At 38.2% G+C, this 115,343-nt stretch carries 105 protein-coding genes, 2 pseudogenes, 1 riboswitch and 1 other annotated feature (1 of these 109 running past the window's edge); of the genes and pseudogenes, 48 read left to right on the forward strand and 59 right to left on the reverse strand.

What is annotated here, in order from left to right:
* Window positions 1-346 precede the first annotated feature (346 nt).
* The 3 genes from modA to modC are packed head-to-tail and all read left to right on the forward strand — an operon-like array spanning window position 347 to window position 2,885.
* Window positions 347-1,117 (forward strand): molybdate ABC transporter substrate-binding protein, encoded by a 771-nt coding sequence (modA, locus tag ABN080_RS00145; RefSeq protein WP_072070568.1) that lies wholly within the window; start codon window positions 347-349, stop codon window positions 1,115-1,117.
* 17 nt (window positions 1,118-1,134) lie between these two features.
* On the forward strand, window positions 1,135-1,827 hold the full coding sequence (gene modB / locus ABN080_RS00150) for a molybdate ABC transporter permease subunit (protein WP_006537607.1): 693 nt from the start codon (window positions 1,135-1,137) through the stop codon (window positions 1,825-1,827).
* Window positions 1,821-2,885, forward strand: coding sequence for a molybdenum ABC transporter ATP-binding protein ModC (gene modC / locus ABN080_RS00155; RefSeq protein WP_349439396.1), 1,065 nt, complete (start codon window positions 1,821-1,823; stop codon window positions 2,883-2,885). The genes modB and modC overlap by 7 nt, the downstream gene beginning before the upstream one ends.
* Window positions 2,886-2,967: 82 nt before the next feature.
* On the opposite strand, the gene ABN080_RS00160 is transcribed toward modC, so the two are convergent.
* Entirely contained in the window at window positions 2,968-3,789 is an 822-nt protein-coding gene (locus ABN080_RS00160; protein WP_088493388.1) for a pyridoxal phosphatase, read from the reverse strand.
* A 149-nt stretch (window positions 3,790-3,938) separates the two neighbouring features.
* Here ABN080_RS00160 and pgl point away from each other — a divergent pair, with 149 nt between their 5' ends.
* Window positions 3,939-4,928 carry a 6-phosphogluconolactonase gene (gene pgl / locus ABN080_RS00165; RefSeq protein WP_349440067.1) on the forward strand — a complete coding sequence of 330 codons (990 nt, stop codon included), beginning with the start codon at window positions 3,939-3,941 and terminating at the stop codon, window positions 4,926-4,928.
* 51 nt (window positions 4,929-4,979) lie between these two features.
* Here pgl and bioA read toward each other — a convergent pair whose 3' ends face one another.
* The gene (gene bioA / locus ABN080_RS00170) at window positions 4,980-6,254 is read right to left on the reverse strand and encodes an adenosylmethionine--8-amino-7-oxononanoate transaminase (protein WP_349440069.1); all 1,275 of its coding nucleotides are present in this window, start codon (window positions 6,252-6,254) and stop codon (window positions 4,980-4,982) included.
* 103 nt (window positions 6,255-6,357) lie between these two features.
* Between bioA and bioB the strand changes: the two genes are divergently transcribed.
* The 6 genes from bioB to ABN080_RS00200 all read left to right on the forward strand — a co-directional run bounded on the left by bioB (window position 6,358) and on the right by ABN080_RS00200 (window position 13,590).
* A complete protein-coding gene (bioB, locus tag ABN080_RS00175; RefSeq protein ID WP_072070563.1) occupies window positions 6,358-7,395 on the forward strand; it encodes a biotin synthase BioB in 1,038 nt (345 codons plus the stop codon).
* A complete protein-coding gene (bioF, locus tag ABN080_RS00180; protein ID WP_349440070.1) occupies window positions 7,395-8,558 on the forward strand; it encodes an 8-amino-7-oxononanoate synthase in 1,164 nt (387 codons plus the stop codon). The genes bioB and bioF overlap by 1 nt, the downstream gene beginning before the upstream one ends.
* Window positions 8,533-9,297 (forward strand): malonyl-ACP O-methyltransferase BioC, encoded by a 765-nt coding sequence (gene bioC / locus ABN080_RS00185; protein WP_349440071.1) that lies wholly within the window; start codon window positions 8,533-8,535, stop codon window positions 9,295-9,297. Before bioF ends, bioC begins: the two co-directional genes overlap by 26 nt.
* Window positions 9,290-9,973 (forward strand): dethiobiotin synthase, encoded by a 684-nt coding sequence (gene bioD, locus ABN080_RS00190; RefSeq protein ID WP_349440072.1) that lies wholly within the window; start codon window positions 9,290-9,292, stop codon window positions 9,971-9,973. Before bioC ends, bioD begins: the two co-directional genes overlap by 8 nt.
* A gap of 471 nt (window positions 9,974-10,444) precedes the next feature.
* A complete protein-coding gene (uvrB, locus tag ABN080_RS00195) occupies window positions 10,445-12,454 on the forward strand; it encodes an excinuclease ABC subunit UvrB (RefSeq protein WP_072070559.1) in 2,010 nt (669 codons plus the stop codon).
* Window positions 12,455-12,639: 185 nt separating this feature from the next.
* Entirely contained in the window at window positions 12,640-13,590 is a 951-nt protein-coding gene (locus ABN080_RS00200) for a DUF1266 domain-containing protein (protein ID WP_349440073.1), read from the forward strand.
* A 106-nt stretch (window positions 13,591-13,696) separates the two neighbouring features.
* Here ABN080_RS00200 and yvcK read toward each other — a convergent pair whose 3' ends face one another.
* Window positions 13,697-14,635 (reverse strand): uridine diphosphate-N-acetylglucosamine-binding protein YvcK, encoded by a 939-nt coding sequence (yvcK, locus tag ABN080_RS00205; protein ID WP_196553394.1) that lies wholly within the window; start codon window positions 14,633-14,635, stop codon window positions 13,697-13,699.
* Window positions 14,636-14,914: 279 nt separating this feature from the next.
* A riboswitch (molybdenum cofactor riboswitch) is annotated at window positions 14,915-15,057 on the forward strand.
* Between yvcK and moaA the strand changes: the two genes are divergently transcribed.
* From moaA to ABN080_RS00230, 5 genes are all read left to right on the forward strand, one after another.
* On the forward strand, window positions 15,047-16,027 hold the full coding sequence (gene moaA, locus ABN080_RS00210; RefSeq protein ID WP_349440074.1) for a GTP 3',8-cyclase MoaA: 981 nt from the start codon (window positions 15,047-15,049) through the stop codon (window positions 16,025-16,027). It overlaps the preceding riboswitch by 11 nt.
* A 39-nt stretch (window positions 16,028-16,066) precedes the next feature.
* Window positions 16,067-16,546, forward strand: coding sequence for a cyclic pyranopterin monophosphate synthase MoaC (gene moaC / locus ABN080_RS00215; protein ID WP_349440075.1), 480 nt, complete (start codon window positions 16,067-16,069; stop codon window positions 16,544-16,546).
* Complete coding sequence (gene moaD, locus ABN080_RS00220; RefSeq protein ID WP_072070557.1) at window positions 16,543-16,788, forward strand: molybdopterin synthase sulfur carrier subunit; 246 nt, start codon at window positions 16,543-16,545, stop codon at window positions 16,786-16,788. Before moaC ends, moaD begins: the two co-directional genes overlap by 4 nt.
* 1 nt (window position 16,789) lies before the next feature.
* Complete coding sequence (moaE, locus tag ABN080_RS00225) at window positions 16,790-17,251, forward strand: molybdopterin synthase catalytic subunit MoaE (RefSeq protein ID WP_072070556.1); 462 nt, start codon at window positions 16,790-16,792, stop codon at window positions 17,249-17,251.
* Window positions 17,252-17,445: 194 nt separating this feature from the next.
* Window positions 17,446-18,156: a Bax inhibitor-1/YccA family protein gene (locus ABN080_RS00230; protein WP_072070555.1), complete on the forward strand. Its 711-nt coding sequence runs from the start codon at window positions 17,446-17,448 to the stop codon at window positions 18,154-18,156.
* A gap of 104 nt (window positions 18,157-18,260) precedes the next feature.
* On the opposite strand, the gene ABN080_RS00235 is transcribed toward ABN080_RS00230, so the two are convergent.
* Genes ABN080_RS00235 through ABN080_RS00255 form a run of 5 tightly spaced genes read right to left on the reverse strand, consistent with a single transcriptional unit; the run spans window position 18,261 to window position 24,005 of the window.
* Entirely contained in the window at window positions 18,261-19,370 is a 1,110-nt protein-coding gene (locus tag ABN080_RS00235) for an ABC transporter permease (RefSeq protein WP_196553392.1), read from the reverse strand.
* 13 nt (window positions 19,371-19,383) lie between these two features.
* Window positions 19,384-20,535, reverse strand: coding sequence for an ABC transporter permease (locus tag ABN080_RS00240; RefSeq protein WP_072070553.1), 1,152 nt, complete (start codon window positions 20,533-20,535; stop codon window positions 19,384-19,386).
* Window positions 20,528-22,297, reverse strand: a complete 1,770-nt coding sequence (locus tag ABN080_RS00245) for an ATP-binding cassette domain-containing protein (protein WP_197269405.1) — start codon at window positions 22,295-22,297, stop codon at window positions 20,528-20,530. Before ABN080_RS00245 ends, ABN080_RS00240 begins: the two co-directional genes overlap by 8 nt.
* 11 nt (window positions 22,298-22,308) lie before the next feature.
* A complete protein-coding gene (gene hlyD, locus ABN080_RS00250) occupies window positions 22,309-23,295 on the reverse strand; it encodes a secretion protein HlyD (protein ID WP_349440076.1) in 987 nt (328 codons plus the stop codon).
* A gap of 11 nt (window positions 23,296-23,306) precedes the next feature.
* Window positions 23,307-24,005: a CerR family C-terminal domain-containing protein gene (locus ABN080_RS00255; RefSeq protein ID WP_349440077.1), complete on the reverse strand. Its 699-nt coding sequence runs from the start codon at window positions 24,003-24,005 to the stop codon at window positions 23,307-23,309.
* A 371-nt stretch (window positions 24,006-24,376) separates the two neighbouring features.
* Here ABN080_RS00255 and rhlE point away from each other — a divergent pair, with 371 nt between their 5' ends.
* The 3 genes from rhlE to ABN080_RS00270 all read left to right on the forward strand — a co-directional run bounded on the left by rhlE (window position 24,377) and on the right by ABN080_RS00270 (window position 27,197).
* Window positions 24,377-25,804, forward strand: coding sequence for an ATP-dependent RNA helicase RhlE (rhlE, locus tag ABN080_RS00260; RefSeq protein WP_196553389.1), 1,428 nt, complete (start codon window positions 24,377-24,379; stop codon window positions 25,802-25,804).
* A gap of 9 nt (window positions 25,805-25,813) precedes the next feature.
* Window positions 25,814-26,746: a tRNA dihydrouridine(16) synthase DusC gene (gene dusC, locus ABN080_RS00265; RefSeq protein WP_196553388.1), complete on the forward strand. Its 933-nt coding sequence runs from the start codon at window positions 25,814-25,816 to the stop codon at window positions 26,744-26,746.
* 202 nt (window positions 26,747-26,948) lie between these two features.
* Window positions 26,949-27,197: a GlsB/YeaQ/YmgE family stress response membrane protein gene (locus ABN080_RS00270; protein WP_036938310.1), complete on the forward strand. Its 249-nt coding sequence runs from the start codon at window positions 26,949-26,951 to the stop codon at window positions 27,195-27,197.
* A gap of 76 nt (window positions 27,198-27,273) precedes the next feature.
* Here ABN080_RS00270 and sseA read toward each other — a convergent pair whose 3' ends face one another.
* From sseA to metC, 4 genes are all read right to left on the reverse strand, one after another.
* Entirely contained in the window at window positions 27,274-28,116 is an 843-nt protein-coding gene (gene sseA, locus ABN080_RS00275) for a 3-mercaptopyruvate sulfurtransferase (RefSeq protein WP_349440079.1), read from the reverse strand.
* A 13-nt stretch (window positions 28,117-28,129) separates the two neighbouring features.
* Entirely contained in the window at window positions 28,130-28,315 is a 186-nt protein-coding gene (locus ABN080_RS00280) for a YohO family small membrane protein (protein WP_036912140.1), read from the reverse strand.
* A gap of 265 nt (window positions 28,316-28,580) precedes the next feature.
* Window positions 28,581-29,948, reverse strand: a complete 1,368-nt coding sequence (gene dcuC, locus ABN080_RS00285; protein WP_072070545.1) for a C4-dicarboxylate transporter DcuC — start codon at window positions 29,946-29,948, stop codon at window positions 28,581-28,583.
* A gap of 34 nt (window positions 29,949-29,982) precedes the next feature.
* Complete coding sequence (metC, locus tag ABN080_RS00290; protein ID WP_196553386.1) at window positions 29,983-31,158, reverse strand: cystathionine beta-lyase; 1,176 nt, start codon at window positions 31,156-31,158, stop codon at window positions 29,983-29,985.
* Between the two features lie 403 nt (window positions 31,159-31,561).
* Between metC and purB the strand changes: the two genes are divergently transcribed.
* Window positions 31,562-32,929 (forward strand): adenylosuccinate lyase, encoded by a 1,368-nt coding sequence (gene purB, locus ABN080_RS00295; RefSeq protein WP_196553385.1) that lies wholly within the window; start codon window positions 31,562-31,564, stop codon window positions 32,927-32,929.
* A gap of 81 nt (window positions 32,930-33,010) precedes the next feature.
* On the forward strand, window positions 33,011-34,399 hold the full coding sequence (locus ABN080_RS00300) for an MmgE/PrpD family protein (RefSeq protein WP_349440080.1): 1,389 nt from the start codon (window positions 33,011-33,013) through the stop codon (window positions 34,397-34,399).
* A 61-nt stretch (window positions 34,400-34,460) separates the two neighbouring features.
* Here ABN080_RS00300 and ABN080_RS00305 read toward each other — a convergent pair whose 3' ends face one another.
* From ABN080_RS00305 to ABN080_RS00315, 3 genes are all read right to left on the reverse strand, one after another.
* A complete protein-coding gene (locus ABN080_RS00305; RefSeq protein WP_196553383.1) occupies window positions 34,461-34,886 on the reverse strand; it encodes an ApeP family dehydratase in 426 nt (141 codons plus the stop codon).
* Window positions 34,887-35,074: 188 nt separating this feature from the next.
* The gene (locus ABN080_RS00310) at window positions 35,075-35,956 is read right to left on the reverse strand and encodes a dihydrodipicolinate synthase family protein (protein WP_196553382.1); all 882 of its coding nucleotides are present in this window, start codon (window positions 35,954-35,956) and stop codon (window positions 35,075-35,077) included.
* Window positions 35,957-36,036: 80 nt separating this feature from the next.
* On the reverse strand, window positions 36,037-36,939 hold the full coding sequence (locus ABN080_RS00315) for a LysR family transcriptional regulator (protein ID WP_072070539.1): 903 nt from the start codon (window positions 36,937-36,939) through the stop codon (window positions 36,037-36,039).
* A gap of 254 nt (window positions 36,940-37,193) precedes the next feature.
* Here ABN080_RS00315 and dinG point away from each other — a divergent pair, with 254 nt between their 5' ends.
* A complete protein-coding gene (dinG, locus tag ABN080_RS00320) occupies window positions 37,194-39,302 on the forward strand; it encodes an ATP-dependent DNA helicase DinG (RefSeq protein ID WP_349440081.1) in 2,109 nt (702 codons plus the stop codon).
* 77 nt (window positions 39,303-39,379) lie between these two features.
* Here the strand turns inward: dinG and dps are convergent, their stop codons facing one another.
* Together dps and rhtA are read right to left on the reverse strand one after the other, a co-directional pair.
* Window positions 39,380-39,886: a DNA starvation/stationary phase protection protein Dps gene (dps, locus tag ABN080_RS00325; protein WP_072070537.1), complete on the reverse strand. Its 507-nt coding sequence runs from the start codon at window positions 39,884-39,886 to the stop codon at window positions 39,380-39,382.
* A gap of 275 nt (window positions 39,887-40,161) precedes the next feature.
* Window positions 40,162-41,052 carry a threonine/homoserine exporter RhtA gene (rhtA, locus tag ABN080_RS00330; RefSeq protein ID WP_072070536.1) on the reverse strand — a complete coding sequence of 297 codons (891 nt, stop codon included), beginning with the start codon at window positions 41,050-41,052 and terminating at the stop codon, window positions 40,162-40,164.
* 330 nt (window positions 41,053-41,382) lie between these two features.
* Here rhtA and ABN080_RS00335 point away from each other — a divergent pair, with 330 nt between their 5' ends.
* Together ABN080_RS00335 and ABN080_RS00340 are read left to right on the forward strand one after the other, a co-directional pair.
* On the forward strand, window positions 41,383-41,961 hold the full coding sequence (locus ABN080_RS00335; RefSeq protein WP_072070535.1) for an LOG family protein: 579 nt from the start codon (window positions 41,383-41,385) through the stop codon (window positions 41,959-41,961).
* A 9-nt stretch (window positions 41,962-41,970) separates the two neighbouring features.
* Window positions 41,971-42,435 carry a GNAT family N-acetyltransferase gene (locus tag ABN080_RS00340; RefSeq protein ID WP_072070534.1) on the forward strand — a complete coding sequence of 155 codons (465 nt, stop codon included), beginning with the start codon at window positions 41,971-41,973 and terminating at the stop codon, window positions 42,433-42,435.
* Window positions 42,436-42,524: 89 nt separating this feature from the next.
* On the opposite strand, the gene ABN080_RS00345 is transcribed toward ABN080_RS00340, so the two are convergent.
* The 3 genes from ABN080_RS00345 to moeA all read right to left on the reverse strand — a co-directional run bounded on the left by ABN080_RS00345 (window position 42,525) and on the right by moeA (window position 46,508).
* Window positions 42,525-44,225 (reverse strand): amidohydrolase, encoded by a 1,701-nt coding sequence (locus ABN080_RS00345; protein ID WP_349440082.1) that lies wholly within the window; start codon window positions 44,223-44,225, stop codon window positions 42,525-42,527.
* 268 nt (window positions 44,226-44,493) lie between these two features.
* Window positions 44,494-45,261, reverse strand: coding sequence for a molybdopterin-synthase adenylyltransferase MoeB (gene moeB / locus ABN080_RS00350; protein ID WP_196553378.1), 768 nt, complete (start codon window positions 45,259-45,261; stop codon window positions 44,494-44,496).
* Window positions 45,262-45,266: 5 nt separating this feature from the next.
* Complete coding sequence (gene moeA, locus ABN080_RS00355) at window positions 45,267-46,508, reverse strand: molybdopterin molybdotransferase MoeA (RefSeq protein WP_349440083.1); 1,242 nt, start codon at window positions 46,506-46,508, stop codon at window positions 45,267-45,269.
* A 219-nt stretch (window positions 46,509-46,727) separates the two neighbouring features.
* Here moeA and ABN080_RS00360 point away from each other — a divergent pair, with 219 nt between their 5' ends.
* The 3 genes from ABN080_RS00360 (at window position 46,728) to yeiB (ending at window position 49,868) form a co-directional block, all read left to right on the forward strand.
* Complete coding sequence (locus tag ABN080_RS00360) at window positions 46,728-47,897, forward strand: YbfB/YjiJ family MFS transporter (protein WP_349440085.1); 1,170 nt, start codon at window positions 46,728-46,730, stop codon at window positions 47,895-47,897.
* Window positions 47,898-48,044: 147 nt separating this feature from the next.
* Window positions 48,045-48,704 carry a GTP cyclohydrolase I FolE gene (folE, locus tag ABN080_RS00365; protein ID WP_072070529.1) on the forward strand — a complete coding sequence of 220 codons (660 nt, stop codon included), beginning with the start codon at window positions 48,045-48,047 and terminating at the stop codon, window positions 48,702-48,704.
* Between the two features lie 12 nt (window positions 48,705-48,716).
* Window positions 48,717-49,868, forward strand: a complete 1,152-nt coding sequence (gene yeiB / locus ABN080_RS00370; RefSeq protein WP_197269396.1) for a DUF418 domain-containing protein YeiB — start codon at window positions 48,717-48,719, stop codon at window positions 49,866-49,868.
* Here yeiB and sanA read toward each other — a convergent pair.
* The 6 genes from sanA to metG all read right to left on the reverse strand — a co-directional run bounded on the left by sanA (window position 49,865) and on the right by metG (window position 57,067).
* A complete protein-coding gene (gene sanA / locus ABN080_RS00375) occupies window positions 49,865-50,596 on the reverse strand; it encodes an outer membrane permeability protein SanA (RefSeq protein ID WP_349440086.1) in 732 nt (243 codons plus the stop codon). The two genes, yeiB and sanA, sit on opposite strands and share 4 nt — an antisense overlap.
* Window positions 50,597-50,737: 141 nt before the next feature.
* On the reverse strand, window positions 50,738-52,435 hold the full coding sequence (locus tag ABN080_RS00380) for an NAD-dependent malic enzyme (protein ID WP_072070526.1): 1,698 nt from the start codon (window positions 52,433-52,435) through the stop codon (window positions 50,738-50,740).
* A gap of 213 nt (window positions 52,436-52,648) precedes the next feature.
* The gene (gene cdd, locus ABN080_RS00385) at window positions 52,649-53,533 is read right to left on the reverse strand and encodes a cytidine deaminase (RefSeq protein ID WP_349440087.1); all 885 of its coding nucleotides are present in this window, start codon (window positions 53,531-53,533) and stop codon (window positions 52,649-52,651) included.
* A gap of 200 nt (window positions 53,534-53,733) precedes the next feature.
* Entirely contained in the window at window positions 53,734-54,429 is a 696-nt protein-coding gene (locus ABN080_RS00390; protein ID WP_072070598.1) for a CidB/LrgB family autolysis modulator, read from the reverse strand.
* Window positions 54,430-54,431: 2 nt separating this feature from the next.
* A complete protein-coding gene (locus ABN080_RS00395; RefSeq protein WP_349440088.1) occupies window positions 54,432-54,905 on the reverse strand; it encodes a CidA/LrgA family protein in 474 nt (157 codons plus the stop codon).
* A gap of 134 nt (window positions 54,906-55,039) precedes the next feature.
* Window positions 55,040-57,067 (reverse strand): methionine--tRNA ligase, encoded by a 2,028-nt coding sequence (metG, locus tag ABN080_RS00400; RefSeq protein WP_349440089.1) that lies wholly within the window; start codon window positions 57,065-57,067, stop codon window positions 55,040-55,042.
* Between the two features lie 204 nt (window positions 57,068-57,271).
* Here metG and apbC point away from each other — a divergent pair, with 204 nt between their 5' ends.
* The 5 genes from apbC (at window position 57,272) to dcuC (ABN080_RS00425) (ending at window position 63,514) form a co-directional block, all read left to right on the forward strand.
* The gene (apbC, locus tag ABN080_RS00405; protein WP_115350896.1) at window positions 57,272-58,384 is read left to right on the forward strand and encodes an iron-sulfur cluster carrier protein ApbC; all 1,113 of its coding nucleotides are present in this window, start codon (window positions 57,272-57,274) and stop codon (window positions 58,382-58,384) included.
* Between the two features lie 220 nt (window positions 58,385-58,604).
* Window positions 58,605-59,246, forward strand: a complete 642-nt coding sequence (udk, locus tag ABN080_RS00410) for a uridine kinase (protein WP_072070521.1) — start codon at window positions 58,605-58,607, stop codon at window positions 59,244-59,246.
* A gap of 67 nt (window positions 59,247-59,313) precedes the next feature.
* Window positions 59,314-59,895 carry a dCTP deaminase gene (gene dcd, locus ABN080_RS00415; RefSeq protein ID WP_072070520.1) on the forward strand — a complete coding sequence of 194 codons (582 nt, stop codon included), beginning with the start codon at window positions 59,314-59,316 and terminating at the stop codon, window positions 59,893-59,895.
* A gap of 47 nt (window positions 59,896-59,942) precedes the next feature.
* On the forward strand, window positions 59,943-61,877 hold the full coding sequence (gene asmA, locus ABN080_RS00420) for an outer membrane assembly protein AsmA (protein ID WP_349440090.1): 1,935 nt from the start codon (window positions 59,943-59,945) through the stop codon (window positions 61,875-61,877).
* Between the two features lie 275 nt (window positions 61,878-62,152).
* Complete coding sequence (gene dcuC, locus ABN080_RS00425) at window positions 62,153-63,514, forward strand: anaerobic C4-dicarboxylate transporter DcuC (RefSeq protein WP_072070517.1); 1,362 nt, start codon at window positions 62,153-62,155, stop codon at window positions 63,512-63,514.
* Between the two features lie 113 nt (window positions 63,515-63,627).
* Here dcuC (ABN080_RS00425) and ABN080_RS00430 read toward each other — a convergent pair whose 3' ends face one another.
* Both ABN080_RS00430 and ABN080_RS00435 read right to left on the reverse strand, forming a co-directional pair.
* The gene (locus tag ABN080_RS00430) at window positions 63,628-63,927 is read right to left on the reverse strand and encodes a hypothetical protein (protein WP_196553370.1); all 300 of its coding nucleotides are present in this window, start codon (window positions 63,925-63,927) and stop codon (window positions 63,628-63,630) included.
* A 76-nt stretch (window positions 63,928-64,003) separates the two neighbouring features.
* Window positions 64,004-65,584, reverse strand: coding sequence for a TerC family protein (locus ABN080_RS00435; protein ID WP_072069722.1), 1,581 nt, complete (start codon window positions 65,582-65,584; stop codon window positions 64,004-64,006).
* A 244-nt stretch (window positions 65,585-65,828) separates the two neighbouring features.
* Between ABN080_RS00435 and gnd the strand changes: the two genes are divergently transcribed.
* Window positions 65,829-67,235, forward strand: a complete 1,407-nt coding sequence (gene gnd / locus ABN080_RS00440) for an NADP-dependent phosphogluconate dehydrogenase (protein WP_023581264.1) — start codon at window positions 65,829-65,831, stop codon at window positions 67,233-67,235.
* Between the two features lie 71 nt (window positions 67,236-67,306).
* Here gnd and ABN080_RS00445 read toward each other — a convergent pair.
* Both ABN080_RS00445 and ABN080_RS00450 read right to left on the reverse strand, forming a co-directional pair.
* Window positions 67,307-67,456: pseudogene (locus tag ABN080_RS00445) on the reverse strand (pyocin activator PrtN family protein); the annotation flags it as partial.
* 24 nt (window positions 67,457-67,480) lie between these two features.
* Entirely contained in the window at window positions 67,481-67,663 is a 183-nt protein-coding gene (locus ABN080_RS00450) for a hypothetical protein (protein WP_349439443.1), read from the reverse strand.
* Between ABN080_RS00450 and ABN080_RS00455 the strand changes: the two genes are divergently transcribed.
* Together ABN080_RS00455 and ABN080_RS00460 are read left to right on the forward strand one after the other, a co-directional pair.
* Window positions 67,584-68,981 carry a colicin E3/pyocin S6 family cytotoxin gene (locus ABN080_RS00455; protein WP_349440091.1) on the forward strand — a complete coding sequence of 466 codons (1,398 nt, stop codon included), beginning with the start codon at window positions 67,584-67,586 and terminating at the stop codon, window positions 68,979-68,981. The genes ABN080_RS00450 and ABN080_RS00455 overlap by 80 nt on opposite strands.
* A 14-nt stretch (window positions 68,982-68,995) precedes the next feature.
* The gene (locus ABN080_RS00460; protein ID WP_036894997.1) at window positions 68,996-69,253 is read left to right on the forward strand and encodes a colicin E3-like toxin immunity protein; all 258 of its coding nucleotides are present in this window, start codon (window positions 68,996-68,998) and stop codon (window positions 69,251-69,253) included.
* Window positions 69,254-69,399: 146 nt separating this feature from the next.
* Here the strand turns inward: ABN080_RS00460 and ABN080_RS00465 are convergent.
* Window positions 69,400-69,849: pseudogene (locus ABN080_RS00465) on the reverse strand (tyrosine-type recombinase/integrase); the annotation flags it as partial.
* 77 nt (window positions 69,850-69,926) lie between these two features.
* On the reverse strand, window positions 69,927-70,295 hold the full coding sequence (locus ABN080_RS00470; protein ID WP_072069721.1) for a winged helix-turn-helix transcriptional regulator: 369 nt from the start codon (window positions 70,293-70,295) through the stop codon (window positions 69,927-69,929).
* A 98-nt stretch (window positions 70,296-70,393) separates the two neighbouring features.
* On the opposite strand from ABN080_RS00470, the gene nfsB reads away from it, so the two are divergent.
* Window positions 70,394-71,047: an oxygen-insensitive NAD(P)H nitroreductase gene (nfsB, locus tag ABN080_RS00475; RefSeq protein WP_349440092.1), complete on the forward strand. Its 654-nt coding sequence runs from the start codon at window positions 70,394-70,396 to the stop codon at window positions 71,045-71,047.
* Between the two features lie 89 nt (window positions 71,048-71,136).
* Here nfsB and ABN080_RS00480 read toward each other — a convergent pair whose 3' ends face one another.
* The 3 genes from ABN080_RS00480 to ABN080_RS00490 all read right to left on the reverse strand — a co-directional run bounded on the left by ABN080_RS00480 (window position 71,137) and on the right by ABN080_RS00490 (window position 75,472).
* Window positions 71,137-72,489 (reverse strand): dicarboxylate/amino acid:cation symporter, encoded by a 1,353-nt coding sequence (locus ABN080_RS00480; protein ID WP_349440093.1) that lies wholly within the window; start codon window positions 72,487-72,489, stop codon window positions 71,137-71,139.
* Between the two features lie 708 nt (window positions 72,490-73,197).
* Window positions 73,198-74,547: a dicarboxylate/amino acid:cation symporter gene (locus tag ABN080_RS00485; RefSeq protein WP_072069718.1), complete on the reverse strand. Its 1,350-nt coding sequence runs from the start codon at window positions 74,545-74,547 to the stop codon at window positions 73,198-73,200.
* Window positions 74,548-74,983: 436 nt separating this feature from the next.
* Entirely contained in the window at window positions 74,984-75,472 is a 489-nt protein-coding gene (locus ABN080_RS00490) for a YbaK/prolyl-tRNA synthetase associated domain-containing protein (RefSeq protein ID WP_349440094.1), read from the reverse strand.
* A gap of 312 nt (window positions 75,473-75,784) precedes the next feature.
* On the opposite strand from ABN080_RS00490, the gene yiaY reads away from it, so the two are divergent.
* Entirely contained in the window at window positions 75,785-76,936 is a 1,152-nt protein-coding gene (gene yiaY, locus ABN080_RS00495; protein ID WP_072069716.1) for an L-threonine dehydrogenase, read from the forward strand.
* 146 nt (window positions 76,937-77,082) lie between these two features.
* Here the strand turns inward: yiaY and hisIE are convergent, their stop codons facing one another.
* Genes hisIE through hisG form a run of 8 tightly spaced genes read right to left on the reverse strand, consistent with a single transcriptional unit; the run spans window position 77,083 to window position 84,208 of the window.
* On the reverse strand, window positions 77,083-77,700 hold the full coding sequence (gene hisIE, locus ABN080_RS00500; RefSeq protein WP_082151811.1) for a bifunctional phosphoribosyl-AMP cyclohydrolase/phosphoribosyl-ATP diphosphatase HisIE: 618 nt from the start codon (window positions 77,698-77,700) through the stop codon (window positions 77,083-77,085).
* Window positions 77,700-78,473, reverse strand: a complete 774-nt coding sequence (gene hisF, locus ABN080_RS00505; RefSeq protein WP_109400805.1) for an imidazole glycerol phosphate synthase subunit HisF — start codon at window positions 78,471-78,473, stop codon at window positions 77,700-77,702. The genes hisIE and hisF overlap by 1 nt, the downstream gene beginning before the upstream one ends.
* The gene (hisA, locus tag ABN080_RS00510; protein ID WP_349440095.1) at window positions 78,455-79,192 is read right to left on the reverse strand and encodes a 1-(5-phosphoribosyl)-5-[(5-phosphoribosylamino)methylideneamino]imidazole-4-carboxamide isomerase; all 738 of its coding nucleotides are present in this window, start codon (window positions 79,190-79,192) and stop codon (window positions 78,455-78,457) included. Before hisA ends, hisF begins: the two co-directional genes overlap by 19 nt.
* 6 nt (window positions 79,193-79,198) lie before the next feature.
* Entirely contained in the window at window positions 79,199-79,789 is a 591-nt protein-coding gene (gene hisH / locus ABN080_RS00515; RefSeq protein ID WP_349440097.1) for an imidazole glycerol phosphate synthase subunit HisH, read from the reverse strand.
* A complete protein-coding gene (gene hisB, locus ABN080_RS00520; RefSeq protein WP_349440098.1) occupies window positions 79,789-80,856 on the reverse strand; it encodes a bifunctional histidinol-phosphatase/imidazoleglycerol-phosphate dehydratase HisB in 1,068 nt (355 codons plus the stop codon). Before hisB ends, hisH begins: the two co-directional genes overlap by 1 nt.
* 45 nt (window positions 80,857-80,901) lie before the next feature.
* Window positions 80,902-81,984, reverse strand: coding sequence for a histidinol-phosphate transaminase (gene hisC / locus ABN080_RS00525; RefSeq protein WP_349440099.1), 1,083 nt, complete (start codon window positions 81,982-81,984; stop codon window positions 80,902-80,904).
* Complete coding sequence (gene hisD, locus ABN080_RS00530; RefSeq protein ID WP_349440100.1) at window positions 81,974-83,302, reverse strand: histidinol dehydrogenase; 1,329 nt, start codon at window positions 83,300-83,302, stop codon at window positions 81,974-81,976. Before hisD ends, hisC begins: the two co-directional genes overlap by 11 nt.
* A gap of 6 nt (window positions 83,303-83,308) precedes the next feature.
* Window positions 83,309-84,208 carry an ATP phosphoribosyltransferase gene (gene hisG, locus ABN080_RS00535; protein WP_349440101.1) on the reverse strand — a complete coding sequence of 300 codons (900 nt, stop codon included), beginning with the start codon at window positions 84,206-84,208 and terminating at the stop codon, window positions 83,309-83,311.
* A gap of 44 nt (window positions 84,209-84,252) precedes the next feature.
* Window positions 84,253-84,383 (reverse strand) — a sequence feature (His leader region).
* 360 nt (window positions 84,384-84,743) lie between these two features.
* Here hisG and ABN080_RS00540 point away from each other — a divergent pair.
* The gene (locus ABN080_RS00540; RefSeq protein ID WP_072069707.1) at window positions 84,744-85,565 is read left to right on the forward strand and encodes an SDR family oxidoreductase; all 822 of its coding nucleotides are present in this window, start codon (window positions 84,744-84,746) and stop codon (window positions 85,563-85,565) included.
* Here ABN080_RS00540 and ABN080_RS00545 read toward each other — a convergent pair.
* Window positions 85,562-86,182 (reverse strand): glutathione S-transferase family protein, encoded by a 621-nt coding sequence (locus ABN080_RS00545; RefSeq protein WP_196553361.1) that lies wholly within the window; start codon window positions 86,180-86,182, stop codon window positions 85,562-85,564. The two genes, ABN080_RS00540 and ABN080_RS00545, sit on opposite strands and share 4 nt — an antisense overlap.
* 157 nt (window positions 86,183-86,339) lie before the next feature.
* Here ABN080_RS00545 and ABN080_RS00550 point away from each other — a divergent pair, with 157 nt between their 5' ends.
* A complete protein-coding gene (locus ABN080_RS00550) occupies window positions 86,340-87,542 on the forward strand; it encodes a serine hydrolase (RefSeq protein ID WP_072069705.1) in 1,203 nt (400 codons plus the stop codon).
* Between the two features lie 148 nt (window positions 87,543-87,690).
* Here the strand turns inward: ABN080_RS00550 and ABN080_RS00555 are convergent, their stop codons facing one another.
* From ABN080_RS00555 to ybjG, 4 genes are all read right to left on the reverse strand, one after another.
* Entirely contained in the window at window positions 87,691-89,361 is a 1,671-nt protein-coding gene (locus ABN080_RS00555) for a formate--tetrahydrofolate ligase (protein WP_349440102.1), read from the reverse strand.
* 378 nt (window positions 89,362-89,739) lie between these two features.
* Window positions 89,740-91,104, reverse strand: coding sequence for an L-serine ammonia-lyase (locus tag ABN080_RS00560; RefSeq protein WP_196553359.1), 1,365 nt, complete (start codon window positions 91,102-91,104; stop codon window positions 89,740-89,742).
* Between the two features lie 124 nt (window positions 91,105-91,228).
* Window positions 91,229-92,545, reverse strand: a complete 1,317-nt coding sequence (locus ABN080_RS00565; protein ID WP_349440103.1) for an HAAAP family serine/threonine permease — start codon at window positions 92,543-92,545, stop codon at window positions 91,229-91,231.
* A gap of 907 nt (window positions 92,546-93,452) precedes the next feature.
* A complete protein-coding gene (gene ybjG, locus ABN080_RS00570) occupies window positions 93,453-94,064 on the reverse strand; it encodes an undecaprenyl-diphosphate phosphatase (protein WP_349440104.1) in 612 nt (203 codons plus the stop codon).
* A 239-nt stretch (window positions 94,065-94,303) separates the two neighbouring features.
* Here ybjG and ABN080_RS00575 point away from each other — a divergent pair, with 239 nt between their 5' ends.
* Complete coding sequence (locus ABN080_RS00575) at window positions 94,304-94,729, forward strand: secondary thiamine-phosphate synthase enzyme YjbQ (protein WP_196553358.1); 426 nt, start codon at window positions 94,304-94,306, stop codon at window positions 94,727-94,729.
* A 254-nt stretch (window positions 94,730-94,983) separates the two neighbouring features.
* Here ABN080_RS00575 and ABN080_RS00580 read toward each other — a convergent pair whose 3' ends face one another.
* Window positions 94,984-95,247 (reverse strand): GrxA family glutaredoxin, encoded by a 264-nt coding sequence (locus ABN080_RS00580; RefSeq protein WP_036938187.1) that lies wholly within the window; start codon window positions 95,245-95,247, stop codon window positions 94,984-94,986.
* Between the two features lie 171 nt (window positions 95,248-95,418).
* On the opposite strand from ABN080_RS00580, the gene ABN080_RS00585 reads away from it, so the two are divergent.
* The 4 genes from ABN080_RS00585 (at window position 95,419) to ABN080_RS00600 (ending at window position 98,872) form a co-directional block, all read left to right on the forward strand.
* Window positions 95,419-95,721: a YbjC family protein gene (locus ABN080_RS00585; protein WP_349440105.1), complete on the forward strand. Its 303-nt coding sequence runs from the start codon at window positions 95,419-95,421 to the stop codon at window positions 95,719-95,721.
* A 168-nt stretch (window positions 95,722-95,889) separates the two neighbouring features.
* Window positions 95,890-96,402, forward strand: coding sequence for a type III secretion system chaperone family protein (locus ABN080_RS00590; protein WP_072069699.1), 513 nt, complete (start codon window positions 95,890-95,892; stop codon window positions 96,400-96,402).
* A 30-nt stretch (window positions 96,403-96,432) separates the two neighbouring features.
* Window positions 96,433-97,566, forward strand: a complete 1,134-nt coding sequence (rlmC, locus tag ABN080_RS00595; RefSeq protein WP_349440107.1) for a 23S rRNA (uracil(747)-C(5))-methyltransferase RlmC — start codon at window positions 96,433-96,435, stop codon at window positions 97,564-97,566.
* Window positions 97,567-97,672: 106 nt separating this feature from the next.
* The gene (locus ABN080_RS00600) at window positions 97,673-98,872 is read left to right on the forward strand and encodes a multidrug effflux MFS transporter (RefSeq protein WP_349440108.1); all 1,200 of its coding nucleotides are present in this window, start codon (window positions 97,673-97,675) and stop codon (window positions 98,870-98,872) included.
* Window positions 98,873-98,968: 96 nt separating this feature from the next.
* Here the strand turns inward: ABN080_RS00600 and artM are convergent, their stop codons facing one another.
* From artM to ABN080_RS00630, 6 genes are all read right to left on the reverse strand, one after another.
* On the reverse strand, window positions 98,969-99,637 hold the full coding sequence (gene artM / locus ABN080_RS00605; RefSeq protein WP_196553355.1) for an arginine ABC transporter permease ArtM: 669 nt from the start codon (window positions 99,635-99,637) through the stop codon (window positions 98,969-98,971).
* The gene (gene artQ, locus ABN080_RS00610) at window positions 99,637-100,341 is read right to left on the reverse strand and encodes an arginine ABC transporter permease ArtQ (protein ID WP_072069696.1); all 705 of its coding nucleotides are present in this window, start codon (window positions 100,339-100,341) and stop codon (window positions 99,637-99,639) included. The genes artM and artQ overlap by 1 nt, the downstream gene beginning before the upstream one ends.
* A gap of 17 nt (window positions 100,342-100,358) precedes the next feature.
* Window positions 100,359-101,093, reverse strand: a complete 735-nt coding sequence (artJ, locus tag ABN080_RS00615) for an arginine ABC transporter substrate-binding protein (protein WP_023581291.1) — start codon at window positions 101,091-101,093, stop codon at window positions 100,359-100,361.
* 14 nt (window positions 101,094-101,107) lie between these two features.
* Window positions 101,108-101,836 carry an arginine ABC transporter ATP-binding protein ArtP gene (gene artP / locus ABN080_RS00620; RefSeq protein WP_349440109.1) on the reverse strand — a complete coding sequence of 243 codons (729 nt, stop codon included), beginning with the start codon at window positions 101,834-101,836 and terminating at the stop codon, window positions 101,108-101,110.
* A 112-nt stretch (window positions 101,837-101,948) separates the two neighbouring features.
* Entirely contained in the window at window positions 101,949-103,406 is a 1,458-nt protein-coding gene (locus ABN080_RS00625) for a DUF2867 domain-containing protein (protein ID WP_349440110.1), read from the reverse strand.
* A gap of 52 nt (window positions 103,407-103,458) precedes the next feature.
* Window positions 103,459-104,361 (reverse strand): LysO family transporter, encoded by a 903-nt coding sequence (locus ABN080_RS00630; protein ID WP_072062825.1) that lies wholly within the window; start codon window positions 104,359-104,361, stop codon window positions 103,459-103,461.
* Window positions 104,362-104,698: 337 nt separating this feature from the next.
* On the opposite strand from ABN080_RS00630, the gene ABN080_RS00635 reads away from it, so the two are divergent.
* The 3 genes from ABN080_RS00635 to macB all read left to right on the forward strand — a co-directional run bounded on the left by ABN080_RS00635 (window position 104,699) and on the right by macB (window position 109,554).
* Window positions 104,699-106,375: a DUF2813 domain-containing protein gene (locus ABN080_RS00635; RefSeq protein ID WP_196553353.1), complete on the forward strand. Its 1,677-nt coding sequence runs from the start codon at window positions 104,699-104,701 to the stop codon at window positions 106,373-106,375.
* 123 nt (window positions 106,376-106,498) lie between these two features.
* On the forward strand, window positions 106,499-107,608 hold the full coding sequence (gene macA, locus ABN080_RS00640; protein ID WP_196553352.1) for a macrolide transporter subunit MacA: 1,110 nt from the start codon (window positions 106,499-106,501) through the stop codon (window positions 107,606-107,608).
* On the forward strand, window positions 107,608-109,554 hold the full coding sequence (gene macB, locus ABN080_RS00645) for a macrolide ABC transporter ATP-binding protein/permease MacB (protein WP_349440112.1): 1,947 nt from the start codon (window positions 107,608-107,610) through the stop codon (window positions 109,552-109,554). Before macA ends, macB begins: the two co-directional genes overlap by 1 nt.
* A gap of 136 nt (window positions 109,555-109,690) precedes the next feature.
* On the opposite strand, the gene cspD is transcribed toward macB, so the two are convergent.
* Window positions 109,691-109,900 carry a cold shock domain-containing protein CspD gene (cspD, locus tag ABN080_RS00650; RefSeq protein WP_072062820.1) on the reverse strand — a complete coding sequence of 70 codons (210 nt, stop codon included), beginning with the start codon at window positions 109,898-109,900 and terminating at the stop codon, window positions 109,691-109,693.
* 288 nt (window positions 109,901-110,188) lie between these two features.
* Here cspD and clpS point away from each other — a divergent pair, with 288 nt between their 5' ends.
* Both clpS and clpA read left to right on the forward strand, forming a co-directional pair.
* Entirely contained in the window at window positions 110,189-110,503 is a 315-nt protein-coding gene (clpS, locus tag ABN080_RS00655; protein WP_349440113.1) for an ATP-dependent Clp protease adapter ClpS, read from the forward strand.
* A 30-nt stretch (window positions 110,504-110,533) separates the two neighbouring features.
* Entirely contained in the window at window positions 110,534-112,825 is a 2,292-nt protein-coding gene (clpA, locus tag ABN080_RS00660; protein ID WP_196553350.1) for an ATP-dependent Clp protease ATP-binding subunit ClpA, read from the forward strand.
* 122 nt (window positions 112,826-112,947) lie between these two features.
* Here the strand turns inward: clpA and infA are convergent, their stop codons facing one another.
* The 3 genes from infA to cydC all read right to left on the reverse strand — a co-directional run.
* Window positions 112,948-113,166, reverse strand: coding sequence for a translation initiation factor IF-1 (infA, locus tag ABN080_RS00665; protein WP_004244560.1), 219 nt, complete (start codon window positions 113,164-113,166; stop codon window positions 112,948-112,950).
* Between the two features lie 341 nt (window positions 113,167-113,507).
* Window positions 113,508-114,200 carry a leucyl/phenylalanyl-tRNA--protein transferase gene (aat, locus tag ABN080_RS00670; protein ID WP_349439416.1) on the reverse strand — a complete coding sequence of 231 codons (693 nt, stop codon included), beginning with the start codon at window positions 114,198-114,200 and terminating at the stop codon, window positions 113,508-113,510.
* Between the two features lies 1 nt (window position 114,201).
* On the reverse strand, window positions 114,202-115,343 hold the 3' portion of the coding sequence (gene cydC / locus ABN080_RS00675) for a heme ABC transporter ATP-binding protein/permease CydC (RefSeq protein ID WP_349440114.1). The gene runs 610 nt beyond the window's last position; the window shows 1,142 of its 1,752 coding nt (coding positions 611-1,752); its start codon lies off the right edge, out of view — the gene reads right to left on this strand; its stop codon occupies window positions 114,202-114,204.

Here is a 115,343-nt window from a genome sequence, read left to right on the forward strand (position 1 = left end):
ATTGTTTGTCACTCATCGCCTAGCTGTAACTTGAATTATTTAGAGTATCTACTTGTTATACTTTAAGTTGTAGATTGTTTGTCACTCATCGCCTAGCTGTAACTTGAATTATTTAGAGTATCTACTTGTTATACTTTAAGTTGTAGATTGCTTGTCACTTGTCGCCTAGCTGTAACTTGAATTATTTAGAGTATGTAGATTTCTCTATCTCTATCTCCATTTTTTGTTTCTTTTTAATGGTTATATTTATTGATATATAACCAGTTTCTAGCATCTAATCCTTTCAATTTACGCTGTATCTTGATATATACAGCGTGTCATCCTTTAATTTAAGTGGAATTAGAACATGAAAAAATTATCAGGCAAGCTACTTGCTGGCGCAGTTATCTCTTTTGCTTTAGTAAGCCAAAGTTTTGCATCGGAAAAAGTAACGGTATTTGCTGCCGCTTCTCTTACCAATGCTCTTAATGAAATTTCGGCACAATATAAGCAAGAGAAACAAGCTGAAGTTGTTGCGTCTTATGCATCTTCTTCAACGCTAGCTCGTCAAATTGAACAAGGCGCACCTGCAAATCTGTTTATTTCAGCAGACCAGCAGTGGATGGACTACGCAATCGATAAGAATTTAATGGTTGCAGATTCACGTCATACACTATTAGGTAATGATTTAGTGCTTATTGCCCCTAAAGATAGTCAATTAAATGACGTTGTTATTAATAAGGAAACCAAATGGAAATCCTTACTTAATGGCGGAAAACTAGCGGTTGGCGATCCGGATCATGTGCCTGTTGGTATCTATGCGAAAGAATCATTAGAATATTTAGGTGCATGGGACACAGTAAGCCCAGAAATGGCTCGAACTAATAACGTACGTAGCGGTATGGCGTTGGTGGAACGTGATGAAGCACCATTAGGTATCGTATACGGTTCTGATGCGGTTGCGAGTGATAAAGTGAAAGTGGTCGGCGTATTCCCAGCTGATAGCCACAAACCTGTTGAGTACCCAATGGCAGTTGTAAAAGGTCAGGACAATAAAGCAGTTCGTGATTTTTATGACTATCTGAAAACACCTCAAGCCGCAGAAATCTTTAAGAAATACGGCTTTAGCCCACTGTAGGAATTATACTTTTGGAGATGTTAAGTGAATACGAATGGCAAGCCATTATACTAAGCCTTAAGGTATCGACTGTTGCGGTTATTATCAGTCTACCTTTTGGTATTTTTATGGCTTGGCTTTTAGTTAGGGTACGTTTTCCCGGTAAATCATTGCTTGATAGCATTATCCATTTACCTTTAGTTCTTCCTCCTGTTGTGGTCGGTTATCTTTTACTGATCAGTATGGGAAGACGTGGATTTATTGGTGAATGGTTGTATGACTGGTTTGGTTTTAGCTTTACATTTAGTTGGCGAGGCGCAGCACTTGCATCTGCAGTCGTTGCATTTCCACTAATGGTAAGGGCTATCAGATTAGCATTAGAGGCTGTCGATCAGCGTATGGAACAAGCGGCAAGAACCCTTGGGGCTTCACCATTACGCGTCTTTTTTACCATAACTTTACCTTTGTCTATGCCAGGGATCATCGCAGGAATTGTGCTGGCATTTGCGCGCTCATTGGGAGAATTTGGCGCAACAATCACTTTCGTCTCCAATATTCCTGGGGAAACAAGAACTATTCCTCTGGCAATGTATACCTTGATTGAAACACCGGGCGCAGAAATGGATGCTGCCCGTTTATGTGTTATTGCAATTATTTTGGCGCTCGTCTCTTTAATGGCTTCAGAGTGGCTAACTCGTTGGGGGCGTAAAAGATTGGGGGGCGTATGCTAGAGATGAATTTTAAACAGACGCTAGGATCACTGCGTCTGGAAGTCAATACTGAACTGCCAACAGAAAGTATTACCGCAGTCTTTGGTTTATCTGGGGCGGGTAAAACTTCCCTAATTAATGTGATTGGCGGTTTAACCAAACCCGATTCAGGTCGGATTGTATTAAATAATCACACACTGGTTGATACTGAAAAGAAAATTTATCTGCCGCCTGAAAAACGTAAAGTGGGTTATGTATTCCAAGATGCCAGACTGTTTCCTCATTACACCGTAAGAGGAAATCTGCTTTACGGTATGTCGCCAACAATGAAAGTGCAGTTTGATCGCATTATTCATTTATTAGGGATTGGTCATTTACTCTCTCGGTTTCCTATCACCTTATCAGGCGGTGAAAAACAGCGTGTTGCCATAGGGCGAGCGTTGTTAACAGCGCCTGATATTATGTTGATGGATGAGCCTTTGGCTTCGCTTGATTTACCGCGTAAACGCGAGTTACTGCCATATTTAGAAAAGCTCTCACAAGATGTACAAATTCCGATTTTGTATGTAAGTCATAGTCTTGATGAAATTATTCGACTTGCTGATAATGTCATTGTGATGGATGCAGGAAAAATCAAGGCAACAGGTAAGCTGGAAGATGTATGGGCAAGTAGTGCATTACGCCCGTGGTTACAAAAAGAGACATTAAGTAGTATCGCTAATGTGATGGTAGTCGAACACCATAGTCATTACGATATGACAGCAACCGCTTTTGGTAATCAAGTGCTGTGGTTGCCTCAAATCGAGACTAAAATTGGTCGCGATGTGCGTGTGCGTATTGATGCTTCTGATGTGTCACTGACTACCACTCGTCCTTCAAATAGCAGTATTCGTAATATTTTGCATATGAAAGTGGTTGAAACCATTAAAAATGATGGCCAAGTTGATGTGAAACTTGTCAATGACGGTAATTATTTATGGGCAAGGATCACGCCTTGGGCAAAAGATGAGTTGAATATTCAAGAAGGGCAATGGCTTTATGCGCAAATTAAGAGTATTTCGCTAAGTCGCCATCTTTGATTATCAGTTATATTTATCGAGAAAAAGACCTTATTTTAAATGAGGTCTTTTTCTTTTGGGTGAGGTAAAAATAAGACTAAGACTAAGACAAAATATATTTATGAATAGTTTCTGCAATACCCGGTTGTGAATTCACTTTGGTGACCATTTTAGCGCGAGCTTTTACTTCGTCAGAGGCATTACCCATTGCAACACCTAAGCCAACATGTTCTAGCATGCTAAGATCATTAAAATTATCACCAAAGGCAATAACATCACTCATATTCATGCCATTCGCTTCAACCCAGCGTTGTAAACGGCGGCCTTTACTGTTGCCTTTTTTGGCGATATCAACTTGATCAACCCAAGACCATTCGCACTCTAAACCGACTTGTTGCTCAATTTTTTCAACTAAAGCGCGTAATTCATCGTGATCAGGTGTTGTTGTTGCTATTTTCCAAATGGCATTAACATCATGCATGGCCTTATAGAAATCATCGACTTTAATTAAGTTTGGACGCTGTGCAGTGGGTAATGTTTCTGACCATTTTAAAGTACGCTGCACAGGGGCTGATAGTTGGTCATACATCATTGCATCATCAGCATAAACTAAGTGATGTACATCTGTTTGTTTAACGAGATCTAATACTGCGCTGGTTTCTTGAGTGGTTAATGGATCGGATTCCAGTACCTTTTTACCAATATAGTCATAAAGGTAGGTTCCATTACAGCAGATCGCAGGGGTATCAAGATCGAGTGCTTGATAGAATGGATGAATAGCAACATGATGACGACCTGTTACAATTAAAACTTTAACACCTGCCTTTCTTGCAAGATTGAGTGCTTCTAAAGATTCTGGCAGGATACGTTTTTGGTCATCAAGCAGTGTGCCATCAAGATCCAAAGCAATAACGCGATATGACATAAATAAGCCCCTTGATAGTATTAAGATGCAATGGTGTTGATGTTACACGTTAACCAATAAAAGATAAACTAGCTTAATCGTTACAATCAAACGTTGGTTTTTCTATTATTCTTTATAAATCAATGGGTAATGGATTTTAAGGAGAAGGAATGAAACAGGTAGTCTACGTAGCAAGTCCAGAGAGTCAGCAAATTCATGTTTATGCGTTAAACACCGAAGGTGAAATGGATTTATTGCAGGTTGTTGAGGTTGCAGGGCAAGTGCAACCCATGATTGCAAGTGCTGATGGAAAATACCTTTATGTAGGTATTCGTCCTCATTTTAGTGTGGTGACATTTGCGATTGCTGTCGATGGTCAGTTAGAGCAAAAGGCTATCACTTCCATTCCAAGTACACCTGTTCATTTATGCTTAGATAAAACGGGGCGATTTTTGTTTGTTCCTTCTTATCATCAAGGTAATTTAGCTGTTTTGCCTATTAATGCGCAGGGGATCCCCCAATCACCTATTCAAATTATTGAAGGCTTAAATAAGCCTCATTCATCTAATATTGATTGGAATAATAAACAACTGATTGTGCCTTGCTTAGGTGAAGATCATATTCGTTTATTTGATTTATCAGAAGACGGTCGTTTAACAGAAGCGGGTACTGAAGAGCTAACAACAGCACAAAATGCAGGTCCTCGTCATATGGTATTCCATCCTAATGGTGATGTGTTTTACTGCCTTAATGAATTAGATGCGACAATCAATGTATATCGTCGTATGGGGGATTTATATCGTTTAATGCAAACGGTGGATATCGTCCCTGAAGCTTTCAACAGTACTCGTTGGGCGTCAGATATTCATATTACACCTGATGGCCGTTTTCTTTATGCAAGCGAACGTTCTGAAAGCTTTATTTGTGCGATGACAATTTCAGAAGCGGGCGATTATTTGCAACCTGTGGGTTATTACCCTACACAAACACAGCCTCGTGGCTTTAATCTTGATAATACAGGAAACTACCTGATTTCTTGTGGCCAAAAATCAGATTTTGCGTCTGTTTCTCGTATTGATAAACACACTGGCGCTTTAACTGAATTAGCGTGTTACCCAGTAGGCAAAGGTGCTATGTGGGTTACTGTTGTGACAAAATAAAAGTCACTTTAAACCTCTAGCGAAATATTTTATCGCTAGAGGTTTAATTCTTTATGAAAGATGAACCACTTTCTCAATAGCTTGAGTGAGTTTAGAGAGGTTTGCTGGTGGCATAATAAATGGCGGCATAATGTAAATCAGCTTGCCAAAAGGTCTGATCCAAACCCCTTCATCTACAAAGATTTTTTGTAGTTTTGCCATATTGACGGGCTCATTCATTTCGACCACACCAATCGCCCCTAAAACCCGCACATCTTTGACACTTTTTACCTGCTTTAGTGGTAATAGCTCTTTTTTAAGTTGTGCTTCTAGTTGTTCAACTTGGTTTATCCAATCGCCTTTTGCTAATAGAGATAAACTGGCATCTGCAACAGCACAAGCTAAAGGATTTCCCATATAAGTAGGACCATGCATAAAGCATCCTGCATCGCCTTGGCTTATGGTTTCTGCAATATGGCGCGTGGTTAAGGTTGCCGATAACGTCATATATCCACCTGTTAATGCTTTACCTACACACATAATATCAGAAGAAATTCCAGCGTGTTCACAGGCAAAAAGTTTACCTGTTCGGCCAAAACCAGTGGCTATTTCATCGGCAATGAGTAGTACATCAAACTCGTCACACAGTGCTCTTGTGTGTTTTAAATATTCAGGATGGTAAATCCGCATTCCACCCGCGCCTTGAACAATAGGCTCAAGCATTACTGCCGCAATTTCGTGGTGATGTTGTTCTAATGTTGAGCGTAATGAATTGATATCACTTGGGTTCCACTGTTCATAAAAGCCTGTTTGAGGCGCATCAACAAATAGGTGATTAGGCAAGTAGCCTTTATAAAGACTGTGCATGGAGTTATTCGGATCACACACTGACATTGCGCCAAAGGTATCACCATGATATCCCTGTTTTAACGCCACAATACGTTGACGTTTTTCTCCTTTAGCTTGCCAATATTGCAAGGCCATTTTCAGTGCGACTTCAACGGCAACCGAACCTGAATCCGCTAAGAATATGCATTCAAGAGGCTCAGGTGTTATTGCTAATAATTTTCGACAAAGTGATACTGCTGGAGGATGAGTAATGCCACCAAACATTACATGAGACATATTGCTTAGTTGTGTAGTAACCGCATTATTAAGCTCAGGATGATTATATCCATGAATTGCTGCCCACCATGAAGACATTCCATCTATCAGTTTTCTACCATCAGCCAAGACTAGTTCAACGCCTTTTGCACTGACGATAGGGTAAGCAGGTAACGGATTACTCATCGAGGTATATGGATGCCAAATGTGGCGTAAATCAAAAGCGATATCTTCAGGTGTCATTCTATTTTTCACTTAATCATGTAAACCAATGGTGATCAATTTTAGTTGACATGATAACCCTATTATTTAAACTGGCAATCACTTTTAAATAGGAGATTGTATTGTGAGCACACTAAAACGCTGGACATTAAAAGAAGCCAGAGCATTGTTTGATATGCCATTTTTAGATTTGGTTTTTCAAGCGCAACAAGTGCATCGTCAACATTTTGATCCTTCACAGATCCAAGTCAGTACGTTGCTTTCTATCAAAACAGGGGCTTGTCCTGAAGATTGTAAATATTGTGCTCAAAGTGCGCGCTATAAAACGGGATTAGAAAAAGAACGTTTAATGGAAGTGCAGCAAGTAATTGAATCAGCAAAAAAAGCAAAAGCGGCTGGTTCAACGCGTTTTTGTATGGGAGCTGCTTGGAAAAATCCGCATGAACGTGACATGCCTTACCTTGAACAGATGGTGAAAGAAGTCAAAGCATTAGGTATGGAAACTTGTATGACACTGGGTAAGTTAGATGATTCACAAGCTAATAGATTAGCTGATGCGGGGCTAGATTTTTATAACCATAACCTCGATACCTCACCTGAATTTTACGGTAGCATTGTGACAACGCGAACGTACCAAGATCGTTTAGATACACTCGATAAAGTCCGCAATGCAGGTATTAAAGTCTGCTCTGGCGGAATTTTAGGTTTGGGTGAAGAAGTGAAAGACAGAGCCGCAATGTTGGTACAATTAGCTAATTTGCCACAACCTCCAGAAAGTGTACCAATTAATATGTTAGCCAAAATCAAAGGTACGCCATTGGCTGATAATGAAGATGTCGATCCTTTTGATTTTATTCGTACTATCGCCGTTGCTCGTATCATGATGCCACGCTCTTATGTTCGCCTTTCTGCTGGTCGTGAGCAAATGAGTGAACAAACACAAGCATTCTGCTTTATGGCTGGGGCGAACTCTATTTTCTATGGTTGCAAATTATTAACAACAACTAATCCAACTGAAGATAAAGACCACCAATTATTCCGTAAATTAGGCTTAAATCCTGAACGATTAGCAGTATCTATGGGCGACAATCAGCAAGAAGAAGCTTTAATACAAGCAGTTGCTAATAAAGACACTGAACAATTTTATAACGCGGCACTGTAATGAGTTGGCAAACCTATTTAAATGAGCAACTTAATGAGCGTAGAAATACGCCATTATGGCGAAAACGCAAAGTGATCAAACGAGTAGATGGGCGTTTTTTGATCACAATATCAGGTGAAAAGTACCTTAATTTTTCAGGCAATGATTATTTAGGTATTAGCCAACATGCGGATGTTATTAAAGCATGGCAACAAGGCGCTGATGAGTACGGTGTAGGTAGCGGTGGATCAGGACATATCACCGGGTTTACACAAGCTCATGCACAATTAGAACAACATCTAGCAGATTGGCTAGGTTACGATAATGCATTGTTATTTTCATCAGGTTACAGTGCCAATCAGGGCATTATTTCGGCATTACTTGAAAAAGACGATGCCATTATTGCGGATAAACTTTGCCATGCCTCGTTAATGGAAGCCGCTGTATTATCACCAGCCACATTATGGCGTTTTTTACACAATTCTTTTGACTCTTTATCTCAACGACTTAATAAAACGTCAGCTAGTAAAACCTTGGTGGTTACAGAAGGGGTATTTAGCATGGATGGAGATCAAGCACCATTAACAGAAATAGCAACAATAAGCCGACAACATGATGCATGGTTAATGGTCGATGATGCACACGGTATTGGTGTTTTAGGTAAAGAAGGTCGAGGCAGTTGTGATAAATCGGGTATCAAACCTGAGTTATTAGTGGTGACTTTTGGTAAGGCTTTTGGTATCAGTGGGGCGGCAGTGCTTTGTAACAAGCCAACAGCGGAATTTTTTGAACAATATGCTCGTCACCTTATTTATAGTACCTCAATGCCACCTGCACAGGCAGTCGCGTTACATTCAGCATTAAATATGATTAAGCAAGCTGATGGCGAGCGAGCATACCTTCAACAATTAATTGATACCTTTCGTCAAGGTGTTATTTCGCTTCCTATTAAATTATTACCTTCACAAACAGCTATTCAGCCATTAATTATTGGTGATGAACAATTATGCCAAACACTTTCAGATTATCTGCAATCTAAAGGGCTTTGGGTAAAATCTATCTTTCCACCTACAGTTCCACCTCATAGCGCACGTTTACGAATAACGTTAACCACTCGCCACCACCTTTCAGATATTAAGCTGTTAATCGAGACGCTTCATGCATTCTTTAGTCAAAACAGATAAACAACGTATAGCCCAAACATTTGGTAAAGCGGCTATTCATTATGATAATCACGCCAATATTCAGCGCTACAGTGGCAATAAATTAATGGATTTAGCGCGTTATGATAGTGGCAATATTGTCTTAGATGCAGGATGCGGAACAGGGTATTTCAGCCAAAAATGGAAACAACGCGGATACTTTGTTATTGCACTTGATTTATCACATAAGATGTTACAAGTGGCAAAACAACAACAACGGGCAAATGATTATCTACAAAGTGATATAGAGCATTGTGCAATTATGCCACAAAGTGTGGATATCGTGTTTAGCAATTTAGCGATGCAATGGTGCGATGATTTATCCGTTGCGATTAATTCACTCATGAATGTAGTAAATAAAACAGGAGCACTTTATTTCTCAACACTCGCTACGTTGACACTGCAAGAAGTCAGAGATGCTTGGCAATTTATTGATAGCCACCCACATGTTAATCCTTTTTTATCACTTCATGATATTGAGAAAGCGTGTTGTGGTTTTCATTGCCAATTTTCTACTGAAACTGTCACGGAACACTATGATTCATTACATGCGTTGTTTGCTTCTTTAAAGGGGGTTGGTGCCAATTTTGTACAAGGTGATAGACAAAAAGGGTTAATGACGCGACAAAAATTTCGTGCACTAGAAACGGTATGGAAAACAGATTCAGGTAAATATGTACTTACCTATCAAATTGTTATAGGAAAAATATCACATGGCTAAAATAGTGTTCTTAACAGGTACAGATACAGAAGTAGGTAAAACCGTGGTAAGTAGTGCTCTATTACAATGTGCTACGCATCAAGGATATCAAACTGCGGGCTACAAACCTGTTGCTTCGGGAAGTGAGTGGCTAAATGAAGGTTTACGTAATTCAGATGCACTAACATTGCAAAAATTCAGTACGGTAAAGTTAGATTACCATCGTGTGAATCCTTATTGTTTTGAAACGCCAACATCTCCTCATATTATCAGTCAAGAGATGCATCAGCCTATTGATTTTAATGTGATGTCAGAAGGCTTATCTTACTTAAAACAGCAAGCTGATTGGATTTTAGTTGAAGGGGCTGGTGGTTGGTTTACGCCACTATCAGAAAAGCAATTTTTTTCTGATTGGGTTATTAGTGAACAACTTCCCGTTATTTTAACGGTAGGTGTTAAATTGGGTTGTATTAATCATGCGTTATTAACGCAACAAGCAATTATTCAGTCTGGTTTAACATTGGCGGGGTGGGTTGCCAATGAAGTTGAACCCGCAGGGCGATATCAGAAGGAATATCTGGCAACATTAAAGCAACATATTAAAGCACCATTCTTAGGCAAAATACCCTATTTAAATGAAGTAAAAGAGCATGATTTTACGTCTTACCTCGATCTTTCTTGTTTAAAACTAGGTTGATAAGCCATTATTGGATAAATGATCAAAGTCTATTTCTTATATCAATAAAAAAATAAAAAAAATAAATTTCTCCGATTTTGAGGGATATTTTAAGCTGGAAAAAAAGACGTAACCTACCGAGAGATAACAACTTTGTGTAGTTATCCACTATTCCTGTGGATAACCTTGTGTATTACCATTATAAAAATACTCTGAATAGAGAGAATACAAGGCATTGCTAAAGATTGGTGTTATTCTCAACTTTTATTTTTAATTCTTATATATCAATTGATTAAATAAAATCAATAGAGTGGATGTTGTTGATGTGTCTCTTTGAATAATTCACAAAATAGGGACTTGCTTTTTGAAAAAAAATCCAGTTCCGAAACTGGGGATAACTTATGCTAATTATTCAGACAAATTTTAGTAGATAGAGATTGAAGCTGGATTTTTATCCAGTATCATAAGGAGTGTCAGCGAGGAGAAGAAAATATGAGCAAAGCTTTTAAACTGCATTCTGAATTTAAGCCTGGTGGTGATCAACCTACGGCTATTGCTTCACTTTGTGAAGGATTAGACGATGGGCTTGCACATCAAACCCTCTTAGGGGTAACTGGTTCAGGTAAAACTTTTACTATTGCTAATGTGATAGCCAACTTAAATCGGCCTACGATGGTGCTTGCGCCAAATAAAACTTTAGCAGCACAGCTTTACAGTGAAATGAAAGAATTCTTTCCTGAAAATGCAGTAGAATACTTTGTTTCTTATTACGATTATTACCAGCCAGAAGCCTATGTGCCAAGTTCTGACACCTTTATTGAAAAAGATGCCTCAGTTAACGAACATATTGAACAAATGCGTCTGTCTGCCACTAAAGCCTTATTAGAGCGCAAAGACGTGATTGTGGTGTCATCCGTTTCTGCGATTTATGGTTTGGGTGATCCTGACAGTTATTTAAAAATGATGCTTCACCTGACGAACGGCATGATAATCGACCAACGTGCGATTTTACGGCGTCTCGCTGATTTACAATATACTCGCAATGATCAAGCTTTTCAGCGCGGGACATTTCGTGTCCGTGGTGAGGTGATTGATATCTTCCCTGCTGAATCTGATGATTACGCTTTACGTGTTGAATTATTTGATGAAGAAGTCGAACGCCTTTCGCTCTTTGACCCTTTAACTGGGCAAATCCACTACAATGTGCCCCGTTTTACCGTTTACCCTAAAACGCACTATGTCACCCCACGCGAGCGTATTCTTGAAGCAATGGAGGAAATCAAAAAAGAACTTGCAGAGAGACGCAAAGTGCTTTTAGCGAATGATAAACTTGTTGAAGAACAACGTGTGACACAGCGCACCCAATTTGATCTAGAAATGATGAATGAGCTGGGATATTGCTCAGGTATCGAAAACTATTCACGTTATCTATCAGGTAGAGGGCCAGGTGAGCCACCACCAACCCTATTTGATTACCTTCCTGCTAACGGTCTATTAGTGATTGATGAATCACACGTTACCATTCCACAAATTGGTGGAATGTATAAAGGCGACCGTTCTCGTAAAGAAACTTTGGTTGAATATGGTTTCCGTTTACCCTCGGCACTCGATAACCGCCCATTACGTTTTGAAGAGTTTGAGGCGTTAGCACCACAAACAATTTATGTTTCAGCAACACCGGGTAAATATGAGCTTGAAAAATCAGGTGATGAAATTGTCGAACAAGTTGTAAGACCAACAGGCTTACTTGACCCGATTGTTGAAGTGCGACCGGTTTCTACACAAGTTGATGATTTACTCTCTGAAATTCGTATTCGTGCTGCAAAAAATGAACGTGTACTGGTTACCACATTAACAAAACGAATGGCAGAAGATTTAACAGAATATCTAGAAGAGCATGGTGAGCGAGTTCGCTATTTACACTCTGATATTGATACGGTTGAACGTGTCGAAATTATTCGTGATTTGCGCCTTGGTGAGTTTGATGTATTAGTCGGTATCAACTTACTCCGAGAGGGATTGGATATGCCAGAGGTCTCTTTGGTTGCTATTTTGGATGCAGATAAAGAAGGTTTCTTGCGTTCAGAGCGTTCATTAATTCAGACTATCGGCCGTGCAGCTCGTAACCTTGAAGGTAAAGCGATTTTATATGGCGATAGAATTACGGACTCAATGGCGAAAGCAATTGGTGAAACTGAACGTCGCCGAGAGAAACAGCAACAATTTAACCTTGAACATGGCATTGTACCTAAAGGGCTAAATAAAAAAGTGGGTGATATTCTTAAAATTGGTCAGCCTTCTCAAGGTCGTAACAAGAAAGGGCATAAAGCAAAAGATATTCATGAAAATTACCCATTATTATCGACTGCTGAGCTAGAAAAAGAGATCCAGCGTTTAGAGGCTGAAATGTATCAACATGCCAAAGATCTTGAGTTTGAAAAAGCCGCAAGTACGCGAGATAAACTACAAGCGTTGCGAGCTCAATTTATTGCGAACTCTTAATAACAGAATTTAAACCAGTACAATAAAGGGATATTTGTATTTTTACTCCAGATTATCCCTTTTTCCCTTTTATCTTTTACTTTTTCCCTAGTTTTATATTCCCTTAATGGCGTTCAACTGTTTAAATATCACCACAAACAAGCGTCAATTATTTACAAAGATAAAAAAGATATTAAGGACAGTGAATGAGCGGTTATGTTTATGCAGGGTTTCCCAGCTCTGCAGGGGTTATTATTGGTGTTATTCTTCTTATTTTGCTTTTTAAATGGTTACGCAAATTTGCTGTACAAGATAGTGAATTATCAAAACCATCAACAGCAGGGCAGGAGCCCATTTTATCTGAAGCAGAAGATACAACAGATCAATTATTACCTCATGAATGGGGATTATATGTAGCAGCACCTTACGCTGTGATGAATGAATGGGCATATAACGAATATGACCAAGGTAAAGATGATGGTGGATTATCAGCAGGTTGGGGAATAAACGACCGTTGGGATTTAGTCTATCAATTATTTTGGTTGCTCACTCAAGGTCACACTAATGATTTTTATCAGCTACGTGACCAAATTTTGGATGGCAAAGAAGACGATGTTCAGTCATTAAAAAATGACATTTTGCTTTCAGAGTTAACAGAACATGATAAAAACGAGCGTTTATGGCAAATCGATATGATGAGCACTAATCGCATGAATATTCAAAATGTGAAATACCTTATTTGGGATCTCTGCCGTTTTAACAAGCTCTGTTTAGAAGGATGTCAGCAAGGTTATATTACCCAGCAAGAAGCGCAAACATGGTCGCTAATGAGTGCCTCAATGTTACGTCGAATTTACGATGGCTGGGAAGATATGTGGAAAAACTTTATTGCAGCGCGTTGGTTTTGGGCGAGTGGCGATCAAGATTGGGTTTCTTCTCATCAAGCTTTTACGGATGTTATACAAAATATTCTTAATGCAGAAGATACGTTGGCAACAGAAGAAAACTGGATAATGGATTTGCCACCATTGGATTTAACATCTTTCTCTCGTACTGTAGCTGGCCTCGGTTTAATGAAAAATGACGTGCCAATGACACTTTCTGAAATTGAAGAAACCATTAGCCAACGTATTACGTTAAAACACCTTAATAGTTAATAATGCGTTGAAAACCAATAGCAATATTATGTTTTTATCGACAAAAAAAAACGCATTTGCTGTTTATTGCAGATGCGGTTTTTTAATGAAATTAGGTAATTAAATTTTATTTAATAGCTTGAGTCGATGCGTTACGTTGCCCTAATTGTTGTAGTGTTAACTCAATAGCTTTACCTAATAAATGGCGATCGTGACGATAAGGAATATCTTTAGCTTCCAATTGAGCTTGTACAATTAATCGACCTTTCATGGATTCATATTGAGTTTCAGGGCTAATGATCACCGCATCTATTGTTTGTAAACCAATATAGTTCTCCATCATGGCGATTTTATCAGACATCGTCATACTGGCAGCTGCGGGACTTAATTCTTTGCCTAAATTACCAATATAAATGGTTGTTGCACTACTACGGCGCAAGGCTTGTGCAAGCTCTGGCAATAATAACAAAGGCATTAAACTGGTAAAAAAACTACCGGGGCCAATTAAGATAAGATCAGCTTGTTCAATGGCTTCAATAGCTTCTCTTGTCGTTGGTACTTTAGGATAAAGATCAAGTTTTTGTGGGATCTTAGGCAAAATATCAACGTTAACTTCACCATAAATCTCATTTCCTTGATCATCTATCGCCATAAGGTCAACAGCTTGTTCAGACATTGGGATAAGATGCGCATTGACTCTTAATAATCCACGAATAAGATTAATAGCTTCTAAAGGTCGAACACTTAAGTTATCTAACGCTTTTAGCATTAAATTTCCTAAATTGTGTCCAGCCAGCTCACCTGTACCTGAAAAGCGGTATTCAAACATTGCAGAAGCTACTGAAGGCTCTGTAATTAATTGATTAATGCAATTGCGCATATCACCCCACGCAATGCCACCTTCTTCTTGACGAATACGGCCAGTAGAACCGCCATTGTCCGTTGTTGTGACAATACCAGTAAGGCGAGAGCCTAAGTAGGAGAGTGCTGAAAGCACACGCCCAAGGCCATGACCTCCACCAAGGGCAACAACACGATCTAAATCACTTAGCGTGCGATTTCGCATATTTGTTCTACTCATCTTTAAAAATTTGCCGCTAATTTATCACAATTAAATTTTAAGCCTATGATCACGGCGTGATTTCATCACATTCCTAGTTTAATTTTACTTTTGACAGCCTAATATTTAATCAATGAAAGTGTTTTTATTTATGTTATTAGCGTGACTAAAGTTTTGTAAGTCGTTGTATTATAAATTATATAGCGAAAACATTATTCGCTTTTTACATAATTAGCAGGTAGAATCCACAATAAATATATAGGTATTAGAAACCTGTGAAAAACAGGTAAAGATAAACTCCTAGCCTTAACGTCTAAGTCGTGTTTTGACAAGATATGATGTTCTGGCCGTGACGAAATAAGTCACCAGGGTGCAAGGTAGAAATGTCTGCATCTCCCGATTTGGAAAGGTGTTATTATGCAACAACTCGTTGATGCGTTTTCCCGCAAGTTTTTCTATTTACGTCTTTCAATTACAGACGTGTGCAATTTCCGTTGTACTTATTGCCTGCCTAATGGTTATAAGCCTAATGGTCACAAATCATTCCTTTCATTAGATGAAATCAGTAGACTCACACAATCTTTTGCTGCATTAGGAACAGAAAAAATCCGCTTAACGGGTGGTGAACCAACAATGCGCCGTGATTTTACTGATATTATCGCGATAATCAAAGATAATGCGGCGATTAAAAAAATTGCAGTAACAACAAATGGTTATCGTTTATCACGCGATGTTGCACAATGGCGTGATGCTGGATTAAATGCGATTAATGTGAGTGTTGATAGTCTCGATCCCCGCCAATTCCACGCTATTACTGGACAAGATAAATTTAGCCAAGTGATGGAAGGTATTGATGCTGCATTTACCGCAGGGTTCGAAAAAGTCAAAGTTAACGTTGTGTTGATGCGCAATGTGAATGACAAAAATCTTCCTGATTTTCTTAATTGGATCAAAGACAGACCTATTCAGCTGCGCTTTATTGAATTAATGGAAACAGGGGACGGTAGTGATATTTTCAACCGCTTTCATTTGTCTGGTGAAGTTATTCGCCAGCGCTTACTCAATGAAGGTTGGTTACAAATTCCTCGCGCCCGTAGTGACGGGCCTGCTCAAGTATTTACCCATCCTGATTATCAAGGTGAAATAGGTCTGATCATGCCTTATGAGAAAGACTTTTGCCTAACCTGTAACCGTTTACGTGTTTCAGCTATTGGTAATCTCCATCTTTGTCTATTTGGTGAAAATGGTATTCCTTTACGTGACCTACTTGCTGACGATAGTCAACAAGAGGCATTACAACAACGTATTCAGGGTGGTCTTCTTCATAAACGAGAAACACATTTTCTTCATCAAGGTGATAGCGGTATTACACCGAACTTATCTGTTATTGGTGGGTAGTTTTTCGCTCTGTTATTTCATTAATTTCAGGAGTTGTGCATGTCTCAACTAACTCATATTAATGCTGCCGGTGAAGCTCACATGGTGGATGTTAGTGCTAAAGCTGAAACAGTACGAGAAGCGCGTGCTGAAGCCTTTGTTGAAATGTCAGCAGAAACATTAAGTATGATCACCGAAGGCAAGCATCATAAAGGTGATGTATTTGCGACCGCAAGAATTGCAGGTATTCAAGCAGCAAAAAGAACATGGGAGTTAATCCCATTATGTCATCCACTGTTATTAACTAAAGTCGAAGTGCGTTTAGAAGCACTCATTGAATCTAATCGTGTACGTATTGAATCTGTTTGCCGTTTAACGGGTAAAACAGGGGTTGAGATGGAAGCATTAACTGCGGCATCAGTAGCTGCGTTAACGATTTATGATATGTGTAAAGCCGTTCAAAAAGATATGGTGATAGGGCCTGTGCGTTTATTAGAAAAAACAGGTGGTAAATCAGGTCATTTTAAGGTGGAAGCATGATTAAAGTTCTCTTTTTTGCTCAAGTCCGTGAGTTAGTCGGTGTTGATTCTCTTGAATTAGATTGTGAGTACCACACAGTAGACGATTTACGTAAAGCATTAATTACCAAAGGTGAACGTTGGTTGCTGGCATTAGAAGATGGCAAGTTACTCTCTGCGGTAAACCAATCCTTTGTTCAAGGTTCTCACGTTATTAATGACGGTGATGAAATCGCCTTTTTCCCACCTGTTACAGGAGGATAAGATGAGCGCATCAACTCGTATTTCAGTACAAACCGAAAATTTTAGTGTTGGCGATGAATACCAATGGCTTTCTGAGTGCGACAGTGATGGCGCCGTTGTGACCTTTACAGGTAAAGTGCGTAATCATAATCTCGGTGATGAAGTGAGTACGCTTACCCTTGAGCATTATCCCGGTATGACTGAAAAGGCACTTAATGACATTGTAAGTGAGGCGAGAGCTCGTTGGCCTTTACAACGTGTAAGTGTTATTCACCGTGTAGGAACTTTGCATATTGGTGAAGAGATCGTGTTTGTGGGTGTTACCAGTTCTCATCGTAATAGCGCGTTCGAATCTGCTGAATTTATTATGGATTTCTTAAAAACACGCGCACCATTTTGGAAAAAAGAAGGGCTTTCTGAAAATAAAGACAGGTGGGTTGATGCGCGACAAAGTGATTATGATTCAGCCGAGCGTTGGGAATAAATTATTACGTTCAATTAAACGCTACATTACTTTACCTAAATTTATTTTGTGATGACATTTCATACAGTTTATTTCATGGAAATGTAAAATCAGTGTGATAAAATTAAATTCTAATGAGTCCATAATGGGCTCTTTACTGAAATAAACGTTATTATTAAATCTAACGTTATCACTATGATTAAAGGGTAATCATCATGGATCGATTTTCACGTTCAAATGATTCAATCGTACAACGCACAGGTTCTGGCCTACAAACCTTTATGGCTCAGGTTTATGGTTGGATGACTGTAGGTCTGTTATTAACTGCGTTTGTTGCATTCTACGTTGCATCAAGCGAAGCATTATTATCAATGATTTTCTCAAGCAAGATCGTCTTCTTTGGTCTGATCATTGCTCAATTAGGATTAGTTTTCGTGTTATCAGGTATGGTTCATAAAATGAGTGGTGCAATGGCAACCTCATTATTTATGCTCTATTCCGTGTTAACGGGTGTGACTATCTCAAGCGTATTACTGCTTTATACCGCATCTTCAATCGCTAGCACATTCTTTATCTGTGCTGCTATGTTTGGTGCATTAAGCATTTACGGTTACACCACTAAGCGTAGCTTAACGGGTATGGGTAGCTTCCTGTTTATGGGGCTTATCGGTATCATTATTGCTTCTATCGTTAATATCTTTATGCAAAGCTCAATGATGAGCATGGTTATCTCTTACGCAGGTGTGTTAATTTTTGCAGGCTTAACGGCTTATGACACACAAAAACTAAAAGATATGGGTAATGAAATTAACCAAGAAGATAAAGAAAATATGCGCCGTTACTCAATTATGGGTGCATTAACGCTTTATTTAGATTTCATCAACCTGTTCTTAATGTTACTGCGTATTTTAGGTGATCGTCGTTAATTTTAACGATATCTGCGGATAAACGTAGTTAAAAAACAGCATAAAAAATAAATCCCACAACTTTATAAGCTGTGGGATTTTTTTGTGCTTTAATTGCTATTATTTTAAGCAATCTTCCTTTGGAAAAGATAATAGGCAATGCTACCCGTTCCTGCTGCAATCACTAATAAAGGCCATAAACTGTGCCATATTACTGTAATATCAGCATTTTTAAGGTAAATCTGCTTTGTAATATCGGTGAAATGACGAATTGGGTTTATCCATGTGGCATGTTGTAGCCAAACTGGCATGTTTTCTACGGGAGAAATATAGCCTGATAATAAAACGGCAGGCATCATAAATACGAAGACACCAATAAAAGCCTGTTGTTGTGTTGAACTTAATGCTGATATTAATAAGCCAAAACCCACCAGCGATAAACCATAAATGAGCATGGTAAAATAAAACAATAATAATGAACCTGAAAAGGGTATTTGATAACCAAATATCCCTATAATCAATACAATAGTACCTTGAATGGCGGCAACAACCATCGCCGGAACCGCTTTACCCACAAAAATTTGCCATGTTGATAGAGGGGAAACTAATAGTTGATCCAAAGTACCTTGCTCTCGCTCTCTAGCAACTGATAGTGAAGTGACTATCATTACGCCAATGGTGATAATCAATGCTACTAATGAGGGCACAATAAACCATTTATAATTTAAATTTGGGTTATACCAATTACGAACAACAAGTTCTGTTTTATTCAGTAAAGACGGTGTATGTCCTGCTAATTCAGTTTGGTAATTTTGTACGATTTGTTGTACATAATTAGCAGCAATTTGAGCACTATTAGAATTTCGCCCATCTAAGATTAATTGTAATTTAACAGGGATTTGGCTTTCTAAATTAGCACTAAAATTTTGTGGAAATCGAACCAATAAAAGTGCTTTACGATTATCAATGGTCTCTTTTATTTCATGTTCATTTTTCAGTAATAATGTTTGAGAAAATGCACTAGCTTTGGCAATACGTTGGGTTAACTCAATAGATTGTTTACCATTATCTTCATCAAAAATTGCGATAGAGGCATTGGTAACATCTAATGTTGCGGCAAAAGGAAATAAGATCATTTGAAAGATAACAGGCATTATCAAAATAATACGAGTCTGAGGCTCTTGTAATAATGACTGTAGCTCTTTCATTATTAGGGTGAGAAGACGATACAACATAAATACTCTCCCTTTAATCTAATCGACGTCGTGTTGCTAATGCTGTTAAGCCAATAAAAAATAGGGCAGAAACGATCAGCAACCACATATCTAATATTAATATCAATGGAATATCACCTGCTAAAAATAGCGTTTGTAAGCTACTGACAAAATAACGTGCGGGAATGAAATAAGTCACTACCTGAATAAAAAATGGCATGCTATCAATTTCAAACACAAAACCGGACAGCATAATCGCAGGTAAAAAAGCTGCATTTAGGGCAATCATGGCGGCATTAAATTGATTGCGAGTCAGTGTTGAAATGAGTAATCCCATTCCTAAGGCAGTGGCTAAAAAGAGCGAGGTGATCCCCCCTAAAATCCAAAGTGATCCTCGATAAGGTACTCCTAGCAAAAAGACGGTTACCACCATGCACAGTACCATGACAAAACTACCTAAAACTTGGTAAGGAATAAGTTTTGAAAGCAAGAGCTCGGTGCGTGTTATTTGGGTTGAAAGCAGAGCTTCCATTGTGCCACGTTCCCATTCACGAGCTATGACTAACGAAGTGAGAATTGCACCCACAACGGTAATAATAATAGTAACGGCACCCGGAATAATATAGTGCTGACTAATTGCCGCTGGGTTAAACCAATAGCGCGGTTCTATTTCAATTAGTGGTGTAGTATCAATACCCTTGCTGATGGCTTGTTGTTGTAGCCAGATTTGCCAAACCCCTTTGGTATAGGCTTGTACAAAGTTTGCAGTGTTAGGTTCACTGCCATCGGTGATCACCTGAATGGGCGCATGAGTATCTTGTCGGGTCAGTAACTCAGCAAAGTTCACAGGAATAACCACAATGCCCCGAATTTGTCCCGCTTGCATCTTATCAATCAATAATTGGCGATTATCGCTAATAGTTGCGTTGATATATGGTGAATTGGTAAAAGTGTAAACGAGTTCTTGTGCAGGTTGGCTTTGTTGATTAGTCAAAATACCAATATTTAACTTACTTGAATCCAAGTTAATACCGTAGCCAAAAATAAACAACAGAGTGAGAGGGATCACAAAAGCGATAAGGGCACTACTGGGATCACGGGTGATCTGTTTTGTTTCTTTTAAACATAATGCGAACAAACGCCGCCAAGAAAAATGGGCATGAGAGGATTGAGCTGAATTACGCATGTTTTTCGCTCCCTTTATCATTTTCACGTTCAAGTTTTTTATCGTAATCCAACACTAAACCTATAAAAGCATCTTCCATTGAAGGCGTCGGATTATCGTCGTTAGCAACCATTTTTTTGAGAGAATCTGGCTCTCCTGCAGCAATAATTTTTCCGCGATAAACCAAACCAATACGATCACAATATTCTGCTTCGTCCATAAAGTGAGTGGTCACCATTACGGTTACTCCCTTATCAACCATGCCATTAATATGTAACCAAAATTCTCTTCGCGTTAATGGGTCAACGCCTGATGTGGGTTCATCTAAAAAAAGAATATCAGGCTCGTGCATTAATGAGCATGCAAGGGCAAGGCGCTGCTTATAACCTAAAGGCAAGGTTTCAGTGATTTGATTCACCATCGGCTGTAAGCTAAAGGCAGTTATCATATCGTTGATTTTATTGCGTTGTTGTTTACCGTGTAATCCATAAACACCAGAGAAGAATTTCAAGTTCTGTCCCACTTTAAGATTGCCATAAAGTGAGAATTTTTGTGCCATATAACCTAAATGTTGGCGAGCTTTACCTGAGCTCTCTTTTAAGTCCATACCTAATACCAGCGCTTTACCGCTGGTGGGAACTAATAAACCACACATCATTTTAAATGTTGTCGATTTACCTGCACCATTAGGCCCCAATAACCCAAAAATTTCACCTCGTTTAACTTGAAAATCAACGTGATCGGTTGCTGCAAATTGACCAAACATTTTAGTTAGTTGCTGTGCTTCAATAACGGTTTCATTGGGAGCTGGAGGAATTTGAGGCATAATTTCAGCTAATTCAGATTTATGAGAAGGGCCACCTCCTAATAAATCAATAAAGGCATCCTCAAAGCGTGGTGTAGCTGGAATAAGTTTAGCATCAGGTTTACCCAAGGCATTGAGTAATTCGGATTGATTACTTTGTTTTTTCAATATCAAACGAACAGATTGTCCTTGAATAACTCCATCTGTCACTTGAGGCTGAATGATAGCTTGTTGTAATATTTTTCTTCGTTGATGGCCTTCAACATCAAGCAAAAAAGAACGACCTGCCATTTTCGCTGTTAAATCTTGTGGTATACCACTATAAAGTAACTCTCCTTTATTAAGTAAGAGAATGTTTTTACATTGCTCTGCTTCATCAAGATAAGAGGTACTCCACAGTATCAACATACCATCGCTGGCTAAGGCATGTACCATTTGCCAAAGCTCACGGCGTGCAATGGGATCAACGCCGACGCCAGGCTCATCAAGTAGCAAGACTTTAGGGCTACCTAATAAAGTACAAGCCAGTCCCAGTTTTTGTTTCATACCCCCTGAAAGATTACCGGCAAGGCGAGAGGTAAAACGTGTGAGATCGGTAAAAGAGAGCAACTGTTGGTAAACTTTTTTGCGCTCTTCACCGATGACATTTTTTAAATCAGCATAAAGATTAAGGTTTTCTAATACCGTTAAATCTTCATAGAGACCAAATTTTTGAGGCATATAGCCAAGAATAGCTCGGACATCTACACTTTGTTTTTGTGGCTCCATTCCTAAAATACGAATATCACCAGCATCTGGTTTTAATAGCCCTGCAAGCATACGAATTAATGTGGTTTTACCTGCACCATCTGGGCCGACTAAGCCTGTGACAGAGCCACCCGTTATGGTGGCTGTTAATGCAGAAACCGCAGGGCTTTCTAGTCCGGTAAAGCGTTTTTCAACGCCTTGTAGCTCGATAGTGTAATCAGTGTGTTCCATTTCGCCTCCACTTAATGAGTGGGTGCAAATTTTAAAGTCACGGGCATTCCTTGACGTAATGCATCGTCAGCATCCGTCACAACAACGCGGAGTCGATAAACTAAATCAGTTCTTAATTCCGGTGTTTCGACACTCTTTGGCGTAAATTCTGCTGTCGGTGAAACAAAACCAATCGTACCATGATAAGGCTTATCTTTACGTCCATCAGTGTAGAGATAGACTTCTCGATTAGGGATTGCTTCACTTAAGTAGGTTTCACTAATATACGCTCTAACCCAAACAGGGTTAGTTAAAGACACCGTAAATACGGGATTACCAGCAGACAAAATAGTGCCAGGCTCAACGGCCCTTGTTAATATTGTACCTTGTGAAGGTGAGACTAACTGTGTGTCTTGAAGGTTTAACTCCGCTTGAGCAACGGCGGCTTTTGCCTGCATAACTTGCCCTTTAGCCGCATCAATATCTTCTTTTCGATAACCATTTTGATATTGATTTAATTTATCTTGGGCTGCTTTTAAGGCTGCAGCTGCTTGATTGCGATTATTTCTTGCGCTATCTAAATCATTGGCTGAAATTACTTTTCGGTTAGCCAAATCTTGCTGGCGTTTATAAAAGTTGTCGGCATATTGCCAAGCGGCTTGTTTTAATGACACGTCAGATTGGGCTTGTGCAATTTCTTCACTACGATAACCAGCTTCCATTAACGCTAATGCAGCAATAGCACTATCACGCTCACCATAAGCTTTATTTAGTGCATTACGATAGGGGGCATCATCAAGTTTTCCTAACAATTGCCCTTGTTTGACGGGGGCTCCTTCATCAACGAGTAGGGAATCTAATTTCCCTGCAACACGAAAACTCAGGTTAACAGTACGTATATCGACATTACCATAGAGTACTAATTCAGACTCTTTGTTTTCTTCGTAATAATAGATACCTGCAATAATACCGATAATAATCATTAAGATGATAAAGAAACTGATTTTTTTAGTTTTCATAATAACTCTATTTATGCATGATGTGGGTGAGTGTAAATTTCTCTTAATCCATTGAGTAATAAAGTAATATGTGTTTTTAAAGTATTAGAGATAATTTGATACTCATTCTTACCAATTCTATCCCATCCTGTTTGTCTTAGAATGGTTTCTCTCACTAAGCGAAATGATAGCACTTCTCCTAAAATAGCGTGAGTGTGTAGCATTGTCGTCGGAAGAGTGGGATCTAAACCAATATAGATAGCTAATAATTTATTCACACGCGTTAAAAGTGGTGATAACGCTTGCTGGTGGATAAGGGAATACGCTTCGGTAGGAACAAGCTGTTCTCTTGCCATGATACGACTAAGATGAATATTGGCTTTATCAAGTACCAGTTGAGCATATTGTAAAAAGCTATCTATGATCAGCGTTTGTAGCAATGGTAGATGCTCTGTGGGATTGGGCCGCTCAAGAAATTCGTCAAGGATGGCAACAGTAGGTTCAAAATCAAGACGGATAAGATCAGCAATATGTTGCGCAACGGCGAGATACAATCCTTCTTTAGAACCAAAATAATAAGCGATAGCGGCAATATTTTGTTGAGCAGCTTGTGCAATTTGGCGTGTGGTGGCGGCATCAGGGCCATTTTTACCAAAGATCTCACATGCCGCTTCCAATAATTGTCGTTTTGCTAGTTCACCACGAGTCGTCTTCTGATGGGTTTCTGACATAATAGAAGATACCTTACTTAAGTAAAATGTAACAAAACCAATGATATTAAAAACAGCGATAACAAGGAGTATTATATTAGATGATATTGAACAATAGGGAAATTTTGTAATAAATAATCCAATAAAGGTGTTTTGTAATAAAAAACGCCATCTATTATTGAAAATTATTTTTGTATTCTGAATACAGCAAAAACTGTTAAAATAGGGGTTATTAGGTTAATCTAGCAAGGTTCATTCTCTTTCATCACTGTCTTACTAACTAAATGATAGTACCTATAGAGTAATAATACCTATAGATTGACAGCATGAAAGCCCGTCATTTTTAATTTCAATCACCGTGTTATACGTTCTGGTTGTAGGAGACTACTGTTTTGACCGATTTTACATCGCTTGGTTTAAGTGAGGCGCTTCTCCGCGCTATTGATGAACAAGGGTATAAAACCCCAACCCCTATTCAACAGCAGGCGATTGAGCCGATTTTGGCGGGTAAAGACGTATTAGCCAGTGCGCAAACAGGGACAGGAAAAACGGCGGCTTTTACATTGCCGATCTTGGAAAAGTTAGCTCAATCAGCAGAAAAAACTAAAGGTCGTCAACCAGTTAAAGCACTAATTTTAACACCAACCCGTGAACTCGCTGCGCAAATTGCTGAGAATGTGAAAGCTTATAGTCGCTATTTACCAATCCGTTCACTGGTCGTTTTTGGTGGTGTGAGTATTAACCCACAAATGATGAAATTGCGCGGTGGCGTTGATGTATTGATAGCAACACCTGGACGCTTACTCGACCTTGAACATCAAAATGCAGTCGATCTTTCTCGTGTTGAAGTCTTAGTGCTTGATGAAGCTGATCGTATGTTAGATATGGGCTTTATTCATGATATTCGCCGTGTGATCAATAAATTACCTAAAAAACGTCAAAATTTATTGTTCTCTGCGACATTCTCTAAAGAGATCACAGGACTTGCCAACTCGTTGTTAAACAATCCTGTGAGTATTTCCGTTGCACCAAAAAATTCAGCAGCTGAATCTGTAGATCAATATGTCCATTTAGTGGATAAAAAACGCAAAACAGAGTTGTTATCACATTTAATTGGCTTAGAAAACTGGTCACAAGTGCTTATTTTTACGCGTACTAAGCACGGTGCTAATAAGCTTGCTGAACATTTAAATGCTGATGGTATCAAATCAGCCGCTATTCATGGTAATAAAAGCCAAGGTGCAAGAACTCGTGCTTTAGCTGACTTTAAAGATGGTAAATTAAAAGCACTGGTGGCAACTGATATTGCAGCTCGTGGCCTTGATATTGACCAACTGCCTTATGTTGTCAATTTTGAATTACCCCAAGTTGCAGAAGATTATGTTCACCGTATTGGTAGAACTGGTCGAGCAGCTGCAACAGGTAAAGCTATTTCATTGGTTTGTGTTGATGAACATGGATTATTAGCTGATATCGAGCGTCTATTAAAACGTGAAATTCCGCGTTTAGCGTTAGATGGTTACGATCCTGATCCTTCGATTAAAGCGGCTCCATTGCATAAAAAGCCAAAAAATAATGCTCCACGTAGAAATGGCGGTGGTCATGGACGTGCAGATATTCGTGGCAAAGATAATCGTAACAACGCTCGTAAAGAGAATGATAGTGAAGGCAGTAAAGAAGGCGGTCGTAATAAAAGCAAAGAAAATTACCGTAATAAAGATGGCTCACGTACTGGTAAATTAGGGCCTCGTCGTTCACGTAAAAGTGATGAAGGTAGTGCTAATCAAAGCCCTTGGTCAAAAGCTAGAAAAGAGTTTTGAGGTTAAAAAGTGCGAGTTCTATTAGCGCCAATGGAGGGGGTTTTAGACCCCCTTGTGAGAGAATTACTTACTTCGATTAACGATTACGATCTCTGTATTACAGAATTTGTGCGTGTTGTTGATTCATTATTACCAACAAAAGCCTTTTATCGCTTATGTCCTGAATTACATACAGAAAGTCGCACAAAAAGTGGTACGCTTGTACGAGTGCAATTACTAGGTCAACACCCTCAATGGTTGGCTGAAAATGCGTTTAGAGCCGTATCGTTAGGCTCTTGGGGCGTTGATTTAAACTGTGGTTGCCCTTCAAAAACGGTTAATGGTAGTGGTGGAGGAGCTTCACTTTTAAAACAGCCTGAAACTATTTATCAAGCAACTAAAGAGATGCGTAATGCAGTACCTTTAGAATTACCCGTATCAGTAAAAGTCAGACTTGGTTGGGATTCTTCTACATATAGCCATGAAATTGCTGATGCCGTAGCACAGGGTGGCGCAACAGAAATCACAGTACATGGCAGAACAAAAGAAGATGGTTATAATGCTGAAAAAATCAATTGGCAGGCCATTGGTGATATTCGTCAAAGACTCTCAATACCTGTAATTGCCAATGGTGAAATTTGGAACCGCGAAGATGCATTGGCCTGTTTAGCCACAACAGGTTGTGATGCGATAATGATTGGTCGTGGTGCAATGAATACGCCTAACTTAAGTCGTGTTGTAAAAGGTATAGAAACAAGGATGCCTTGGTCTGAGGTTATTGAATTATTAAAGCGCTATATTCGCTTAGAAAAGCGCGGTGATACGACAATTTATCATGCATCACGGATTAAACAGTGGTTTAGTTATTTACGCAAAGAGTATCCAGAAGCTGATGAATTATTTAGACAAATTAGAACATTAAAAACGTCGCCAGAAATTGCAGTGGCAATAGAGGCTCTGTAGTTTAAAAATAATCTTATCCAATAAAAAATAGCGCTAATTAATCAGCGATATTTTTTTATTTATTGAGAAATAATCCATCCATTTATCCTAAATATTATGTAATTTATTTCTAATAATTGGAAAAAATTACTTTTTCGACTTACACTCAATAGGTGACTTTTTTAGGTATGTTGTTTATATCATGACTATTTTAGGGGGAAATATGGGAATTCTTGCTTGGATTATCTTTGGTTTAATCGCAGGTATTTTGGCGAAATTCTTAATGCCAGGCTCTTATGATATTGGTCTGATATGGACTTGTATTCTTGGTATTGTAGGTGCGGTTGTCGGTGGTGCAATTAGTAGCTTCTTTGGCAAAGGTAAAGTGGATGGCTTTAATTTTGGTAGCTTTGTTGTCGCTGTGATTGGTGCCATTGTTGTGCTCTACCTTGCAAAAATATTTGCAAGTTAATGCCTTCACATCAAATAGATATTGATAATAAACCCGCGTAATGCGGGTTTACTTTTTAAAGCGTGGACTGATTAAATCAGCATTCACAGGGAAGGGCACTTTCAGCACCCCATTGCGCCCAAGAGCCGTCATAAAGTGCGATAGATTGGCAACCTAATACAGTTAATGCTAAAAATAAAATTGCCGCAGTCATACCAGAGCCACAGGTAACAATAATGGGTTGTGATAAATCAACACCAGCCTGTTCAAATATTTGTTTTAATTCAGTTTTATCTTTTAATTTTCCATCTATAACTAATTCATTCCAAGGCACATTTTTACTACCGGGGATATGTCCACTGCGCAAGCCTGGGCGGGGTTCTGGTGCTCTACCATAAAAGCGATCAGCAGAACGCGCATCAACCATCTGTTTTTGCTTTGTCGCTAGATTATCAATAAGTTGTTGTTTATTGGCATAACGTTGGGAGTGACGTTCAACTACAAATGGGGATTGCCCAGGTGTCTTGATAGCTTCACCTTGTTCTATAGGAAATCCAGCATCAATCCATGCTTGTAGACCACCAGCAAGAATGCGCACATTACGGCAACCTAGAGTGGTTAATGTCCACCAACCTCTAGGTGCGGAAAATAAGTTACCTTGATCGTAAAGAATAACAGTTGTGGTATTAGAGATACCTAATTGCGTCAGCGTTTCTGAAAATAGTGCATCAGATGGCAACATATGTGGCAATGTTGTTGTTTTATCTGCGACTTCATCGAGATTAAAAAAATACGCATGTGGAATATGACGTTCAAGGTAAAGCGCTTGATAATCAATCTGTTGGGTTGGCATTGGTGCGCTGACATCAAGGATCACAATATCAGCATTATGTTGATGTTCAAATAGCCATTTGGGTGTAACAAAGTAATCGTATTCCACGGTGCGACCTCATTTATTTAGCAGAAGGTGAGCTGTCTGGGATAGCTGGAAATTGCTGTGTAGGTGATGTTTCAGGTTGCGTTTGCTCTGTTTCTATTGGTGTGGTGGAGCGTGTATAGATATTTAAGCCCGCAAGGAAAACACCACCGATAGAACCGAAAGCAAGTAGTGCGATAATAACAATAATTATTTTTTTCATAATGTTCATTTGCAGATGAATGTTGCGCAAAAGTATATCTAGATATGAAGTTGAAACAAGTGCTAAGTCAGTTTAATTGACAAATGAGAGTGGCTAAAAAAGAGATGAATAGATAAATAAAAAGGCTATTTATTTTTTATAAATAGCCTGAGTAAAGTTAGCGTTGACGTTAATTATTTCAATCAAAGGTTACAGTCAATGATAAGAAAAAAACCCTTAAACTCAGAAGTAAATGAGTTTAAGGGCAAGGGGTAACGCAACTTAATTAGGAATATAAAAACCAGAATGTCATTGCTAAGTTCACAATAGCTGCGACAGCCATAGGAATGGCAGTACGTTTAACTATTTGGAAAGGTGAGACATTCGCAATACCAGCAATGGCAACAATGGCGGCTGTAATGGGTGAAACAGTACGACCAAAGCTTGTCATTATTTGCATTGGTAAAATTAAAGTAATGACATCGACTTTTAAGAAAGCGGCAATTTTTGGTGTTAAGGCTGCAAATGAGAAGAATGCCGCATTACCTGATCCCATTAAAAAGGCCGCTAATGCAAGAATGGCACTCATTACAATGATCATCGCGGCAATGCCGAAGCCTGCATCTTGAGCAGAGCTAATTAGCGTATCGACGGCACCACTTTTAAGTAGACCATTAGCAAAGAACTCACCAGACACAATTAACGAGACCACTAAGACAAATTGCTTACCCATTCCTTCAAAGAACAGCATAAAGCTATTCATCACCGCTTTTGCATCACGTAAGCGAACATATTCGAAAAGAAGTGCAATTACGGTACTAATAATCATTGCCGTGGTGACTTCTAATTTAATGTAAGGGTGTAGCAAAGGACTGAAACCGATAATCAGAATTAAAGGGATCACAGGTAATAGAGCATAAGACAGTGGAATTTTATTGCCTTCTTCTTTTACAACATCAATGGTTGTTGGGTCAAAAACAAAACCTTCACGTTTATCCCACCAGCGTTGAATAAAGAAGTGAGTAATAGCAACAGCAATAATAATAGGAATAGTAACGGGTAATTGGTGCTGAACAAAATAGACGGCAGGTTCGATATCCGCTGTTTTTGCAGCCATAATCACATTACCAGAGCCAGGACCATGGTCGATAAACTGGCAGCATCCAATAACGGCTAAAGCAGAAAGTGGACTAATACCAGAACGAATTAATATCGGATACATAGTGACCATTAACAGCATACCTAAACCAGCATGGCTAGGAATAAAAATAACCAAGATTTGAGTGACTAGAAATGAAATCACTAACAATAAGTAAGGTGATTTTATGGCTTTTAATGGCTTTTCAAAAATTGCGAATAAAGCACGACTTGCGCCAACGTGTTCCATATAACGAGAAAAGCCCGCAATAGCCATTAACGTTAAACCAAGACCTGCAAGACGAGAACTCATAATATCCGTGAAAATTTGGAAGACATCAAAATACTTAAATTGAGTTGTCTTATTTTCAGGTAATAACGGATTAAGATCGAGAGAAGCCGTTAGGAGCAGTAACAACAAGCCCCCGAGTAATAATACTGGCTGAGGTTTATAACCCCGTGCCAGTAAATAAACCACCAACGCTGTTACCAGCGCGGCAATGATTAAACCTGTCATAGTGAATTCCCCGGTAATGATGCAATATTTTTTGTTATTGGTTTAATGCTGAAAAAGCTTGTGTAATATCTGCAATAAGATCATCTGTTGCTTCAAGGCCGATGTGTAAACGTACAAAAGGGCCATGACCTTCACGCCAATTAGACGCTGTTCTTGCGCCAACGACATTGGCGGGTAATGCAAGGCTTTCAAACCCACCCCAAGATGCACCAATACCAAATAGTTCAAGCGCATCAATAAATTGCTCTGATTGTTTTGTGGTAAATTCTTGTTTAAATTCAATGGTTAATAGGCCATTACTGCCTTTGCAGTCACGTTTCCACAAATCATGACGAGGGTGATTTGGTAATTCAGGGAACCATACTTTTTCAACTTCAGGACGTGTCTCTAACCACTGTGCGATAGCCAAAGCTGATTTACCATGAGCAGCAATACGTTGACCTAATGTTCTCATTCCGCGAAGTACGAGTGCTGCATCATCAGGGCTACTGGCTTGACCTAATGCTTCAGGTAATGCACCAATTTTTTCCCATGCTTTTTCATTCGCAACCATAATGCCCATCATGACATCAGAGTGACCGCACAAATATTTAGTTGCCGCAATAACAGAGACATCAGCACCTAATTCAAGCGGGTTATAAAGCCACGCAGAACCCCATGTATTATCAACACCGACAGGAATATTTCTTTCATGAGCAATACGGCAGATTTCAGGTAAATCAAGCATTTCATAAAGGAGTGAACCTGGTGATTCGACAAAAATAAGCTGTGTATTTTGTTGAATTTTTTGCTCAAAATCTGAACCATCTGTTTTAAAGAAGCTATAAGCAATGTTATTGGGTTCAAGGAAAGCAGATGCGATTTTACGCACAGGTTCATAAACAGAATCTGCAAATAAAACATGTCCACCACTACGCGCATATCCCATGATGGTCACTGCAATAGCCGCCAATCCAGTCGGGAATAACTGTGCACGATGACCGCCTTCTAACTCGGTCACTAATGCTTCTAATGCAAAAGCGGTTTCGGTACCACGTGCGCCATAGCTCAATACACGTTCTGTTGCACGACGATCACGCACATCACGCCAGCTTTTTATTGAGTCAAAAACAATAGTACTGGCTCTCATAACGGGTGGATTAATAGGGCCAGAAGTTTTAATTTCTTGACGTCCACTGTGTATCAATTTTGTTTGTTTATTTTGTTTCATTATTAATATCTCCAAATATAGAAATAGAGTTCCCCGGTAATTAAATAAAATGATTAATTACTGATTGTGCTTATTTTGTTTCTATTATTTATAACAAACTTATTTATTTTTAAAATAGCTATTTTCTAAAAATGATGATCTTCCTCTAACTTTTTAGCATTAATTATTCTAATTAAATCTTAAATGTTATTTAAGAATCAAAAGTTATAACTAATAAATAAAGAGTTATTTATAACTTATTGAATTAATGTTATTTTTTAATTGATAAGAAATATTTGAAATTAGATTAAAATTATCAAAGTGTTTTTTTTGAGATTATATTGCATAAATAAAATAACAATCTAACAAGTCGTTTGATTAAAAAAACGATTTTTTTATTATTTTTTTAACAGGGGAAATAATTATGGGAACCAGCGTTTTTGATTCGGTTTTATTAAAGAATTTATGGTCAACAGAAGAGATGAGAACTATTTTTTCTGATAAAACAAGAATGCAAAATTGGCTTGATTATGAAGCAGCATTAGCTATTGAACAAGCCGAATTAGATTTGATCCCGAAAGAGGCGGCAAAAGTTATTGCAGATACCGCGAAACTTGAAAAGCTCGATATGGATTATGTATTAGAACAAGTGCGTCTTACTCGCCATCCATTAGTGCCAACAATTCGTGGTTTAGAGCATGCTTGCCCAGAACATTATGGGGAATATGTTCATTTTGGCCCAACAACACAAGATGTCATTGATACTGGCCTTGTATTGCAACTAAAAGATGCTCATCATACTTTTTTACGTGATATCAAAGTATTAGGTCGTGCATTGCTTTCATTAAGTGAACAACATCGCAACACGCCAATGGTTGGACGTACGTTAGCATTACAAGCTCTGCCAATTACGTTTGGGCATAAAACAGCGATTTGGTTAACTGAATTAGCGCGTCATTATCAACGTCTTAAAGAGATAGAACCTCGCTTATTTGTTGGCAGTGTTGTCGGTGCGGTAGGTACAAAAGCTTCTTTAAGCGATAAAGCTGATGAATTAGAAGCTCGTGTATTAAAACGCTTAGGCTTAGGTGTACCTGAAATTTCATGGCAACCTGCGCGCGATAGATTCAGTGAATATGGCATGTTAATCGGTTTAATTAGCGGTACGCTAGGTAAAATTGCTAATGAAATCCTACTATTAGCGCATAACGAAATTGATGAGTTATCTGAGCCATTTAGTAAAGGTCAAGTGGGCTCTTCGACTATGCCACATAAACGTAATCCTGCTATTGTGGAAAATGCGGCCTGTGTAAGTAATACCCTAAAAGCAAATCTATCTGTATTAACGGATATGATGAAACATCAGCATGAGCGCGATGGTGCGATTTGGAAAATGGAATGGAAAATCATGCCAGAAATGTGCCTGATGCTGTCTGTTATCTTCGATAATATGAAAACAGTATTAGGTGGATTAAATGTGCATGTAGAAAAAATGCGTGAAAATATGGACATTTTGGGTGGCTTTATGTTGGCAGAACGAGTGATGTTTGCATTATCTGATAAAGCGGGTAAACAAACTGCACATGAAATTGTGTATGAAGCATCAATGTCAGGGCAAGAAGAAGGTATCACTTTTGTTGAAGCGATTAATCGTGATACCCGTATTCGTGATCACATTACTCAAGAAGAGCTTGATGCACTTTTAGATCCAACAACTTATGTAGGAAATGCACCGACCCAAGTTGATCGTGTTGTTGCGCAAACTAAAGCGTCTGGTTGGTTAAATGACTAAGTGACTTGATTGAACTCAACCTTCTTATTATCTAAAAGCCGGTGATATTACTGGCTTTTTCTTATCTATTTCGAGGTGTTTATGACATTAAGTCAGCAGTTAGCCCAATTTATTACGACAACCACTTTCTCTGATTTACCAGCTCAAGTTATTAGCCGAGCTAAAATTCATTTATTAGATACATTAGGTGTTGCACTTGCGGGGAGTGCACAACAAAGTGCGATTCAAAGTCGTCAGGGCATCACTTTTTTACCTGATAGCCAAGGCACTATTCCAATTTGGGGCAGTTCACTCACAACAAGTACAACTGTAGCTGCACTTACAAATGGTATTGCATCACATGCATTAGATTTTGATGATACACATACCGATTCTATTACACATGGTAGCGCGGTATTAACGCCGATTGCTTTTGCATTGGGTGAGTCAATCGGTGCGTCATCACAAGATATTTTAACGGCCTGGGTGATTGGCTGGGAAGTTGCGGCTAGAGTCGGCTTAGCAAGCCATAGTGGATTTCATCAACGAGGCTTTCATGCCACTGCGATTGCAGGTATTTTTGGCGCAACAGCTTGTGCGGCCTCGTTATTAAAATTAACACCAGAACAGACTGTGAATGCATTAGGGCTCACAGGAAGCCAAGCAGGAGGAGTGGCTGAATATCTTACCAATAGTTCTTCTTCTAAATGCTTTCATGCGGGATGGGCTGCGCAATCAGGTATTATTGCCGCATCATTGGCAAAAGGTGGAATGACTGGCCCTGAAACGATATTCGAAGGTCGCTATAGCCTCTATCAAACCCATGGTATTCGAGAGCAAGCACACCCCGAACAAGTGGCATTGGGATTAGGTGATGTATGGGAATTTTTAAATGTTTCGATTAAGCCTTATCCGGTGTGTCATTTTGCTCATGCGACTGTGGATTGTGGGCGTAATTTGCTGAAAAAAGGGATCACGGCTGATGATATTGAAAGTGTGGAATGTGTGGTTGATCCTGTCGCAGCTGCCTTGATTTGTGAGCCTCCTGAAACAAAATGGGCACCTCAAACAGCCTACGGAGCTAAATTTAGTTTGCCATGGTTATTTGCTGCAGGTTTTTTAGATAACGCTTTAACGCTCTCTTCATTATTACCTGAAAACCTACAACGGGAAGATATCCAATCATTAGCAAAGCGTGTAAGTTATCGTTATCCCGAAAAAGGCGAAATACCTTTTCCTACGTATTTTCCAGGATTAATTTTCGTGACATTAAAAAATGGCGAGAAGATCACAGAGAGATTAGATATTCAATATGGCAATCCACAAAATCCAATGACAGATAAAGATGTGATCAGTAAGTTTTACGATAATGCCTCATTAGTAATAGAGGATAAACAATCGGCTCAACTCGTTGAAAAAGTATTAAATTTTGAAAATGTGACTCTTTCTGAGGTAACACAATTATTGCGTATTGAAGAAGCGACCCATTAAGTTAAACATAATGTTAATAAGATGGTGATACGAAGGATTGGTTTGAGCTACCAATCCTTTTTTATTGCCTTGCACACATAAATTCAGATGTACAAATAATCTTTTCACCATTACGAACAACACCAGAAAAACTAACAATAGTACGGCGCTGCCGACGAAATTCGATCTCAATAAGTAGTTGATCACCTGCTTTTACTGCATCATGAAAACGTGCTTTTTTTATACTGGCAAAATAACATTGCTGGCCTTCTTCCATGGGGGAAAGGTAGTAATGTGCAAGAACTCCAGCGGCTTGAGCCATACTTTCAAGGAGTAGTAAGGGAGGGTAAAATCCGCCAAAAACAACAGTGTCATTGGTGGTGATATTTTTAATTGCGATTAATTTGCCACTAGCAAGTTCAGCTGGCTCAGAAATAACACCATCAATTAATAAGAATGGATAACGATGAGGTAATATTTCCATTATTTCACTGACGGAAATGGGCATACATTTTCTCCTCGTTATGGTGATAGAATAAATACGATTTTGTAATAATGTCGGCTATTATTTCATTCTTATTCAATATCGTACAGTACAACCTAATGATTTTAGACAGGAAATAGTCATAAAAATAATAACAATGGCTAGAAAAGTATAAAATCTAGCCATTAGTATGACTCAATAAGAATAGCTTATTAATCAAGGCGAGCAATAATTTGGCGTAGATCCGCCATTGCGACATCGTTTAGAGGCTCTTGCGGTAAAATAGGCAAGCCCACATCAAAACCTTGAATATTTAGAGAGGCTTTAATACATGATGCTAACGAATATTTGGTAAAGGCTTCGTTGATTTGCCACATTTCTTTTTGTTTTGCTAATGCCGTATCAAAGTCACCTTTTGTTGCGAGGTCATATAGTTCAACACATTGCTTTGGTAATACACAAGCAGGGCCGGCCATCCAACCGACACCACCAAGTTTTAATACAAGTAATGGAATATGTGCCGAAGCACTAAAGATCTTCACGCGTTCACCAAAGGTGTTGATCATAGTAAGCAATCGACCTGTATTGCTTGAAGCATCTTTAATATATTCAATATTGGGAATATAGCTAAGTTCATTAAATAAAGAGATGGGAAGAACATCACCTAAAAGTCCCGGATTGGTATAAATTGTCATGGATTTTTCAGGAAATGCTTCAGCGATAGTTCGGAAATAACCTGCTTGTGCGGTTTCACTTAACGGGTACATTTTTTGTGAAATCAGCACCATGCCATCTACACCTAATTGGGCGTATTGTTCGGCTTGATGACAAGCATCTGCGGTTGAAAAACCGGCAACCCCTGCGATAACAGGAATACGTCCCGCAGTTTGATCAACAGTGATACGCACAATTTCATTACGCTGTGCTTGAGAGAGATAAGCGTATTCACCCGTGCTACCTAACGGGCTTAAACCATGAACGCCACACGAGATCAAATGTTCGACCAATCGACGTAATGAAGATTCAAGAATGGTGCCTTTAGTTTGATCAACTGGGGAAACAAGGTAAGGAAAAATGCCATGGAATTGGGTCATAATCGGTGTCCTGTTTTATGGTTTTAATATTTTATTGCTTTGGTTATCAACACTATTTAAGGGCTTTGAAATCTCTATTCTTATTGAAGTGTAATATCAGCATGATTAATCACTTCATTTTGCTCATTCTTTAACGAATCAAACAGTATTTGTGCGGCTTTTCCTGGGCTATTGGCATTGAGATATAGGTTATAACTAATTGCTGGTAAAGGGGGTAAGCCTTCTTTTTCGCCTAAAATACGCAAATCGTCACCTGAAAGCTCAATTGAACGAGCCATAATACCTAAGCCCGCACGTACAGCAGCTCTTGCACCTGAAAGCGTTGTAGCAATATAAGCGATCCGCCAACGAATACCTTGTTGATCAAGGTGATTTATCATCATATCGCGGTATGTACTGGGTTCATCTAATACAACTAATGGCAAGGGTTCATCAAGATCAAACCTGAAATGTTTTCCGCAATACCATAAGGAAGGGGAAACTCGTAGCACAATTTTGGGGTAACCCACATGTTCTTCAGTAGAAATGGCTAAATCAAGCTCGTTGTTTTCTAGCATCGACATTAAAAACGGACTACGTTTAACAATGATTTCCATAATAAGACGAGGATACGCCCCTGAAAAACGTGCAAGTAGATCAGGTAAAATTGTGTTTGCCGTATCATCAGGGGAGCCAATTTTTAAGATCCCATCAATTTCTTCATGCATTAATGAAAGACAAGCTTCATCATTTAGGCGCAAAATACGGCGAGCATAGTTAAGCAGTTGTGTACCCGCTTCTGTCAGTGTTTTATTTCGACCTTGGCGAGCAAACAGCTCTTTGCCTATCAACGATTCAAGGCGTTGCATTTGCTGGCTTACTGCAGATTGAGTACGGCAAACAGATTCTGCGGCTGCGGCAAAGGTATTTCCATCGACAACAGCAACAAAGGTTCGGAGTAAATCAAGTTCTAAGTTAAAAATAGGGCGCTTTGTAGGGGTCATTATGGTGTCTCTTAACTGGTGTTGTTGTATTTAATCAAACAAAAAGTATTATTTTTTATAAGGCTATTTTTAGAAGTTATGGCATCAATACTCATACTATGAAGAGTTGGATTAATAATCTATAACAAAGCTCAATAATTTCGAGGCGTTATCCATTCTTTGATGAAATAAGAGAGCAAATGAAGGTAACTACTGATTTTTATACAGTGTTATGAGACAATAGCGCCCTTCTTAAAATCAGTCACAGAGTAGTTATGTCTCTTTCTCAATCAGTCAAAAATCAAATAAGTCAGTGGTATAAAGCCCTACCAGAGCATATTGAAGGGTTTATTCCGCGTGCGCCACAGCGTGAAATGATAGCTGAAGTGGCCAAGACTTTTTCTGATGAAATGGGACGACACTTAGTGATTGAAGCTCCGACTGGGGTAGGTAAAACACTTTCTTATCTTATTCCGGGTATTGCTATCAGTCGTGATGAAAAAAAACCACTGATTATCAGTACAGCCAATGTGGCACTGCAAGATCAGATTTTTAGCAAAGATCTCCCATTACTCAAAAAAATCATTCCAGATCTTACTTTCACGGGGGCTTTTGGCCGTGGCCGCTATTTATGTCCACGTAATTTAGACGCGATTTGTGTAACAGAAGGTGAACAAATCGACTTAATGTTTTTGCTTGAAGACAAAGTGGATGTGGCGACCAGTGCAGAAAGAGAAATTTGCCAAGAGCTAAAAAATGATTTTACCAGTTTCGGTTGGGATGGTTTGCGTGATCATCATAAACGGGCATTAACAGACAGTTTATGGCGTAAAATTAGCACCGATAAAATGAACTGTTTAGGACGTAATTGTCAATATTATCATCGTTGCCCTTTTTTTATTGCACGCCGTGAAATTGATGAAGTGGATGTTGTTATTACCAATCACGCTTTAGTGATGGCAGCAATGGAAAGCGAATCGGTATTACCCGATGCCAAAAACCTGCTGTTAGTGTTAGATGAAGGTCATCATATTCCTGATGTTGCGCGAGATGCACTTGAAGTCGAAGGGGAAATTACCTTAGTTTCCCTTAATAATCAGCTGGATAATATTACTCGCCATGTTAGTCAGTATTTAGCGCAATTTATTCCTGTAAAACCACCTAAGTTGGCTGATCCTATTCGTTTTGATGCTCATATTGCTAAGTTACGTGAGACTTATCAAGAGGTTGATACCTTTACGCGAGCATTATTACCAGAACGTAGTGAACAAGACGAATATCTCTTTCCATTAGGCGAATTACCTGAACAGCTTCTGTTAAGTTGTCAGACATTATTTAAGCTAACAGATAGTTTAAAAATGTTGGGTGAAGCTATTTTAAATGATTTAACAGAGCGTACAGCAAAAGAAGATGTTGTGCGTTTACATCGTGCCATTTTAACTACCAGTAGAATGGTCGGTTATTTAGAGAATATGGCCAAATTGTGGCGCTTAGCCACATTAGAGCAAACCTCAAAAGCACCTGTATCGAAATGGCTCACTCGGCGTTACGATAAAAAGCAGTCTCATCTCTATTTCCATTGCGCAGGTATTCGAGTAAGCGAACAACTGACACAATTGTTATGGAAAAATATCCCACATGTAGTTATTACATCTGCAACGTTACGCTCGTTAAATAGCTATTCTCGCATTCAAGAATTAACAGGATTAAGTGAGCATTTTGATGATCGCTTTATTACGTTGTCTTCACCTTTTGAACATAAAGATCAGGGTAGATTAGTTATTCCTAAAATGCGCTATGAACCGACGATGACTCATGAACGTGAACATTTAAAAGAAATGGCACGTTATTTTCGACAAAGCATGGAAGAGAATAACCACAGAGGACAATTGGTTTTATTTAGTAGCCAACGGGCAATGGATGGCTTTTTAGAAGAAGTGAAAGACTTACGGTTATGCTTATTGGTGCAAGGGGATCAGCCTCGTTATCGTTTGGTAGAAACACATTGTAAGCGTATAGATGCAGGAGATAATAGTGTATTGATAGGTTTGCAATCATTTGCCGAAGGACTCGATTTAAAAGGCGATTATTTAACGCAGGTGCATATTCATAAAATTGCTTTTCCGCCAGTGACCGATCCAGTGATTGTGACAGAAGGCGAGTGGCTAAAATCGCTGAAACGTTATCCTTTTGAAGTGCAGAGCTTGCCAAGTGCATCGTTTAATTTAATTCAGCAAGTTGGGCGTCTTATCCGCAGCCATCATTGCCACGGTGAAATTATCATTTATGACAGACGTTTACTAACCAAAAACTATGGCACACGCTTATTAACAGCACTACCTGTTTTCCCTATTTATCAACCTGATATGCCTAAAGAGAAATAAAGAGAAATAAAGAGAAAGGCTACCTATATCAAGAGAGGTAGCCTTTCTAAGTCATAATAGCAATTTGTTATTACGAATTAATTCTCAATATTGGCTTCAATAAACCATAAGAATTTATCAAGATCACGCGATGCTGCGGTAAACATATCGGCGGTGTCTTCGTCTTCAACTTCATCAATGGCTTTACGGATATCATTTGCAACGATAGCATAACGATCAGCCAGTGCTTTTAAATGGTCTTGTACATCATGAATATCCAGAGGATAAGCTTTCAATGGGGTTTTCTTGCTGACAACTTGTGCGGTGCCTAATACAGTGCCACCTAATTGAACAATACGCTCTGCAAATTCATCGGTATGCTCATTTATGGTGTCACGGAAGCCGTCAACCATTTCATGAACAGAAATAAAGTTTCTACCACGCATATTCCAATGCGCTTGTTTTGTGATGAGAGATAGGTCGATAAACTGCGTCACCATTTGTTGCAGTAACTCGATAGCGTGCAGTTTTACGCTGTCATCGAGATTATTACGGGTATAAAGCAGAGTTGAAGGTGTGGATTTGACTAATTTAGCAGTACTCATAATCGTTCTCCCTAAATAATTAATAAATCAATATCTTAATTTCTGTAAATCATGATAGTGAATTATTAATGGTTAGTCTTATCGATTGATACTATTAAATTGATAGGTCATCTATTAAAAAAATCTAATCTATCGAAATAGTCTATTTAGGGTAAGACAATGAGCGCAAAATAGCAATGATAGGTCAGTAAAGTTATTATTTAATAAGTAAAAAGGATCATAAGATCCTTTTTAAATTAATATTTATTTCTTACTGAGTAAAATGAGTTAAATATCTATTTTACTTCCTCAATTTTGGTTTTACTTTTCATTGTTGTTGTTGAGCCAATAGAAGCTAAAACAATAAAGGCTAAGGCAACCCATTGTATTAACGTCAAATGTTCATGTAAGAAAATAATACCAATAAAGGCACCCATACAAGGCTCTAAGCTCATTAAAGTACCAAATGTTTTGGCAGGTAAGCGCGTAAGTGCGATCATTTCCAAGGTATAAGGAAATGCGGTTGATAAAATAGCAATCGCTAAGGCAATGGGTAAGATAGACCAGCTAAACATAATATCAGGGCTACTTTGTAATATACCGATAGGCACAAAAATAAAAGCGGCTACTAATGAACCAATTGATACGGTTGCCGCACCATAGCCTTTTCCAGCACGTTGTCCGAATACGATATATAATGCCCACCCCACACCTGCGCCTAAGGCATAAAGAATACCCAGTGGGTCAAGACCATGAATATTATCACCAATAGGCAGTAATAATCCTAAGCCGGCGATGACTAAAATTATCCATAAAAAGTCGATAGCTCTGCGCGATGAAAACATTGCAACGGCTAAAGGGCCTGTAAATTCAAGAGCTACAGCAATACCTAGCGGGATAGTTTCAAGTGCAAGGTAGAAAAGATAATTCATGGCACCTAAAGATAAGCCATATAAAAACAGTGGCATAATTGACTCACGATTAAATTTGAGTCGCCATGGTTTAAAGATAAAAAATAGGATTAAAGTCCCCAATAATAAGCGTAACGCTGTTACCGCAGGGGCACCAATAACTGGAAATAGGCTTTTAGCAAGGGATGCGCCACTTTGTATCGAAAGCATAGAAAGGAGCAAAAGAAGCACAGGGTAAAACACCTGTAATTTAGCTGAGTGTCTGGCTGACAACATCCTATAAAACCTCGTCAATAATCAATCGTATGTGTGCTCTGTTAGCGAGATAACAAATGATCGCATAATATAGAATAAATTTACGTGCTTTAATATAGTTATTTATTAATAAATATTTTTAGTTAAATTTAGTTGAATAAAATTAGCTAAAATATAAATTAATTAATATTTATTAAAATAAAAATTAGGATAATTTAAATATTAGATTTAATAATAATTAACAATATATGTACGATAAAAAGTGAAAAAATACTTTTTTTAACCTTTTTTATCAAAGTAGGCTTAAGTATAATTCAAAATTCGTTTTAACTAGCAAAATGAGAATAAAAAATGAATAAAATAAAATCTATCGCAGTGTATTGTGGCTCTAGTTTAGGCGCATCATCTATTTATAAAGAACAGGCCATTATTTTTGCCAAAGAGCTGGTTAAACGTAATATCACCTTAATTTATGGTGGTGCAAGTGTAGGAATTATGGGGACACTCGCCGATACAGTATTAGCTGAAGGCGGAAAGGTGATTGGCGTTATTCCTACGCTATTAGAAGGGCGTGAAATATCTCATAATAATCTGACTGAACTGCATATTGTTGAGACCATGCATCAGCGTAAAAGTAAAATGATAGAACTGGCTGAAGGTTTTGTCGCTTTACCGGGTGGTTTTGGTACATTAGAAGAGTTTAGTGAAGTCTTTACATGGAGCCAAATTGGTTTGCATCAAAAACCATTGGGCATACTTAATATCAATCAGTTTTATTCACCATTATTAATGATGATTGATAAAATGGCGGACGAACAATTCTTACATGAAAAGTACCGCAATATGGCAATTGTTGAACAATGTCCTATTCAATTATTAGATAAATTTGAAACATATATTGCACCTCCAGTTAAAACCTACAACAAATAAAGGTAAAAAATGATAATAATAAGAAAAGCAATTTTGTCTGATGTAGAAGAAATTAATGACCTTTACACCCATTTATTTAATGAAATGGCTAATTTACAACCCGATCGATTAAAGCCGGGTAAGCAAGACGAAGCTTTTATTATTAATGGAATAAAAAATAATAAATTTCATCTTTTGGTCGCAGATTTAGATGGCAAAGTAATTGGATTTAGCATTGCACAAATTCAAGAAACGCCTATGTTTAACTGTTTAGTTCAACGTAAATATGCCTATATTTACGATATTGTTACTGATCCTACAATACGTAACCAAGGTGTCGGCCGTTTATTGCTAACTGCAATGAAAGAGTGGGCGATATCAGAAAAAATGACACATCTTGAGTTATCTGTATTAGCTGAAAATGGCGCTGCAAAACGTTTTTACGAACGTGAAGGGTTAAAAGAAGTGAGCACAGTGATGGGGATTGCTTTATAACAGACTAAATTTATATTAATTCTCATAGGATTAAGCGCATTGATAAAAATAAACCCGCTTAACGCGGGTTTATTACTTATATTATTCAGCTAAATTGTGGGTTTCCCCGCAATGATCGTACACAATACCCTGACATTTTCAACATCTTCTGCCGATATTTCAAACAGGTTTCTATCTAATACTATAAAATCGGCAAATTTTCCGACTTCTAATGATCCAATTTGAGTATCCATATCCAAAGCTTCTGCCGCATTAATGGTGGCTGCACGTAAGACTTCCACTAATGTCAGATTACGATCGTTATCAAGACGTGGACATGTTGCATCTTTTTGGCGAGTCATCGCAACTTTAAAATCGTACCATTCATTAAGTGGATCAATCGGCCAGTCGCTACCAAAAGCTACGGTGACACCCGCATCAATAAATTTCCCTGCCGTTTCCAAATATTCACAGCGAGATTTACCAAGCATTTCAATATCTTTCTCAATATTGTTCTGATCTACAGCAGCCCATTGGAAAGAGAGAAAAGGGTAGGTTTTTAATTGTGTAAAACGAGCATAATCTTTTTCACACATCAATTCATTATGTGCAAGCCCCGGTCTAATGTCTTTTTCAGGTAACACTTTACGCATTTCACTGATAGCGTCTAGAGCCGTACTAATTGCACCTTCAGCAACGGTATGAATATGAGGATGATAACCCGCACAGGCAATTTCTGTGACTAACGGCGTTAAAATTTCAGGTGAGAAATAGAGATCGCCAATATGTTCAGAGTCTTGCCAGTGTGGCGTATCATCGGTGCCAACATTGATGCGATAAGGTGAGTGTAAACGGGCTGTCATAATCGGCGCTTGTAATACACCATCAAGAAAAAGTTTGATATGACGGATTGCAACACTGGGTTGAGCTCCTTCACTGCGCTGATGCCATTGTGAAAAACGAGTTGCAGCATGGCGTACAGCGTTTGGAATAGCATCAATAGATGGCACATCATCAGGCGTAATTTCAACGGCATTTTCAACTCGAAGAGTCAGTTCACCGGCTTTTCTTAATGTATTAAAGGCGCGTAATTGAGGCTCACCCACACGTGCATCCATAATAGTGGTTACACCTTGTTCATTTAATCGTTTTTGAACATGACGGGCGATTTGTAGGTTTTGTGCTTCAGTGAGTGGTGGCAAGCTATCAATAGCTTGCATTGCAGGTGCGTCTTCAAGAATACCTATTGGTGTTCTATCACCATCACGTTCAATGTTTCCATCAGGAGGATCAGGTGTTTCCGCAGTGATATTTAACAGCGCTAAAGCGCGTGAATTAGCCAATACGCTATGGCAATCACTAGAAAAGAGCAAAATAGGGCGAGCTGTATTTAAGGTATCAAGGTGATAACGTGTCATTTGCACGCCTTCAGGTTGCATACCTTCACGATACCATGCGGAGACTTTTAGCCATTCGGTATCACTATCAATAAAGTTTTCATCAAGGTATTTCTGAATACGCAATAAAATGTCATCGATAGAGAGTGATTGATAATCAAGATGGCAACCCGCTAATGTTGCACCTCCCCAGAATGGGTGCATATGTGCATCAATAATGCCCGGCATGACCATTCTTCCCTGTAAATCAATTTGTTCAGTATTTTCATTACAGTAAGAAAGTAAACCCTCTTTTTTACCAGAAGCAATAATTACACCTTGGCTGATCGCGATAGCATCAACAATATTGTTATTATGATCGGCGGTATAAATAAGTCCGTTGTAATAGAGAGTGTCTGCAATTTGAAATGTCATTCTTCTACCTTGTATTGCTTTTTTAGCACATAAAACGCGTGCTTAAATGATTATTCTGCTTATAGGGCATCCTGTTGCGTTTTGACGCGGGCGGTCATAGTAGAATTAAATCAGAGTGAATACTACAAGCTTGTCACATCGACTTAGCGAGAAATACGACTTAGAGGATGATTAAAATGCTAAGAAAATAGATTGCTGCCTCTATTTTGGGGAAGCGATAAGGTAAGTTTAAAGAAGTTAGACTTACCTTATCTAAGATAGAAAGCGGTTAGTTATCGGGTAAATCGGCAGAGCATACTTCGCAATGTGGATTTTTAGGTAATTTGAATTCACGAAATTGCATTCGCATTGCGTCAAACATTAATACTTTGCCATGCAAGTTTTCACCGTAGCCAGTGAGTAACTTTATTGCTTCAACAGCTTGTAATGTGCCAATAGTACCTACAACAGGTGCCATTATGCCCGCTTCAACACAACTTAAAGCGTTGTCGCCAAAAAGATGGCTCAGGCAACGATAGCAAGGCTCGTCATCTTGGTAAGTGAATACACTGATTTGACCTTCCATTCGAATAGCAGCACCAGATATTAGTGGTTTTTTTTGATGAAAGCAGAGGCGATTAAGTTGCTCACGTACTGCCACATTATCCGTACAGTCCATTACGATATTATGTTGGCTAATAAGTTTATCTAAAGCCTCATCTTCAAGTAATGCATCAACGGTTTCTATTGTGACATGAGGATTAATTGCTTCTAATGTTGCTTTTGCAGATAGTACTTTGGGTTGGCCAATCGTAGCGTCACGATGAAGAATTTGGCGCTGAAGATTAGAAAGGGAAACTGTATCAAAATCTAATAATGTGAGTTTTCCTACACCTGCGGCTGTAAGATATTGCGAAGCACTACATCCTAAACCACCTGCGCCAACAATCAATACAGAGGCACTTTTCAGTGCCTCTTGACCATCAAAATCAAAACCCCTTAATACAATCTGGCGATTGTAGCGCAGTGTTTCTTCATTGGTTAATTCGATACTCATAAAAACTATTCGCTTTTTAACAGGGAATTAAATAGCTCGATTGTGACGGTTTCACCTGCAGCCACTTTACCACGCTCACGTTCTAAGACGATAAAGCAGTTAGCGACACTAAAGGAGCTATAAACGTGTGAGCCTTGGTGACCTGAAGTGTCTACTTGCCACACACCTTCTGCATTAATACTTGCGATACCACGTTGAAAATCAAGACGACCCACTGATTTTTTCAATGGTGATTGTGTTATGGCTTGGAAACGTTGTGGTGCTTTCCAATGACTAAAACCTGATAACCGCGCAATCAAAGGCTGAACTAATTGATAGAATGTGACGGTTGCTGAGACAGGGTTACCCGGTAAACCGCAGAACCATGCATTGTGCAATCGACCAAATGCAAATGGTTTTCCTGGTTTAATGGCTAATTTCCAAAAACCAATCTCCCCAATTTCATCAAGAATTTGTTTGGTGTAATCTGCTTCACCTACAGAAACACCGCCACTGCTGATCACTAAATCTGCTTCTTGATCTGCTTTTTTAAAGGTTTCACGGAGTTTTTCAGGTGAGTCAGGAATAACGCCTAAATCTAAAACTTCACAACCTAATTTTTCAAGCATTAAGCGTACAGCAAAACGGTTAGTATCATATATTTGCCCCGTTTTTAATGGCTGACCGATAGTTTGTAATTCATCACCCGTAGAGAAAACAGCCACTTTTAAACGACGATAAACTTGTACCGTTGCCACACCTAAAGAGGCGATTAAAGGTAATTGCGCTGTTGAAAGTTTAGTGCCAGCAGATAATACAATATCGTTTTCTTTAATATCTTCACCAATACGGCGAATATTTTGGCCTTTCTTAGCAGGTTGTGGAAAATGAACACCATTTTCAGTGACTTCAGCTTCTTCTTGCATAATGACAGTATCAACGCCTGTAGGAACCATTGCTCCTGTCATAATGCGGACACATTGACCAGCAGGAAGTTCTCCCTCAAAAGGAATACCCGCAAACGATTTTCCCGCCACCGGAAGAGGAGTTTGGGTGTCTAAGTCAGCGTAACGAAGTCCGTAACCATCCATTGCAGAATTATCAAAAGGTGGAACATTGAGTGGAGATGTAATATCTGCACTTAGAATATAATCGGCTGCATTATTTAATGGGATGTTAAGGGTATCGGTAATTGCCAGCGGTTTTTCAAGTAGTTTTTCTAGCGCTTCATCAAGAGATAATAAACCGCTAACGTGACATTGACTCATCATATACTCCAAGATCTATCGAAATGTTCTGTTTTATTTCATGATACTAATCTATCACGATGGACATCATCATGTCAGAGATCATCTTGTGACTAGAAAGAAACGAAACGTATTATTACAAAAATGTTAACTGTCTGGGGTTAATATGTTGCATGTTCTGTTATTAATGAACAGCACATTTAAAATGTATAAAACGATAAAACAAAATAATGGATATCAATGAATACTTCAAATCACCAAAGTCATTCAGCGCAAGCTTTTCATATCGCGTTTAGTGGTTTTCTTGCTTTAGTCGTTGCAATGGGGATAGGGCGCTTTACCTTTACACCACAAGTGCCATTGATGATTGCAGAATATCAATTGACGCTAACAAGTGCTGGCATTGTCGCTGCATTTAATTATCTTGGTTATCTTGCTGGCTCCTATGATGCAATGAAAGCAGTTAAAGGAGTGGGGTATCGCTTGTGGGCGGGACTTTGGGGGGCGGTGATAATTACTCTGTTGTCCGCTTTTTTAAATGACGCATTTACACACAGTATTGCTCGTTTTTTTATCGGTTGGGCAAGTGGTTGGACGTTGGTGCTGGTGGCGTCATGGGCCAATGAGTTATTGGCTCGCCTTAATCGCCCTGCATTAAGCGTTGCTGTTTATGCGGGAACAGGGGCTGGTATATTTATTAGCGGAATGCTCGCTGTATTAATTATGAAATGGCAAATGAATGCGATGACTGGCTGGCTTATTTATGGTTCGCTTGCTTTTATTTGTGCAATATATGTGTGTTACCACCTTCCTAAACCTTGGGCGATGAGTCGAGAAGAGGTAAAAATTGCACCTTTAACACTGACACCAGCAATGAAAAAGTTGATTTTGGGTTATACCTTTGCGGGTTTTGGTTATATTTTACCGGCTACATTTCTTTCTCAAATGGCAGCAGAGCGCTTCCCAGGGAGCTTAATCGCACAATTTGTTTGGCCCATATTTGGTGCTTCTGCTGCATTATGTATCGGAATTGCCATTTTAACGCGTAATGTATTAAACACGCAGTTACGCTTAGCCATTACGCTCTGGTTACAAGCATTAGGTATTTTGATCGCAGAGTGGATACCGACAATAACAGGGCTTGCGATAGGTGCTTTTTTAATTGGTGGCGGTTTGATGTGTGCGGTACAACTTGCTTTTTTACGAGGTAGAGAGTTAGCACCTGCTCATGGGCGTTATATGGCGGGTTTACTCACGACTTTTTATGCTATTGGACAATTGGTTGGTCCTATTGTTTCTTCGCTTTCAACGGCATTAACCGGGAAATTAGAACCTGCGCTTTATGTTGCCTTTATTGTGTTGATAATCGGTGGTTTTCTGGTGTGTTTAAAAGAGAAAAAAAAGGCTTAATCTAAAAATAGTTCATACAAAAATGCAATAATTTCATAACGAAAAATGCGGTATCGCTGGATAATGTGATTCATGTCATCTAAAGTGTAGGCTGTTGTCGCTGACAGCGAAACAGATACTTCATTAATGTGTTTATCGGAGAGTCCAATGTCATCATTAAGTAAAGAGGCGCAATGGGTGCACGCTGCGTTAGTTGAACGCGGTTTGGAAACGCCTCTTCGTGAATCAAAGCTATCTCCAAGTGAGAGTAAACAGCAAATTGAACATCATATGACAGAAGTGATGAAGCTGTTAAATCTGGATTTAACTGACGATAGTTTAGCTGAAACGCCTCGTCGTATTGCTAAAATGTATGTTGATGAAATTTTCTCAGGACTGGATTATCACAACTTCCCAAAAATCACACTAATTGAAAATAAAATGCAAGTTGATGAAATGGTGACAGTACGAGATATCACATTAACCAGTACTTGCGAACATCACTTTGTTACCATTGATGGCAAGGCGATTGTGGCTTATATTCCAAAAGATAAAGTGATTGGTTTATCAAAAATTAATCGTATTGTGCAATTTTTTGCTCAACGTCCTCAAGTTCAAGAACGTTTAACCCAGCAAATTCTTATCGCATTACAAACGTTACTAGGCACAAAAAATGTGGCTGTTTCTATTGATGCGGTTCATTACTGTGTTAAAGCTCGTGGTATTCGTGATGCAACGAGTGCAACCACGACAACCTCGTTAGGTGGGTTATTTAAATCGAGTCAAAATACGCGTCAGGAATTTTTACGCGCTGTTCGTCACCTTTGAGATTTCAAATAAATGAATGAATCGTCTCATCAACGTATCGAAGCACTTGATGCGTTGAGAGGAATGGCGATCCTTGGCATTTTATTGCTCAATATTTCAGGTTTTGCCTTATTAAGAGTGGCTTCATTTAACCCGTTACATTCGGGGGAAGCCTCTTTTGGTGATCGTATAACATGGATGGCATTAAACCTTTTTGCCCAAGGCAAGTTCCTCTTTATTTTTGCGTTATTATTTGGTGGTACGCTTTACTTGCTACTACGCAAAGGAACACGTTTTAATTTATCGCGGTTAGTTGTGTTAGCGTTGATTGGTGTTATTCACACACTATTTCTTTGGGAAGGTGATATCTTATTTCCATATAGTGTGTGTGGTTTATTTGTTTTTGTCTTTATCAAATCAATAACGACAAAGAACCAATTTATATTGGGAGCGATACTCTATTTTTGTGGTGCACTTATTTTAGGTGTGTTGTTTTATTATTATCGTGATTTTATTGATACCGTTTGGTACAGCACGCCATATTCCCAAATGGTTGAATCCGATTGGAAAACAGGGCCTTATTTAAATAGTATTTATTATCGTTTGAATGAATTAAGTATTTTTGTTTTTAATTTGGTACGTCAATATAGTTGGTTTTTATTTGGCGCAATGTTGATGGGTGCTGCGCTAATGGCATCAGGCTGGTTACAGCAGAAATTTAGCCGTACACACTATGGTTATGTGGCACTTTGTTTTCTCTCAATCAGTTTAAGCTTACAAACGATTATTGTGCTGGTAGATTATTTTTTTGATTGGGATTATCTCTGGGCTGCGGTTTGGGCACAGCCTTTGACGATGTTGATCCAAGTTATACAAAGCTTGGGATATATTGCGTTATTTTATTGGAGTTGGAATACAATTAGTCACTCTTATTTTGCCTATGCTTTACGTTGCGTAGGAAAAATGGCGCTGACGACCTATTTAATGCAAAGTCTTATCGGCATTATCCTATTTCAGCGGATGGGATTATTTAACCAATTTACCTTACCTGAACTGATGCCTTTTGTTGTGGTTATTTGGGCAATCAATATTGCTTTTGCCGTAATTTGGCTACGCTATTTTCCACAAGGCCCAATAGAGTGGATTTGGCGTAAATCAGCCTCAAAATTAGCGCAATTCTTTTAGGTTTTTTCGTGATTGTTGTCACTTAGAGGAAGTGATTCAACTTCCTCTGGTGAAACTGCGGGATATCCTTTAATGCCATCAGGAATAGATTGTATCGCGGGAATTGTTTCTGGCGGCCCTAAAAAGCGTGGCTCTCGATTTAGAATATATACATCAATTATTGCACCTACTCTGGCAAATACCTCACGTATGCGTACTTTAAACATACTTTTAGGGGATGCAACTGCGAAACATTGCGCATCAATTCCTTTTTCTAATGCGATAAAAACAGCTCGTTCACAGTGAAAACGTTGCGTAATAATAGTAAAGCCATCAGTCCCAAAAACTTCTTTTGTCCGCACAACAGAATCAAGCGTTCTGAATCCTGCAAAATCCATTACGATACGAGAAGCCGGAATACCCGCTTTAATGAGATCTTTACGCATTGTATTAGGCTCATTATAGCTATGCTTTGCATTATCCCCGCTTAATAATAAATACTGGATTTTACCACTGTTATAGGCATTAACAGCACCTTGGATGCGATATTGATAAAATTGGTTAATGTAACCACTGGTGTAATATTTTGATGTACCTAACACCATGCCCACTTTTTTAGCGGGTAATCTATCAATATCTTCAAAAATATAAGGGTTTGTTTTCCACCCGATCCAGCGATCGCAGGCAATCAAGGTGACTGCAAGTAGAATAAAAAGTGTGAGAAAAAGATAAATGAGGCGTTTTAGCATGTCCTTGCCTTAATGACGCAAATAACAAATGACTTTCATAATGGTTAAGGCTACTTGAGCAGAGATAGGGAAGCAAGAAAAAAGCGCCTCATATTAAGTAATGATGCGCTTTTCAGAATGGTACTTAGTGTTTAAAACGATTTAGAATGACGTTCTTTTGTAAATACGGTATTCAGGCTGCCAATAGTTGCGTTCAATTGCTTCTTCTAAGGCTGAATCTGAGGTGACAGTAGCAACACCTTGTACTTGTGCTTCTTTTGCAACTTGTTTTGCAATATAACGCGAAACTTGTTGAATATCAGCCAGTAAAGGTAATAGTGAGCCGTCACCCTCTTTTGCCATTGGTGAGCAATCAGCTAATGCACGACTTGCAACCATTAACATGGCATCAGTCACACGTTTAGCACCACAGGCAATAACACCTAACCCAATGCCTGGGAAGATATAAGAGTTATTACATTGTGCAATTGGATACTCTTTATCTTTGTATTTTACAGGTGCAAATGGGCTGCCAGTTGCAACTAAAGCTTGGCCATCTGTCCAATTGATAATATCTTCAGGGCGGGCTTCAACACGTGAAGTTGGGTTAGATAATGGCATCACAATAGGGCGTTCACAGTGTTTGTGCATTTCACGAATAATTTCTTCAGTGAATAACCCTGCTTGTCCTGAAACACCAATTAAGATTGTTGGTTTTGCATTCTTAACTACTTCTAACAGCGAAATCGCATCGCTTTCTGTTTTCCAATCAGCAATGGCTTCACTTTTTTGGATAAGCTTGCTTTGGAAATCAAGTAAATTTGGTAGTTTATCAGTTAATAAGCCAAAACGGTCAACCATGAATATACGCTCACGCGCTTGCTCATCGCTTAAGCCTTCAGATTTCATTTGGGCAATGATTTGCTCAGCAATACCACAACCCGCAGAGCCTGCACCTAAGAAAGTGACTGTTTGGTCTTTTAATTGGCGCCCCGCAGCACGGCTAGCCGCGATAAGACTACCTAAAGTAACAGACGCAGTACCTTGAATATCATCGTTAAAGCAACATAATTCATCACGATAACGGTTTAGTAAAGGCATCGCATTTTTTTGCGCGAAGTCTTCAAATTGCAGCAAAACATTTGGCCAGCGACGTTTAACAGCTTGAATAAATTCATCAACGAACTCGTTATATTCATCACCAGTAATACGAGGATGGCGCCATCCCATATATAGTGGATCGTTTAAACGTTGTGGATTGTTAGTACCAACATCAAGTACAACAGGCAATGTGTACGCTGGGCTGATACCCCCACACGCGGTATATAAAGAGAGTTTACCGATAGGAATACCCATACCACCGATGCCTTGGTCACCTAGACCAAGAATACGTTCGCCATCAGTGACAACAATCACTTTTACGTTTTGTTTAGTGGCGTTTTGTAGCATATCGTCGATATTGGCGCGGTTAGGATAAGAGATAAACAATCCGCGAGCACGACGATAAATATCAGAGAAATGTTCGCAAGCTTCACCCACTGTTGGTGTGTAAATGATTGGCATCATTTCAGTAAGGTGAGATTCCAATAAACGGTAAAACAGCGTTTCATTGGTGTCTTGGATATTTCTTAGGTAAATATGTTTGTCGTTATCGTTTTTGAAATCAAGATATTGGCGATAAGCGCGTTCAACCTGCTCTTCAATAGTTTCAACTGCTTCAGGCAGTAAACCATGTAAGTTAAAGGTGCTGCGTTCTTCTTCGCTGAAAGCACTACCTTTATTTAACAGGGGAAATTCAAGCAGGATTGGGCCTGCATACGGGATGTAGAGAGGGCGTTTACTTTCGTGTTCCAGTTCCATGAAAAATACTCTTGTAAGGCAGTTAGTCACATGACAATTGTAGATCCTACAAAATAATAAAAATATGTACAGCTTATGTTATTTTTTTATGATTTTTATGCTTAGAAATGAGAGATAGATACAGTTGTTACAACTTTTTCTGGTAAGCATCAGCAAAATTTACATGCTGATGCTTTTTTAGGAGAGATTTTTAGAGGAATAAGTTAAAACTTTTTACAAAGTGATGCGTTGCATCTGGTGGCAACCTAAAGCCGTTAATGTGGCTTGAGTTGCATCCCATTGTGTTAAAATTGTTTCTGCTTTTTCAATTAGGACAGCAGATTCAATTTCCATCACACTCTCACCTGCCATATTTAATAAAATTAATGCGGCTTGTAATGGCGGTAAGCTTGGGTTAAATGCAGCATTTTCTGCGTAGCTACCTTGGAAAATTTTGCCATTTTTCATTTGAACAGCAATACCACTGTGAGACTCACTATAAGGTGCATGGCTACGATTGGCAGCTTGTAGCGCCTGTTGTGCTAATTCACTAGGGTTATCAATTTTGTAACCGTGATTAACCTTATCCATTAATAAAGAGGTGATATTGAGATCCTTCGGGCCAAAGCTATCAGGTAAATAATCCCCTAATGTCGCTACTTTTCTACCAGGTAATTGGATCTGAATATGGGTGCCGCTGTTGAGTTCGTTCATAAACTGGCGACAATGACCACAAGGTGTATAGTTTACAGTGATTGAAATTAAGCGAGATTCACCACGTAGCCATGCATGAGTTACCGCACTTTGTTCAGCATGGACTGTTTGTTGTAATGGTGCGCCAGCAAATTCCATATTGGCACCGAAGTAAAGATTACCACTTTCACCACGAGCAACCGCACCTACTTTGAAGTTAGAGATAGGTGCAACAGCACAAGCCGCAGCAACAGGCAAAAGTGCAAGGGCTAAGGCATCATCATTACATTGTAACTGTGTTTTTATGGCGTTGACCTGTTCTGCCGTGAACATTGCAGGGAATGCACCCTGCTCAAGATAAGGAGCAAGTGCGTGTTGTAACTGCGGAGATAAATCTGACCAAATTGCCTGAAAACGAGTATGCATACATGAGTCTCCCATTAATCTTTCTGTATTATAAGATTCTAGGCATCTTTCCCCATTCTTATATGTGATGAAAATCATATTTTCAATGAAACAATTGCAACAAATTCATTAATTGAGAGATGTGTCTCAAATTTATAGTAAAAATCCCCGAAATAAATTTAATTAAATCGGGGAGTTAAGAATGGAGAGTAAGAAAGAGATCAACTATAAAGATGCAAAATAATAGGGAATATAAATGGAGCAAGTAAAGAGGTAATAATCCCACAGGTCATTAATGCTAATGAACTATAAGCACCTTCGATATAATCCACTTCTGCAGCTCTTGCTGTTCCCACTGCATGCGAAACGGTTCCCATAGCTAAACCTCGAGAGGCGTGAGTCGGAATTCGCAATATCTTGAATAGAGTGTGACCAAAAATGGCACCTAAAATACCTACTGCAATAACACATGCAGCACTGATTGCAGGAATACCACCTATGGAGTCTGCGACTGCCATCGCGATAGGTGTTGTGACGGATTTAGGTAAGATTGATGCTGCGATTTCAGGTGTTGCACCAGCCCATAAGGCAATTGCAGTACCACTAGCCATAGCAGCAACACTACCAATAAAGCAAATACTAATTAATGATTTCCACTGTGCGCGAATTTGGTGTAATTGCTGATAAAGTGGGATAGCTAAAGCGACAACAGCAGGTTGTAGTAAGTCATTTAAAATACGACTACCTGCAAAATAATTTTCATAAGGTATTTTAGTTATTAATAAAATAGGAATAATCACCACAATAGCAATTAAAAGCGGATTTAAAATAGGCAATTTAAATCGGGCTGCAAGCTTACGAGCTAAGTAAAAAATAAAAATACTTAAAGGTAGTGACCACCAAATATTCATCAATATGGCTAACATTTTTTCTTCTCGCTTAACGCGTTATCGTCGTCTTTCTCTTTTGTTTCAACAATATCTTCAACTTGGTCTGGTTTTGAACCCACGATAATGCGTTCACGATGAACGTAGTGTGAGCAATATGCAACGAGCGCCATAACACCAAAGGTACTCACGACGCAGGCTAAAACGATGGGAAAAAGTTGCTGACTTAACAAATCATAATAGTTCATTACACCAACACCGATAGGGATAAAGAGTAATGACATGTTTTTTAATAGGATATTGGCACCGGGTTTAACCCAACGTAAAGGGATAAGCTGGAAAGCAAGTAGACCAAAAAGGATCAGTAAGCCAACAATACTGCCTGGAACCGCGAAGGGTAGAAGGGCTGAAATAAGATTACCAGCAAAGAGACAAAGATAAAGTACCAAAAAAGATCGTAGATAATGCCAAAGTGTAATCTGCAATCGTGCCCGTTTAGATTTCATAAGTAAGTGTCCCAAATCAACTAACAGAATTATCATACACCGATTTTGAAAGTGTGCTATGGATCACAATAAAAAAAGAGCGGGGCTCTAATAGAACCCCGCCATTTATTTACTTGGCAAATGAATTTTGGTTGTTATTTCACTTGTTGGCCCGGTTTTGCACCAGTATCTGGGCTGAGTAAGAAGATATCTTTATCACCCGGGCCGGCAGCCATTACCATGCCTTCTGAAATACCAAAACGCATTTTACGAGGTGCTAAGTTTGCCACCATTACTGTTAAGCGACCTTCTAACACTTTAGGATCTGGGTATGCTGTACGAATACCGGAAAATACTTGGCGAGTTTCTCCACCTAAGTCCAAAATTAATTTCAACAGTTTGTCTGAGCCTTCAACAAAATCTGCTTGTTTAATTTCAGCGATACGCATATCAATTTTTGCAAAATCATCAAACTTGATGGTTTCTTGGATCGGTGAATCAGCTAATGGACCAGAGACTTCTTTTACGGGTGCAATGGTACTTTTAGATGCTTCAACCATTGCATTGGCTTTATCCATTTCAATACGGTTAAACAGCGCTTTGAATTTAGTGATTTCTTGGCCTAACAGCGGTTGTGCAAGTGCATCCCATGTTAATTGAGTTTGCAAAAATGCTTCTGAACGTTCTGTTAGTGAAGGTAAGACTGGTTTCAGATACGTCATCAACACGCGGAACAAGTTAATTCCCATGGTGCAGATTGCTTGTAACTGAGCGTCTTGACCTTCTTGTTTTGCCACTACCCAAGGTGCTTTTTCGTCAATATAACGGTTAGCTTCATCAGCTAATGCCATAATTTCACGGATGGCTTTACTAAATTCACGATTTTCGAATGATTGTGCAATGTTTTCTTGCATATCAACAAAGTGCTGATAAAGCTTAGCATCATCTAAAGAATCTGCTAATTTGCCATCAAAACGCTTGCTGATAAAACCAGCGGTACGTGATGCTAGGTTAACGACTTTATTTACGATGTCGCTATTTACGCGCTGAACAAAGTCTTCTAAGTTTAGGTCAATATCGTCAATGCGTGATGAAAGTTTTGCTGCGTAATAATAACGTAGGCAATCAGCATCAAAATGATCAAGATAGGCGCGAGCGGTAATAAATGTGCCACGAGACTTAGACATCTTGGCGCCATTTACAGTGACATAACCATGAACAAATAGGTTTGTTGGCTTGCGATATTCACTGCCTTCTAACATAGCTGGCCAGAATAAGCTGTGGAAATAGACGATATCTTTGCCAATAAAGTGATAAAGGTCAGCTTTGCTGTCTTTATTCCAAAACTCATCAAAATTTAAATCACCGCGTTTTTCACATAAGTTTAAGAATGAACTCATGTAGCCAATCGGTGCATCTAGCCATACATAGAAATATTTACCCGGTGCATCTGGAATTTCGAAACCGAAATAAGGCGCATCACGAGTGATATCCCATTGTTGTAAACCACTGTCGAACCATTCTTGCATTTTATTCGCAACTTGTTCTTGCAGTGCGCCTGAACGGATCCATGCTTGTAGCATGTTGCTGAATGCAGGTAAGTCAAAGAAGTAGTGTTCTGTTTCGCGCATTACAGGTGTTGATCCTGAAACGACAGAACGTGGATTAATTAATTCTGTAGGGCTGTATGTTGAGCCACATACTTCACAGTTATCACCGTATTGGTCTTGTGCTTTACATTTAGGGCACGTGCCTTTTACAAAACGGTCAGGAAGAAACATGCCTTTTTCTTCATCATACAGCTGAGAAATTGTTTTGCTTTTGATGTGACCATTTTTCTTCAGTGCTAGATAAATTTTCGTCGATAATTCACGACTTTCTTCACTGTGTGTAGAGTGATAATTATCATAGCTGATATTGAAGCCAGCAAAATCCTGCTGATGCTCTTTGCTCATTTCTTCAATCATGGCTTCAGGGGTTATACCCAATTGTTGAGCTTTCAACATAATTGGAGTGCCGTGGGCATCGTCAGCGCAGATGAAATGAACTTCTTTGCCGCGCATTCGTTGATAACGGACCCAGATATCTGCCTGAATGTGCTCAAGGATATGACCGAGATGAATTGAACCGTTAGCATAAGGTAACGCGCAGGTTACCAATAATTTATTCGCGACGTGAGACATAGTAAGGATCTTACTTCCATAAAATTAATAAAAGGGACTTTGATGGTAACCGATCCGTCATGATGTCGCTAGGGCAATAATGGAGTTTTTGCAAGAGAAATTTCAGTTGGCAAATTGAGGTAAGGCATTATCGTAGTCATCTACTATCTGATATGATAGATACACTCATATAGTAAATAAATAATGAAAACGAGAGGAGCCGGGATGAGTGATAAATCCCCCGAGCAGACCACCCCTGAGATTCTGAACGAAAAAGTTTCAGGTGTCTTGTCTACTTTTGAACACCCGACATTGAAACGTAATCTGCTTTCTCTAAAAGCATTACATCAATGTGCGATGATTGACGATGTTCTTCATATCGAATTAGTGATGCCATTTGTTTGGAAAAAACCTTTCCAAGCGCTAATCGAAGAAAAGACAGCTGAACTTCGTGACATCACAGGCGCAAAAGCGATTGAATGGAAACTCAAGCATAATATTTCAACCTTACGTCGTGCAAATGATCTGCCTGGCGTTAATGGCGTGCGTAATATTCTTGCTGTGAGCTCTGGTAAAGGTGGTGTAGGTAAATCAAGTACAGCCGTTAACCTTGCATTAGCTCTTGCACAAGAAGGTGCTAAAGTGGGTATTCTTGATGCGGATATTTATGGGCCGTCTATTCCTAATATGTTAGGTACCACAATGGAGCGTCCAACGTCTCCTGATGGACAACATATGGCGCCAATTATGGCTTATGGATTAGCGTCTAACTCTATCGGTTATTTAGTGACTGATGATAATGCGATGGTATGGCGTGGTCCTATGGCGAGCAAGGCGTTAATGCAAATGCTCCAAGATACGTTGTGGCCTGACTTAGATTATCTCGTTATCGATATGCCACCAGGAACAGGTGATATTCAATTAACCTTATCCCAAAATATCCCTGTAACCGCAGCGGTTGTGGTCACAACACCACAAGATATTGCGCTGGTGGATGCAATGAAAGGGATTGTCATGTTTAAGAAAGTCAATGTACCTGTATTAGGTATCATTGAAAACATGAGTGCGCATATTTGTAGTAACTGTGGTCACCTTGAGCCTATCTTTGGTACCGGTGGCGCGGCGAAATTGGCAGAGAAATATCATTGCCAATTATTAGGTCAAGTTCCTCTTCATATCTCTTTACGTGAAGACTTAGACCGTGGACAGCCAACAGTGATGCGTGATCCAGAAGGTGAATTTGCTGATATTTATCGCGAAATAGCGTCAACCGTTTCTGCTCAAATGTATTGGGATGGTGATGCAATTCCAACGGAAATTTCTTTCCGCGCAGTGTAATCACAGTAGAATAATGCCTGAAATTATTTGCTGATTTAAATGGAGAGTCATTTGGCTTTCCATTTTTTACATGTGATTTCCGGCTGTTTTTGATAAAAAACAAATAGATTTCTGGTTTTACGCTGGAACCAGAGTGATTTCAAAACTATAATCTGCGCTAGCGTAATATTTACATATTATTACGTTATCCCTCTTTTTATTTCAAACCAGGTTTTTGATTATGGCTGACACAGCACATCAGTGCACAATTGTAGGTATCGCTGGAGCTTCTGCTTCGGGTAAAAGTCTTATTGCAAGTACGCTTTACCGTGAATTAAGAGCACAAGTAGGTGATCATAATATCGGTGTGATACCAGAAGATTGTTATTATCGTGACCAAAGTGATTTAACGATGGAAGAACGATATAAGGTCAATTATGACCACCCAAATTCGATGGATCACTCACTTTTATACCAACATTTGTGTGAATTAAAAGCAGGAAAAGCCATCGAACTCCCCCAATATGATTACGTCGCTCACACACGCAAAGCAGAATCCATTCCTTTTAGACCAAAAAAAGTTATCATCATTGAAGGCATTTTGTTATTAACAGACAAACGCCTACGTGAAGAGATGGATTTTTCTATTTTTGTTGATACACCATTAGATATCTGTTTAATGCGTAGAATTAAACGTGATGTAAATGAACGTGGGCGTAGCTTAGACTCAGTCATTGAACAATATAATAAAACTGTTCGTCCGATGTTTTTCCAGTTTATTGAACCTTCTAAACAATATGCCGATATTATTGTGCCAAGAGGGGGTAAAAACCGCGTTGCGATTGATATTCTGAAAGCAAAAATAGGGCAGTTCTGCGAATAATAGGTTCATTTATGGGCAGCTTTCATGCATGATGAAACTGCCTAATTAACTTGAAGAAGGAAATAAAATGCGATTATGCGACCGTGATATTATTCAGTGGCTGGATGAAGGTAAATTAGTCATTGAGCCTCGCCCGCCTGTCGAGCGAATTAACGGCGCAACAGCAGATGTTCGCTTAGGAAACCAGTTTCGTGTTTTCCAAGGACATACTGCCGCTTATATTGATCTGAGTGGCCCAAAAGCTGAAGTGAATGCTGCATTAGAACGTGTGATGAGTGATGAAATTGTTTTACCTGAAGGTGAAGCGTTTTACTTACATCCTGGTGAATTAGCATTAGCTGTGACACTTGAGTCAGTCACATTACCTGATAATGTGGTGGGATGGTTAGATGGACGCTCATCATTAGCACGCTTAGGTTTGATGGTGCACGTTACTGCACATCGTATTGATCCTGGTTGGCATGGACAAATCGTATTAGAATTCTTTAATTCAGGTAAACTGCCTCTTGCATTAAGACCGGGCATGGTGATTGGCGCATTAAGCTTTGAACCTATGTCAGGCCCTGCGGATAGACCTTATAATCGTCGTCAAGATGCTAAGTATAAAAATCAACAAGGTGCGGTAGGTAGTCGAATTAGTGAAGATTAACTATCTTTATAATCATCATTATCAGATTTCACTAAACGGGTAATTATATGAAAAGGTTTTTGACAACACTGGCTATTTTGCTTGTGGTTATTTTGGCAGGCTTAACAGCATTAGTTTTACTCATTAACCCTAATGATTTCCGTGGATATCTTGTTGAAAGAGTTGAAAAACAAAGCGGTTATAAACTCACATTACAAGATGATATGCGTTGGCATGTTTGGCCAAAACTGAGCATTATTAGTGGTAAAATGTCATTGACAGCACCTGGTGCTGAAATGCCTTTAATTACTGCGGATAATATGCGTTTGGATGTTGAGTTATTACCGCTTCTTTCTCATCAACTTGAAGTAAAAGAAGTCATGCTTAAAGGTGCCGTAGTACGTCAAACACCTGAAAGTAAGGCTATTCCAAAAATAGTTTCTCCTTCTACACCTAAAGATGTTTCTCACCCTGTGATTGAAACAAGAGCGAATAATTGGCAGTTAAATATTGCCAAAGTTAAAATTTCAGACAGCTTAATTATTTGGCAAATGAAAGATGGCGAGCAGCTTAATTTGCGTGATATTAATTTATCGCTGAAAACAGATGATAAAAAACAAATTAATCTAGAGATGAGTACGAAAGTAAATCGTGATCGTCGTGAGATAACGCTAAATGTTGCTGCTAATGCTGATATGAACAGCTACCCTTACCAAATCAATGGTACGATCACGCAGTTAGATTATGCATTATCCGGAGTTGAAATCCCTGAAAATGGTATAATAGGAAGTTTAACCTCGGATTTTATGATCCAAAATGAGGGTGTGAGAAAAATTTCATTTGATAACCTAAATCTCACTGCTAATGATAGTCAATTACAAGGCAGTGTTAGTGCAGAGTTTGCGAATAAAACACGTTATCAGGTTGATTTAAAAGGTGAACAATTAAATTTAAATACGTTGTTACCAGAGTTAGCAGTGGCTAAAACAACTGAAACAGCATTATTGGTTCCTAAAGATAATAAAATACCATCATCATTTTCATTATTTAATACTGCGCATGCGGCTCCAGCACCAAATGCCACGATTATGGCCAAGCCGGTTATTACTTCAGTGACTATTGAAAATAAAGAATATGATTTAACCCATTGGGGCGATATTGAATTTACGCTGAAATTAGCACTAAATAAGCTCCTTTATAAAGATTTAGAGATTAATAATTTTAAACTTGATGCGCTAAATAACCCTAATTCGCTAAATATTCAAACTTTAACAGGAAAAATTCTTCAGGGTGATTTTTCACTTCCTACCGTGATTTCTACAAGTATTGTGCCAGCACATATTAGTATGGATATCACAATGAATAATATTCCGTTACAACCTCTATTGCATGCGTTCAATCAGCCTGAAAATTTCAGTGGATTAATTTCAGCCAAAGGAAATGTTGAAGGTGCGGGATATAACCGAAAAGCCTTTTATCATTACTGGCAGGGCACACTGAATACCTCATTAACTCAATTTAAGATGCAGGGCTTAAATGTCCCACAGGTGATCCAGCAATCTATTGCTCAAGCGACAGATAAAGTGATTTATCCTGAAGATATCGAAAGTTACACTCAAGCAGATAATGTCATTGCCCAATTTAAATTAACACCCAAAGGACAATTGGCGGTTAATTCCCTTGATGCTCAAGCTGATGCTTATCAAATTAAAGGGCAGGGTAAAGTTAACCTTCAACGTCATGATCTTGATGTAACATTATTGGTTAATATTAAAAAAGGGTGGGGTAAAGAAAATGAATTTATCCGCCAACTGGCTAAAATTGATATTCCATTAAGACTTTATGGGGATTGGAATGCGGTGCAATATGAGCTCAATGTTGAAAAATTATTGCGCGATCAATTACAGCAAAAAGCGAAACAAGCTATCGATAATTGGCTGAATAAGCAAGATGCTGAAAGCCCAGAAGTAAAAGCACTTAATCAGCTATTGAAGAAAATTTAATTTCACGACTTTTAACTTCATCACACTCTTAATAAAAGCACACAATTTTGATAATTGTGTGCTTTTTGCTTTATATCTATCATTTAATTTACGTTTTGAATGAAAAATAAGCATTCGTGCTATATCTATACAAAAAAATAGTCGTTTTTTTTGATATATGTCATACACTGCAACGTTGCCTTTGGGCAGAGTGTGTCAATCACACTAAACGCAAAAATGATGATAAAAATAAAAAACTTCATTTTATAAATGATTACTTTAGACAGGATAAATAAATGATTGAAATTCTTATCGGCGCCTTAGTTGCTGTAGGCGTTGGACGCTATATTGTAAAAGGCTATTCACCAACCGGCGTTTTAATGACTGGTGGTCTGTTATTACTGATCATCAGCGTTATTATGGGAAGGGCTGTTTTACCTGCAAGTGCAACTGCGACAGGCTACGGCTTAATCGATATTGTTGAGTATGTGAAAAATCTACTAATGAGCCGTGGTGGCGATTTAGGTATGATGATCATGATACTTTGTGGTTTTGCTTCTTATATGACACACATTGGTGCTAATGATGTTGTTGTTAAATTAGCATCACGTCCTCTGAAAATGATCAACTCACCTTATCTGCTGATGGTTGCGGCTTATATTGTTGCGTGCCTAATGTCACTGGCCGTTTCATCAGCAACAGGTTTAGGGGTGTTGTTAATGGCAACACTGTTCCCTGTTATGGTGAATATGGGAATTAGTCGCGGTGCGGCAGCTGCAATTTGTGCGTCTCCAGCCTCTATCATTTTAGCGCCAACATCGGGCGATGTTATTTTAGCTGCTGAAGCATCTCAAATGCCACTGATTGATTTTGCATTTAAAACCACATTACCTATCTCTATTGCTGCAATTATTGGTATGTGTATTGCACACTTCTTCTGGCAACGTTACCTTGACCGCAAAGAGCACATTGAAACTGAAATGTTAGACGTGAATGAAATCAAAACTCACGCACCAAGTTTCTATGCTATTTTACCTTTTACGCCAATCATTGGTGTTTTAGTTTTTGATGGTAAATGGTTACCAGAGCTTCATATCGTTGCCATTATTATCATCTGTATGATTTTAGCAGCTATTATCGAATTTATTCGTAGCTTCAGTGCAAAACAAGTTTTTGAAGGTTTAGAAGTTGCTTACCGCGGCATGGCAGATGCATTTGCTCAAGTTGTTATGTTATTAGTTGCTGCGGGAGTATTTGCTCAAGGCTTAACAACTGTTGGTTTTATTAATGCCTTAATTGAAGGAGCTCAGTCATTAGGCTCAGGTGCCATTGTGATGATGATTGCACTGGTATTAATTACGATGTTAGCTGCAATGACAACGGGTTCTGGGAATGCACCATTCTATGCTTTTGTTGAATTAATTCCTCGTTTAGCAAGCAATATGGGTGTTAACCCAGCTTATTTAACTATTCCTATGTTACAAGCTTCAAACTTAGGCCGTACATTATCGCCTGTTTCTGGTGTTGTGGTTGCAGTATCCGGTATGGCAAAAATTTCACCGTTTGAAGTGATGAAACGTGTTTCTGTACCAGTATTAGTAGGGTTGATTATTGTTATTGTTGCGACTGAAATTCTAGTACCAAGTACATTAGGTTAATTATTAACCAATTGAATTAATAGAAAATTATTGTTTTAAATTTTATTGACGGGCTTTGTCATTAAACAAAGCCCGTTTTTTTATTTGTTTAAGAAAAGTCGTATAAAAAATAATTAGTTAAACTGAATAAAAGCATCTGCGACTTTTTTAGGGCCTTCATAAATTTCAATTTTTTCTAATTTTTCTAATAAATGATGGGGGGCATGTTCAACTAAAAACTGCATATTTCCCTCACTTATCCAATGTTCAGGCTCTTGTTTTGTGTGAGTGATTTCAATGGCAAGACTCCAGCTATTTGGTTCATAAGGTAGTTGAGTGGTTGGATAATAAAAACCAGCTAAAGGCGGTGGAGATTGTCTTCCTCCTTCAACCGAGGTTAACCAGACGATTTTAACGCAGACATTGGTATGCATATGACTTTCCAGTAGATACTATCTTCAGATAAAAAATATCCGCCTTTAAGGCGGATATTTTGCTATTTGACAGGGATTACGCTTCGTCAACGTTTTCTTCGTCTTCAGGTGTAGGTTCCACAATTCGAACTTTATTAATTCGATGGTTGTTCACTTCTAATGGCTCAAATTCAATACCATCAATAAGGATCTTCTCACCAACAGTTGGAACACGTTGTAAATGCTCCATTAATAAGCCTGCTAAAGTTTCATACTCACGTTTTTCATCCAATTTTATTGGAATATAAAGTACTAAGTCTTCAAGTGGTGTAAAGCCATTAACAGTCCATGAACCGTCTTCATTTTGAACCAAATCGTGGCGTGAATCGTTTTCTTCAGAACTGACTGGCAAGTTACCTGCTATGGTTTCCATTACGTCAGTTAACGTGACGATACCCTCAACTGAACCAAATTCATCTACAACAAAAGCGAAGTGAGTATGAGCACTTCGGAATTGTTCTAATGCTTGTAATAAGGATAAACCTTCAGGGAAGATCAGTGGCTGTGTTACTAACAATCGTAAGTTTAACGGCTCATTACGTAATTGTTGATTCAACAGCTGAATAACATTCACAACTCCAACGGGTTCATCACTGTGTTGTTCATCAGTAATCACTAGGCGAGAGTGAGGATCTTTTTCCAATAATTGGCGGATATCATCTTGCGTTGAATTTAAGTCTACATATTCAACATCATGGCGAGAAGTCATGATACTGTTGACATTACGTTGACTTAAACCAAGCACACGCACAATCATTTGACGTTCTTGAGGATCAAATACCTCTTCAGCATTAGAGACTAAATCGGATGTGTGATGATCTAATTCGGATGATTCAGGCTTACCATTAATAATACGTAACACGGCTTCAGCTGTTCGTTCACGTAAAGAACGAGAGGCTGATAAGAAACGGCGACGATTAAATTGTGCTAGCTGATTAAAGACTTCTATCATGATAGAGAAGCCGATCGCTGCATATAGGTAACCTTTTGGAATGGCGTAGCCAAAGCCTTCGGCAACTAATGCAAAACCAATCATCAGTAAGAAACTTAAACACAAAATCACAATGGTTGGGTGGTTATTAACGAAGTTCGTTAAAGGCTTACTTGCCAGGATCATTAAGAACATTGCGATAGTAACAGCCGCAATCATAACACCTAAATGATCAACCATACCCACAGCAGTTATTACTGAGTCAAGCGAGAATACCGCATCCAGCACGATAATTTGGGCAACAACAGACCAAAAGCTGGTTGTTTTACGTTGTTTTCCCTCATTGTGGTCTTTACCTTCTAGCCGTTCATTAAGCTCCATAGTGGCTTTGAACAGCAAGAATATCCCTCCGAGAAGCATAATTAAATCTCTTGCACTGAAAGGATGATCAAACAGTGTAATAAGAGGTTTTGTCAGAGTGATAAGCCAAGAGAGACTAAATAACAACACAACACGCATTATTAAGGCACATAATAGCCCTGTTATACGCGCTTTATCTCTTAGTTTTGCTGGGAGTTTATCTGCCAGAATAGCAATAAAAACAAGGTTATCAATACCAAGTACGATTTCGAGAACAATTAGGGTGGAAAGTCCTACCCAGATCGTCGGATCCAAGATCCATTCCATACAGTTTGTTTTACCTTCTATAAAGACGGCATATGCCGACTTGGGAATAATGAGCAATTTGGAGGAATTTTTCAATAATTTATTATCAATAGAAGGGTAATAATTTCATTTTGTATAAAAGATTGTGATACCAATTACATCAATAACTACCACCAAGTGAGAGAGTGAGTTACTATGTGATCAGGTTAACAAATTGTCAGTACATTGATACTGGCAGGTTTATTTTCAGACGGGAGTTATTTTCATGTCAAAACAGCAAATCGGCGTGGTTGGTATGGCAGTAATGGGACGTAACCTAGCGCTAAATATTGAAAGCCGCGGTTATTCTGTTTCTATCTACAACCGCTCAAGCGATAAAACTAATGAAGTTATCGCTGAAAATCCAGGTAAAAAACTGGTTCCGAATTATTCTATTGAAGAGTTTGTTGATTCGTTAGAAAAACCGCGCCGTATCTTATTAATGGTAAAAGCGGGTGAAGCAACGGATAAAACAATTGCTGCATTGACACCGCATTTAGATAAAGGCGATATCCTTATCGATGGCGGAAATACATTCTTTAAAGACACTATTCGTCGTAACCGTGAGTTATCAGCGCAAGGCTTTAATTTCATCGGCACTGGTGTTTCTGGCGGTGAAGAAGGTGCATTAAAAGGCCCTTCAATCATGCCTGGCGGACAAAAAGAAGCTTACGAATTAGTCGCGCCAATCCTTGAAAAAATTGCGGCTGTTGCTGAAGGCGAACCTTGTGTGACTTATATCGGTGCTGATGGCGCGGGTCACTATGTGAAAATGGTTCACAATGGTATTGAATATGGCGATATGCAATTGATCGCAGAAGCCTATTCCGTATTAAAACACTCTTTAGGTCTGACTAATGAAGAATTAGCAGAAACTTTCACTGAGTGGAATAAAGGTGAATTAAGTAGCTACTTGATTGAGATTACCGCTGATATTTTCCGTAAAAAAGATGATGAAGGTAAATACCTTGTTGATGTTATCCTTGATGAAGCTGCAAACAAAGGTACCGGTAAATGGACCAGCCAAAGCTCTTTAGACTTAGGTGTACCTGTTACTCTTATCACTGAATCTGTGTTTGCTCGTTATATCTCTTCATTAAAAGATCAACGTGTTGCGGCATCTAAAGTATTATCAGGCCCAACCCCTAAAGCATTCTCTGGCGACAAAAAAGCCTTTATTGAAAATGTTCGTCGTGCACTGTATTTAGGAAAAATTGTTTCTTATGCGCAGGGTTTCCAACAACTGAAAGCGGCATCAGATGAATATAACTGGGATTTAAACTACGGTGAAATCGCGAAGATTTTCCGTGCGGGTTGTATCATTCGTGCGCAATTCCTGCAAAAAATTACAGATGCATATAATGAAGATGCAAGTATTGCAAATCTGCTGTTAGCGCCTTACTTCAAACAAATCGCGGATGATTACCAACAAGCGCTACGTGATGTTGTTTGTTACGGTGTACAAGCTGGTATTCCTACGCCAACATTCTCTGCTGCTATTTCTTACTACGATAGCTATCGTGCAGAAGTATTGCCAGCAAACTTAATCCAAGCACAACGTGACTACTTTGGTGCACATACGTATAAACGCACTGATAAAGATGGCGTATTCCACACAGAGTGGATGGAATAAGTAAGATTAAATATTAAGTTATATCTCGATTAATATAACAAATAAAAGGTGCTTATTAATGAGCACCTTTTTTATTTTGAGCGATTAAATTCAATTACAGCCTCGTCTCTTTGCTGGTCTATATAAGATGCTAAGTCATTTACATGGATCATCCTAGGTGATTTTTGACTATCATTTAAGCGATATGTTGGTATCGGTAATTCACCTGCATTAGCTTTTCTTCCTGCTTTAGGTTTTCTTACTTATCAAGGAGTTCTCAGTTTTACATCAAGTCCATTTGTTTCCGCTAACGTTAAGAGTGCTTTTTCTAAATCACTAACAGCGCTAAGAACTAGTGCAGTTGAAGCAATGTCAGTTGCGCCAAAGCTTGCTAGGGTTACAGGTGTTGGAATTGCAATCGAAGGATTGTGGCCAAGTAGCAATATCATGTCTACTCAAGCTGAAATGGCTTTATTGAATAATTATGGCATTTTGGATAGGGATATATTTGATAGAAATAAAGCACGCAAAGTTACCACAATGCCTGCGGATATTGTTACTAATCAAATTAGTGATATTGGTAAAAAAAAATCATTAAGCATACATACTCAGGTCATGTCTGCTTTAGATAAGAATACTGGAAAGCAACGAAGCATTGTATCTACAGGTCAGGCTATTAGTATTCCAATCGTAAAGGCAACAGCAACAAGCACACCTAACATTTATACAGCCCCTATTATTACGGGGGCAAAGCCAGTACGCATTAGCGTTTCTGAAAACAAAGCAGATAAAAATAAACAAGTAGTCATCAACGCTAAGCCCAATGCTGGATATTATATCCCTTCATCTAAATTAAAGACCCATCATGCCATTGTTGATTTTGGTGGTAAACATGAAGCTCTTTATGTCTCTATTATTGATGTCATTGATGTCAATAATGAAAAGCAAATAGTAGAAACAGAATGGGCTGAATGGTCGACACTGCATCCGTTAGAAGCTGCATTATTAGAGCTTGAAGAAGCGAAGAAAAGATTAGCTAATATTGATAAACATTATCAGGCTCAAGTCGCTGTTATTAATAAACTCAAAGCTACGCCAGAAGGTTTAGCATTAGCAGATCCTGTTAAAAATCCTCTAGTTTATTCTCAAAACTATAAACAAAAAGAAGCGCTAAAAAATATTGAAATTTCACTTAATAATAAGAGGTTTCTATCTATTTTACTTAAGGATGGAGTCAAAAGTTATTTAGGAAATGTCGTTAATGAAGCAGTAAAAGAAAATATAGTCACTGGTTGGCAAATATTACTATTTTCTGCTCTTCATAATAGACTGGCAGACCAAGTGTTAGCAATGCATACTCAAATCGAAGATGCAAAGAAAAAATTGGCCCCCATTCTTGAATCGCGAAAAAAAGCAGAAGGAAAGAAAAAAGCCGCTGAGGATAAGCTTAAGGCTGAGCAGGATAAAAAACGCCAGGGCGTTAAGGAAAAAGGCCATGGTTACCATGAGCCACCGAAAACTCAAGATATTAAGGGATTGGGGGAATTAAAAGAAAGCAAGCCCAAAACACCTAAGCAAGGCGGAGCTGGTAAACGAGCTCGTTGGCTCGGGGATAAAGGACGTAAAATTTATGAGTGGGATTATCAGCATGGTGAAATTGAAGGTTATCGTGCTAGCGATGGACAACATATTGGGGCATTTGACCCGAAAACGGGTAAGCAACTTAAACCGGCAGATCCGAAACGCAATATCAAAAAATATTTATAAGGAGATGACAAATCATGGGATTGAAATTAAGAGTTTATTGGTTCGATAAAAAGACAGAAGACTTTATTGGTGAAGAATATTCCAAAGATTTTGGAGATGACGATTTTTTAATTGGAGAAACGGTTAATCCAAAAAATGAGAATATTATCAATAATGGTGAGTTTGACTTGGAAAAAGAATGGATAGATACAATTCAAAAGCATATAACTCATAAAATTGAACAAAATAAGTATGATTATTTTATTGCTTTTGCTTACCGAGATAAGTGGTAATTAATTATCGTCAGGGATGAAAGGAAGGCGAATACCCGTTACTCACGGATGAGTGGCGGGTATTCATTAACTGGCGTGTTAATATCGTGGGTAACATCTATCCTACAATAAGAGAATGAGAATAGATGTAAATCATAAGGCTGAATTTATTTATTAGTGAGCATGTTATATTTGTCATGTAACGTTTGGGGGAACAGTTCAGTGTAAACTTGCCAGAGGGTTGTAAGTGACTTGTGCTACTTCCTCTATACTAAATCTTGCCTCAAATAAACGACTAGCTCCTTCACGTCTAAGGTCGTGATATCGGAAGTCAATAATTCCCAGTTTATCCCTAACCTTGTGAACACCTTTAGATACAGACTGAGAATTATATGGAAAAATCCTATCATTAGTTTTGCTTTGTCGGCTCAAAATTTCCCAAGCTTCACCAAGTAAAGGCACCACCATGTGATTGCCGATTTTTTTCTTGGATCTTTTCTATCTATAACTAAAACCGAACGACTAGCATAATCGACATCAGTCCATAAAATCTTACAGACTTCACCTATTCGCATACATGAAAGTATAGAAAACATAAAAATATCCCTGTATGGAATAATATCTATTTAAACTTACTTTAAAACTAAGCTTAATATGCATGTTAATTAACTGAAATCGTCTATTTTAATTATCTTTATTTCCTATGGGCAGATTTTTCTAATAGAGGTATTGCTCTTTCTTCTCCCCAGCTTTGTAGTGCAGCTAAAACGTGAGAGAGTGATTCTCCGTCTTCACTTAATTTATATTCAACTTTGGGTGGAATTTCGGCATATACTTTGCGCTCAATAAGCCCATCAGACTCAAGTTCACGTAATTGTTTAGTTAGCATTCTAGGCGTTATTGAAATAAGTTTTCTTTTTAGTTCATTAAACCGCAGTATTTTCCCCTGTAAATGGTAAAGGATCATGCCTTTTCCTTTACCTCCCATTAGCTCTAAAGAAGCCTCAACCGGGCATCCATCATAGGTATAGTTGTTATATCTGTTCTTTTTGACAGTATCCATTTGTATCCTATATACATAAATTGTGCGTACTTGCTAGATGGTAAATTATTATTAAAATAGCACAGATACAAGTGTCTTATTTGGAATAGGTGTAATAAATGAATTTATTAAAGATATTAAAAACACGTTATGCGACAAAACATTTTGATAAAAATAAAGTGATCCCTGAGCAAGAGTTAGAACAAATAAAAGCATTATTACAACTAAGCCCATCAAGTGTGAATACTCAGCCATGGCATTTTTTTATAGCAAAAAGTGATGAAGCAAAGCAGAAAATTGCGGGATCAACAGAAGGCGGATATGAATTTAATAAAGAGAAAATATTAAGTGCTTCACATGTTGTGGTTATGTGTGCAAAAAATACTTTATCTGAAGAATATCTCTCTCATCTGCTTGAATTAGAAGATAAAGCTGGACGATATTCTACAGCAGAATTTAAAGAGCAGAATAAACTTGCTCGATCATTTTTTGTTAATTTACATGAAAAGCAACTTGATGATTTATCTCATTGGATAGAGAAACAAGTTTATTTAAATATGGGCTCTTTGTTATTAGGAGCTGCAACGTTAGGAATTGATGCTTTACCAATGGAAGGCTTTGACCTATCAAAAATAGATTCAACATTTTCTTTAAATGATAAAGGCCTCCATGCCGTGGCAATTGTTGCATTAGGCTATAGAGAAGAAGATGATTTCAACTACAATTTGCCAAAATCAAGATTGCCACAGAGTGAAATTATCACAGATATTTAAATTTTAAGTTTTTGATTTAAACCTCACTTTATTAAGTGAGGTTTTCTCGTGATATTTTTTATTTTGTGTTTTATTAAGAAATATAAAAACTATTGTTCAGATGCTTTTATATAGTGTGTTTTTTCATTTATTTTATCTGATACTAAATCAGAATCTAGCTTAGTTTCTATTGATACATTTCCACTAAAAACATCATTCATTCTCTCTTTGTCTAATGCATTTTCCCAGCGAGCGACAACAATACAAGCGCAAGCATTACCCACAAGATTAGTTAATGCGCGACATTCTGACATAAAACGATCAATACCTAGGATCAAAGCCATACCGGCAACGGGAACGCTAGGAACAACCGATAATGTTGCGGCAAGAGTAATGAAACCAGCTCCAGTAACACCTGCTGCACCTTTTGAGCTGATCATGGCAACAAACAGTAATGTAATTTGCTCTGTTAACGACAAATCAACGCCTGTTGCTTGAGCGATAAATAATGCCGCCATGGTCATATAGATATTAGTACCATCCAAATTAAAGGAATAACCAGTAGGAATAACTAAACCAACGACTGATTTTTTACAGCCAAGTTGTTCCATTTTACTCATTAATGTGGGCAACGCAGCTTCAGATGAAGAGGTGCCTAATACCAACCAAAGCTCATCTTTTATGTATTTAATTAAAGAGAGGATAGAAAAACCATTATATTTAGCAACAGCACCTAAAACTACCAACACAAAAAGTAATGCAGTTAGATAAAAAGTAATCACCAACAACATTAAATTACCAATGGAAGAAATGCCGTATTTGCCTATAGTAAAAGCCATTGCACCAAAAGCACCAATAGGCGCTAACTTCATTAGCATACCAACCATCTTAAAAACCGGATCGCAAAGATGCTGTAAGAATTTTAATACAGGTTCACCTCGTGAGCCTATTGATGCTAATGCCAAACCAAAAATCACAGAAACAAACAGCACTTGTAAGATATTGCCGTTAACTAATGGGCTAACGATAGTATCAGGGATGATATTCATGAAAAAATCAACAAGAGAAGAGCTGTGTGCCTGAGTGACATACATTTCTACTCGGCTACTGTCTAATGATTCAGGAGAGATATTTAAACCATCACCAGGGCGAATAATATTGGCAGTGATTAATCCAATAACAAGTGCAATTGTAGAAAATGTAAGAAAGTAAATCATCGATTTACCCGCTACTTTTCCAACGGCTTTCATATTGTTCATACCAGCAATGCCGGTTACTACGGTTAGAAAAATAACAGGAGCAATGATCATTTTTACTATTTTGATAAATCCATCACCTAACGGTTTGAAAGATTCACCAATATCAGGATAAAAATGGCCTAATAAAATACCGAAAATGATAGCTATAATGACTTGGATATATAACACACGATAAAAGGGGAGCTTGCGGGATGAAGTCTGCATAAAAATTCCCTGTAACTGAAAGATATTGACTAAATAAAAAAGAAATTATGATGTAAATTATTATTTACATTTATTTTGTTGTGACAGGTAACTTAAAGGTATGAGTAAACTAGGTCAATAAAATAAAGTTGATTTTATCAAATATTGTGCTCTTCATCTAAAAAATTAGATTTTAATTCCTATTTTTGTATTTTTTTTGAAATTTATTTAACTTAAACGTTAGGTTAATAAAATTATTTTTTTGTTTATTTTTATTGTGCTTATTTAATGACATGTATATTTAAATCGATTTTAAAGTGAATAAGAAAAGAGAAATGTAAATAAAAGTGGACGAGGAAAAATTAGTTTAAGAGGTAATAAGCAAATTATTTTTATTCTTAGGTTTATTATGGAAAGTATGTACCATTCACAAAATCCGTAATAAAAATAAATTCTAACCAACAAACAAAGAAAAATTCAGAAAGAATAATAAAGGCGAATATTGAGCGGAATTCTGAGATATCTCGTATTAAAATAAACAGAGAGGTATTATGATTGCAGAAAATAGAAATTTTAGTGAATATCTATTTTATTAGTTCTTTTAGTTTGTTCATAATATTATTTCTTATTTATAAATTATAAAAAAATAAGTATTTATTTTTGAAGGTAATAGATATGAAAAATAGAAGAGCACATAAGTGCTCTTCTATTGATTATAAAAAATACTTTTTATTTCACTGGGATTTTAATTGCATTATCAGATTCAATTTCAATAGCATCTAATGGAGCATCTTCAATAAATTCACTTGATGTTCTACCACTAAAGACATCATTCATTCTTTCTTTATCTAAGGCATTTTCCCAACGAGCAACCACGATGCAGGCGCAAGCATTGCCCACAAGATTGGTTAATGCACGACACTCTGACATAAAGCGGTCAATGCCTAGAATTAATGCCATACCTGCAACAGGAACACTTGGTACAACGGATAAAGTTGCAGCTAAAGTAATAAAGCCTGCACCAGTAACACCAGCAGCACCTTTTGAACTTATCATTGCGACTAAAAGCAGTGTAATTTGTTCTGTTAATGAAAGGTCGATACCAGTAGCTTGTGCAATAAATAAAGCTGCCATGGTCATATAGATGTTAGTGCCGTCTAAGTTAAAGGAATAACCTGTTGGAATAACTAAACCGACAACTGATTTTTTACAACCTACATTTTCCATTTTACGCATTAAGCTAGGTAAAGCCGCTTCTGAAGAAGATGTCCCTAATACTAACCAAAGCTCATCTTTTATATATTTAATTAAAGAGAGAATAGAGAAGCCATTATATTTTGCAACAGCACCTAACACGACAAGAACGAATAATAATGAAGTTATATAGAAAGTCAGAACAAGTAATACCAAGTTACTGATTGATGAAATACCATATTTACCAATGGTAAAGGCCATTGCACCAAAAGCACCGATAGGGGCTAATTTCATTAGCATACCGACCATTTTGAATACAGGTTCAGAGAAGTTTTGTAAAAATTTAAGAACCGGTTCACCACGAGCACCGATAGACGCTAAGGCAATACCAAAGATCACAGAAACAAATAGTACTTGTAAAATATTCCCATTAACCAATGGGCTAATAACCGTATCAGGAATAATATTCATTAAGAAGCCAACAATTGAAGAGTCATGCGCTTTTGCTACATAACTTTCTACTTTGCTCGCATCTAATGAGGCTGGAGAAATATTGAGACCATCACCAGGGCGAATAATATTTGCAACAATTAAACCGATAATTAATGCAATGGTAGAGAAAGTAAGGAAGTAAGCCATGGATTTACCCGCGACTGTACCTACCGCTTTCATATTATTCATACCAGCAATACCCGTTACGACAGTTAAGAAGATAACCGGTGCGATGATCATTTTTACGATTTTAATAAAAGCATCACCAAGTGGTTTAAATGATTCACCAACGTCAGGATAGAAGTGACCAAGTAAGATACCGAGTAAAATAGCAACAATCACTTGCACGTATAATACTTTATAAAGCGGTTGTTTTTTAGTTGAAGTTTGCATGAAAGTGTCCCTGCACCTATTGGTACATTATTTATATATTTATAAGTTAGAAAAAGACAGAGTTGTAAATAAAATTTTACATTGTTGTAATTTTATTGATGCTAACTTAAATGTACGAGTAAATCAGGTCAATAACATAAAATCTATTTAGTTAATTATTGAGTGCTGAATCGAAAAAAATAGTAAAAAAATTCTATTCCGTACATTTTTTAGTGTTAAATGTAACCGAATATGGAATTTAAGAGATAAAATCTACCTTTTAAATGATTGTTAGTATTAAATCTTGGCGAGGTTTTTGATCAGATAATTTAAATATTGCTTTTGGCGTGTAAATCTATATATACAATAAGAATTGATATTATTATAACAATTACCCTTAGCTGAATGATGACGAGGGTAATTGTTAAAAATAAATTAGCTCTTTTTATTACTCACTTTATTCTTCACGAATAAAAGAAATTAATTCAGGTTGTGCAATTCGTTTATAATCTTGCGTATTAAGAATAATTGAGCGTTCTAATGTACCCGCATTAAAAGCGAGTTCATCAAAGCGTTCAAAAAGTAGCGGGTCAGCCACAAGCTTTAACGCTGGGTGAAAACTAAAGGGAGGGATAGCACCAAATACACATTGGGTAAGATCATCAACTTCCTTAGGGCTTGCTAGAGACGCTCTAGTTCCACCAATTTGATGCGCAAGTTTTGATAGATCGGCTTGTTTATCAGCGGGTAATATTGCAAGAACATGTTGTTTAATACCGTTACCTTTAATATGGCAAACAAGTCCTTTTGCTCCCTGTCCTAATTGTGTTCCTCTTATTTTTGCAACTTCTTCAGAACGACCTGCGGTAGGGTGTTCCATTACACGGTAAGTAGCATTATTTTGATCTAATAAAGCAGTCAGTTGCTCAAAAATAGTCAAAGACATCAATGACTCCTGATTAATAAGTTATTTATTTAAGGTCATTATACGACTTTAAAAAAAATATTCTGCTGTGATGTTTATGATTGGTTTTGATTATTTTGATAAGCTTTTCAAATTATTTTGTTACAAATGATAATATGTTAATAGTATTATCCTATTGAATTAATAGGGTAATTGGGCTTCTTTATTTAATTACCTGTAATAACATGACAAACAAATTGATATTTATTCATTATCTTGATGATGATCAATTTAAGAACAAAAAGAATAGAACATATTAAAACATAGATTTAATTACTAAAAAGGAAGTCAATAATGGCAGTTTCAACATTCTATATCCCTTCTGTAAATAAAATTGGTTCGGGTTGTCTGGCTGAAGCGGTAAGTTCAATGAAAGACTTTGGCTTTCATAAAGCACTTATCGTCACTGATAGTATTTTAAATCAACTGGGTGTTGTTGATAAAGTCAGTAAGTTACTGACAGAAGCTGGTATTTCTAGTGTAACTTATGATGGTACTGCACCAAACCCTACGGTTGAAAACGTAGAAGCAGGTTTAGCTCTGCTGAAAGAAAATCAATGTGACTGTGTGATTTCTTTAGGTGGTGGCTCTCCACATGATTGCGCTAAAGGTATCGCGTTAGTGGCTTCTAATGGCGGAAAAATCGCTGATTATGAAGGTGTTGATCGTTCTGCAAAACCTCAATTACCTTTAATTTCTATTAATACTACCGCAGGTACGGCTTCTGAAATGACGCGTTTTTGTATCATCACTGATACTGCTCGTCATATTAAAATGGCTATCGTTGATAAAAACGTTACCCCAATCTTGTCTGTAAATGACTCAGAATTAATGATTGGTATGCCAAAAGGCTTAACCGCAGCAACAGGTATGGATGCATTAACTCATGCTGTTGAAGCGTATGTTTCAATTGCCGCAAACCCAATCACTGATGCGTGTGCATTAAAAGCAGTTACTATGATCAGTGAGTCTTTACGTAAAGTTGTTGATAACGGCGGTGATGAGCAAGCACGTGAAAATATGGCTTACGCACAATTCTTAGCGGGTATGGCATTTAATAACGCTTCTTTAGGTTATGTGCATGCTATGGCTCACCAATTAGGTGGCTTCTATAATTTACCTCATGGTGTGTGTAATGCAGTGTTATTACCTCATGTTCAAGCTTATAACATCCAAGCTGCCGCGGGTCGTTTAAAAGATATCGCACAAGCAATGGGTGTTGATGTTTCTGCAATGAGCGATGAGCAAGGCGCTAAAGCGTGTATCGAAGAAATTCGTAAAATGGCTAAAGATGTGGGTATTCCAGCAGGTCTGAAAGAATTAGGCGTAAAAGAAGAAGACTTCAAAACATTAGCTGAAAATGCGCTGAAAGATGCTTGTGCAATCACTAACCCTGTTCAGGGCACTGAAAGTGATGTTATCGAGTTATTCCGCCAAGCAATGTAATACTCAAGAAATAAATAACAACTAATCTTTGTTATTTTTATGTCTTAACTGAGTAATAAAAGCACCTCAAAATCTCATGAGGTGCTTTTTTGTTTATGTGTTATTTTCTCGTTTGGTAGCTCTAGATAGGGCTAATTAGCTAGAAATTATTCAGCTTTTTTATGACGCTCTTGCAAGCAACCAATGACATCAGAGAGTGATAATGATTGGTCTTGTAACAATACCATTAAGTGATAGAGCAAATCAGAGGCTTCATTTCTTAGCTCTTCTCTATCATTAACTGTGGCAGCTAATGCGGTTTCTACACCTTCTTCTCCGACTTTTTGAGCTATTCGTTTTGTACCACTGGCGTAAAGACGGGCAGTGTAAGAGCTATCTGGTGAGGCATTTTTACGCTCACGTAATATATTTTCCAGCTCATAGAGAAATCCCCACTGGCTTTGTGCAGGAGCAAAGCAACTCTCAGTGCCATTATGGCAAGTTGGTCCAATCGGATTCGCTAAAATAAGTAAAGTATCATTATCACAGTCAGGATAAATATTGACTAACTTGAGAAAATTGCCTGATGTTTCACCTTTTGTCCATAAACGTTGTTTAGTGCGAGAATAGAAAGTGACATTTCTACTTTTTAGTGTCACATCTAGCGCTTCTCTATTCATGTAGCCTAGCATTAATACATCACCTGAAATGGCATTTTGGATAATAACAGGCATAAGATTATCCACTTTTTCCCAATCTAATTGCGCTAATGTTTCACTATTCATTATATTCTTACCTTAACGTCATTTTCTGCAAGATATTGTTTTAATTCGTTAATGTTAATAATTTGTTTGTGAAAAACAGACGCTGCAAGTGCGCCATCAACATTGGCTAATTTAAAGGCATCAAGAAAGTGTGACATCTCGCCAGCACCACCAGAAGCAATAAGAGGTACATCGGCAACTTGGCGTACTTGAGCTAATTGTTTCAAGTCATAACCTTGTCTGACACCATCTTGATTCATCATATTTAAAACAATTTCACCCGCGCCTAGCTTCTGAACTTCACGTACCCAATCAAGTGTTTTCCAATGTGTTTGTTGAGTGCGTTTTTCATCCCCAGTGAATTGATAAACTAGGTATTCACCTGTTTTTTCATCAAACCAAGTATCAATGCCTACAACAACACATTGAACACCGTAACGTTCTGCTAAGCGTGAAATCAATGTTGGATCAGAAAGTGCGGGGGAGTTGATTGAAATCTTATCTGCCCCAAAAGAGAGAATTTTTCCTGCATCCTCAACGGAACGAATGCCACCAGCAACACAAAATGGAATATCAATGACTTCAGCTACACGTGACACCCAGCTTTTATCAACAACTCGACCATCAGAAGAGGCGGTAATATCATAAAATACAAGCTCATCAGCGCCTTCTTTGGCATAGCGTTCAGCAAGAGGAACAATATCACCAATGATTTCATGATTTCGAAATTGAACACCTTTAACAACTTGTCCATCACGAACATCAAGACAAGGAATTATGCGTTTTGCCAGCATGATATCGCCTCTTTTAATGTAAATTTGCCTTCTAATAATGCTCTACCAACAATAATACCAGCGACGCCAGATGCCGGAAGTGCTGCGATATCTTGTAAATTACCAATACCACCAGAAGCTTGAAATAAAATGTCAGGAAAACGTTGGCTAATTTCTGTATACAATTCAACGTTAGAGCCTGTTAATGTGCCGTCACGAGAAATATCAGTACACAACACATGTTTTAACCCGACACTTTGATAAAGTTCGATGATCTCTTCGAGGGTATAAAGAGAATTCTCTTGCCAGCCACTCACCGCTACCCATTTTTTGCCTTGTTTATCAATACGAACATCAAGGGCTAATACAATGCTATCTGCGCCATAACGCTCAAACCAAGTTTTTACCATTTCGGGCTGACTGATCGCGGTAGAGCCAATAACAACTCTACTTGCTCCTGCATCGAGTAATGATTTCACATCAGCTTCAGTGCGAATACCTCCACCTACTTGTACTGGTACATTCACACAAGCAACAAGCTCTTTTAATAGTGAAATTTGGCGAGCTGAAGGATCTTTTGCACCCGTTAGATCTACTAAATGAAGCAGTTTTGCACCGTCTCTTTCATATTGTTGATAACGAATCAGCGGATTATCATCGTAATCGCGTTGCTTGGCGTAATCACCTTGATGAAGACGGACGACTTTCCCGTCAATCAAATCTAATGCTGGAATGATCATAACGCGTTACATCTCCAAAAAATTCTTGATAAGTTGAGCTCCAGATTTTCCAGAGCGCTCTGGGTGAAATTGCACACCATAAAAATTATCTTTTTGAATTGCGCTACTAAAACGAGAGCCATATTCAGTTTCGGCAATGGTTGATTCATTTAATGCTAAACCATAACTGTGAACAAAATAGAACCAAGCATCGTTATCAAGAGAACGAAAAAGAGGATGAGCAGGTTTCGCTAATACTTGATTCCAACCCATATGAGGTAACGGTAAACCTGCTGTATCTAACTTATCAATGGTGCCATCAACGAGCCCTAATAAAGGAACACCTTTTCCTTCTTCGCTTAGTGAAGCCAATATTTGCATACCTAAACAAATCCCTAAAACAGGCTGTGTTAACGCTTTAATTAAAGGAATTAATTCGCGTGCTTCCAGTTGTTCCATTGCTGCGCGAGCCGTTCCCACACCAGGTAAAAAGAGTTTATCCGCAGATAGTACAACGTTTTTTTCATAGGAAATAATGGGATCATAACCGAGTCGCTTAACGGCATAAGCGACAGAGGCTAAATTGGCACAACCTGTATCAAGAATAACCACTTTCATCACAGAACACCTTTTGAGCTTGGTAAAGTATTACCTTCAACACGAATGGCTTGGCGTAATGTACGACCAAAGACTTTAAATAAGCTTTCCGCTTTGTGGTGATCGTTTTTGCCTTTCGATTTTAGGTGTAATGTGCAACCCATGGTGTAAGAGAGTGAACGGAAAAAGTGTTCTATCATTTCCGTACTTAGATCACCGACACGTTGATATTTAAATTCTGCTTTGTATTCAAGGTGTGGGCGACCTGAAATATCTAATGCACAGCTTGCAAGGCATTCATCCATCGGTAATGTAAAACCAAAGCGAGCAATGCCGCGTTTATCACCCAATGCTTCACGCAGGGCTTCACCTAAAGCAAGGCCCGTGTCTTCAACAGTGTGGTGGTCGTCAATCACTAAGTCGCCTTGTACGTCGATATTCATACGAAAACCGCCATGAGTGGCAATTTGATCAAGCATATGATCAAAGAAACCAACACCAGTGCTGATTTGGCTGTCACCTTCACGATCAAGCCAGATATCAATAGCAATTTGCGTCTCTTTTGTTTTACGCTCAACGTGAGCGTAGCGATCTTTTTTGGTGAGTTGTTCTGTGATGACCGTCCAATTAAGCTCATTGGTATTATAAAGTAAGCCTTTAATACCCATATTTTCAGCTAACTGAATATCTGTTTGTCTATCACCAATAACGTAGCTGTTATCTTTATCGAGTGCACCATCAACTAAGTATTGTGTGACAAGCCCTGTTTCAGGTTTGCGACAAGGGCAGTTATCTTCAGGTTTATGAGGACAAATTAAAACATCATCAAAGGTTATTCCTTGTGATGAGAAAATTTGCATCATCAAATTATGTGGCGGATCAAAATCTGCCTGAGGAAAACTTTCTGTGCCTAATCCATCTTGATTAGTGATCATAATAAGCTTGTAACCGGCCTTTTGTAGCGCGGTCAGTGCGGGGATCACGTCATTTTCAAAGGCGAGTTTATCGAGTCTATCAACTTGATAATCTGTAGGTGGCTCGGTGATTAAAGTACCATCACGGTCAATAAAAAGAATTTTTTGGCTCATGGTAAGTTCCCTCAGTTGCGATTTTTATTGTTATCGTTTTATATTTTATACGTTTGCAGTTTGAATATTTTTTATGGCATTGATCACGCTATCACATTCTTCGGTTGTACCGATAGAAATACGCAAGCAACCATTAAGCCCATATTGACGTTGTTGATCGCGTAAAATGATCCCTTGCTCCCATAAAGTACGGAAAACCAGATTAGCATCAGTGAATTTCACTAAAATATAGTTGGTTTCGCTGTTATAAACCTGCTCAACATTCGGTAATTTTTTTAATGCATCAGATAAAACCGTTCTGTTACGTGATATTTCAGCAACACGATTTTTCATCACGTCAATACCCGCTTCAGTTAATGCTTGTGCTGCAATGTCGGCAACAGGTGTTGACAGTGGATATGGTGCGATCACTTTTAGCAATAATTCAATGATGGGTGGATTGGCAAGCGTAAATCCACAGCGCAATCCAGCTAATGCAAATGCTTTCGATAAGGTTCGCAAAATGACTAAATTCGGATAATCTTCAAGCCATGAAACAATGGATGCTTGTGGGTAGAATTCTATATAAGCTTCATCAACTGCAACTATAGTTTTACCTTTAGCAAGTTCTAATACATCACGAATAAGTGAAGGGTTAACAATGTTTCCAGTTGGGTTATTAGGGCTACAAAGATAGATCAGTTTTACATTATCAAGCTGTGATGCCATTGTTTTAACATCAGGGTTCCAATCAGCGAGCGTAGGAATAACACGTTGTTCTATACCAAATGTTTCTGCACTTACGCTATACATGCCGTAAGTAGGAGGGCAATAAAGCACAGCATCTTTACCCGGTTCGCAAAAAGCACGAATAAGCAGTTCAATGGCTTCATCTGCACCACGGCTGACTAAGACTTGATTTGGATTAACACCCGCATATACGGCATAACGATTAATGACATTAACAGGCTGACACTCAGGGTAACGGTTTAAATTTTTTTCATTAAAAGTAAATTCGGGTGCAACAGGGTATTCATTTGCATTTAACCAAACCGAACCATTTCCGCCTAAACGTCTTGCCGACTGATAAGGCGTTAACTCACGTACATTTTTTCGGGCAAGTGAGGTGATATCAAATTCATTTTTCATCGTTATTTTTCCCCTGAGCCAAAGCATTAACACGAAGTGTGACCGCATTTTTGTGAGCGGTTAATTGTTCAGCTTGCGCTAATATTTCAATAGTTTGTGCTAAATCAGATAAACCTTTTGCCGTGAGTTTTTGTACAGTCATGCGTTTCATAAAGTCAGCCAAACCTAAACTTGAGTAGGTTGAGGTGTAGCCATAAGTCGGTAGAACGTGATTAGTGCCTGAAGCATAATCTCCCGCTGATTCAGGAGACCAAGCACCAAGAAAAACAGAACCAGCACTGGTAATGCTATCAACACGTGTATCAGCATCATTAGTTTGAATAATCAAGTGCTCAGGACCATAGCTATTGCTGATTTCAATACATTGATTGAGATCGCGAGTAATAATGACTCGACTTTCAGCTAAAGCTTGTTTGGCAATTTCAGCTCGGCTTAATTGTGTAAGTTGTGTTTCAGTTTCAGCAATAACTGCTTTGGCTAATGTTTCATCTGGAGTTAATAACACAACTTGTGAATCAGGGCCGTGCTCTGCTTGTGACAGTAAGTCAGCAGCAATAAATGCAGGATTTGCATCGGCATCAGCAATCACCAAAACTTCTGAAGGGCCTGCTGGCATATCAATAGCTGCACCTTGTAGTGATTGGCTGACTTGGCGTTTGGCTTCGGTAACATAAGCATTACCGGGGCCAAAGATTTTATCTACTTTAGGAATAGATTCTGTACCAAACGCCATTGCCGCAATCGCCTGCGCACCACCGACTTGGAAAATTTCATCAATACCAATTTGTTGAGCAATATATAAAATTTCATCAGCAATAGGAGGAGGAGAGCAAAGGATAACTTTGCGACAACCTGCAATACGCGCTGGGATGCCTAACATCATTACGGTTGAAAGTAATGGAGCCGAGCCACCAGGAATATAAAGTCCTACTGCATCAATGGGTCTGCTTACTTGTTGACAAAATACGCCTGGCTGAGTTTCTACTTCAATAGTGTTAGGAATTTGAGCTTCATGAAAACGGCGAATATTATTCATCGCCTGTGCTATTGCTTGCTTTATTTCGTTATTAAGTCTTGTTGTGGCTTCATCAATTTGCGTTTTTGGCACCAAAACACTTTCCGGCGCTGCCTTATCGAATTTTTGGCTAAGTGCTTTAAGCGCTTTATCCCCATCATTGCGTACCTGTGAAATGATGCTAGCAACTTGTTCTGTAATTGAACTGGATGCTGAAATAGCAGGGCGAGTTAATAGCACTTGTTGCTGTTCTTGTGTGCATTCATTCCAGTAATTTAATGTATTAAAACCCGTTTTCATCATTTCACCTTATTCCATCATTTTTTCAATTGGTAAAACAAGAATTGAACTTGCACCTAATGCTTTTAACTTTTCCATTGTTTCCCAGAATAGGGTTTCACTGCTGACCATGTGCATTGCAACGCGATTCTGGTCACCTGCAAGAGGCAGAATGGTTGGTCTTTCAGCACCAGGAAGTAACGCAATGACATCTTCGAGGCAATCACTTGGTGCGTGTAACATAATGTATTTTGATTCTCGAGCTTGGATAACGCCTTGAATACGCGTCAGTAAACGGTCGATAAGGGCTTGTTTGTCAGTTTCCATATCCCCATCGCGTTGGATCAAACACGCTTTTGAACGATAAATAACTTCAACTTCTTTTAAACCGTTAGCTTCTAATGTTGCACCAGTAGAAACTAAGTCACAGATAGAGTCAGCAAGACCTGCACGAGGAGCGACTTCAACAGAACCATTTAATAGGCATGATTTAAATTTGATGCCTTTTTGGTCTAAATAACGTTTTAGTAGATTGGGGTAAGAGGTGGCAATGCGTGTATTATCTAGGCATTCAGCACCTTGATAGTTAAAATCGACAGGGGTTGCAAGAGATAAACGGCAACCACCAAAATCAAGACGTCGTAGTGTGAGATAACTTGGGTTTTCGCCTTGTGCTCGGCGTTTTAATAGCTCTTCTTCTAATACGTTTTCTCCAATAATTCCTAAATCAACCACGCCGTCCATCACCAGACCTGGAATATCGTCATCTCTTACACGTAAAATATCGATTGGCATATTTTCCGCATAAGCGATCAGACGTTGTTGGTTTAAGTTAATTTTGATGCCACAACGTGCTAAAAGGGCACGAGACTCATCACTTAAACGACCTGATTTTTGCATTGCTATTCTTAATCTTGTTTTGTCTAACATAATATTACCCTGTCCTTGTCTTAATTTTTTGTTTGAAAATTAGCTATAAAAAAACCCCGGAAGTTGCCTTCCGGGGTTTTTATTGTTTGTCTGCATTCAGACCACCGGAAGCGTTTCTTAAACGTCTTCCAGCACTCATCGCCTGAAAGACTAGTCAGGATGATGGTGATGATGGTGGTTTAGTTGAATGCTATACATAATTATTTTCCTAGCTAATTACACTATTTGTTATTTGATGTGCTCGTTACTATTAATTTGTATGTATGTAGTAACCAACATTCAGAATTTGTCTGCCTTTCAACCTACATGATTTGCAAAGTGAAAAGCAACCTATTTTTTAATAATAATTTAATTATTTTGTAACCTTTTGTTTTTAATGCTATTTTAATATTTCTCTTATTTACTTAATGCCGCAAGTGAGCGAGTATATAGGGGTATGCTAAAAATTAACGAAATATAAGTAGTATTTATATGTAATGGCGAAATGAAAATTTTATAGCATACTTTAACTAAGCCATTTAAGTAGGGGAGCAAAATGAAACGAATAACCATCGTTGGATTAGGTTGGTTAGGTTTACCACTTGCCGCTGCGTTGCGTGATGCAGGTTATCAAGTTAAAGGGACTAAAACCACCGAAGATGGCGTAGAAGCAGCAAGAATGAGTGGCGTTGATTGCTGTTTAGTGAATTTAACACCCGCAATTGAATGTGATAGAGATGATTTTGATTACTTAATGGAAACTGACGTACTGATCATCACGTTGCCGCCAAGTGCCGCTGGTGGCGGTTATGATTATGTTGAAGCTATTCAAACGTTAGTGGATAGTGCAATGTCTCGCCATGTTACAAGAGTGATTTACATTAGTTCTACTTCTGTATATGGCAATCAAACAGGTAATATCACAGAAGAAATGGATATTCGCCCAGAAACACAATCGGCAAAAATGTTAGCTGAAGTTGAAAACTGGTTACATCGTTTACCGTTAACCACGGTTGATATTCTTCGATTAGCTGGGTTAGTTGGCCCAGGTCGTCATGCCGGACGTTTTTTATCGGGTAAAAAACAAGTAAAAGGCGCGCATCAGTGTGTCAATTTAGTTCATTTAGATGATGTGATTTTTGCGGTTGAACAACTGCTTGCACAAAACGAAGGTGGTCATTTATATAATTTATGTGCCCCAATTCATCCTAAAAAGAAAGATTTTTACTCAAGAGTATCCTCTCAACTTGATCTTATTCCCCCAGAATTTGCAGATGAAGAGAAGCCGTTAATACGGGAAATTGACGGTCAGGAGATCTGTCGAGATCTTGGATTCCATTATCATTATCCAGATCCCGACAAAATGCCAATGAATTAACTTATAGGCAGTAATACAACATCACGGAAAATAGATCTTTCACTTAATTGTGCAAACCAGCGCTCAATATGTGGGAAGTGAGGTCTATCTTTACAAACCTCGAGCCATGGATAAACCAGTGGCGCGATAGCGATATCAGCAAGAGAGATTTCATCTCCAGCAAAATAAGTTGTTTTTGCCAGTTGGTTATCTGCAATTTTGATCAGTTTGTTAAGTTTTTCTTTTAATGCTTCAACAAGCTCGGGGTTCTGTTGCTCTTTAGGTGTGCGAACAATCATTATCATCATTTGTTGAATGGGTGAAAATAGGCTGCCATTTGACCAATCCATCCATTTCTCTACATTTGCTCGTTGTTTAGGATCAATTGGATAGAGTGCGTTATTCTCATATTTTGAGCATAAATAACGAATAATGGTATTAGACTCCCATAAAACAAAGTCATCATCTTGTAATGTTGGGATAGAAGCGTTGGGATTCATTGCTAAATAATTTGCTTCATTGAGTCCACCAAATGGACCACCAACATCAATTTGCTCATAAGGTACGTTTAACTCCTTTAAGCACCAAAGAACTTTTTTAACGTTAGATGAGTTTTTTCTACCCCAGACTTTTAACATAAAGGTCTCCTAAACCACGATAAGTAATAAAATTTCCCTCTATAGGGCGTTAAACATGAATATAAGATAAATCTCTATATATCAATGTTGGCGTCTTATTCCAGAAAGCCATATAGTAGGAAAGCTTTAACAAATTGATATAAAAGGGTGATCGGTAATGAAAAAAAATATTCCATCTGTTCTGGGTAAGGTTACCGCGGGAATGGGTTTACTGCTAATTATTTCTAGTCCTTCATTTGCGGTAAATAATCCTGTACCTCCTCAAATAGAGGCAAAATCTTATGTATTAATGGATTACAATAGCGGAAAAATTCTGGCATCGGAAAAACCTGATGAGCGTTTAGATCCCGCAAGTCTGACAAAAATCATGAGTAGTTATGTGGTTGGACAAGCCATCAAAGAAGGGCGGATGTCGCCAGACGATATGGTGATTGTAGGGCGCAATGCATGGGCAACAGGTAATCCGGTATTAAAAGGTTCATCATTGATGTTCTTGAAACCGGGTGATCAGGTCAAAGTCATTGATTTAAATAGAGGTATGGTCATTCAATCAGGTAATGATGCTAGTATCGCATTAGCTGAACATGTTGCGGGTAGTCAGGAAACCTTTGTGGATTTAATGAACTCCTATGCCAAAAATCTCGGTTTAACCAATACACATTTTAAAACAGTCCATGGATTAGATTCTGACGGGCAATATACAACAGCGCAAGATATGGCACTGTTAACAGCGGCTATGATCCGTGATGTACCATCAGAATACGAAATACATAAAGAAAAAGAATTTACATTCAACAATATTCGTCAGCCAAACCGCAATCGTTTATTGTGGAATAAGAATATGAATGTTGATGGCGTGAAAACCGGTCACACGAATGGTGCTGGATATAACCTTGTATCTTCAGCAACTGAAGGTGATATGCGCTTAATTGCGGTTGTTTTAGGAACTCCATCAGATAAAGTCCGTTTTGCTGAAAGTGAAAAATTATTAGGTTGGGGTTTCCGTTTTTTTGAAACGGTAACACCGGTTAAAGAAAATACACCACTAACAACGCAAAAAGTATGGTATGGCGATAAAGGTGAAGTGGCTTTAGGTGTAGCTAATGATGCTTCAATCACTATTCCTAAAGGTGAACTGAAAAATTTAAAAGCCTCGTTTACTTTAACCAATCCAGTATTAGAAGCACCATTAACGCAAAATCAGGTTGTGGGTACAGTTAACTTTTTATTAAACGATGAAGTCATTGAACAACGTCCTTTAGTGGTAAAAGAAGCGGTTGAAGAAGGTGGTTTCTTTAGTCGTATCTGGGATTTTGTGGTTAAAACAGTATCTGGCTGGTTTAACGCTATTTTTGGTTAATTTATCAATAATAGTTTTATCAACGCGTTACTGAGATTTCACCCATAAAGAAAGACTCATTGTTGTTTTTGTACAAAAATCCGTAATTGAAATACGATTACGGATTTTTTTGTATTTAATGAAATAAAGAGATTGCACACTTTAGCGTTTAAATAAGTCCATCAATCTTCCCTTGATTATCAACATTTACGGCAATGGCCGCTGGCGTTTTCGGTAATCCAGGCATGGTGGTAATAGAGCCTGTCAACACAACAACAAAACCTGCACCTGCTGAAACATACACTTCACGCACATTTATCGTAAAATCAGTAGGGCGACCTAATAACGCGGGATTATCTGAGAGTGAATATTGTGTTTTTGCCATACATACAGGGAAATGGCCGAACCCCATATTTTCTATTTTTTCCAACATATTGCGAGCATGTTGGCTATAGGTCACTCCATTTGCTCCATAAATCTCTTTTGCGACAGTATTAATTTTTTCACTAAGCGAGGCATTATTAGGATAAATTAATTGAAATTGGCTATGCTCATTTTCAAGTGTATCAATGACTTGATTTGCTAATTCAATACCGCCTGCGCCTCCTTTTTCCCACACTTTTGTAATTGCAAATCGACAATCTCTATCTAGACAAAATTGCTCTATAAACTGATGTTCTGCAACACTATCAGTAACATAGGCATTAAGTGAGATAATCACAGGTAAACCATATTTTTTTAGGTTTTCAATATGTTTTTCTAGATTTACAATTCCTTTTTCAAGCGCAACTAAATCTTCATTATTCCATTCGCCTTTACCTAAACCACCGTTGTATTTTAGTGCTTTTGTCGTCACAACAATCACTGCACAATCTGGGCGTAACCCACTCATTCGGCATTTTATATCAAAGAATTTTTCAGCACCTAAATCAGCGCCAAAACCAGCTTCCGTAATAGTGATATCAGCAAGTTGAAGGGCTAATTTTGTTGCTCTCACACTATTGCAACCATGAGCAATATTAGCGAATGGGCCACCATGAATAATTGCAGGCGTATTTTCGAGTGTTTGCACTAGATTAGGGTTAATAGCATCTTTTAACAAACTGGCCATTGCGCCAACGGCTTGTAAATCGTTGGCAGTGACAGGGTTGCCATTGTAAGAATAAGCAACAATGATCTGAGAAAGCCTTTGCTTTAAATCTTGAATATCCTCAGCTAAACATAGAATTGACATAATTTCAGAAGCAACAGTAATAACAAAGTTATCTTCTCTTGTAATACCGTCTTTTTCGCCACCCAATCCCACAACAATATTTCGTAAAGCGCGATCGTTCATATCCATACAACGTTTAAATACGATTTGCTTGGGATCGATATTTAAAGGATTACCCTGATAGATGGAGTTATCAAGCATGGCGGCCAGTAAATTGTTTGCTGACGTAATTGCATGAAAATCGCCAGTAAAATGAAGATTAAGATCTTCCATTGGTACAACTTGAGAATAACCCCCCCCTGCAGCCCCCCCTTTAATACCAAAACAAGGGCCTAATGAGGGTTCGCGTAACGCGATAATGGCACTTTTTCCAATATGGTTAAGGGCTTGCCCTAATCCAACGGTGACGGTTGTTTTACCTTCGCCTGCGGGGGTAGGATTAATTGCTGTGACTAAAACGAGTTTTCCTGTTTTTTTTGTAGCAACTTTAGACCAAATGCTGTGGCTAAATTTAGCTTTGTATTTGCCATAAAACTCGATATCATCTTGATCAATATTTAAATTTTTAGCGATATCTTGAATTGGTAAGAGGTGTGCTTCTTGGGAGATTTGAATATCTGATTTCATTTTAGTTCTCTTTTTTATCCCGTTTCTGATGTCTCTAGTGATCTTTACTCATCAACTGTAGCCAAGGATCTAAATAAGGCCAATAGATTGATTAAGTTGTAATTATTTTCTATTCGATAACGTGTTTATCGTCACACCCTTTAAATAATTTTTGTAACAGACTCCTATCTTTGACATTTTGCTACTTATATTGAGTAAGATTTTTTTTCAATATCGAGTTTTCTTCTACACGTATTTTAACTAAGGATGATAATTTAATCTCATCCAAAAAAGATATTCAAAGAGAAGAGCATCTTTCTTTATTTTAGATAATAATAAAAAAGGCGCTGATATCAGCGCCTTATCCATTATAAATATCTGTATTTCGGACTCTCAGGTTTAGTCACAAGAAATTTTAATGGCTAATCCACCTTGAGAGGTTTCACGATACTTAGCATTAATGTCTTTACCTGTTTCGTACATTGTTTCAATGACTTTATCTAAACAAATACGAGGGTCGCTGACACGACGCAAAGCCATACGAGATGAGTTTACGGCTTGTACGGCTGCGATAGCATTACGTTCAATACAAGGAACTTGTACTTGTCCTGCAACTGGGTCGCAGGTAAGCCCTAAGTTATGCTCCATTGCAATTTCTGCAGCAATACAAACTTGCTCTGGGCTACCGCCTAAAAGCTCAGTTAATGCACCCGCTGCCATTGAACAAGCAACACCCACTTCGCCTTGGCAACCTACTTCAGCGCCTGAGATAGATGCATTCATTTTGTAAAGAGAACCAATAACACCTGCGACTAAGAAAAAGCGAGTATAAGAATTTTCATTTACAGGACGAATGAATTTATCGTAGTAAGAAAGTACAGCAGGGATAATGCCACATGCTCCGTTTGTCGGTGCTGTTACAACACGTCCACCAGCCGCATTTTCTTCATTGACGGCAAGGGCAAACATATTGATCCAGTCAACAACAGTCATAGGGTCGGTTGTGGTTTTATCTTCTGTTACTAACATACGGCGTAATGCAGAAGCACGGCGCGGTACGCGTAATGGTCCAGGTAATAAGCCTTCGGTATTAACACCACGCTCAATACCGGACTTCATCACTTCCCATACGGCACCGAGATGAGCAGAAATTTCTTCTTTACTGCGCAATGCTAATTCGTTTTGCATCACTAATGCAGATAAAGAGAGGCCTGTTTCTTTACAATGGCGACGTAAATCAGCCGCATATTGATAAGGATAAGGGACTTGAACCGTATTTTCTTCAGGTTGACCAAAATGCTCTTCATCAACAATAAAACCACCGCCAATAGAATAATAGGTTTTTTTCAATAGAACCTGTTCACCATTATAAGCGGTGATGGACATGCCATTCTCATGGAGGGGTAAATTACTTTTATGGAAATTCATACCACCATCAACAGGGAAGTCTACTTCTTTAATGCCATTTGCTAGCATTAAGCGACCGGTTGCTTCCACTTGTTTAATGAACGGTGTAATAGAATCTATATCAACAGTATCGGGTAAGTTTCCTGCTAATCCCATAATAATTGCCGTATCAGTGGCGTGGCCTTTACCAGTTAAAGATAAAGAGCCATAAACATCAACGATAACGCGGGAAACGGAAGAGAGAAGGTTTTTTTCAGCAAGGATATCAACGAATTCTTTCCCAGCTTTCATTGGGCCTACGGTGTGTGAGCTTGAAGGACCGATACCAATTTTAAAAATATCAAAGACGCTAACCATAATATTCGCCTCCCTAATTAATTAAAGGCGCAACTGTGTGATTATTAGAGTGATAAGTGTCAGTTTTGAAGTCTAAATCTGTAATGGCTACTTCCTTTTACGAAAGTAGCCATTAGATGCCTTATTAGCCCATGAAAGAGTTAATTAAGCTATAGAAAACTGCTGAGATTGCGATAAGACCCATGATTACAACGAATACGTTGCTGATATGGCCTTCGTATTTCTTCATCGCTGGTACTTTACGGATTGCATACATAGGCATCAGGAACAGTAACATTGCGATAATTGGGCCACCTAATGTTTCAATCATACCTAAAATGCTTGGGTTTAATGTTGCAACGATCCACGTTGTAACCAGCATAAACAGTGCAGTGATTTTGTTTAAACGATCTTTTTCGATTGTTTTACCTTTTTCACGCAGTGATTTGATGATTAAACCGTTGAAACCTTCACGAGCACCTAAGTAGTGACCTAAGAAAGATTTAGTGATCGCAACGAAAGCAATAAATGGAGCAATATAAGCAATAACGGGTGCTTCAAAATGGTTAGCTAGGTAAGACAGGATACTGATGTTCTGTGCTTTTGCTTCTGCTAAGTTTTCTGGTGTTAAGCTAAATACACAGCTAAACACGAAGAACATAACAGTGATAACCATCATAATGTGAGCATAAGCTAAAATGCGTGAACATTTTTTCTCAGCGTTTTCACCGTATTCTTCTCGTTTTGCAACAGCAAATGCAGAGATAATAGGCGAGTGGTTGAAAGAGAACACCATAACTGGGATAGCCAACCATAGTGTGACTAACAGACCTTGACCCATACCTGATGTTGTTGCGTGATCAAAAGAGAGCGTCTCAAGGATAGCACTATTCCACTCAGGAATAAGATACAGCGCTAAAACCATCAATACTGCAACAAATGGGAACACTAACACGCTCATTGCTTTAACGATAGCTTGTTCACCAAAACGAATAATCGACATGATACCAAGGATCAGTACCAGTGATAAAATTGCACGAGGTGGTGCAGACATGTGCATTTGGTTCACAATAAAGCTTTCTACTGTATTGGTGATAGCAACACTATAAACCAATAAAATAGGATAAATAGCAAAGAAATAGAGCAGAGTAATCAGTTTACCTGCTGTTTTACCAAAGTGTTCTTCAACAACTTCAGTGATATCTTCACCTGGGTTTTTACCTGATAACACAAAGCGAGCCATACCGCGGTGTGCAAAGAAGGTCATTGGGAATGCAAGAACTAACATAATCAACAGAGGAATTAATCCACCAATCCCTGCGTTGATAGGTAAAAATAGAACACCAGCACCGATAGCCGTACCGTATAAACCTAACATCCATACTGTATCTGACTTACGCCATGCTTTGTAATCACCTTGGGTGTTACCCGATGCGATAGAACCAGCTTTGGTTGTATCCATAATACTCTCCGAAATAACGCGGTAAAAAAATAATGAATAAAATAAGTGTGCGATTTTATTTCTTATCAGAAACAATCACGACATAAATTTAATTATGAATAAATGAGTGCATTGAGTACCTGGTGTTATCTCAATATCTTCAATTACCACATACTAAAATCTTTAAATTTCAAAAGAATTAGACTCTTTTAAAATTTGAAAAAATATTCGATAAGTTTATATCCAGACTTAAGAGGTGCAGAATATAGTGTTTTTCAGGATAAACTACCGTGATCACCATCTCAAATGCTAAATATAACTGAAAAACCTAAAAATGTAACATTTTTTATATTTTGTGTTTTCAGAGGGGGTTTTTAAAACATTTTGAAATACTTTTCCATTTTTAATTGGTATTGAAAATAAATCCAAACACCTAAATGTTCATATGTTAATGATTGAATTCAGGCTTTTTTATTTCGTATGAAATAAATGATTTAAATCAATTGAGTTATTTTTGTTCACAATTAAAACATTATATTAACCTTGTATATTATTGATATATAAGAGTTAATTATTTTATTTTATTTGTGTATAAAACTAGACAAAAGAATATAAAAATAAGGGAATACGATTATTTATTAATGATTTTACTTTATTCTATGAAATAAATATAACAATAACTCAATCATAAGTAGAATATTGTTTATTATTACGGCAATAAATTTGTTAATAAATGAGTTTGATACATTACTATATAGCGAATATAAAAACTTCATTTTGATTAAAATAACAACATATTTATTTTTGGACAAATAATATAATAATAGAGGATATTTTTATTTATATATTAATATATCGAAGTGGAAGTTTACTTAAGTTAAATATTAAAAAGACCACAATAAATGTGGTCTTTTTAATGTAAGAAAGATTAGGCTTTTGTCCAACCTTTACGAATAGGATAAGCAAAACAGAGCTGATAAAGCTGTTGTACCCATTTTTGGAGTATATCGCCGCCTTTAGACCAAAAGATCTGGCTTAAACCACAAGACAGTAGTGCAACGATAAATGCGCCTACCATATCGATTGGCCAATGCACACCAAGGTAAATACGAGCCCAAGCAATCGCTAGTCCTAAACCCAGCATAATATAACCAATACGTTTACTGTTATGCCAAAACAGATAAGCTAAGGCAATGGTAAAAACAAACGTACCGTGGTTGCTAGGGAATGAAGGTGTTGCATCATGGTCAAGGAAGTTATGGCCAATATTAGCGGCAAACGGGCGTTCATGAGGGGCGATTGCACCAATCAGCCAAGAAATAGAGAGCGCAATACCCAAAGATACAGCTGCTTTACATGCTAATGTTCTTTGCTGGCTAAGATATTTTTCATTACCCCATAGCCAATAGAACACTAAAGAGAGCGGAAAAAGATAGACAAGGTACTTAGCAATAATAACCGCCATGCCAATTTCGAAAGGTGATGCTGCAGGCGTTGCATTCATCATTGAAAATACGGCTAAATTAAGTTGTTCCAGCAAAGTAAGCTCCATACATGTCGTGCTGATAAGCGATGTTTATGATACATAATACGCAAGTTTTCAAGGGTAAATGAGGGAGTAATAGGGGTAAAGTGTTTTTTTCTTATTTAATTGTGCTTTTTTTAAAAGATTTGTCAGTTTTAGCTCAAATTGACCAAAAACACGCTTAAAAAGAGTATTACGATTACCGTATTGCCCTCACATTGCTCTTTTTCTTATCTTCAATGAGGAATAAATAAATGTGGCTCCAAAAAAATATTGTACTTAATGCCAAGCCAAGAGGGTTTCATTTAATTACACAAACATTGATCCAAGAATTACCCGAACTAAGACAATACAAAATCGGAATTGCTCACTTTTTTATTCAACATACTTCAGCTTCATTGACGATAAATGAAAATGCCGATCCGACAGTACGAAGTGACTTTGAAAGCTTCTTTAATCAAAGTGTAAAAGAGAATGAAGATTACTATCTTCACACTTATGAAGGTAGTGATGATATGCCAGCCCATATAAAAAGTAGCTTACTTGGGCAAAGCGTCACTATTCCTATTAGCCAAGGTGAACTTAATTTAGGAATTTGGCAGGGGATTTATCTCGGGGAGCACCGTGATCGTGGTGGGCGTCGTCGTATTATAGTGACATTGCAAGGTGAGTGTTATTAGATTGCAGGCAATAAAAAACCCGACAGTTATTTCACCAAAGGGGTTGAAACTATCGGGCTCCTCAATATTTGGGGACATCAAAGAAAAGCAGTGGCACTAATTCAGACTCCGGGTTAGACAGAAAGTTCTCTGACTAATGAAAAAAAATAGAATTATTTTTTGGAAAGAGGGGAATATAAAGAGATAATGAATGAAATAAAAAGGGAAAAGCGCTAAAACGTATTGAATATTAAGCTGTTTTAGCGCTTTTTTAATTAGTTGTAGATGCCTAAATTTTCTTTAGCATATGCTTCAAAATCTGTGCAACCACCAATGTGTTTCTCATCAATGAAAATTTGTGGCACAGTTTCGACTTCTTTACCGACGGTTTTAGATAAATCAGCTTTTGTAATTCCTTCAGCTTGGATATCTACATAGCGGAAATCAAAATCGTCACGTTTTTCAGCCAGAGTTTCAGCCAGTTGTTTAGCACGTACACAATATGGGCAACCCGGACGACCAAAAATAACAACAAACATACGACACTCCTTATTGAGGAAATAAAATTCAGGCATAATAGTCTTTATTGTTTGATACTATGCCCTTTTATTAGACTAAACAAAAACAGTTATTGCCTTTTAGTGTGATAAATTATACCAATTTGCCGAATAATGAGATAGGACTGCGATACAGCATTTAGCGGAGAAAATATGGAAAAGCCTTCTAAACGGGATATGAAATCACTGTCTGATATGCCAAAACCCATCATAATCATAGAGATCGTAGGGATTATTTTATTAGTAGTTGCTTACTTATATATCAATCAATATATCACCTCTCCGCAGTGGTTAGGCACCTACACAGGGCAATTAACTCTGATTGTTCTAGGGGTTATCTGTATGATCCCACCTTCTATTCATATTGTATGGCGGGCGATTTATCGTTTAACATTTTTAGGTATTGATAACAATCCCCCTAATAATAAAAAGAAAAAAGAGAATAACAAAAAATAGCGTACTGTTTTTTCTCAACAAAGCATGAAAAACTAAGAAAACCCAATTTGTAAATTGGCTTAATTTTCTTAGTTTTTCTATTTATTAGTGCCTTCAAGATAGAAAAAGTGGCAAAATAGCCTCAATGCCAAAAGGCACTCTTTTCTTTAGCGCGTAAAGGTTATTTGAATGAACGCTGTTGTTACCCCCGATCTGGATCAGCTAAAATCTTGGCTTGATGAACTACAGATTGCTTATTATGAATGTGACTCTTGTCAGGCGTTACATTTACCACATCTTCAATATATCAGCGGCATATTTGACGCTAAAATTGATATTCTTGAAGATGTGCTTGTATTTACCGCTATCGCTGAATTAAAACCCTCAGCAATAGTGCCTTTAATGGCCAATCTTAGCCAAATTAATGCAAGTTCTTTGTTTATTAAAACATTTTTAGAAATTAGTGATGAAAACTTACCTAAATTAGTATTCTGTCAATCATTCCCTGTTGCTGCGGGGATCTCACTGAATCAGTTTGATCTGTTCTTACAAAAAGCAGAAGAACAATCGGCTGAAGTTGTCAGTGAAATTTTTAATAATGGTTTCTTGTATGGTGAAAAACAAGAAAGCGAAAATGAAGAAGATGAAGAAGAAGTTGAAATAAGTAGTTCATCAACGGACTCTTCCTATACTGTACATTAATATTAATCTCCATAACGGTCTCAAAATCTTATGCAATGCGCACGATTTAGTGCGGGTGATTGTCATTCTTGTGAATGGCTTTCTCTTGCTTATTCTGAACAAATCAAGAAAAAACAGCACAGCTTATTAGCATTACTACCTGAAAATTATGCTTTTGATAAATTAGCGCCTGTTGAAAGCCGACAAGCGCAATTTCGTAACAAAGCTAAAATGGTAGTTAGTGGCAGTGTTGAAAAACCAGTATTAGGCCTAAAAACACGAGAGGGTGTGGCCGTCGATTTATGTGAATGTCCTCTTTATCCTGACTCATTTATACCTATATTCCCGATTTTAAAAACATTTATAGCGAGAGCAGGGTTAGTACCTTACGATATTGAGCGTCGTCGTGGCGAACTTAAGTTTATTTTATTAACCGAAAGCAGAAGCAATGGCTCGATGATGTTGCGTTTTGTTTTGCGTTCAGAAAAAAAATTAGAACAACTTTATAAAGCACTTCCGTGGTTACAAGAACAATTGCCTCAATTAGCTGTTATCTCTGTGAATATTCAACCTATTCATATGGCTATTCTTGAGGGTGAAAAAGAGATTATTCTGACTGAAAAAACATTTTTAGATGAATCTTTTAATCAAATTCCATTACATATTCGCCCTAGAGGTTTTTTTCAAACTAATCCAGAGGTCGCTTCATCACTTTATGCAACGGCAGGTCGTTGGGTAAGAGAATTAAATATCTCACATTTGTGGGATATGTTTTGTGGATCAGGAGGTTTTGGATTGCATTGCGCAGATAAATCAACCCAATTGACAGGAATTGAGATCAGTCCTGAAGCAATAGAATGTGCGCGTTTATCTGCTCATGAATTAGGATTAGAGCATGTTGAGTTTCAAGCCTTAGATTCAACAGGTTATGCATTAGCTAAAGAGTCAGTACCTGAATTAGTGCTTGTTAATCCGCCAAGACGGGGGATCGGTGAGGCACTGTGTGGCTATTTAAATAAAATGAAACCTCGATTTATTCTGTACTCTAGTTGTAATGCTCAAACCATGGCAAAAGATATCCAGCAACTTTCTCATTATCGTATTGATAGAGTGCAGTTGTTTGATATGTTTCCTCATACTGCTCACTATGAAGTGCTTACATTATTGGTATTACAAGACAGTTAAGATATTCATTACAAAATAGGTAATGGGTGTTAGTATAAATAAGTATTTAACGCTCGATGGATAACATCGGGCGTTTTCTTTTTTGATTAGATAGGCATTCTATTTTATGCAGAATTTAAAAGCGTTGTTACTAGTGATGGTGCTATTAGGGCCATTAGGGATCGATCTCTATTTACCGACCATACCTGCTATTGCTCAAGACTTAGAAAGTAGTGAATCCCTTATTCAATCGACTATCGCTTTATTTATTTTAGTGTTGGGGATAGGGCAACTTATATCAGGGCCTTTGGTGGATAGGTTTGGTCGTAAACCTATCGCTATTGTTGGGATCTTTATCTATATTGTAGGCTCTATTATTGCTACGATCTCAACAGACTCAACACTTTTTATTATTTCACGATTATTACAAGCGTCTGCAGTGTGTTGTACTTCCGTTGTGGCTTTTACCTGTGTTCGTGACTGCTTTAATGGTAATGATGCTGCTCGTGTTTTCGGCTTTTTAAATGGTACTTTAAATATTATTCCCGCACTCGCACCCTTATTAGGTGGATTATTGGCTGAGTATTGGGGGTGGCGCGCACCTTTCGGATTTTTAATTTTCTATTCAGTATTTGTGCTAGTTTTGATCACTCGTTTCTTACCTGAAACTAAGCCTGAAAATACAGCTCAATCAAAACAGAAATTAGGTAAAACATACCTTGAGATTTTGTGCAGTAAACGTTTTTTAACTTTTGCCCTAGTGAATGCAGGCACAATGGGAATGGCATTAACTTATGTTTCATTTGCCCCTATTGTTTTGATGAATGATGCGAAACTATCACCGCTGATTTTTTCCATTGTTTTTGGTGTAAATGGTTTTTGGATAATGTTTGTTAGTTTTTATGTAAACCGTGTGATCCACCGTGTTGGCAGACCAATTTGTTTGATCTTAGGAGGCGGATTAATGGGCTTAGGCTGTGTGAGCTTGTTATTAAGCTTAATGTTTATTCCTGCTGGAATACAAAACCATTGGCTGATTTATATGCTCCCTGTAGCAAGTGCTTGTGCCGGATTAGCCTTTATTATGGGGCCTGCGACAAGTTATGCACTTGAGCCATATTCGCAAACGGCAGGTATTGCCTCTGCTTTAGTTGGTTTTATTCAAATGGCAGGCGGTGCTACTTTGGGTTTAACTGCACTGGCATCACCTGTACAACCTAAATTAGCGTTAGCCGTTGTCATGTTAATTGGGAGCTTGTTGGCATGGAATGCGTATCGAGTAAGCCATAAAGAAGCATTAATAGAAAAGCTGGCGACACAAGAATAGAACCATTATTTGCTATTATTTATTCAGCAATAAAAAATACCCCAGAGTGAAAAAATTCTGGGGTATTTTTTTATCGACAACTTGGCTTACGTGTTTTTAATTACGATGTTCAAACTCTAAGGCTTTTTTCTCAATCAATCTCATTAGAAGTGTCAGTATTCCGTTGATGCCTAAATAAATAATGCCTGCGGCAACAAAGACCATCACATCATAACTTTGACCAAATACTTGTCGGCTATAACCAGTTAATTCAAGCAAAGTGATCGTACTGGCGAGTGAGGTACTTTTAAATATTAATACAACTTCGTTTGAATAGGATGAAAGCGCACGTTTAAATGCATAAGGCAATATTACTCTTGCAGTTTGCACTGGTGACATACCTAATGCTTGGCAAGATTGCCATTGTCCTGAAGGAATAGCTCTTACTGCACCATAGAAAAGTAAGGTTGAATAAGCGGCACTATTTAATGCTAATGTGACCATGGCACAAAACCAAGGTGTTGATAATAACTCCCAAATCATAGGGAATTTTTGCAACACAGGAAATTGTCCCGGGCCATAATAGATTAAGAAAAACTGCACTAATAACGGTGTACCGGTAAATAAGGTGATATATGCCTTTACAATTTGAGTAATAACAGGTGTTTTTAATGCCAAAATAAATGTCATTAAAACTGAAAGTGTAAATGCTACCAATAAAGCCACTAATGTTAATGACAAGCTGGTTGGTAATCCCGGTAAAATATCAACAATATAATCCCACATTATGAGGCACTCCGTTCAAATCGAGTTGTTCTCATTTCTAACCATTTCAGGATATATTGACTGACCAGCGTAATGGCTAAATAAATCAGTGCAACAATACTATACCAAGTAAAAGGTTCTTGGGTTCTATTAGCTATACTTTGTGTTTGTAACATTAAATCATTAACACTGATTAATGAGACTAAAGCCGTATCTTTTAATAAAACTAACCACTGATTACCTAAACCGGGTAAAGCATGACGCCACATTTGAGGCATAATAAAGCGGAAGAAAATAGTAATCCGACCCATACCTAATGCTTGGCCGGCTTCCCATTGGCCTGTTGGTACCGCTTTTAAGGCGCCACGTAATGTTTGTGAAGCATAAGAAGCATAAAGAAGTGAAAGGGCGATAACACCACAATAGAAAGGTAGAGATTCAGTATCACCAAAATCTATTTGTAAGGTGAAAGAACCTAATTCAATGCCATCCATTAAGATCATGACACCTTGTAAGGTGCCATAATAGACAAAAAGAACCACCAGCATTTCTGGTAGTCCTCTGATTAGTGTTACCCAGCATGTTCCTAAGAAAGCAAAGGCTTTCCATCTCGCGGATTCCCATGCTGTAAACAACATGGCGAGAACTAATCCAATGATAAGAGCAGAAATAGCAAGTGAGACCGTAGTAACGGCCGCACCTGCTAGAGTTGTTATTTCATTCATTTATTAAGCTATTATTGTTATTCAAACCATTTTTTATAAATGACATCATAAGTGCCATCAGCTTTTACTTCAGCTAATGCTTTGTTCAATTTATCTTGTAAATCAGCATTGCCTTTTCTTACTGCGATCGCAAGGCCTGTACCAAAATAGTTAGGATCTGCAACTTTATCGCCTACAATACCTAATTCAGGATTTTTTTTCAGCCATTCATTTACAACTGCAGTGTCACCAAAGATAGCTTCAATACGACCATTTTTAAGATCTAATACTGCATTTTGGTAACTGTCATAAGGAACAGTTTTCATTTCTTTGTGTTGCTCATTGATGAATTTCTGATGGGTTGTCCCATTCTGAACACCAATTTGTTTGCCTTTTAAGCTAGCAACATCAGAGATTTTACCTGTTACTGTAATAAATACAGCGGAGTTATCATAGTAAGAATCCGTGAAATCAACTTGTTTTTGACGCTCAGGGGTAATATCAATACCCGCCATTAAGGCTTCAAAACGACGGAATTTTAGACTAGGAATTAAGCTATCAAAAGACTGATTGGTAAAGGTACAATCTGCATTAATTTTTGCACACATTGCATTAGCGAGGTCAACATCAAATCCTACAATTTGGTTATTAGCATCAATCATTTCAAAGGGAGGATATGTTGCTTCAGTGGCAAAACGGATTGTCTCTTTCTCAGCCGCAGTTGCAGAAAGTGTAATACTGGTCAGAAGTGCCGCAAATAATATTTTTTTCATTGTCTGATCCCGATTTAGTGTGACAAGTAATTAGCAAAAGCTTCCGTTTGTGGAGCTGTGAAACGATAGTTATCACCTTGCTCTATAATACGGCCGTTTTCCATATATACAACTTTGCTCGCGGCTTTGCGTGCAATTTCAACTTCATGGGTCACAATCACTTGTGTAATACCCGTTTCTGAAAGCTCTTTAATAATATCAACAACTTGAGCTGTAATTTCAGGATCTAATGCTGCTGTCGGTTCATCAAATAAGAGAACTTGAGGCTCCATCATTAATGCTCTTGCAATGGCAACACGTTGTTGCTGTCCACCCGATAAATGTAGTGGGAAGCGTCCTGCATAATCACTTAAACGTAAACGCTCAAGTAACTTCATCGCTTTTTCTTTAGCTTGCGGTTTTGATAAACCTAATACACGACAAGGTGCTTCAATTAAATTATCAATAACTGTCAAATGTGGCCATAAATTATATTGTTGAAATACCATGCCTACATTTTGGCGTAATGAACGAATTGCCTTTGCGTTAGGCTGTTGGCCAAAGTCAAAATGTAGACCCGCAATTTCTAATTCGCCTGAACGTGGCATTTCTAATAAATTAAGAACTCTCATTAGTGAGCTCTTACCTGCACCGCTTGGTCCTAATAGAACCATTGTTTCACCAGCAGAGCATTCCAGATTAATATCATAGAGTGCTTGGTGCGAACCGTAGAAACAATTTATGTTTTTTAATTGAATACTCATGCGTTTTTTCTGAATAGTCATTAACTGGTTCAAATAATAAAACGGTAAGAATAATTATGCAACTAAAACTGCATAATAAAGTGGTTTTTTTACGTAAAAATGGGTAATAAGGCTATTTTTTTTCACTGTTAGGTGAATTTTTATCCAGCTTGTAAGCGTTATTACTTATCGTTTTAGCCATACCTTTGAAAATAAATAAGTGTGCAGGCATCATCGCAAACCAATAAAGTAACCCACTAAAACCGGCAGGATGCCACCAAGCACGAACATCGATTGAGCGAAGATTGCCACTATCATGGATAGTAAAAGAAAGTCGACCTAAACCGGGTGCTTTCATCCCAAATAATAAGGTAAGTTGTTTTTCTGGCTCTAGTTTGATCACTCGCCAGCCATCAATCATATCACCAAGCTCTAATGTGTCTCTGGGCGGTCGGCCATAAGTCACTTTATTTCCGACTATATCATCCATGATGGCGCGGGTTTTCCATAGCGCGTTACCATAAAAGTAGCCTTGTTCACCGCCAATCTGTTGTACTGTATGCCAAAGAGATGCAGCGCTAGCGGGTGTTGAGACAGTACAACCTGCATTTTTAGGGTAATAACCGTACCCCGGTTTCCAGCGATTACGAACCGCTGGAGAATATCCCCAATCCTGATTATCTAAAGCTGCTTCTTCATCAGCCAATGTTTCTTTTACTGCGTCATCAAATTTAATTAGGGATTGAGGAATAAGTTCGCGCAAAGGAGCATCGTTGGCTGGAAGATCATGTTTTAACCCTTGAATAAGCTCTTTAGCAATGGAAGTTGGTACGGACGTTATCATACTGATAAAGCCCGCAGAAATAAGACTGCCCGGCATAGGTAAGGGGATCAATACACGCTTTTTCCCTGAAATTTTAATAAAGCGCTCAAAAAGAGTTTGATAGCTAATATATTCGGGGCCACCAGCATCAAAAATACGATGTTGATGTGTGGGATGATGGATAATTTCTGTTAAATAGTGAATTAAGTTTTTTAAGGCAATAGGGGAAGATTTTGAACGAACCCAGCGCGGGGGCGTAAGAATAGGGAGGTTATAAACCATATCACGCATAATTTCAAAGGCGGCGGAGCCTGGGCCGACAATCATTGAGGTACGAATTTCAGTCACAGGGATCGCACTCGTTCTTAATACCTCACCTGTGAGTTTTCGGGCAATGAGATGGGGAGAATATTGCTGATCTTCATGTTGTAAGGCACTTAAAAAGATAATTTGTTTAACTTTTGTACCTTCTAATGCGTCTACAACATTAATTGCCGCTTTACGCTCTTGTTCAACTAAATTATGTGCATCGCCCATGCTATGGACAAGGTAGTACACGATATCAGTATCATGCATGACTTTGCTTAAGGTTTCTGGATTGTGCAAGTCCACAAAAATACAGCGTGTATTTTCCCAACCTTGAGACATCATCCAGTCAACTCTGCGCGCTCCCGCAGTGACTTGATGACCTTGTTTTATCAGAGCTGGAATAAGATTTTGACCAATATGACCACTTGCACCAAGTACTAATACACGCTGTTGATTCATTGTTAATCCACTGTAAAAAGAGAACGTTATTGTTCTATTGTTACTGATTTTTCTATGAAGTAAAGAAAGCCATTAATATTGGGGTGATTAAACTTAACACAAATCCATGCACAATAGCCGCAGGCACAATGGCAACACCACCACTTCTTTGTAAAACAGGTAACGTAAAGTCCATGGAAGTTGAACCACAAATCCCTAATGCTGTATTTCTATAACGATTAACAATGATAGGTATAAGCATAATTGCCGCTAATTCACGCATTAAGTCATTGAAAAACGCAGTACTACCAATAACAGGACCAAATGCATCGGTAAGTACAATCCCAGATAAAGAGTACCAACCATATCCAGATGCAATGGCTAATCCCATTTTCATTGGTAATCCTAGTAAATAAGCAGCTAAAGCACCACCTGCAAGCGCACTTACCCCCATGACGACAGCAACGGTTGTTCCTCTGCGGTTAATTAAAATTTGTTTTGGGCTCATTCCGCTATTACGCAATTGTAATCCGACTAACCACAGCAAGAAGATAAGTGCACCTTGGCTGGCATGAGATGCATAATGAAAAATTGACCAGCCTGTTAAGCCAACAAAAAAACCGACAACAACGACACCGCATAATTGTAACGATTCAAGAACCATTTTTATGCGTGATGGTGGCTTAGATTGCTTATGTGCAGGGACATGCCAAGGATCTTTTTTATCCAACAACCATAAAAATAGTAAATTTGCACCAAAGGTACATAAAAAGAAAACGCTGGCATAAGCAAGAATAGAGACTAAATTTTCACCAATATTATCTAACATGGCTAAACTGACGCCCATTAGAAATAGGATAACGTAGACCATCGCACTAAGTAGGCGATTTGCCAAATGAAGTAATGGGCGATTGTTTAACTTAATCAAATACCCTACAAAAAGTGGAAGTAGGATAATCAATAACCCTGATAACATTTCTATTCCTTACTGAGTGCACTCAAATTATAAAATAAACTAATAACGTGACTTGTATTATAACATTTACTTATGTTGTTGTGGATACAGAAGCTGAGATAAATCTAAAATTTTTATTGAAGGCATGAGCCTAACATGTTTATCGATAAGTGGCTTTAATTGTTTGAAAAGCGAACGATTTGGGTATATATCGAATAGTTGAGTAAATTTTATTACGACACTCTTTAACTGTGATTTAATGAAAATATTCATTAAATGAAATTATTGGCAGATTAAGCATAAAATTAAGGTAGGAAGAATAAAAAACATAGCTTAGTCGTAACTAACGAGGGGATTTATGTATTTAGAAAGAGTGGAAATAGTTGGATTCCGTGGACTTAATCGTCTTTCACTACCTCTTGATATGAATACAGTTTTAGTGGGTGAAAATGCGTGGGGTAAAAGCTCATTACTTGATGCGTTAACACTCAGCTTGGGTATTGAAACCTATCAATATGCATTTACACCTGATGATTTCCATCGTCTGCCGAATGAGTCGGAAGAAAATAGTAAAAAAACCCTACAAATTATTCTGACATTTACTGAATCACGCCCTGGACGACATCGTTCTTATCGTTTCCATAAAATAGCACCTGTATGGGTTGCAAATGGTGATGAGCTAAAACATATCTACTACCGCATCAGTGCAGAATTAGATGAACAAAAGAATGTAAAAACATTTCGCTATTTTCTTGATAAAGAAGGAAAGCAAATTCGCTTACCTAATGGGCAAACTCAAGAAATCATTGCAGAGATTGTTAGGCTTTATCCTGTTCTTCGCTTGCAAGATGCGCGTTTTGTTCGTGATCTTACCTCTGACGTTATCGACCCTCATAAGGATCCTCATCGAGAAGCGTTTAATAATAAAATGAGTGAGTTAACCAAGGCATTAGTCAAAAATCCAGACGAGTTGTCAGATGAGGATTTACGTGAAGGGCTAGATGCCATGCAACAGCTATTAGGGCACTATTTTGCCGACCATGGTTCGTTGTTGTTTAAATCACATGCTCGTCATCGCAAAGTCAATGAGCCTCATGTGCGTGGATGGCATGCGTTAGAAAATATTAATAAGGTGTTGGCAAAACCAAATCAACGAAGTATTCGATTAATTATCTTAGGCATGTTCTCCTCTATATTACAGTCTCGAGGTAGCGTTGCATTAGATCCTTATGCAAGGCCTATTGTCATTGTAGAAAACCCTGAAACACGTTTGCATCCTATTATGCTTTCAGTGGCTTGGGGCTTACTTAATCTTTTCTCACTACAACGGATAACAACGACTAATTCAGGTGAGTTACTGTCACTAGCACCATTAGAAAGTGTGTGTCGTTTAGTACGTGATACTGACAAAGTAGCTGCTTATCGCGTTGGTAATCAACAATTACATTCAGATGAAGAACGACGCATTTCATTTCATATTCGTTATAACAGGCCGTCTGCACTTTTTGCTCGTTGCTGGCTATTAGTTGAAGGTGAAACGGAAATTTGGCTAATGAACGAACTGGCAAGACAATGTAATTATTTTTTTGAAGCCGAAGGAATAAAAGTTATTGAATTTGCGCAATGTGGACTTAAGCCATTATTAAAGTATGCAACATATATGGGAATAGAATGGCATACCTTAGTGGATGGTGATGAAGCGGGTAAGAAATATGCCGCAACGGTTAAAGATTTTGCATCAAAAAGCAATGATGCTGAGCGTGATAGATTAACAAAACTTCCCGCCTTAGATATGGAACATTTCTTATATAAAGAAGGCTTTCGTAATGTGTATCATGATGTTGCAGGTGTGCCTGATAATGAAAAATGGCCAACCCGACGTGTGATTATTAAAGCTATCCAACGCTCATCAAAACCTGATCTCGCACTAACGGTAGCTAACAATGCTGCTCAACGAGGAGTAGACTCCATCCCCTCCATACTGAAAAGTATGTTTTCTCGTGTTGCATGGCTTGCTAGAGGCAAAGCAAATTAGGCCGTTATAGCAAGAAAGATAAACGCACGAGATCAATGTAGATTCTATTTAGCGATGAAGGTGAATATCATCGCTAAAGTTTTTTATGGCTGATTAAATTGTTATGTTTAGGAAGGATATTGTATGGCTTTTTTATCTTTAAAAAAGCGCGGGAGAGTGCTCACCCTTATTTTAATTACGTTTGCTATTGTCGCCTATTTTTTTTGGCCGAAAGAAAATGTACCGTCATATCAAACACAAATCATTACGAGAGGTGATCTGTCAAAAGAAGTGACAGCAACAGGTAAACTTGATGCTGTGCGTAAAGTTGATGTGGGCGCGCAAGTCAGTGGCCAATTACAAACTTTGTTTGTGAAAGAGGGTGATGCGGTTAAAAAAGGTGATTTATTAGCGATTATTGATCCAAAAAAAGCGCAAAATGAAGTCACTGAATCGCAGGAAACTAACAATGAGCTTAGAGCGAATCTTCAACAAGCACAGGCCGAATTACGTTTAGCGCAACTTACATATCAACGTCAGTTAAAGTTGATTGGTACACATGCAATTGCACAAGATGAGCTTGATCGTACTAAAACGGATGTTGATGTTAAAAAAGCGCGCATTATTACCTATGAGGCGCAAATTAAAAAGAATCAAGCGACCTTAGATACAGCGAAAACTAACCTCCAATATACACGTATCACAGCACCTATGGATGGTATAGTGACGTTTATTAAAACCCTAGAAGGTCAAACCGTCATTGCTGCGCAAGAAGCACCAACGATTTTAACTTTAGCAGATTTAGATACGATGTTGGTAAAGGCGGAAGTATCTGAAGCAGATGTTATTTATTTAAAACCTGATCTTAATGCTTCTTTTACAGTGTTAGGTGCGCCTGATAAAGCTTTTAGTGGCAAGTTAAAAGATATTCTGCCAACGCCTGAAAAAATTAATGATGCTATTTTCTACTATGCCCGTTTTGAAGTGCCTAATGAACAACATTTACTACGTTTACAAATGACCGCGCAAGTTAAAATTCTTATCGAAAATAAGAAAGACGTACTTCTCATACCGCTTTCTATTTTAGGTGAGGATGCTGGTATTAATGAATATTACGTTGATGTTTTAGTTAATGGTCAGCCAGAAAAACGCACGGTAAAAATAGGTATGCGTACTGATGTTTATGCTGAAGTTCTCAGCGGATTAAAAGAGAACGATGCGGTTATTCTGGGTGAAACTTCAGGAGATGCATAATGCCGGCATTATTAGAACTCAATGAGGTTAGTCGCGTATATAGCAATGGTGAAGAAGAAACTGTTGTTCTTAATAAAGTCTCATTAACGATTAATGCGGGTGAAATGGTCGCTATTATGGGGGCGTCAGGCTCTGGTAAATCGACCTTAATGAATATATTAGGATGTTTGGATAAACCAAGTAGCGGTGAATATAAAGTTGCAGGTCAAAGTGTTGCACAAATGGAAGGTGATCAACTTGCAGCATTACGTCGTGAACACTTTGGATTTATTTTTCAACGCTATCATTTAATGGCACACTTAAGTGCAGAGCAAAATGTTGAAATTCCAGCCATTTATGCAGATAAAAATGCCACTCAACGTAAAGAAAGAGCGCGTGAATTATTAACTCGTTTAGGATTAGGTGAGCGAGTTAATTATCGACCTAATCAGCTTTCTGGCGGTCAGCAACAACGTGTAAGTATTGCGAGAGCGTTGATGAATGGAGGTGAGGTCATTCTTGCTGATGAGCCTACTGGCGCATTAGATAGTCATTCTGGTAAAGAAGTAATGGCTATTTTGAAGCAATTAAATGAACAAGGGCATACAGTTATTATCGTAACGCATGATCCTTTAATTGCAGAACAAGCTGAACGAATTATCGAAATAAAAGACGGTAAGATTATTAGTGATAACCGCCATCAAACAACGATACATAAAGTTAAAAAAGAAACGACAACGGTTTTAACTTCCTCCTATTTGGGCCAAATTGTAGGGCGCTTTACTCAAGCACTAGAAATGGCTTGGCGTGCCATGGTTGTTAATAAAGTACGCACATTATTGACAATGCTCGGCATTATTATAGGGATCGCTTCTGTCGTAACGATTATTGTCATTGGTGATGCTGCAAAAAGTATGGTGCTTTCTGATATAAAAGCCATTGGTTCGAATACCATTGATATTTATCCGGGGAAAGATTTTGGTAGTGATTCCCCTGAAGACAGACAATCATTAACACTACAAGATGTCTTCGCTTTAAAGCAGCAACCTTATGTGCAAGCGGTCACACCACAAGTGCAATTTAGTACTCGATTACGCCGTGGAAACCAAGACTCTCCAGCCTCTGTTGCGGGTGTGAGTGAAGATTATTTTATTGTATATGCTATGAAGTTTTCACAAGGCCGCTCATTTACTCAAGATATGATCCTGCGACAAGCGCAGGTTGTTGTGATTGACGAAAATACTCGCCATCGATTTTTCCCAGTTAAGAAAGATGTGATTGGTGAGCAAATTATTATTCGCAATATTCCTTCTACGATTGTTGGGGTTATTGCAGATAAAAAATCAGCTTTTGGTAATGGGCAGTCATTACGTGTTTGGGTGCCTTATAGTACGTTAAATAGTCGTATTTTAAATCGCTCATATCTTGATAGCATTACGGTAAGAGCAATAGAAGGTTATGATGCCAGTGTAGCAGAGCAACAAATGATCCGTTTGCTCACGATCAGACATGGTAAAAAAGATATTTTCACTTATAACCTTGATAGTTTTATTAAAGCGGCTGAGAGCACTACGCAAACAATGCAATTATTTCTTACACTTGTCGCCGTTATTTCATTAGTAGTTGGTGGCATTGGTGTTATGAATATTATGCTAGTTTCTGTGACTGAAAGAACGCGAGAAATTGGTATCAGAATGGCGGTTGGTGCGAGAGCAAGTGATGTGATGCAACAGTTTCTCATTGAGTCTGTGCTGGTTTGTTTAGTTGGGGGAGTGTTAGGAATTGCTCTTTCGTTTAGTATCGCAATGATTGCAAGCGTAATGTTACCGGATTGGCATTTTGTCTTCCAACCTATTGCATTAATCAGTGCTTTTATTTGTTCAACTGCTATTGGGGTTATTTTTGGATTTTTACCTGCAAGAAGTGCCGCAAAAATGAATCCTATTGATGCATTAGCAAGAGAATAATTCAAACAATAAGATAAAAGCCCTCAAGTATATAAAGGGCTTTTATTTGAATGAATTAGGTATCATTCTTGACTGAAAATACTCGATTTCATTGGGCAAAATGTATTATCAGGTTTATCTATACTGTGCGTATCTTCTATTCAATGATAGGAATGATAAGGTCAGCATGGTCACCTTTAGGCCCTTTTATCGTGCTATAATTAACTTTCTGCCCCGCTTTAAGTGTGCGGTAGCCTTCCATTCTAATTGTTGAATAGTGGGCAAAAATATCCTCGCCACCTTTTTCTGGGGTAATAAAACCAAAGCCCTTAGCATTATTGAACCACTTTACTGTACCTGTCTCCATACTTAGCTTCTCTCATATACTTGTATTTATTTGTTTAACATCACTTTCAGTATATTTACTGAGCTGTTCATAAAACATACTCTATTTTATTGTTTCAGTCGTCAAGAGGTGAAAGGGACAGAAAGTGTTCCGATAAGGCGAAATTTTGATGTAGCTAACGCTTTGTTATTTTTTAGATGTAAAAAGAGGGAATAAAAAAGCGTTGATAGGCAGACTTTCCTGTGAGATGGTAAACTAAATGTCATAATTGAAAGTGACGTTTAACAAAACTATGAGTAATACAAAACAATGGGTCAGTTTGATTTTTTAACAGAAACCACGTTAAGGGATGATGTTCTTCAGGTAAATGAGCCACCAGCAATGTATAAGGTGATCTTGAATAATGATGATTACACCCCCATGGATTTTGTTGTAGAAGTGCTTACGATGTATTTTTTTCTCAGTGAGGAAAAAGCAACACAAATTATGCTGGACGTTCATCATAAAGGGAAAGGAGTTTGTGGGGTTTATAGTGCGGATATTGCTGAAACAAAAGTGGCACAAGTTAATCTGTATGCAAGAGAAAACGAATACCCACTTTTATGTACTCTTGAACAAGCATGATCCGGTTAGTCTTTTAAGGAGGAGGTGCTTATGCTTAATCACGAATTAGAGCTGAGTCTTAATGTTGCATTCGCGAAAGCCCGTGATAACAGACACGAATTTATGACTGTAGAGCACCTGTTGTTGGCGCTATTAAGTAATAAATCGGCACGCGAAGCATTGGAAGCTTGTAAAGTCGATCTGGCAGTCTTACGCGAAGAACTTGAAGTTTTTATTCGTAAAACAACCCCTATTTTGCCTGAAAACGTAGACAGAGAAACACAACCAACGCTGAGTTTTCAGCGTGTCTTACAGCGTGCTGTTTTTCATGTTCAATCATCAGGTAAAAATGAAGTCTCTGGTGCTAATGTGCTGGTGGCTATTTTTAGTGAACAAGAATCTCACGCAGCTTATTTATTACGTAAGCATGACGTTAGTCGCCTTGATGTCGTGAATTTTATTTCTCATGGTATTTCAAAAGAAGATCAACAAAACGAAGATCTTTCTGACATGAATGATATGAACGCGCAATCTCAGCAAGAGATACCTCAAGGTGACGATCATATGGATAATTTTACAACTAACCTTAATCAGTTAGCTCGGCAAGGTAAAATAGATCCTCTGATTGGGCGTCAAGCTGAATTAGAACGAACCATTCAAGTATTATGTCGTCGTCGCAAAAATAATCCGCTATTAGTGGGGGAATCAGGCGTCGGTAAAACCGCAATTGCAGAAGGGCTTGCATGGCGTATTGAGCAAGATGATGTTCCTGATGTTATGAAAGGCTACACCATTTACTCACTAGATATTGGCTCGCTATTAGCGGGAACTAAATATCGTGGCGATTTCGAAAAACGCTTTAAAGCGTTACTGAAAACCCTTGAAAAAGATGAGAAAAGCATCTTATTTATTGATGAGATCCACACTATTATTGGTGCAGGAGCCGCATCAGGTGGGCAGGTAGACGCGGCAAACTTAATTAAACCGCTGTTATCAGGTGGGCGAATTCGGGTTATAGGCTCTACGACTTATCAAGAATTTAGTAATATTTTTGAAAAAGACAGAGCACTTGCGCGTCGTTTCCAAAAAATTGATGTAACAGAACCTTCACCTGATGAAACCGTTTTAATCATCAAAGGATTGCGTCAGAAATATGAAGCGCACCACGATGTACGTTATACCAATAAAGCGATTCAGGCTGCGGTGGATTTATCTGTTAAATACATTACAGATAGACATCTACCAGATAAAGCCATTGATGTTATTGATGAAGCTGGTGCAAAAACACGTTTAATTGCGCCGAGTAAACGCAAAAAAACGATCAATGTTTCTGATATTGAATCTGTAGTTGCTAAAATCGCACGTATCCCTGAAAAAACAGTTTCTAGTAGCGATAAATCGATACTGAAAAATCTCGATAACCAATTAAAAATGTTGGTATTTGGTCAAGATCCTGCAATTCATGCATTATCTGAAGCCATTAAAATGAGTCGAGCAGGCTTAGGCCAAGATAACAAACCAGTAGGTTCATTCTTATTTGCTGGCCCAACAGGGGTAGGTAAAACAGAAGTTACTGTGCAATTAGCGAAAGCGTTGAATGTTAAATTACTGCGCTTTGATATGTCTGAATATATGGAACGACATACTGTTAGCCGTTTAATTGGTGCGCCTCCTGGTTATGTTGGTTTTGATCAAGGTGGATTATTAACTGATGCAGTAATCAAAAACCCTTATTCTGTTGTGTTGCTTGATGAAATTGAAAAAGCACATCCAGATGTGTTCAATATTCTTCTACAAGTCATGGATAATGGTACATTAACAGACAACAATGGTCGCAAAGCAGATTTCCGTAATGTTATTTTAGTAATGACGACTAATGCGGGTGTGCGTGAAACGCAACGTAAGTCGATTGGATTTACAGAGCAAGACAATAGCACCGATGCTATGGCGGAAATTAAAAAAGCGTTCTCACCTGAATTCCGTAACCGTTTAGATAACATTATTTGGTTTAATGCATTATCACCTGAAATTATCTCTATGGTAGTGGATAAATTTATTGTCGAGTTACAAGTACAGCTAGATGATAAAGGGGTATCGTTAGAAGTTAGTCAAGAAGCACGTCAATGGTTGTGTGATAAAGGCTATGATAAAGCGATGGGCGCAAGACCTATGGCGCGTGTAATCCAAGAAAATCTGAAAAAACCATTAGCCAACGAGATTTTATTTGGCTCTCTTGTTAATGGCGGTTCAGTTTCTGTCACATTAGATAAACTAGCAGATAAGTTAAACTACGAGTTTGTCAGTCAAGAAAAGCTGGCTAAGAATGAAGATACCGTTATCTAAAAAATAGCGGTTAACTTACTAAGCCATAAACGCATACACCACAGGTGAGCATCAATAAATGCCTTGCCTGTGGTGTTTTTTTCACCCGTTATATAACAATAACGGGAGAGAACAGATTGGGATCAACGGCTACGGAAGATGATACGGCCTTTGCTCAGGTCATATGGGGTCAGCTCAACGGTAACCTTGTCGCCTGTCAGGATACGAATATAGTTTTTACGCATTTTTCCTGAGATATGAGCGGTAACGACGTGTCCGTTTTCTAATTCTACGCGGAACATCGTGTTTGGCAGAGTATCCAGTACAGTGCCTTGCATTTCAATGTTGTCTTCTTTGGCCATCTAATCCTCTAAGTTTTAATAACCATATTTTTTAAACGGCAAGATAATGCCGAAAATATTGTCCTATGTAAAGGAATGTTATCGGATAGCAATGGTGTTCACCTTGCTATTGCACTTAACATCCTTACCGTGACTTGCGTTTTACTGAGCTAAAGCAAAAGTAATAACAGAAGTCGTAATTCTTTATTTTGTGGTATTTATAACAATAAAATAGCAACACACCTTAACCACATAATAGGTGTGTAAGATAAAATTTTTGTATAAACCTTTTTGTATAAATAACAGAATGGCATTCTCAATTCTGTCTTAAATAAGAAGGGCTTTACAAAAACAAGCAGTGATTATAATTCCAACGATTGCTGATACCAACACTTTTTATCAATAATCACTTTTTTCCAGCGAGATAATGCATCTAAATAATGGTCACGCGAGATCTCACTGGCGCCTAACGAGGCAGTATGAGAGTTTAGCACCTGACAATCAAATAGTTGACCCCCATAACGAAGAAAATGGTTATAAAAAGCAATAAAGGCACATTTAGAAGCGTTATCTCTGCGACTAAACATCGATTCACCACAAAAAACCGCACCAATATTGACTCCATATAAGCCACCTACGAGTTCATCGCCTTCCCATACTTCAACAGAATGTGCTTCACCTTGATGATACAGCGCTTCATAACCTTCTTTAATATCAGGGCCTATCCATGTACCTTCATCACGAATAGAACAGGCCTCTATCACTGAAGTAAAGGCGTGATTTAACGTTATTTTATACGGATGATGACGAATAAATTTACGTAAACTACGCCCAATATGCAAATCACCAGCAGGCAAGACAGCTCTTGGATCAGGTGACCACCATAATGGTTCTTCGTAGGGGAAGTACCAAGGGAAGATCCCTGATTGATATGCAACACGTAATCGAGAAGAGGAGATTTCTCCTCCTATCGCTAATAATCCATTAGGCTCTTTTAATGCTAAATGAGGCTCTGGAAAATCCAAATCACTATCGTCTAATTGAAACAACGGCATATTATGCCTCGTGAGCCGGAGTTAATAGTGCCTGTCTTTGGTGAAATTTAGCATAATGTCCTTGTTGTTTTAACAATGAAGCATGAGTGCCTGTTTCAACGATTTTTCCGCCATCCATAACGCAAATTTTATCCATTTTATCTAAACCGTGAAGTCGGTGAGTGATCATTAATACCGCTTTACCCTGACAATGTTGGTGTAAGAGAGCAAGGATCTGCTGTTCTGTGTCGGCGTCAAGGCCCTCTGTTGGCTCATCAAGCAATACAAGAGGTGCATTATGGAGTAGGGCTCTTGCCAGTCCCAAACGTCGCTGTTCGCCACCTGAGAGCTGTCTACCACCATCGCCCATCCATGCGTTTAAGCCTTCATCATTTTCCAGAAGGTGTCCAAGGCCAACTTGTTGAAGTGCATAGACTAGCTCTTCATCCGTAGCCTCTTCTTTTGCCATAATTAAGTTTTCTCTTAGGGTATGACTAAAGACATGAACACGTTGAGGAACAACAGACATCATTGAACGCAAAGTCGCTTCATCATAATCGGCAATAGATGAATTATTTAAGCGGATCGTGCCGTGAGTTGGATCAAAAGCACGGTTGATTAGTTGTAAGAGTGTTGATTTACCACAACCTGTTTTTCCTAACAATGCAATATGTTGTCCTGCTTCAATAGTTAAATCTACATGATTAATAACTTGCATCGGCTGAGCTGGATAAGTAAAGCACACATTATGTAGGGTAAGTGAAGCACTCTTTTTTCTTTCTTCTCCTTTTTCAGGGAAAGTGACATCTGGTTTTTGCTCAATTAAATGAGAAATACGTGTTGCAGATGTCATCACTTGCCCCAAATGTTGGAAAGCAACCGTAACAGGAGCTAAAGACTCAAATGCTGCCAATGCACAGAATGTGAATAAAGCAATTAGGGCTTCAGGCATAAAGCTATGGTCTATTCCATCTGCTGCTAGCCATAAAATTAAGGTTGCAGTCAGCCCTGAGGCAAGGATCATCAATGATTGCGATAATCCTGTTAAGTTTGCTTGTTGTGCTTGTCGGTGTAACCACTTGGCTTCAAGTTGCGCTAAATTTGCTCTAAAACGAGGTAACGCACCAAAAACAGTTAGTTCTGCTTGCCCTTGTAACATGCTAG

This window comes from Proteus sp. fly-1089 (assembly GCF_040138965.1).
GTDB classification, from domain to species: domain Bacteria; phylum Pseudomonadota; class Gammaproteobacteria; order Enterobacterales; family Enterobacteriaceae; genus Proteus; species Proteus vulgaris_B.

Coding starts and splice junctions, on each gene's coding strand:
- folE (WP_072070529.1), top strand. CDS start 48,045: ATGTCATCATTAAGTAAAGAGGCGCAATGGGTGCACGCTGCGTTAGTT.
- yiaY (WP_072069716.1), top strand. CDS start 75,785: ATGGCAGTTTCAACATTCTATATCCCTTCTGTAAATAAAATTGGTTCG.
- artM (WP_196553355.1), bottom strand. CDS start 99,637: ATGTGGGATTATATTGTTGATATTTTACCGGGATTACCAACCAGCTTG.
- bioD (WP_349440072.1), top strand. CDS start 9,290: ATGGCTAAAATAGTGTTCTTAACAGGTACAGATACAGAAGTAGGTAAA.
- ABN080_RS00455 (WP_349440091.1), top strand. CDS start 67,584: ATGTCAGTTGCGCCAAAGCTTGCTAGGGTTACAGGTGTTGGAATTGCA.
- ABN080_RS00585 (WP_349440105.1), top strand. CDS start 95,419: ATGGAAAAGCCTTCTAAACGGGATATGAAATCACTGTCTGATATGCCA.
- hisA (WP_349440095.1), bottom strand. CDS start 79,192: ATGATCATTCCAGCATTAGATTTGATTGACGGGAAAGTCGTCCGTCTT.
- ABN080_RS00575 (WP_196553358.1), top strand. CDS start 94,304: ATGTGGCTCCAAAAAAATATTGTACTTAATGCCAAGCCAAGAGGGTTT.
- ABN080_RS00380 (WP_072070526.1), bottom strand. CDS start 52,435: ATGGAACTGGAACACGAAAGTAAACGCCCTCTCTACATCCCGTATGCA.
- ABN080_RS00435 (WP_072069722.1), bottom strand. CDS start 65,584: ATGGAATGGATCTTGGATCCGACGATCTGGGTAGGACTTTCCACCCTA.
- moaC (WP_349440075.1), top strand. CDS start 16,067: ATGTCTCAACTAACTCATATTAATGCTGCCGGTGAAGCTCACATGGTG.
- bioF (WP_349440070.1), top strand. CDS start 7,395: ATGAGTTGGCAAACCTATTTAAATGAGCAACTTAATGAGCGTAGAAAT.
- rlmC (WP_349440107.1), top strand. CDS start 96,433: ATGCAATGCGCACGATTTAGTGCGGGTGATTGTCATTCTTGTGAATGG.
- ABN080_RS00625 (WP_349440110.1), bottom strand. CDS start 103,406: ATGAATCAACAGCGTGTATTAGTACTTGGTGCAAGTGGTCATATTGGT.
- artJ (WP_023581291.1), bottom strand. CDS start 101,093: ATGAAAAAAATATTATTTGCGGCACTTCTGACCAGTATTACACTTTCT.
- ABN080_RS00450 (WP_349439443.1), bottom strand. CDS start 67,663: ATGATATTGCTACTTGGCCACAATCCTTCGATTGCAATTCCAACACCT.
- ABN080_RS00280 (WP_036912140.1), bottom strand. CDS start 28,315: ATGAAAAAAATAATTATTGTTATTATCGCACTACTTGCTTTCGGTTCT.
- ABN080_RS00395 (WP_349440088.1), bottom strand. CDS start 54,905: ATGAAATCTAAACGGGCACGATTGCAGATTACACTTTGGCATTATCTA.
- udk (WP_072070521.1), top strand. CDS start 58,605: ATGGCTGACACAGCACATCAGTGCACAATTGTAGGTATCGCTGGAGCT.
- ABN080_RS00560 (WP_196553359.1), bottom strand. CDS start 91,104: ATGGTTAGCGTCTTTGATATTTTTAAAATTGGTATCGGTCCTTCAAGC.
- clpA (WP_196553350.1), top strand. CDS start 110,534: ATGCTTAATCACGAATTAGAGCTGAGTCTTAATGTTGCATTCGCGAAA.
- ABN080_RS00230 (WP_072070555.1), top strand. CDS start 17,446: ATGGATCGATTTTCACGTTCAAATGATTCAATCGTACAACGCACAGGT.
- hisC (WP_349440099.1), bottom strand. CDS start 81,984: ATGAAAAATGAATTTGATATCACCTCACTTGCCCGAAAAAATGTACGT.
- pgl (WP_349440067.1), top strand. CDS start 3,939: ATGAAACAGGTAGTCTACGTAGCAAGTCCAGAGAGTCAGCAAATTCAT.
- ABN080_RS00470 (WP_072069721.1), bottom strand. CDS start 70,295: ATGGATACTGTCAAAAAGAACAGATATAACAACTATACCTATGATGGA.
- modA (WP_072070568.1), top strand. CDS start 347: ATGAAAAAATTATCAGGCAAGCTACTTGCTGGCGCAGTTATCTCTTTT.
- hisIE (WP_082151811.1), bottom strand. CDS start 77,700: ATGAATAGTGAAACATTAGCGCAATTAGATTGGGAAAAAGTGGATAAT.
- artP (WP_349440109.1), bottom strand. CDS start 101,836: ATGAGTATTCAATTAAAAAACATAAATTGTTTCTACGGTTCGCACCAA.
- modB (WP_006537607.1), top strand. CDS start 1,135: ATGTTAAGTGAATACGAATGGCAAGCCATTATACTAAGCCTTAAGGTA.
- ABN080_RS00580 (WP_036938187.1), bottom strand. CDS start 95,247: ATGTTTGTTGTTATTTTTGGTCGTCCGGGTTGCCCATATTGTGTACGT.
- uvrB (WP_072070559.1), top strand. CDS start 10,445: ATGAGCAAAGCTTTTAAACTGCATTCTGAATTTAAGCCTGGTGGTGAT.
- moeB (WP_196553378.1), bottom strand. CDS start 45,261: ATGAGTATCGAATTAACCAATGAAGAAACACTGCGCTACAATCGCCAG.
- ABN080_RS00550 (WP_072069705.1), top strand. CDS start 86,340: ATGAAAAAAAATATTCCATCTGTTCTGGGTAAGGTTACCGCGGGAATG.
- yvcK (WP_196553394.1), bottom strand. CDS start 14,635: ATGCGAAATCGCACGCTAAGTGATTTAGATCGTGTTGTTGCCCTTGGT.
- ABN080_RS00335 (WP_072070535.1), top strand. CDS start 41,383: ATGAATAAAATAAAATCTATCGCAGTGTATTGTGGCTCTAGTTTAGGC.
- ABN080_RS00315 (WP_072070539.1), bottom strand. CDS start 36,939: ATGACCCCTACAAAGCGCCCTATTTTTAACTTAGAACTTGATTTACTC.
- ABN080_RS00600 (WP_349440108.1), top strand. CDS start 97,673: ATGCAGAATTTAAAAGCGTTGTTACTAGTGATGGTGCTATTAGGGCCA.
- ABN080_RS00630 (WP_072062825.1), bottom strand. CDS start 104,361: ATGTTATCAGGGTTATTGATTATCCTACTTCCACTTTTTGTAGGGTAT.
- metG (WP_349440089.1), bottom strand. CDS start 57,067: ATGTCTCACGTCGCGAATAAATTATTGGTAACCTGCGCGTTACCTTAT.
- hisH (WP_349440097.1), bottom strand. CDS start 79,789: ATGAAAGTGGTTATTCTTGATACAGGTTGTGCCAATTTAGCCTCTGTC.
- gnd (WP_023581264.1), top strand. CDS start 65,829: ATGTCAAAACAGCAAATCGGCGTGGTTGGTATGGCAGTAATGGGACGT.
- artQ (WP_072069696.1), bottom strand. CDS start 100,341: ATGAATGAAATAACAACTCTAGCAGGTGCGGCCGTTACTACGGTCTCA.
- ABN080_RS00270 (WP_036938310.1), top strand. CDS start 26,949: ATGGGAATTCTTGCTTGGATTATCTTTGGTTTAATCGCAGGTATTTTG.
- ABN080_RS00300 (WP_349440080.1), top strand. CDS start 33,011: ATGACATTAAGTCAGCAGTTAGCCCAATTTATTACGACAACCACTTTC.
- cspD (WP_072062820.1), bottom strand. CDS start 109,900: ATGGAGACAGGTACAGTAAAGTGGTTCAATAATGCTAAGGGCTTTGGT.
- ABN080_RS00545 (WP_196553361.1), bottom strand. CDS start 86,182: ATGTTAAAAGTCTGGGGTAGAAAAAACTCATCTAACGTTAAAAAAGTT.
- ABN080_RS00305 (WP_196553383.1), bottom strand. CDS start 34,886: ATGCCCATTTCCGTCAGTGAAATAATGGAAATATTACCTCATCGTTAT.
- moaE (WP_072070556.1), top strand. CDS start 16,790: ATGAGCGCATCAACTCGTATTTCAGTACAAACCGAAAATTTTAGTGTT.
- modC (WP_349439396.1), top strand. CDS start 1,821: ATGCTAGAGATGAATTTTAAACAGACGCTAGGATCACTGCGTCTGGAA.
- hisB (WP_349440098.1), bottom strand. CDS start 80,856: ATGAGCCAAAAAATTCTTTTTATTGACCGTGATGGTACTTTAATCACC.
- ABN080_RS00480 (WP_349440093.1), bottom strand. CDS start 72,489: ATGCAGACTTCATCCCGCAAGCTCCCCTTTTATCGTGTGTTATATATC.
- bioA (WP_349440069.1), bottom strand. CDS start 6,254: ATGACACCTGAAGATATCGCTTTTGATTTACGCCACATTTGGCATCCA.
- ABN080_RS00310 (WP_196553382.1), bottom strand. CDS start 35,956: ATGACCCAATTCCATGGCATTTTTCCTTACCTTGTTTCCCCAGTTGAT.
- ABN080_RS00555 (WP_349440102.1), bottom strand. CDS start 89,361: ATGAAATCAGATATTCAAATCTCCCAAGAAGCACACCTCTTACCAATT.
- purB (WP_196553385.1), top strand. CDS start 31,562: ATGGGAACCAGCGTTTTTGATTCGGTTTTATTAAAGAATTTATGGTCA.
- ABN080_RS00360 (WP_349440085.1), top strand. CDS start 46,728: ATGAATACTTCAAATCACCAAAGTCATTCAGCGCAAGCTTTTCATATC.
- clpS (WP_349440113.1), top strand. CDS start 110,189: ATGGGTCAGTTTGATTTTTTAACAGAAACCACGTTAAGGGATGATGTT.
- ABN080_RS00430 (WP_196553370.1), bottom strand. CDS start 63,927: ATGCATACCAATGTCTGCGTTAAAATCGTCTGGTTAACCTCGGTTGAA.
- infA (WP_004244560.1), bottom strand. CDS start 113,166: ATGGCCAAAGAAGACAACATTGAAATGCAAGGCACTGTACTGGATACT.
- asmA (WP_349440090.1), top strand. CDS start 59,943: ATGAAAAGGTTTTTGACAACACTGGCTATTTTGCTTGTGGTTATTTTG.
- dcuC (WP_072070517.1), top strand. CDS start 62,153: ATGATTGAAATTCTTATCGGCGCCTTAGTTGCTGTAGGCGTTGGACGC.
- ABN080_RS00240 (WP_072070553.1), bottom strand. CDS start 20,535: ATGCGTAATTCAGCTCAATCCTCTCATGCCCATTTTTCTTGGCGGCGT.
- ABN080_RS00235 (WP_196553392.1), bottom strand. CDS start 19,370: ATGTTGTATCGTCTTCTCACCCTAATAATGAAAGAGCTACAGTCATTA.
- nfsB (WP_349440092.1), top strand. CDS start 70,394: ATGAATTTATTAAAGATATTAAAAACACGTTATGCGACAAAACATTTT.
- macB (WP_349440112.1), top strand. CDS start 107,608: ATGCCGGCATTATTAGAACTCAATGAGGTTAGTCGCGTATATAGCAAT.
- ABN080_RS00160 (WP_088493388.1), bottom strand. CDS start 3,789: ATGTCATATCGCGTTATTGCTTTGGATCTTGATGGCACACTGCTTGAT.
- hisG (WP_349440101.1), bottom strand. CDS start 84,208: ATGTTAGACAAAACAAGATTAAGAATAGCAATGCAAAAATCAGGTCGT.
- apbC (WP_115350896.1), top strand. CDS start 57,272: ATGAGTGATAAATCCCCCGAGCAGACCACCCCTGAGATTCTGAACGAA.
- bioC (WP_349440071.1), top strand. CDS start 8,533: ATGCATTCTTTAGTCAAAACAGATAAACAACGTATAGCCCAAACATTT.
- metC (WP_196553386.1), bottom strand. CDS start 31,158: ATGAAACAAAATAAACAAACAAAATTGATACACAGTGGACGTCAAGAA.
- moeA (WP_349440083.1), bottom strand. CDS start 46,508: ATGAGTCAATGTCACGTTAGCGGTTTATTATCTCTTGATGAAGCGCTA.
- dps (WP_072070537.1), bottom strand. CDS start 39,886: ATGAGTACTGCTAAATTAGTCAAATCCACACCTTCAACTCTGCTTTAT.
- ABN080_RS00635 (WP_196553353.1), top strand. CDS start 104,699: ATGTATTTAGAAAGAGTGGAAATAGTTGGATTCCGTGGACTTAATCGT.
- rhtA (WP_072070536.1), bottom strand. CDS start 41,052: ATGTTGTCAGCCAGACACTCAGCTAAATTACAGGTGTTTTACCCTGTG.
- ABN080_RS00340 (WP_072070534.1), top strand. CDS start 41,971: ATGATAATAATAAGAAAAGCAATTTTGTCTGATGTAGAAGAAATTAAT.
- ABN080_RS00345 (WP_349440082.1), bottom strand. CDS start 44,225: ATGACATTTCAAATTGCAGACACTCTCTATTACAACGGACTTATTTAT.
- hisD (WP_349440100.1), bottom strand. CDS start 83,302: ATGATGAAAACGGGTTTTAATACATTAAATTACTGGAATGAATGCACA.
- dinG (WP_349440081.1), top strand. CDS start 37,194: ATGTCTCTTTCTCAATCAGTCAAAAATCAAATAAGTCAGTGGTATAAA.
- hlyD (WP_349440076.1), bottom strand. CDS start 23,295: ATGAAAACTAAAAAAATCAGTTTCTTTATCATCTTAATGATTATTATC.
- macA (WP_196553352.1), top strand. CDS start 106,499: ATGGCTTTTTTATCTTTAAAAAAGCGCGGGAGAGTGCTCACCCTTATT.
- ABN080_RS00200 (WP_349440073.1), top strand. CDS start 12,640: ATGAGCGGTTATGTTTATGCAGGGTTTCCCAGCTCTGCAGGGGTTATT.
- moaA (WP_349440074.1), top strand. CDS start 15,047: ATGCAACAACTCGTTGATGCGTTTTCCCGCAAGTTTTTCTATTTACGT.
- aat (WP_349439416.1), bottom strand. CDS start 114,200: ATGCCGTTGTTTCAATTAGACGATAGTGATTTGGATTTTCCAGAGCCT.
- sanA (WP_349440086.1), bottom strand. CDS start 50,596: ATGCTAAAACGCCTCATTTATCTTTTTCTCACACTTTTTATTCTACTT.
- ABN080_RS00565 (WP_349440103.1), bottom strand. CDS start 92,545: ATGGATACAACCAAAGCTGGTTCTATCGCATCGGGTAACACCCAAGGT.
- hisF (WP_109400805.1), bottom strand. CDS start 78,473: ATGCTGGCAAAACGCATAATTCCTTGTCTTGATGTTCGTGATGGACAA.
- ABN080_RS00540 (WP_072069707.1), top strand. CDS start 84,744: ATGAAACGAATAACCATCGTTGGATTAGGTTGGTTAGGTTTACCACTT.
- ABN080_RS00490 (WP_349440094.1), bottom strand. CDS start 75,472: ATGTCTTTGACTATTTTTGAGCAACTGACTGCTTTATTAGATCAAAAT.
- cdd (WP_349440087.1), bottom strand. CDS start 53,533: ATGCATACTCGTTTTCAGGCAATTTGGTCAGATTTATCTCCGCAGTTA.
- dcd (WP_072070520.1), top strand. CDS start 59,314: ATGCGATTATGCGACCGTGATATTATTCAGTGGCTGGATGAAGGTAAA.
- ABN080_RS00590 (WP_072069699.1), top strand. CDS start 95,890: ATGAACGCTGTTGTTACCCCCGATCTGGATCAGCTAAAATCTTGGCTT.
- ABN080_RS00245 (WP_197269405.1), bottom strand. CDS start 22,297: ATGGAACACACTGATTACACTATCGAGCTACAAGGCGTTGAAAAACGC.
- ABN080_RS00255 (WP_349440077.1), bottom strand. CDS start 24,005: ATGTCAGAAACCCATCAGAAGACGACTCGTGGTGAACTAGCAAAACGA.
- moaD (WP_072070557.1), top strand. CDS start 16,543: ATGATTAAAGTTCTCTTTTTTGCTCAAGTCCGTGAGTTAGTCGGTGTT.
- yeiB (WP_197269396.1), top strand. CDS start 48,717: ATGAATGAATCGTCTCATCAACGTATCGAAGCACTTGATGCGTTGAGA.
- ABN080_RS00485 (WP_072069718.1), bottom strand. CDS start 74,547: ATGCAAACTTCAACTAAAAAACAACCGCTTTATAAAGTATTATACGTG.
- ABN080_RS00460 (WP_036894997.1), top strand. CDS start 68,996: ATGGGATTGAAATTAAGAGTTTATTGGTTCGATAAAAAGACAGAAGAC.
- dcuC (WP_072070545.1), bottom strand. CDS start 29,948: ATGACAGGTTTAATCATTGCCGCGCTGGTAACAGCGTTGGTGGTTTAT.